Source organism: Streptomyces sp. NBC_01006 (assembly GCF_045162725.1).
In the GTDB taxonomy this organism is placed as follows: Bacteria; Actinomycetota; Actinomycetes; order Streptomycetales; family Streptomycetaceae; genus Streptomyces.
The window spans coordinates 1-115,343 of the sequence record NZ_CP108702.1 but is presented as its reverse complement, the minus strand read 5'-3'; the positions used below and the strand labels follow the sequence as shown (position 1 = coordinate 115,343).

Sequence of the window (115,343 nt, the reverse complement as noted above, 5' to 3'; positions counted from 1 at the left end):
TTCCTTCCCCCGTCCTCGCTTCGCCCGCGAACCAGAAGAGTCCCGCCGATCCTTCGGCCAAGGGTGCTCAGGCCGCAGCTCTCGCTTCGCCGGATACCCCGAGTGAGGGGACAGACGAGCGATATTGCGCGGTCCCCCGCAATGATGCGAAGAAGCAGGCGTTCCAGCCCACTCCCCGGCAGGTGGAGTGGGCGGTGGACCAGGCTGTGGTCGGGAAGCTCGACTTCTACCGTGCAGCCGGCTGGAAGAACACTGGCATGGGCGGCTACCAGCCCCAGGGCCTGTTCCCCCCGAAGGTCCTCGATGGTGACCCCAACGGGAAGCTGGACACCGAAGACGGCGACAACGACAAGTGGCACATCCCTGCGGGGATCTTGCTCGGCATCACCGCGCAAGAGTCGAACATGTGGCAGGCCACACGGTTTGCGGTGCCCGGTGTGACGTCGAACAGCCTCATTGGCAACTACTACGGCGTGCAGTACACGGCCAGCGGCACGCAGGCCGACCCCTGGCGGATTAACTGGTCCGAGGCCGACTGCGGTTATGGCATTACTCAGGCCACTGACGGCATGCGCTTGGCGGGCAAGACCAAGGCGGGCGAGACGGCTCTGAGCACCCTCACCCAGGAGGCGGTGGCACTCGACTACACCGCGAACATCGCCTACGGTGCGCAGATCCTGTCCGACAAGTGGAACCAGACCAACCGCGCAGGGATGAAGGTCAACGACGGTCACCCGCGGTGGATCGAGAACTGGTTCTATGCCCTGTGGGCCTACAACTCCGGCTTCTACGAAACCGCGGATGACGCGGGGCACAAGGGCCTGGGCTGGACGAACAACCCTGCCAACCCCCTGTGGAAGGCGAACCGCACACCGTTCCTGGAGAACGCGGCCGGAGCCGACGACTACAGCCATGCAGCGCAGCCTCAGAACTGGCCGTACCCGGAGAAGGTAATCGGCTGGGCCGCCCGTCCGCTCTCTGCGATGTTCGCCCCGGGTGACTTCCAGGCTGGCTACAAGCCGTCCTGGTGGAACAACAACGCCTTCCGTACCACTGCGAAGCCGCCGATCGACCTGTTCTGCAACGCGACGAACTCCTGTAACCCGTCCAAGATCAGCAACAGCGACTCCAACGACCCCGGCATGGGGGCGTGCACGCTGGACACGGGCGACAAGTCGACCAACCCGCACTGGCTGCATTGCTGGTGGAACCAGTCCGCCAGCTGGAAGAAGTGCGTCACCACCGACGGCAGTCTCCCGCAGTGCGGCAGCCCGATCCACCGCTTCAACACCAGCTACCCGGAGCAGCCGGACGCCGCCTCCTACCCGCCCCGGTGTACCTCCGGCCTCCCCGCCGGCGCACTCATCGTCGACGACCTGCCGAACGGCACCGTTCCCGCCGGGTCAGACTCCAGAAGCTGCGGCCCGGTGAAATCGGACGGCTCATTCACATTCACCTACCAGCCCTGGACCGTGCGGGACCCGGAAGACGGCCTCAACGTCGTTACCTATCCCGGGAAGATGGACACCCATCAAATAGGCGCGGCCTATCAGAATCACTTCTGGTTCACCCACACTCGCTCTGCCGAAACCTTCCCGGCGCCCGGAGACCGCATGAAGGTCACCGGAACCTGGACCCTGGGGCGAAAGCTCACTGAATACGGCGGCCAGGCCAAGGTCTACGCACACATCCCGGACCACGGTGCACAGACCAGCGCCGCCAGCTACAAGATCGCAACCCAGTGGGGCACCCAAACCAAGACGATCTCTCAGAAGGACAATCAGTCCAACAAGTGGGTCGACCTCGGCGGCTACCGTTTCGGCAACGTCAATCCGCAGGTGACACTCGATAATTTCAACGGCGGCGACGGATCCGCTGACATAGCCTTCGACGCTATCGCATTCGTGCCTGGCGACTACTCCGGGATGCCCGGTATCCGCATTCCGGCAGAGGATCCCAACGTTCCGGATATCGATTTCGTGGGCACCCAGAAGGTGAAGGTAGCGGACCCGGCGGGCATGGCCGCCAGCAAGGTCGCCGCAGCCCCGTCAACTGATGCGTGCGGCAGCGCCGAAAAGGGCGTCACCTCCTGTGCGAAGTACACGCCGTCAAGCTCCATAGCAAATAAGACCATCTCGCCATTGCTGACCACACAGGCGGCACCGCCTCTCGTATCAGCTGCGGCGGTAAGCCCAGGCCCTGTCGGATGGTGCAAGAACGAGAGCAGGCCCGCCACGCTCACCCGGACGCAGGGATGTCTCCGAGGCTTGCTCCCGCTCGTGGCTGAGCGGAACGGCGTTCCGATCGGAGGGGCGACGATCCAGGCGATCCAGGAGATCAGCCTCGACCCCAAGTCTGAAACGTTCACCACATGGACTGAGCTCTCGCTAGTCAACATGACAGGCATCAGCTCGACGAGTCTCGTCTCATTCGACGAGAACTGCTGGCCGACGACGGGATGTGCCGAGAGCAAGGGAACCTGGACCGGAAGTACCACGTGGACCAGCGGCGACGCGCACACCGCCACACGGATGAACACCTACAAGTGGAACAAGACCGCCGGTGCGGAGGAAAAGCTCAACCTGGACTGGATCAGCAGCTGGACGACCCCGCAGGCCGCTGTCCAGGCCATTCCGAAGTGGAGCAACAGCGGGTTCGAAATCCGCTGTGACAACAAGGTCGGCGGCAGTGGCAGCAACGGCTGCGTGTTCCCCAAGCACACGCCCACACTGACGATGAGAACGCACAAATATCCTGCAGCGGCCGCATATTACTGGGTGATGATGGAGAAACTCTCAACTCACCCAGGAAGTGAAAAATACAAGAAGCCGCTGCATCGACTCGCGGACGAGTCCAAAGCCAAGGACAACCGGGATAAGATTTGCATGCTCGCGGTAGCCGAATGGAGACCCCATGCGGACGCGACCGGAACCAGCTGCGATGAGTACCCGTTCGCAAAATCTCGCGAAAGCGGAGGCCAGTCGCTCGCCTCTGGCAAGTTCTGCGTGCAGATGTACCAGGATAAGAACACTAACCTTCTGCAACTAGACAGCAACTATCCCAACCCGACGTGGAATGAAATTTGCGGGCGCGCTGCAGTGCCGGCAAGCCAGAATACGGCCGCTGGAGGTGACCTTGGACGGTTCACTAAAGATGTGCGACTCCTGGACAACGACGCATACTTCGTCGAGACCGGCTGGGAGGGCTGCGACATGAGCACTGTCTGCACGATCTAGTCGACCTACCAAGACGGCCCTCCCCGCATCATCACGGGGAGGGTCGCTCCATTTCCGCGTCAGCGCGTCACCCATTCAAGGATTCGCCCCTCATGGATGGATGGAACACGCCCAACCGACGGCAAGGGGGACGCGTTTTCAACCGCCGTACAAAAATCACAAAGCATTTTTCGCATGTCCGGCCAGAGCAGATCGTACGTGGGGCTCCCGAACGAGATCTCTCCAATCTCGCCATAGTGATCGCGTCGATGGTCCACGAATAGCAGATCACCTGTAAGGCTCTGCGCAAAGGGCACCCACTGCTTGTGGGCAGTATGCCCGATAACCGAATCCTCGTAACCTCCTTCCTCGGCATCGTCCGACATTTCAGCTAGATTTTTGTGCCACTCGTCAATGCCCTTCACGTCGAGCAGGCTGTAATTGAGAATGAAAGCACCGCCCTCCGTACTTGACCTGCGCGCAACGACACCGTCATGCATTGAAAGCAGCAGTTTGAGATCACTCGACACCTCAAAAGTAATCTCGTCTTCCAAATGGCGGATGTCTGCCTGCGATGCGCCAGGACGGAGGGCGGCGTAATCTTCTGGGGCATTCACTGCGAGCCAATCAGTAAATTGCCGCCAAATCTCCTCAAATTCAACTGACGCCCCGGCTACTGAATGGTTCATGTGATCTCCCTTTCGATCCGCAGCAGCGGACGGTCATGTCAACGGCTCCTCACATTGTTCCACTTCACACCGCACTGCCTCCATCGACGCCTGGAACAACTGCGGTGAGGACACATGTCGATGGGCCAGACCCGGCCCGAGAGACCATCAGTAGCCTCGCGTCCACCCAGCTCATAGCCGACTCAACTACCCCCAAGCAATCCGCTTGGCGACGGCACAGGCTGACCCACGACAAGTTGACCATCCAGCACTTCCGGCAATCCGACGCCGGACGGTCGTCGGCCGAGCTTCTCCTCGCCGTCGGCCGCGCCAGTGCCCAGGACACGGAGAAGCCGCATACTCCTGGCGGAGGGCAAGCCGCGGGCCCACACGGCCTCGCCGCGCGGGCTCGGTCACGGAGCCGAAACAGAAGGCTCGCACTCCCCGCCCCAGGCTAATCAGGGCTTATGGCCCGCACGTCTTCCCTGATCCTGGCCAATCCGCGGCCCCCGGTCTGATCATCCGGAACCGCCGAGAACCCGGCCCGCACCGAGCTATCGGCTTGGAAGGCAGCCCCCCCGACCGTGTCAGAAGGGCGACGGCCACGATGACGCCGTCCAAACCGTTGCCACCATGCACAACCTCGCCGGCCACGGGACACGGGAGGTCATGCACCGATCCAGCCTGCCGGGCCAACCAGCCTCGGGCGACTGCCCAGTTCCCTGTGCTCACTCGCTGTCTACCGGTAGTGTCCATGCGCTGGGCACCAAAGCCGGCATCCGGTGCGCCACTTGATGCTCTCCTTTGACACAGCCTTGGAAGGAACCGGTGGAGGCGCGTAGCTCTCGCATGCAGGGGTCATAGTGGTCGCGATGCCACACACTGGGCCCTGTGTACCCAGAGGTGGCAGGGTCGGTGAGCTCCTGCCAAGCCAGCCAGAGGGCGTGGAGCCGGGCGACAGCGATGGGGTGGTCGGTCCACCGGTGGCACCAGCGGGCGTCGGCGGAGGCCTCGGCCAGGTACCCAGGCACGAGCACGCCCTCCACCCACTCGACCAGGGCGCGCAGCTCGCCCTCGTAGTCCGGCGAGTCGAGGAGCAGGATGAAGGGCGGGAACTGCCAGTGCTCTTCGTCGTCGGCCTCGTCCGGACCGGGGTCGTCGGACGCGGTCTCTTCGGCGTCTGGGCCAGCGGGCTGAGTAAGCGTCTTGACCTGGGCTGTCAGGGCTCGGACCTGCGCTTTCAAGTCCTCAATGTCTTCGGTGAGGCCACCCGGCGCGAGGCTATCGGCCACTGCGTGCTGCCTTTCGCGCCTCGTGGGCGGCGACGGCGCGCTTGGTGATGGCGAGCTCCTCGTAGTCCTTCTCGGCCCCGAGGTGCTTCATGCTCTCCTCCAGGTACCAGGGGCGGAGCCGGATCTGGGCGATGGGCATGCCGGTGGACAGCAGCAGCGCCGACCCCTTGGGCATCGCACGGACGTCGGCTGCTTCGAGGATCTGCTCGCGCTGCTCGCTCCAGGACTGCGAGCCGCCGTCGCGGCTCTTGGAGTAGCTGCCGCGCTGGACGCTGTGCTGGCCGATGAGGGTGGCGATGTCGGAGACGAACCGCGGGTCGTCCACGCCGGCGCCGATGACTTTCTTGGTGGCCGCGCCCCACATGGCGTCCATGCCGACCTCGCCCCAGGCGGCTACGCCCTGACGGTAGCTCTGGAGGATCACGTACGGGTTGATGCCGCGGGATCCAAGGTGGCTGAAGAGGTCGGGCAGGTCCTTGATCCGGCAGATGTTCGCGGCCTCGTCCAGGACCGCGCGCATCGGCTCGGGTAGCCGGCCGCCGTGCCGCTCTCCGGTTTCCGAGGCGCAGGTGAACACGGTGTCGGCGAGCGCGGCGACTACTGCGGAGGCTGGGCCGCCCTTCTTGCTCAGCAGGTACAGGGTGTCGCGGGTGAGGGAGAACTCCTCCGGGTCGAAGCGGTCCCGGTGTTTGTCGGGCATTACCCAGGCGAGCACGGCTTCGTCGCGGAGTCCGCTGAGCGCGGTCCGTGCGTTCTGGAAGATGCCGCTCTGGGTTTCCTCCGCGATGGCGATGCTGCCTTCCACCTGCTCGGCTAGTACCGGCTCGTGCTGGTGGAGGATGCGCAAGGGGGCCTTCTCCTGTGGGTCGGCCACCCAGCGCAGGATGTCTTTGATGGTGGCGCCGTCGTGCCAGGCCGCGCGGAAGAAGCCGACCAGGAGGTCGTTGGCGGACTGGGACCAGAAGGGGTCGGCGCTGTCGCTGCTGATCTGGTTGGTGAAGTGCGAGGCCAGGCGTTCGGCGCGTTCCAGCGTCTCGCCTTCGGCGAGCATGTCCCACCACATGGCTCGTTCGGTCTGGGCGACGCCTTGTGTGTCGAACACCCAGGTTGTTCCGGCACGTCGGCGGTCGGAGTAGGTCGCGGCGTAGACGTCGGCTTTGTTGGAGGTGAGCAGGAGGGCGCCGGGGGCTTCCATGGCGATGGGGATGGCGAGCGCGGTGCTCTTGCCGGCGCGGGGGGCCATGATCGCGACGAAGGTGTCCTCATCGGACCCGCGGAGTTCGACACCGCTGGTCATGTGGTCGCCGAGGAGGATGCCCCGGTCTCGGGGTTCGATCTGCTTGGGGTCGAGGCCCTTGAGGGTGCGGCGGAGCCGGGAGGCCGTGGTGGCCGCGGGCTTGGGTGTGAGGTCGCGGACCTGGTGGAGGGTGGCCAGACCGAGAGGGTTGTAGAACCAGCGCAGTGCTACGCGCAGGCCCCAGATGACCAGGACGATGGCGGCCAGGTCGACGAGGAAGGCGCCGATGCCGGAGGCGATCGGCGAGGGCCACACCGACGTCCAGTTCCTGACCATGTGCAGCACGGTCAGGGGTGCCAGTGGGGCGACGTCTTCGCCGGTGATCAGGGAGCCGAGGGCCGCGCCGGTCCAGGTGGAGGCTGCAAGGGTGATCGCGCCGCCCGCGACCACGCCGCCGGCCAGCCAGTGGCGGTCGGAGTCCGTCATCATGAGCGCTCACCTGCCTTCGGATCGGTGTGGTAGAGCCGTGCTTCGGTGGCGGTGAGCTCGGAGGCGGCCGCGATGCCGGGCCGGGTGCCGATCTTGATCATGTATTTGCCGCGTCCGGGGTGGACCGCGTCGCCGGTGTCGAGGCCGGTGGAGGTGGCCGACGACCACGAGGCGATCATCATGCGTTCCTGCTCGGTGAGCTGACGTTTGCCGGTGACGCGCACGAGCTCTTCCTCGGTGGAGGCGCCGATGATCCAGGTGTCGCAGCGGTCCATCAGTCCCCTGGCCTTGGCCCGGTCCTCCTCGGTGGGAAGGGATTCGCTGTCCAGGAGGCTGTGGGTGACGAGGATCGAGATGTCGCCGTCCCCGCGGGAGAGGCGGGTGATGGAGTCCATGGAGTCCACCAGCCCCGGCCCGCTTCTGAGGGCCCGCCACATCTCGTCCATGGGCAGGATGAGGCGACGTTGCATCAGCCCGGTGGAGCGGGCGGCGTCGATGGAGGAGTAGGTGTAGGCCCAGGTGGCGATCATGCCTGCGGACAGGACGTCTTGGCCGCGTGCGCGCAGGGGCGAGATGTCCACGGACACCGCCGGGGCCGCGATGTCGAGCGGGTGTGTGGTCGGCCCGTCGAATAGTCCCTTCAGCGGGCCCGAGACGAGGTTGTCGAGACCGGCGATCACCGACCGGGTCAGGTCTGCGTACGCGCCGCCCTCGGCGGCGAGCCGGTTGCGTAGCGGTTCCGGGGCTTGGCGCAGGACCGTGATCACGTCGGGAACGATGGGGTCGTCGCCCGGGACGGCGTCGGCTGCCAGCTGCACCGCGCAGGTCAGGGCGGAGCGCTGGACTTCGTCGGCTGTCCGGCCCAGTCCGTGCTTGGTGGCCAGCAGCGCGCCGAGCGTTTCCAGGCGCCGGCTGTTGAGTACGTCGAGGAGGACGGCGCGCTCGCTTGTGGGCATCGACCAGACGCGCTTCTTCAGCGGGCCGCTGTCGAGGGGGTTGAGGCGGCCGGAGCCGTCGCCGATGCGGATGACGCTGCCGCCGAGGCCTTGGATGAGGGCGGTGTATTCGCCCTTGACGTCGCCGGGGACGACGGGCATGAATCCGAAGGCGCAGTAGAAGAGCAGCATGCGCTTGACCAGGGCAGACTTCCCGGCGCCTGGTTGGGACATGACCCAGACGCCGCTGTTCGTGGTGAGTTTGCCGACCCAGTCGGCAGGGTCGATGCACACGAGCTCGCCGGTCAGGACGTCCCGGCCGACGGGTACGCCGCGGGGCGGGAGGCCTGCGCCGAGGAGGAAGGGGTAGACCCCGGCGGCCTGCGTGCTCGGGCCGGTGTAGATGGTGCCGGCGTCCTCCACGGGTACCCGGCCGCCGAAGCGTCCGCCCCAGCCTGCCCGGGGCGCGTACAGGCGCCGCCGCCTCTGGTTCTCAGCTTTGTCGGCCTGGGCTTGGCCGTCCGCCAGCGGAGTTGTTGTGGTGCGGCGCGGGCTCTGGAGCTGCGGCAGCTTGGCCATCGCGGTTACCTGACCAGGGGGTTGTAGCCGACGGGGATGCCTGCGGCGAAGATGGCGGCTTCCGCGCCGTACGCGGGCCGCATGCGCAGGGACCGGGTGGCTTTCACGGCGCGGTTGAGCTCTTGGCGGGCGGCGGGCAGGTCGGCGGCGCGCAGGGCGGTCACGGTGACCATGAGGGTCCAGTCCACGACCTGGGCGCCGCCGGCGGCCTGGGCGGCGGCCTTCTCCGCGCGGGCGTAGTCCGCCTTCTGTGACCACTTGGCCCGGCCTTTGACCTGGGCGGTGGCGTCCGCCCTGTTGGCTGCCGCGCTGATCTCGCGCTCCAGCACGGCTTCGCCTTCGTGCGGGTCCAGGACCCGGTAGGCCAGGGTGACCCGGCGGGGGAACTTCCCCGGGCTGAGGAGGGGGAGCAGCACGGAGTAGGCGATGGGGCGCTTGGGCATCTCGCGCAGGACGTAGGAGACGGAGACGGCGCCGTCGTGGGCGTACTCCTCGAAGTGGTCGTCGGCGGCGACCGGGCCGCAGTCGGCCCAGGAGAGCTCGGCGAACTCCTCGTCGCGGGCCGTGAAGCACGAGGGGTCGTAGGCGGAGCGGACCAGGCGGCGCAGGTCGACGTCAGTGGCGCGCCGGACGATGTCGGTTCCGGTGCCGGACAGGTCCAGCCCGTCGACGACCCGGAAGGTCTCGGCGACCTGTCCGGGAAGGTCGGTCGGTGGGGTCGCGGTGGCGCAGGGGTCGACGGTGACACTCATCCATGAGGCGACTGATGCGGTTGCTCGCGGTGCGGTGCGTACGAGTTCATCGACGACGGCGTTGGCGAGCGCGGGAGCGTCAGGGACGCGGCGGGCCTTGATGTCGTCGCTGAGGGCCTCTCCTGCGCCGGGGGTGATCTGGATGGTCACCGAGGCGCCGCGGATCTGTTCCTCGGTGCTCATCGCGTCGAGCACGGATCCCCATGTCCTGAGGTTGCTGCGGACGCTTGCGGTGGGGGCCATGAGGCTACCGCCGGGGGCGAGGAGGGTGGAGACGGTCATGTAGTCGGTGGCCCGGTCGTGGACGACGCCGACTTGTCGGCCGCTGGTGGGGTCGTGCGCGGCGATCAGGGTGGTGGAGGCGGCTACCCCCGGCAGGTCCAGGGCGTAGGGGTGTGGCAGGAGGACCCGTCGGTAGTTGGTGGACTCCGCCCGGGTGGCGAGCTTCCAGGCCAGGGCCGCCCGGTAGTAGGCGAGTGCGGACATGCCGTGGCGGCGGGCTGCGGCCAGGCCGATCACGGCCAGTGTGATGGGGAGGGTGACCAGCAGGGTCAGCGGCTGCATGGTGCTGAGCAGGGCTTCGACGGCGAGGAAGCCTGCGGCCATCATCGTCGCGGACTTCGAGAGGTTGCCCAAGCCGAAGGTTCGGCGGCTGCGGAATCCCTCGATCCTCAGCCCGTCGGGCACACCGTGGGTGGTCATGTGTTGCCCCCGTCTCCCATGGTCGAAGAGGCGTCCTGAATGGCGTCGTTGACGCCATCGAGAACCTTCAGGGCGAGTACGGCGCCGCCCGTTGCCGCGGTGACCGCACCGGTGGCGGCCGCACCGGTGGCGGTGCCGGTCTCGGTGGCCGCACCGCCCAGGCCGGCTGTGGCGTCGGGGCCGCCGCCCTGCGCGGGGATCGCCGAGCCGCCTTCGTTGCGGGAGGCCTGCGCGAGGGCGTCCTGCCCGTCGTCACCGCCGCCCTGCGGGCCCATGGACTGCTCGATGTACTGGGCCTGCTTGACCGGGTCGCTGCCACCGTCCCCGCCACCCCCGCCGCCGCTCGGGTCGGGGCCGTCCCCGCCGCCCTTGCCTCCACGAGCACCGAGATAGGAGCCGGCCGCGCCCGCGGCCGCGGCCATGCCTCCAGCGGCCATGCCGCCTCCGGCAGCCGCCCCCAGCGGCGCGAAGATCTTCATCAGGGGCCCGGGGGCGATGATCGCGAGGATGAGCGTGGCGCAGCCGCGCAGCCATGCCACCAGGCCGTGGCCGCGGCCGACCTCGGAGAAGCCGATGCAGATGATCAGGCCGACGAGCGGCTTGTAGGCGATGATCGTCAGCATGCTGGTCACGATGTTCGGAAGCCACTTGCGGGTTACCGATCCGCCCATCAGGCCTGCTCCGGCGATCGGCAGGAGCAGGCACTGGATCGGGATCGCGGACTGACGCAGGAAGATCATCACCATCTGCACGAAGCCGATGACGAGCAACGAGAAGCAGACTCCGGCGACCAGGACGGGGTTGGCGACCGCTGCGGGGACCATGACGGCGATGATGCGATCGAAGGCGCCGTCCTTGTCGAAGACTGCGTTCACCATGCCCTCGGTCAAGAGGTCGCCCGCGCGCAGCAGCGCCGCCACCACGGTCAGCCCGATGGCGCTCAGCATCATGTTCTGGGCATAGCCGGAGAGCAGCTGGCCCCAGTACTTGCCCTGGCCGGTGATGGCGGCCTTGCCGATCTGCCACATGGCGCCGAAGGCCCCGATGACCCAGCCCAGCCAGACGAGCATCCCGCCAAGGGTGGCGTCTTCTTCGAACAGGCCGGTTTTGGCGAGGTCGAGGCTGGGGCCCATGAGCGACAGGGTCAGCACCGTGCGCAGGAGCCACTTCGCGACGTCGGTCGCCGACTTGAGGACGTCTCCGATGACGGAGTCCCAGACGGCGGTCCAGTAATCCTCGACCTTCTCCTCGACCTTGTCACCGACCACGTCGCAGGCGTCCCGGCCCTTGACGAGGGTGCCGGCGAGGCGGGCCATGGCGCCCAGCGAACTGCCGGTGCTGGCGACCCGGCAGGAGACGTCCACCGTCTCACCGACGGGGCCGTCCGCGACGGCCGGCACGGACAGGCCGATCCCGAGCATGGCGGTCAGGATCAGCAGCAGGGCCCCCAACCGCCTCACGAGGCCTCCCGGATCGCATTCCAGGAGGACGAGTTGAACGCAGGATCGCCCGGGGCTGCGATCGCGGGCTGCGGTTCGCTGGCGGAGACAGCCCGGGTGTAGGCGGCGAGGGAGGTCTTCCAGTCTCCGTCGGCCCACTGGACCGCGACCACGGAGCGCATGTAGGAGCCGGTCTCCTTCTGGGTCTCCCCGGCCTTCATCGTGACGCGGGAAAGCAGCCAGACGGCGACCTCGTCCGCCGATTCGCTGATGATCTTGAAGCCGACCACACGGGTGCGGACGTACGCGCCCGGCGGAAGGTCGCTTCCGGCGGGCAGGCCCAAGCTGCGGCGCACCTGCCTGTCCGCGTCGATGCCCGCGAGCTCGACCGCCTCACGGTTCGGCTCGGTCCGGTCGGCGGCGATCAGGTAGCTGTCGAAGATCCGCAGCTGGGCCTGCTGGTTGTCGTAGGCGCCCTGAAGGGCGGTCGAGTTGGAGCTCGCCATCATCGCGACGGCCCCTTGCGTGGTGTGCGGGAAGCCCACCTCCATGCCCCGCTCGTCCGTGCGCGCGCCGCGGGGCAGGGCCGCCCAGCGGGCGGGCTCGGTCCAATCCGGCGGCGGTGCGTACCCGTCCGACGGCGAAGCCGACGCCGCCGCGCCCGGCTTGCCGGAGTCGGGGGTGGTCCCGTCGCCGCTGACCATGGCGTATCCGGTCAGCGCCAGGACGGCGGCCACCAGGGCTAACGCCGTCGGCATCATGTACTTGGTGAGCCGTCCGCCACCTCGGGTCACGCTGCGATCCCGTTGATCATTGCGATCAGGGTTCCCGCCATCAGAATGGCCAGGATTCCGGCGCCCATCCACTTGAAGGGTTCCGAACCGCCGCCCTGGCGGCTCTTGTCGGCCCAGGCCAGCTTGTAGATGCCGTAGCCGGTGGCGGTGCCGCCGGCCAGGACGAGCAGGTAGAGGCCGTAGCCGAAGAGTTCGACGACAACGGGGGCCATGCCGGGGATCGGCGTGGGCTTGGCCCCCGGCAGCAGATCGTCGGTGAGGGCGGCGGCAAGCGTGATCATGTCCATCGGCTTAGTTCCCTTCGAGAGCGCTGCGCAGCTTGCGGGCCGCAGCCCGGACGTCTTTGTGCTCCATGGCCTCGGCAGCGGTCTCGACCGTGCGCAGCACCGGCAGGTACGGCACGTAGGCCGTACCGATCACGCGTGCGCCCAGGGCTCGGATGCGGTACCTGGCGGCCACGGGCGGCGGGGCCGGGGCGTCGGCGACCAGGACGAGCCAGGGGCGCGGCAGGTGCACGGACCAGGTGTCGCGCAGCAGGTGCTCGACGCAGACGGAGTTGCTGACGGTGGTGTCGGCGATGACGACCGGGGTGGCTCCCATCGGCAGTGCCTCGCCGGGCGCCAGGAAGCGCGCGCTGTCTTCGTCCTGGTCGGCGAGCATGGGCTGCACCAGGCCCTTGGCGATGCTCCAGCCGGCGGCCAGGATCAGCGCGTACCGCAGGCCGGGTTCCTGGGGGCGGTCCGTAGCGGGCGGCACGATCTCGGTGGCGGTCATCGCAACCTCCCCCCTCTCCCACGCGTTTGCGCTCAAGTGATTGCTCTTTGTCGCTAATGAGCTACAGAGAGTAGCGTCACCGGTGCGCGCAGCTGACATCAGGTCAACCGGGCGGACCCGTGATCAGACACGCAGGCGCAGCCGGCTCCCGTGTGATCACTCGTCCAGGTGACGGGCCCGCCCAGGAAAGGGGGAGGCGATGAAGGCCGCGACTGGCTGCCTCGTCGGAGTGCTGGCGATCCCTGTGGCCGCTCTGATCGTCATGGCCGGGCTGCTGACGGCCGCGGGCGCCGCTCCCGGCGGCGAGGGCGGCGGGATGAGGGGCGTACCGCCCGAGTTCCAGCCGTGGATCCGCAAAGCCGTCGCCGAATGCGACCACCCAGAACTGACACCGGCCCTGATGGCCGCTCAGCTCTACCACGAGAGCGGCTTCCGCACCGACCGAGGCGCGGTCAGCCACGCGGACGCGAAGGGCCCGGCCCAGTTCATCCCGGCCACGTGGCACACCTGGGGGCGCGACGTCGACGGCAAGAACGGCGCCAGCGAGTTCGACATCGGCGACGCCGTCATGGCGCAGGGCCGGTACATGTGCTCGCTGCTCGGCGACGCCAAGGCATCGCCGTACCGCGACGACGTCCGCCGGCTCGCCCTGGCCGGGTACAACGCGGGCTGGGGCGCCGTCGAGCGGTTCAAAGGCGTGCCGCCGAAAGGGTTCGCGAGGGGCGAGACCTACCGATACGTCATCGCGATCATGGACCTGATCGACGACTTCGAGGGACCCTCCCCCCTGTCCGTCACCGGCAGCGGAGCGGGCGCCGACGCCCTTCGACGCGCCGCAGCCCGGATCGGCATCCCGTACGCATGGGGCGGCGGCGGGCCCGGCGGCCCCAGCCGGGGCTTCTGCGACAGGATCAACGGATACCTCCTCGGCCGATGTTCAGCCTCCAGCACCGAAGGCTTCGACTGCTCCTCCCTGGTCCAGTACGCGTACTGGCCGAGCATCCACCTCCCCCGCACCGCCGCCGCCCAGTACGCGGCCACCTCCCACCGGCCGATCGCCCGCAGCCAGCTGCGCCCCGGCGATCTGCTGTTCTGGTCCCACGGCGGCGCCGACATCTACCACGTCGGCCTCTACGCCGGGAACAATCAGGTCCTGCACGCACCCCGCACAGGCCGCCACGTCGAAGTCGCCTCACTAGAGGAGGCAATGCCCGCCCGCGACTACCACGGAGCGACCCGCGCATGATCGTTCAATCGGCCGCGATGCGCTCCAGGTCTGCATAGTCCTGGGAAATGCGGGACCTATTTTTCGGCTCCGGCATAAGCACCGAGGCACTCCAGCCATGCATTCGCCGCGCGTATGCGACAAGACTATGTTCCGTCAAGATGGTCTGGAAGGTCCATGCCGCCGACTCGAACAGCTCCAACATTTTTCGCTGCGCCATAGGATGCACATACGTGAGAGGCTCGTCCAACACGAGGATTGTCGGCTCTGCCCTCGCTTGCAATTCCGCAAATACCACCAGCGAATAGAACCAGAAATCCCATCGAGGGCCGTCTTGACCTCTCCGCCGACCCTGCTGGTAGGAGACCCTCACATGATCACCCTCCACAGAAAGATCCGCTATCACATCCGGAAGCAGTTCGGACATGCTGGTGATCACCGTGCGCGCCGCCCAGGGATCGATGCCGAGGAATCGCGCAACTCCTGAGACCGTCGGCGCCCCGGCACGCAGAGCGTTCGCCACATAGGAGTCTGGACCGAACGTCAGGACTCGGTACGGACGCGGGGGCAGCGGAACTCTCCTTCCATCAACGTGGTACTCCAGCGATTCGCCCTCGACACGCACAACCGCTTTCCGATGAGCAGGATCGAACCAGGTGATGGCACATGAGAGATCCGCGGGATACCCACTGTCCATCAGCAAATTCGGCGAGGCTAGTGATCTCAGAAGGTGGAGGAGCCGCGTCTTACCTGAATTGTTCATCCCGAACAGGAGATTCAGTTTTGAAAGTTGGATAGTCCCGGGCAACAGGACGTAGTGATTGATGACTTCAAGGGACTGAACCCAGCCGAACGGCTGGGTGACTCCACCCTGTTCCAGCCGGGTCCGACTTTCATGCAGGTCCTTCCAGCTGCGAAGTAGTGACACCGAATACGCGTTCCCCGCGTTCGTATCGACCAGACGGCCACACGTGGCACACATCCAGATTCCGTTGGATATGTGGGACCGTTCTTCGTCCGACAGGCCACCAGTCCCCCGCGGGCCTCCCGGGGCTGCGGCGAATATGTGGGCGGCAGTACCGGTATCAGAAATGTCGGCAGACCCTGGGCCGGGACCGATTGTCAGCGCACCACACTGAGGATTCGAGCAGCGGAAGGCTGCACGCTGGGCTAGCAGTCGCCGCGTTGCCTCGTTGAAGTTGGCTCCCCCACGACCTCTGCTGGTTGGTGACACGACTCCCCCTTGCCTGCGACTCCCTGCCACTGAGCAACTGTACGAACACGCACTGACAGCACAGGACACGCCCTCGCCGAAACTTCAGGGGCAGCGAGAGGGCAGGGCGGGTTGGGCATGATGCCGCCATGAAGGCATCCGAGATCCTCCAGAAGGCGGAAGAGCTCCAGGCTGCGCAGCTGGCCGCCAAGCAAGCCGCAGTCAAACCCCTCGCGGCAATCCTGGCTCGGCGGATCCAGCTCCAGACCGAGCTGTCCGAGAGCGAAGTCCCGTACGGCAAGGCGTACGTCGAGGCCGAGGCCGCAGGGTGGTCGGCGGCGGAGCTGGCTTCCCTGGGTGCGGCAGAGCCGACCCACCGGCCGCGGCGCCGGGCCCGTCCGACGCGGCAGACTGCGGTCGCTGCGGCGGACTCCGGCACGGAAATCCCCTCCCAGAACCCCACGGTCAACGCCTGACGCCCGCGTTCACCCGCTCGACGTTCGCGCGGCAACAGATCGGGCCGAGGGAGGTTCGGGCCGGCATCCCCCGGTGAGCATGCGTGGCCCGCGCCGCCGCCGTCTGCGGACCGGCCGGGCTGGGTAAAAGCGGCCAGCGGCGGAGAAGGGCGGCGGGTGGCCCGGACCGCAGATTCCCCGGCCCTGGTAAGGGGCTGCGACCGTACCCCCGCCGTCAATCCGTCCCTGCGTGAGGCGACCGCACCGTCCAGCGGTGGCTGGTGGGGGGCGGGGCTGCTGCCGCGATGCGGCTGGGCCCGGCACCGCTCTCCAGCGCTGCACGCCGCGTCGTGGCCCAACGTCCGGCGAATGGGCAGCCAGGGGGCCGATCAGGAGCTGTGTCGCAGTGAGCGCAGTCGATCTGCGATGTCGTAGACGTTCAGACGCAGGGCGCGGATGTCGTTGATGAGGTCGCGCCAGGGTTCGAAGGTGTCGTCCACGGTCTTGCCGGAGGCTCTGATGTAGGCGACGGCGACGCCGTATCCGAAGTATTCGTTGCGGGCCGGCAGCGGGCGTAGGAGCACGATCTGATCCAGGAGGGCGGCGGCCCGCCAGTAGGCGTCGGGTTCGTCGGTGGCCAGGGCGGGGGTGTTCACGCGGTGGCGGGCGACCGCGGCGACCAGGCCCGAGTAGTCCAGGACTCCCAGCTCTTTCCCGAGGAGTTCTTCCTGCCGGTCCAGGAGCCACCGGATGTCGATGTGCAGTTCCAAGGGTCAGGCCGCCCGGCGCGTGTTCGCGGACGTCGGGAGGCCGCCGTACTCGGTGTCGAAGGCGTCGGCGACGCCCGGCCGGCTCACGGCTTCGCGAAAGGCGGCGGTGGCCCGGCCGAGGGCGAGCTGGTTCTCCTCCTCGATGGCGAGCTCGGCCAAGTAGGCGCGGACGCTCTTGCCGTGGGCGGCCGCGAGGGCGGCGAGGCGGTCTCGGGTCTCGGAGTCGATCTTCACGGTCGTGTCTGCCATGGTCCCGAGTATGCACCTTTGAATACCTTCGCGAATACCCCTTCGCGACATCCCTGAGGGAGTTCAGCGTCCGGAGGAGGCCAGCGCCTTCACGAGGTCATCGCGGGTCATCTGCGAGCGGCCTGGGAGGTTGGCGGCGGCGGCCCTCTTGTAGAGGTCGGCCTTCGTCAGGCCTGTCAGGTCCTCCCTGGGCGCGGAGCGAATGCGCTTCTTGGCGGCGGGCTTCTTCCCGGTGGCGGTCGCGCCGGAGGCGGTGGCTTTGCCGGATACGGGCTTGGGGCTGCCCGCTCGTTCGACGCTGGCGCGCAGGGCTTCCATGAGGTCGACGGCGCCAGTCGGCCCGGCAGGGGGTTCGGCCTTCTCGACAGTCTCGCCGGCTTGCTTGGACTCGATCATGGCGGCGACCTTCTCCTGGAAGGTGTCGTGAAACTCGCCGGGGTCCCACGTCATGCTCAGGGCCTCGATGAGCTGCTCGGCCATCTTCAGTTCCTTGTCGGCGGCCTTGGTCTTGGCGGGGAGGTTGTCGATCTCCTTCTTCGGGTCCCTGATCTCGTCGGCCCAGTGGAGAGTGTGGAGGGTCAGGAGGCCGTTCTCTGCCTTGAGGGCAACGAGGTATTCGTGCTGGCGCATGACGAACGTGGCGATGCCGGCCTTGCCGGTCTTGGCGAGGGCCTGTTCGAGGAGGCTGTACACCTTGTTGTACTCGGCGCCCCGGGGGCCCAGGTAGTACGTCCTGTCGAAGAAGATCGGGTCCACTTCCGCCAGGTCGACGAAGCCGGCGATGTCCAGGGCGCGGGAGCGGCCGGGGGCGATCTCGTCGAGTTCAGCCGGCTCGACCAGGACGTATTCGTCGCCGGTGTCGTAGCCCTTGACGATGTCGTCGAGCTCGACCTCCTTGCCGGTGCGCTCGTTGACGCGCCGGTTGCGGATCCGGTCGGCGGTGCCGCGCTGGAGCTGGTGGAAGTGGATGGTGTGGCTGTCGGTGGCCGTGTAGAGGCTCACCGGCAGGCTGACCAGGCCGAATGACAGGCTTCCAGCCCAAACGGGACGAGCCATGGCGCCACCTCCTCGGTCACCCCCTCGCTCCTTCCAGCTGACGCCGTGGGCCCGGTGTGACTGAGCGCGCTACTTGGCCCTTGAGCGCGATAGTTGGCCCGTTGTGCATTCCACTTGGCCTCCCGCACCGCTGCTGGCCATGCCCGAGGCGATCTGGCCGGGTCGTGAGGCCTCGTAGCCTGGCAAGCCACCTCATGGCAAAGTGATCATGTTGGACTGACTGTGGTGGGGGAGACACGTGAGGCGACATCTCAGAACGGCGGCAGCAGCCATGCTCACCGCGGTGCTGGCTGGCTGTGGCGGGAGCGGGGGAAGTGCGATCCCTCCGACGAGCGGCCCGGGTCAGGCCTCGGTTCCAGCGGGCCCCTACCGGTTGAAAATGCCCAAGGCGGTACTCAAGGGCGTCTTCACGGAGTCCGACCATTCGACGCCCGATCAGAACATCCCGATAATGCTCTCAGGCCAGATCGAGCATGGCGTCTCCGCCTTCGCCGCCTATCAACCGGCCGACCGAACCACGGAAACGTCGGGGCCCGTGCTCGCGGTGACCGGGGTGTACGGAACCGTGCTGAACCCAGTCACGGCCCGCGACGAGTTCCTGAAGATTCTCGACCGTCGGACCAGCGTCCCGGACATGCGCTCCACCGTGATCATCGGCCCTCGCACGATCATCCCTCAGGGCTCCTCAGAGCCCGTGTCCTGCCGGATCGTCCAAGCGGTCGATCAGTTCGGCACCACTTGGAAACCCGACTGTTCCTGGGCCGACGGCTCGGCCGTGGCGCACGTGTCCCAGACCGTGGACTTTAAGAAGCCGCCGGCCGAGTTCGACCTTGAGGCCTTCGCCGCGAAGACGGCGATCATCCGCAACGAGGTCCGCGCGCCCATAGCGCCATAGCCGCTCGGACGGATGGCTCCCATCCATTGGCCCTCATCACTCCGACTGGCGGTGTTTTCGCAGCTCAGATGGCCTCGCGCACGGCCAGCAGCAGTGCGGGAGGCCAAGTGGAATGCACAACGGGCCAACTATCGCGCTCAAGGGCCAAGTAGCGCGCTCAGTCACACCCGGTGATCGCATCCCTACTTCGGAGTAACCAGTTCGCGCTGTTCGAATTTAGTTCGATACATTGGAAGGAGGGATTCCGGCCATACCGGCCGAAACTGTTCGATCGCGGGAGGTGGGCATGAGCAGCGGCGTGCACCTCCACGTGGCGAGCGGCTACTCGGCCCGCTACGGCGCCTCCCACCCCCACGACCTCGTCCTGCGGGCCGCGGAGCGCGGTATCGGCGCGCTCGCGCTGACCGACCGGGACACCGTGACCGGCGCCGTGCGTTTTGCGAAGGCGGCGGTCGGCGCGGGGGTTCGTCCCCTCTTCGGTGTCGACGTCGCCGTCGCCCCCAGCTCCCCCGCCCGCCCGGGCTCCGCGCCCCGGGTGCGGACGCCCGTGCGCGGGGGCGCGCACGTGGTGGAGCCGCCGCTGCGGGTCACCCTGCTCGCGCGCAGCGCCTCCGGGTGGGGGCGGCTGTGCCGTCTGGTGTCCGCCGCGCACGCGGCCGCCGCCGGCGGTCCCGCGGTGGTTTCCTGGGAGATGCTCGGCCGGTACGCGGACGAGGGGCTGCTGGTCCTGCTGGGGCCGGTTTCCGAGCCGGTGCGTGCGCTGTCGGCGGGGCGGGAGGATGTCGCCGAGGTGTTGCTCGCGCCGTGGCGCGAGCTGGTCGGAGCGAACCTGCGGCTGGAAACGGTGTGGTGGGGCGTGCCGGGCACGGGGCCGGGGTCGCTGCGGCTGGCCGCCCGAACACTCGCTCTCGCTGACCGGCTCGGTGTGGCCGCGGTGCTGACGAACGCGGTGCGGTACGCCGACCCGGGCCAGCACCGGGTCGCCGACGTGCTGGACGCGGCCCGGCTGCTGCGCCCGATCGACCGCCGCCGGATGGACTGCGGCCAGCGGTGGCTGACCGGCCCCGCGGAGATGGCGGCGGCCGCGGAGCGGATCGCGAGCGCTTCGGGCGCAGGCCCGGGCCGAGCGGCAGCGCTGCTCGCCGAGACCGTACGCGCCGGGGAGGCGTGTGTCTTGGATCCGGTCGCCGATCTCGGGCTGGGACGGCCGCACTTCCCCGAGCCGGAGGTCGTCGGCGCCGAGCCGGGCCCCGGTGGCGCGATGCGGCTGCTGCGCCAGCGGTGCGAGGCGGGCATGTTCGCCCGGGGCTTGGAGCGCGACCGGCGGGCGGTGGCGCAGCTGGAGTACGAGCTCGGGGTGATCGGGAAGCTGGAGTACGAGGCGTACTTCCTCGCGGTCGCCCAGGTGGTGGCGGACGTGCGGGCGATGGGGATCCGGGTGGCGGCCCGGGGGTCGGGTGCCGGGTCGATGGTCAACCACTCGTTGTTCGTGGCGACGGCGAACCCGCTCGACCACGACCTGCTGTTCGAGCGGTTCCTGTCGGTGCGGCGCCGGTCGCTGCCGGACATCGACGTGGACGTGGAATCCGCGCGTCGGCTGGAGGTCTACGACCGGATCATCGAGCGGTTCGGGACGGAGCGGATCGCGGTGACCGGGATGCCGGAGACCTACCGGGCCCGGCACGCCCTCAGGGACACCGGCCTCGCACTCGGCATGGCGCCGCGAGTGATCGACCGGGTCGCGAAGTCGTTCCCGCACATCCGGGCCTGCGACATCCGTGGCGCGCTCGCCGAGCTGCCGGAGCTGAAGCAGCTCGCGGCAGAGGCCGCCTCGTTCGGGCCTCTGTGGGAGCTGGCCGAAGGCCTGGACGCGCTCCCGCGGGGGATCGCGATGCACCCGTGCGGAGTGATCCTCTCCAACGCGACGCTGCTGGACCGGCTGCCGGTCCAGCCGACCCCGGGCGGCTATCCGATGGTCCAGGCCGACAAGGAGGACGTCGAAGACCTCGGCCTGCTCAAGCTCGACGTGCTCGGCGTACGGATGCAGTCCGCGATGGCCCACGCCGTGAAGGAGATCCGCCGCACGAGCGGCCGCCAGATCGACCTCGACAACCCCGACCACGTCCCCCTCGGCGACCCCGGCGCATTCGACCTGATCCGCAAGAGCGACACGGTCGGCATGTTCCAGCTCGAATCGCCCGGCCAGCAGGACCTGGTCGGCCGCCTCCAGCCACGGGACGTCCAGGACGTCATCGCCGACATCAGCCTCTTCCGGCCGGGGCCGGTGAAGGGCGGCATGCCCGCCCTCTACATCGCCGCCCGCCACGGCGCGGCGCCGCGGTACCCGCACCCGGATCTCGTGCCGGTGCTGGCGTCGACGTACGGGGTGACGATCTGGCACGAGCAGATCATCGACATGTTCGCCGTCCTGACCGGCTGCGACCGCGCACTCGCCGAAATCGCCCGCCGCGCCCTGGCCGACAAGGACCGCCTGCCGCAGGTGGAGGCCTGGTTCAAGGGCGAGGCCGGCCACCGCGGCTACTCCCGCGCCGTCCTGGACGAGGTGTGGGAGATCATCAAAGGGTTCGGAGCGTACGGGTTCTGCCGCGCCCACGCCGTCGCCTTCGCCGTGCCGGCCCTGCAGTCGGCGTGGCTCAAGGCCCACCACCCCGCCGCGCTGTACGCGGGGCTGCTGGAGCACGACCCGGGCATGTGGCCCGCCCGGGTGATCGTCTCCGACGCCCGCCGCCACCACGTGCCCGTCCTGCCCGTCGACATCAACGCCTCCGCCGCCGACTACCGCATCGAGCAGACCGACAGCGGCACGTGGGGGGTGCGACTCTCCCTGTCCTCGGTGAAGGGCATCAGCGAAGACCAGGTCGCCCGGATCACTACCGGCCAGCCCTACACCGGACTGCAGGACTTCTGGCAGCGGGCCCGTCCCGCCCTGCCGGTCTGCGAGCGGCTCATCCAAATCGGCGCGCTCGACGCACTGCGCGGCCCGCTCACCCGCCGCGACCTGCTCCTGCAGGCCGCCGAGCTCCACTCGCACACCCGGGCCCGGACCGCCGACGGCCAGCTCCCTCTCGGCGGCGAGCTCGTGACCGCCGAGCCGTCCGGACTGCCGGAGATGACCAGCCGCGAAGCCCTGAACGCCGAGATCAGCGTGCTCTCCATCGACGTGTCGCAGCACCTGATGACCCACCACCACCGGCTGCTGCGCGAGATCGGCGCCACCGACGCCGCCCACCTCAAAGCCATGCACCCCGGGCAGAAGGTCCTGGTCGCCGGAGTCCGCGCCTCCACCCAGACGCCGCCCATCCCCTCCGGCAAGCGCGTCATCTTCGTCACCCTCGAAGACGGCTCCGGCCTCGTCGACCTCGCATTCTTCGAAGACAGCCACGACGCGGTCGCCCACACCGTCTTCCACTCCGCGCTCCTGCTCGTGCGGGGAACGGTCGAAGCCCGCGGGCCGCGCCGCACGGTCGTCGGCGAGATGGTGTGGGATCTCGAAGAACTCGCCGCAGCCCGCCGCGACCACGGCCCCGAAGCCGTACTCGCCCTGCTCGGCCACAGTCGGCTCGCACCCACACCCGCGCAGGACCGCTCCCCCGCGCGCGGGCGGACGCTGGCCAACGGAACCAGCGGCGCCCGCCTGCACCCCTACGCCGACCTCCAGCCCGCCGGCAGCCGCGCAGCCGACCTCAAGACCCTCGGCTACACCAGCCCCGGAAGCCCCGGGTGAACGCCATGGCCGAACGACGCATCCTCCACGCCCACTTCCACCTGGAACGCGGCCCCGAGCCGGACCTGTACGGGCAGCTCCTGGCCCTGGCCCAGGACATCACACCGCGCGTGCAGCCCATCCCGCCCGATGCCGCACACCTCGACATCACCGGCGCGCTGCGCTACTGGCAGCGCGACGCCCAAGGACTCGCCGCACTCCTCCGGCTCCGCGCCCTGGCCCTGTACGGGGTGCAGGTGACGTACGCGATCGCCCCGAACCGCATGCTGGCCGCCATGGCGGCCGCCGCGACCGCGCCCGGCACGACCACCGTGATCGAGCACGCGGAGGTCGGGCGATGGCTGCGACCGCGGCCCGTCGCGGCGCTCTACGGGGTTGGCCCAGCCACCGCCGGAAAGCTGCGCACCTACGGCCTCCACACCATCGGCGACATCGCCGACACCCCCGCGCCCACCCTCATCCGTCTCTTCGGAGCCGCCATGGGCCGGGCCCTGCACGCCCACGCCCACGGCCAGGACCCGCGCACCGTACAGGCCCAGCCCATCGCGAAGTCCCTGGGCGCCGACCGCAACTTCGCAGCGGACGTCCTGGGCGAGGTCGAGCACCGCCGGGCGATTCTCGACCTCGCCCAGGAAGTCGCCGCCCGGCTACGCGACGGGAAACAGGCCGCCGGCGCTCTCGCGCTCGCCGTGCGCTACGCCGACGGGACCAGCAGCACCCGCAGCCGCACCCTGCCCGAAGCCACCGCCCACACCCACCCCCTGACCTCCGCCGCGTACGAGCTCTACGACCTGCTCGGCCTCCAGCGCGCCCGCGTCCGCGGTATCAGCCTGCGCGCCCAGGATCTGCGGCCCGCGACGCGAGCCAGCCAGCAACTCACCCTCGACCCGGCCGACGACCGCGCTCTCGCCGTCGAAGCGGTCGCGGACCTGGCGCGCGCCCGCTACGGACCCGGCGCCATCCGGCCCGCCACCCTCGCGGTCAGCACCAACCGGACCAGCCCGGGAATACCCGACGCAAAAACGCTCTTGCCAGCACTGCCGCCACCCGAAAGGAACCGCCCATGAGCACGCCCTCCACCTCCCCGAGACCGCCCGCGCTCACCTGCGCCCCGTCCCAGATCGGTCCCTGCGCGAAGTGCCACCTTCTCTGCACTAGGGGCTGTTCTGAGTCCGGATCACAATCGGGGCGTTCGGCCTTCGTTCGGGCGCTTCGGCTGGTAGCACGGTTGTATGACGCGTGGTGATCTGACCGATGGCGAATGGGAGTTGATCGAGCCGCACCTCCCGCTGGGGGCGTCCGGGCCGATCCCTGACCTGCGCAGTTACTTCAATGCGGTGATGTGGAGGTTCCGTACCGGCTGCCCCTGGCGGGACGTGCCGGCAAGCTACGGCTCCTGGTCAACGATCTACGACCGGTTCCGCATGTGGGCACGTGGCGGGATCTTCCAGACCCTCATGGACGTGGTGATCGCCGAGGCGGCGGCACGCGACGATGTCGACCTCAGCCTGGTCAGCGTGGACTCCACCGTCGCCCGCGCGCATCACCACGCGGCGGGCATGGTGGTCGACCCCGAGCTCCTGGAGGACCTGGAGAAGGCCTTGATGAAGGAAAAGGGGCTTCGGCAACCGGACAAAACGACTCCGTAGCCGAGGGGCCCGAGGGCGGTGAGGAAGCCGAACGGGCACGGCGCCGCGCGGTACGCCGACGCCGCAAGGTCCGGCTGAAGGCCGCCGAGCTGGGACGCTCCCGGGGCGGGCTGACCACCAAGGTGCACCTCGCGACCGACCGGCGCTGCCGCCCACTGTCCATCATCCTCACCCCCGGACAGGCCGCGGACAGTCCGCGGTTCATCCCGGTCCTGGAGAAAATCAAGGTGCGTGTTCCGATGGGCCGCCCCAGGACCCGGCCGGACGCCGTAGCCGGAGACAAGGCGTACTCCTCCCGCGCCAACCGCGCCCACCTGCGAAGACGCAACATCAAGGCGGTGATCCCGGAGAAGGCCGACCAGGCAGCCAACCGCAAGAAGCGGGGCTCACAGGGCGGCCGCCCGGTCTCCCACGATGCCGAGCTCTACAAAGACCGGAACACCGTCGAGCGTGCCATCAACAAGTTCAAGGAATGGCGGGGGCTGGCCACCCGCTACGACAAGACACCTGAGAGCTATCTCGCCGGACTCCACCTGCGAGGATCCATCCTTTGGCTACGCAGCCTCCCTGGCACCCCGTGATCCGAACTCAGAACAGGCCCTAGTGCTGTGACCGGCAACGTTTGCCGGGTTGCTCGTTGTGCTGGTTGGAAATGACTTCTCCAAACAGCGTGGGGAGGCGGGATGGCACAACCGGTCCGGGTTCGCAGGCTGACCGAGCAGGAGGGGCAGAAACTCCAGCACATCGTCCGGAGAGGCAGTACCAGCTCGGTGCGGTTTCGACGGGCGATGATGCTGCTGGCCTCGTCCGGCGGCAGCACGGTCCCGGTCATAGCCCGCCTGGTCCAGGCGGACGAGGACACCGTCCGCGACGTGATCCACAAGTTCAACGAGATCGGGCTCGCATGCCTCAACCCTCGTTGGGCGGGAGGCCGTCCCCGCCTTCTCAACCGTGACGACGAGGACTTCGTCGTCCAGACGGCCACCACCCGACCCACCGTCCTGGGCAAGCCCTTCACCCGCTGGTCGATCCGCAAACTCGCCGATCACCTGCGCAGGAACATCGACCGGCCTGTCCGGATCGGCCGGGAGGCGCTGAGGTGCTTACTGGCCCGTCGCGGGATCTCCTTCCAGCGCACGAAGACCTGGAAGGAGTCCCCGGACCCGGACTTCGACGCCAAACTGGCCAGGATCGAGTACGCGATCAACCAGCGGCCGGACCGCACGTTCGCGTTCGATGAGTTCGGACCGCTGGGAATCCGCCCGACCGCAGGCTCCTGCTGGGCAGAACAGGGCCGGCCAGATCGGCTGCCGGCTACCTATCGGCGCACCCACGGAATCACCTACTTTCACGGTTGTTACTCCGTCGGTGACGACCAGATGTGGGGGATCAACCGGCGCCGCAAGGGCACCGACCACACCTGGGCCGCGCTGCGATCGATCCGGGCAGCCCGCCCGGACGGCGCCCCGATCTACGTGATCCTCGACAACCTCTCCGCCCACCTCAACTGGCGAATCCGCAGGTGGGCGGCCCGGAACAAGGTCGAACTGTGCTTCACCCCGACCTACGCGTCCTGGGCCAACCCGATCGAGGCCCACTTCGGACCCCTGCGGCAGTTCACCCTCGCCAACTCGCACCACCCCAACCACACCGTCCAGACCCGGGCCCTGCACGCCTACCTGCGCTGGCGCAACAAGAACGCGCGCCACCCCGACGTCCTGGCCGCCCAACGACGCGAACGCGCCCGCATCCGCAGCGAGAAGGGCATCCGCTGGGGCGGCAGACCACTACCCATCGCGGCCTGACCGCTCAACCCGGTGAACCTTGTCGGTCACAGCACTAGTCAAGGTGATCCGAGCTGAAAGGCATCAGTCGTGGCCAACCGTGCGTCAAGCCTTCCGGGAGATCGGAGGTTCCCAGGCTGCCTGCCTGATACTGCTCCCATCCCGTTGCTGTGGGGGTGGGCCGTTCAGGCGGGCCAGGTGCCTAGTGCGTGGGCCAGGCGGTTGCTCTGCTCTCGGGTGATTCCCTGGGCGAGGCGGGTCGCACACCGCGGGCTCGTATATCCGTCACAGTGCAGAATTCCGAGGAAGGGCTCTTGGCTGGCTGAGAGCGGGGAGGTGGCAGGGAGCGTCCATTCGGCCGGCTCCCACAAGGGGTGGTCGGCGAGAAGGGCTACCGCGAGATGCGGGGCCAGCGCAGTGGGTACACCTGCCTGCGCCAGCGCGCCACCGACTACGGCTGCGGCGTCCTCGGGCAGATCCTGGTCGCCGAGGGCAGGCAGTAGGAGAAGTAGGCGCGCATATTCGGCGTGGATTCCCGGAGCGTTGAGGTCAGGCGTGCGGGCGATGTGGTGGAGCTCTCGCCACGACAAGCCGGGGCCAGCCTGGTGGCCGCTGACAGTGGCCAGGTGACCGTGCCGTCCCCACTCGGGGTGGGTGATGAAGTACTCCGTCTCCGGATCGTCGGGACAGTTGCTTCCGAGGACTATCACGGTGTGACCGTCATCGAACGGGATTCGGATGACAGGCCAGTGATCTTCGTCGCCGAGCGCGTCGCACGCTGCATCGGCATCAGCCCCGTCAACACCAAACGGATACAGAGAAGCGTCGTGCTCCTCCGTCTGGCTCAGCCACATCAGGTAGGCCGCCCAGAACCCCGGCAGCGCCAGCAGCTCCTCCCCCGCGACAAGCGGGGCGTTCTCGAATCCCTTGATCAGCACTGGCCCAGACTCTCACCCGCCTCTGACAGTCCGTAGGCGACCCTGGGTCCGAGAGACAGTCCCGGTGCCATGGGTGGTTGCGGTCAGCCACGTCAATCAGGCGCCAGCAGAGATCGAGCGTCCGGATCGACGAGCTTGAGGCTCACTCGGGCCGGCGGGTGGTAGGGATGCCGAGGGCGACGGGTGCCCGTTGGGAGGTTCGAGCGGCGTCGGCCTGTTTGGTGCGGACGAAGGTCAAGGTCATGTCGATGCCTTCGATCTCGCCGAGCCACTGCTCTTCCTCGGCGCGCTTGCGACGCAGGACCAGGTCTCTTTCGATCTCCGCGAGCCTGGGCAACATCTTCGGGTTGACCTGCAGCATGGGGCATCGGATGCATGCTTATCCGAACTAGCCCAGCTCGGCGGCAGGCCCGTGCGAGCCGCCGTTCACCACGGAAAGTAGTCGTGAAGAAGTTGGCTGGAGACGTTCCATCGAGCGTGTCGTGCACGTCGTCGTCCGCACGTGCTTCGCGGTCCTACTGGGAAAATGCGTAGGTCCGGACGGGATCGAGGTGCAGTTCGAAGGGCGTGAAACAGTCGGCCGCGAGAGTCGCGACCGGAGCGCCGCAGGGGCAGGCCCGATTGAGTCCCGTGTCGCCTGTCGGTCCGCAGCATCCACTGCTGTTCTCCCAGTTGGGCAGTGGCTGGAGGCCGGCGGCGTCATCAGGATGCACCAGCACTGTGTGTCGGCTGCCGGCTGAGATGACGAAGCCTTCTTCTCGGCAGACCAAATGTCCGCGCGGCTGCGCTGGCTTCGGGTCCTCCTGATCGTCCTGCACGACGTAAGGAGCTCCCCAGGGCTCGGGATCGATCGAGTAGTGGCCCCGCGGAACGGTGGAAGGCGCCCGGCGTGTCTCCTTGTCCCGGTCGCGCTCGTCGTCTGAGACGTGAGGGACGCTGGCAAGCTCGGCCAGCTCCGGCGTGATCGCGGAGCCACACTTGGAACACAGGAAGACGGTCATCCCCTCGTTGTAGTGCTTAGGACCGCTCCTCCGCATCCTCGTTTCGCTGCTTGGGGTCGATGCGCGCGACGGCTGGGTTTGGCGCAGGGAATGGCGAAGCCGGGACGGCGTACGCCGTCCCGGCTCAGTCTGCGCTCTGGGCTACGCGGCCCCGCCTCCCGTCCGCCGGATGATCAGTCGCGCGATCTCCCGGCAGTGGTTGGCCACCGCCCGGCCGTGCTCGCGGATCGTCTCGGCCCGCTCCTGTGAATCAGGTCCGCACGGGGCGGCAGGATTCGAGGCGATCGAGATGAAGGCGAGGACGCCGAGCAGCGTCGGTACCGCGTCGCTCAGAGTGGTGATCATTTTTGATGCTTCCCTCCGGGAAGGTCCACTTGAGCGGCGGACGCAGCCTAAGAAGGCCGTCGAAGCGGTCGTCATCCCGGCGGCACCGACCCGGCCGGAGGAGTACGACACCGCGACCCGCGCTGTGCTCGACCACATCGACCGCCAGGCCGTGCGCACCGTCGCGGACAGCCGGCCGGAGCGGACCCGCTCCGGCTACGCCCAGGACTGGGCGAGCTGGACGAAGTTCTGCACCGCGGCAGAGGTGCCGATGCTCGCCGTCACCCCGGGCACCCTCGTGATGTTCGTGGAGTGGTTGTGGACCCAGCCCGGATGGAAGAAGGGGACGTTCACCGCTCCCTCGACCATCGACCGGCGCCTGTCCGGCACCGTAGTCTCCGCCCGCGCAGACCATGGCGTGCGGCTGGAGGACGGCGTCGCCCGCCTCGCCCGCAACCGGCTCAAGCAGCTCGTCAAGGAGATGGAGGCCAGCGGGGAGACCCGCGGCCGCGGCCAGGCCCCGCCGCTCCTCGTCGACCACGTCGTCGCGATCAGCGCCGCCTGCACGGACAACCTCACCGGCATCCGCGACCGGGCCCTGGTCCTCATGCACTTCGCCGTCGCCGGCCGCGAACACGAACTCGCCTTCAACCGGGTCCGCGACTACGCGCTCACGTCCGACGGGATCCGGGCCGACCTCCGCGTCTCCAAGGTCCACCCCCGCACCGTGCCCGTGCCCGTACGGCTCCCGCCCCTCGATCTGCCCGGTCCGCGCATGGACCGCCTGGAAGGACGCCGCCGATCTCACCGACCCCGACGGCCCTGAGTGGCGGCGCCTGCACAACCGCTGGCACACCGTCCTGAAGGGCGGACTGCAGCCCGAGTCCGTCGGCGACGTCATCACCCGCGCCGTCGAACGCGCCTGGATCGAGATCCGCTTCACCGGCCACAGCCCCCGCCGGGGCCTGGCCACATCCTCCCGGCTCAAGGGCCACGACCAGATCGTCATCGCTAAACAGGGCGGCTGGGCCCCCCACTCCAAGGTCCTCGCCGGATACCTCGAAGTCGTCGACCAGTGGGAGGACAACGCCCTGCTGGGGGTGCTGTAGGGCCGCAGCCAGCCGTGGCGACGTGTCTGGGCGGGGGCCATCACGGTTGGATCACAGGAACTTCAAGGCCGTCCCGTAGACGATGAACGGCGAGGGCCCAGAGAGTTCGGCCGCCGTGATGCGGAGGCCGACGACGGCATCGGCCCCGTCCTTAGACGCTTGCTGCCGCAGCTCACTCATCACCTTGTGTAGTCGGTCGCCCTCGTGCAAGAGCAGCCAGGAGCTTTTTACGGGCTTGGGACCGGAGCCGGGGACAGTGTCCGTGGTGTACATTTCCATACCGTCAGCTTCAACCAGGCTCCGCAAACTTGCGACCCGACGCAGGGGCCACTGGTCCTGTGCGGGTCCCGCACAGGATCGACTCCGCCGTCCGCGATCACAGGCCACGATAGGCACGGCCTCCCAACCGCGAACGTCACGGGCGTGGCCGCGGACCAGCGCCGGCTAGATGTGGGTACGCGTTGTTCGCATAGGCCGACCCAACCTACTGCCGCACCAACCTGGCGAGAAAGTTGTCTACGAACTTCTCGACCTCGGCTTTCGTACCGACGTCTCGAACATCAAGGCGTCCGACCCACCTGACGCCGGCGCTCAGCATCAGGTTGTCCCGACTGTGATCGTTAGAAGCCCGGCGCGGCATCCCATGATGGAACCCGTCCACCTCAATGACCCCGACTCGGCCCTTGTAGGTGATCAAGAAATCAGGCTCGCGCGTGTAGCCGAGCACTCTCATCCCTGCCAGCGGCACGATCGCGATGGTCTCGTTGTCAGGCAGAGACGCTTGCCGATCTTTCAGTACTCGGTAGACCCTGTGCTCCCACTCGTTGGTGAAGTGCAGGTCGTCTTCAATCGGATGCTGGTCCTCGGGTCCAAGGCGGAGCTTCCGAGCCTGGTTCGTCGGCAGGGGGCCGTTGGCCTCGCGTAGCTTTGTTCGCCAGTCCGCGCTTGGCACCGGAACCACGGGGCAGATCTCGATCGACTCGATCCGGACGGCCAACCGCCTCGGCAGGACGGCTTGCATACCGTCCACGATGCGCCCGAGCACCGCTTCGGTGAACTGCTCAACGAGCTGCGGTTCCACCGTGAAGTACACCCTGTACTCATCCGGTTCGTACTCGTTTGAGTTCCAGAGGGTCATGTCGACCGCAGTCACGTCGGTAGCAGTGATCGCGGCCTCGGTATCGCCCCGCTGATAGAGGAAGGTGGCAGCAGCAGCCAGCAACTGCTCCCCTACCTGATCGATCGGCTTGTGCTCCACGATGTCTGCCAACGACAGCTCTTCACCCATACAGAGCATTCTGGCACCCGCAGCCGACAACCCCTCTGGGGTGCACGCGCGTTGCTGGTGAGCTGGCCGGCCAGGCTAAGCCGATCACCGGCCACAGCCCCCGCCGAGGGCGGGTCACCACATCCGCCCGCGCGGGCAACGACGAGCGCCAGGCGGAGAAGCAGGGCAGATGGGTGCCCGGGACTGTCATATGCCAGTCTCGCAAATCTAGTTGTCGCATCATGGGTGACAGTTAAAGCTGTCATTCATGACCCTCGACAGTGAGACCGACATCTGGGCGGACGTCAACACGATCCGCACCCCCGCGTACGCCGAGCCGACCGAGGACGACGTTCTCGCCCTCCAGGACGCCGTGGCCGAAGCCGCCGACGCGTTGGCATGGCAGATCTCCGAACGCGCTCGCGCCCACCGCGCCGCCGACGGCCAGGCCCCCGACCGCGTGGTGCTCTCCGGCGACTACCAGCTGGCCCTGCTCCACGCGCTCCGCCAGACCGCTGGCGTCGTCGAGAAGCGGGCCGCGGCCGCCGCGAAGGTGGCCGGCCACCAGGGCGCCAGTTACGCGCGGATCGGCGAGGCCTGGGGCATCAGCCGCCAGTCCGCCCGCGTGAAGTGGCCCGACGCCGTCCCCTCCCGCGCGGACCTCCCCCAGCCGCCCGTCACCGTCCAGCACGCCGGCGGCACCGCCGCCGTACTCCACCACCAGGGCACCGACCACTGGATGTTCACTGCCGTCGCCGCCGACGGCACCCACCACACCAGCGCACCCGACTACCCCACCAGCGCCGCGGCCGCCGACGACGCGAAATCCTGCCTCGCCGAGCACACCAGCACCGTCGCATGGAGTTGCGCGCACTGCGGAGGCGAGAACGGCGACGCCCATCCCTTCACCTGCGGGTTCTGCAGCACTCGGCGGACCGACTGATGTGGGCCTCGGTCGTCGCCGTCCTCGGCACCCTCGCCGGAGCCCTGACCGCCGGACTCCTCCAGCACCGCTCGGCCCGCACCGCACGGGTCGAACAGCGCGCCGACGCCGACCGCCAGGACCAGCTCGCCGCCGTCACCGAGTTCGCGGCCGCGCTCGACGCCCACCGCTCCGCGATGTTCCACCGCGAGCGCCTCACCCTGACCGGCGCCGGACCGGAGCCGGAGCTGGAGGCACAGACCCGGTCGCACGACACCCGCACCGCGATCACCGCGCCCCACATCCGCCTGCAGATCCTGGTCCCCGAACTCACCATCCCCGCACAACAGGCCGCAGACGCCACCTACGCGCTGCGCAAGGCCACCAACCAGGCCGACCTCGACGAGCGGCGCCGCGCCGCCAAGGACGCCGCGAACGCCTTCGTCACCGCGGCCGCCGCAGAGCTCGGACCCGGCAGACGCTGACGCAGACCGGACGTACGTGACGCAGGCGAGGCCTCGCCCAGACCGGGGGCGGGGCCTCGTCGTCTCAGCGGTGGATCACCACGCAGGGTTCCCCCGGCGCCGCGTTGAACTCCACGCACAGCCGCGTACGGTCGGCGAACCGCTTGCCGCCCTTCCATGACCAGCCGACCGTGGACAGCTTCGTCATGGCCGCGCTCACCGGTGTCGCGTCCTTCCAGTCCGTGACCACCGACCGCACACCCCGCGGCGAGTACGAGACCACCCGGGCCTGCACCCCGGTCCCATGCCCCTCCATGTGCGCCCCGACCGAGTCGACCCTCAATCCCTTGCCGCGAACGGACAGCCCCACGCGCCCGTCCTCGGCCTTCGCGTCGGCCTGCGCGGGCGCCGCCGCCACCATCACGGCCACAGCCGCCAATGCGTAGATCATCTTTCTCATGCCCCGATCAACCGGCCCCGGGCCCAGATGGGTACGGCCCGGGCCCCGGGGTCCTCCGGATCAGTCGTGGACGCGGACCACGCTCACCACCGGGTGCCGGGTCGTGCCGGCCGCGACCTCGACCACCAGCTCCACGGTGGTCGTCACGTACGGCTCGCCATCCTCCAACCGCGCCCGCGCGCCCGACGGCCCCGCGCCGAGAACCCTGCCGATCTCCGCGGCCAGGAGCGGGGAGAGCCGCTGGGAGCGGGCGATCCGGCCGCCGGGGAGCGCGACGACGAGATGGCGGGGACGGGCCGCCGTACCCGTGTACCCGACGACGTCGGCGTCCACGACCTCGGAGTGCCGTACCTTCTGCCAGATTCGCCGGCCGCCCCGGTACGGCGAGGCCGCCCTCCCCGCGACGATCCCCTCGATCCCCTGCTCCTGGAGGACCTCGTACCAGACCAGGGCCACATCCCGGTCGTCCGTCGCCGGCACCGCCTGGATCGGCGGGCCGACCTCCTCCAGCAACTCCAGTATCAGCGTGCGCCGCTCGACATACGGGCGCCCGCGGACGTCACCGAGATCGGGGTGCGCGAGCAGATCGAAGGCCGCGTACGTGGCGGGCAGAGCCGCGGCGAGTTCGCGGGCCCTCGCCGGGGTCGAGGCGGCCCGCGCCTGCACGGCCGAGAAGTTGAGCGCGCCGTCCCGCCAGATCACCGCCTCGCCGTCCAGCACAGTCCCCGGCCGCAGGCTTCGCTGCGCAGCACGGTCCGGTGACCGTCGAACTTCTGTTATGCGCTGTTGGACTGTCCACGGATAGTGTCCGGCCCCCGCACAGACCGCGCGGGGCCGACTACCGCTGCTCCTATGGGCAGACGATCACGGTTGCGCCTACGGGTGGAGCGAGTTGGGCGGTGGGCTGGGGCGTCTATCGGGCATACGGGCCGGCCCTTCGTATCCCTACAGCGAGTCTGGGCGTTGAGCCCTGGGCTGCCGGACAGGCCGGCGGTCCGGGAAGGAAGGTGTCATGGACAGGCGCAGCATGCTGAGGCTCGGCGCGGTCGTAGCGGCCGGAAGCGGGTTGGGCTTGTGGGGTGTGGCGGCGTCAGGGGCATCTGCCCCACAAATGCTCGTGAGGCGGCGGCCCGACGCCCGGGAGATGACCCCTCAGCAGTGGCAGGCGTTCGTGAACGCGCTCAAGAAGCTCAACACGCCGGCCGGCGGCAATCAGTACAGCAAATTCACCGCTGATCACTACGCCGTCGGGAGTGGGGCGCACGGATCGCCGGGCTTCTTTGTCTGGCACCGGTACTTTCTCCGTCAGTTCGAGAAGGCGCTCCAGGAGATCGACCCGTCCGTCAGCCTGCCGTACTGGGACGTCACCCGCGACTCCCAGGCCCCCGAGAGGTCCTTCATCTTCTCCGAGTCCTACATGGGTGGCAACGGCGGCTCCGACGGGAGGGGTGGGGCACTCAACGCTCCCTTCGTCGGCTGGCGCGTGCCAAGCGCGAACTCCGGATTGGTGGCTCGCTACTTCAGCAGAGGGACCACGATCCCCTCCTGGACCGCTCCCGAGATCCTCAACAGCTACCTGGACCACCGGGCGTCCTACGACGCGATTCGGCAGCAGATCGAAAGCACCTTCAGTCGCGTCCACGCCGGGATCGGCGGCAACAACGGCGACATGTCCTTCATGTACACGACCAACGACCCCATCTACTGGGTCTTCGCATGCTTCATCGATCTCGTGTACGCCGAATGGCAGAAACGACACCCTGACCGCACGAACGACTACCCCACTGACCCGAAGAAGACCCGCATCGCGAGCTATGACGGGGTGTACGTCGCCGAGGTCTTCGACACCAGGGCCCTCGGCTATACCTACAACCGCTGGAACGTCAACCAGCCCACCCCCAGCCCGTCATCGACGGCATGAGCCCCGTAGAGGCTGCTTGAGGAAGAAGCTCACCTCGTCATGCACCGAGATGCGCGCCTGGGGGCGCCGTTGAAGGGTCACGACGTCCGCGAGCCCGGTCTCAACCGACACCGCGGCCGGATCCACCGGCACGACCGGCTCCCTGCCGGGGCACACGAGCGTGAGCACGCGAGTTTCGGAACCTGACAAGAAGCCGCAGATTACGACGATCACTCGCAGTGACAGCGTGACCCTCGGGAACCCGCGCGGGCACCACTAATCCCAGGACTGGACATCCCCTGCGGACTCGGATCCACTCGGGTGCGGACAACAGACAGCACGCAACCCTGTCCATAACTTCGGCTCGAACCACCAGCCGTCCCCGTCCGGGAGCCGGGGCACGGCTTGGGCCAGGGCGACCGCGACGGGGAACTCCATGTTGATGGCGATATCTGGATTTCCCCACCCGGCGCTCGGGCTGCCCGCAGAGTTGCTCGGCTAGGTTTCCCCAGGCAGACCCGCGCTGACCTGCGGACGGGCGCCACAGGTGAGGGGCCGCCCGATAGCCAGCCAGCACCAGGGCCGCGGTGGCCGGTCCAGGGTGCGCGAAGCGCATCGCGTGAGCGACGCCGAAGGCGCCCTTGACGGGCCGGCGTGGCCCGGACACTGAACGAGCGGGCGGCCCCGACCCGTCGACGGCCTGGTGCTCGCCGTACTTCCCCACTTGCTAGAGGACCGGATCAAGTGGGGCGAGGAGTAGGGGTGGTCGTTTCCAAGAATCGCCATCAATGTGCCCACCCTGCGGAGGCGGTGGGCCCTGTGCTGCTCGGACTGCGCCGATTGGAGGTGGGCGTGCCTGGTCGCCCTGATCAGCAAGCCCATCAGCAGGTCAGCAGTACACGGTCCTCGCCCCCGCTAGAGGCGTTTCAGCCTCAGCCACAGAAGGTGCGCCCAACTCAGCCGGCAGCCTCCTTCCGGCGGTCACTGCACTACTCCGCACCACAGGCGGCATCAGCCACTGTGCTGCTTGCCTCCGAGTGGCACCCCACTCGGCCTGAGGCTGGATACCGGGCCCGCGCTGACGACGCGAGCACCGGAGCGAAGCGGAGGGCGCAGCCGACCCGTGGAGTCCGGAGGCAAAATCCGGCGTCGCGCCTCTTATTGGAAAAGAGGGCGGTTCCGGAAAACCCGCTTTGACCTGGTAGTTCGTCAGCAGCGATGTGTTGGCACCGACACATCGACAACCGAAAGTGTGTCAGCGGACACCACCAACGACACCACTTTCTCCCACCTGAGAGGTAGAAAAATGTGAACGCCCTGGTCAGCTAGGCGCAAGTCTCCGGCACTCGCGCGAAGTGTGTCGGCATCGACACCAAAAGGCCACGCCGACAGGGAGAAAATGTCCCAGTGCACAGGGACAACCCGCTAGGGTTCGGGATTGACTTCCCCATGATCGAGGACGGGACCCACGCACATGGCGCGCCGCCAGCCCATTCGCCGAGCGTCCGGCTCGCAGCCTCCGGTTGTGCCGGTCTCCGGCACTGGCGCGGAGTTCAAGGAGACGCTGACCGAGAAGTTCGCGGACCTCATCGCGAAGACTCCGACGCGTGGCCGGCCGGTCCAGCAGATGGACTTCAGCGTCCGGGTCACGCATCGGGCGCCGCACGAGATGTACGGGACCGCCGGCTTCAGCGCCGTGAGCAACGAGTTCCTCAGCGAGGTCCTTGCAGTCCTCATCGCCCAGCACGGCATGTCCCCTATCCAGAGCGCCGTCCTGGTCTGGTGCATCGGCAAGCAGAAGGAAGGGTGGGTCAAGGCGACCCACAAGTTGATCGCCGAGCGGCTCGGGGTCGAGCGGGCCAATGTCACCCGGGCGGTCAACCGCCTGGAGGAGTGGCACATGATCCAGAAGGTTCGTTCTGGTGTCATCTTCGTGAACCCCTTGATCGGGTTCATGGGCAACGGTGACCGTCAGCAGGAGATCCTCGCTAAGCTGCGAGAGGGGATTCCGCAGGACGCGTTTCCCAAGCTCAACGCGCCGCCGGCCCCGCGAAGCGTGCAGATGGAGCTCGGCCAGGACCAGGAGGAGGCGGCATGCTGATCCAGGCGACCTTCGGGCACGGGATGCTTCACAAGCTGGAGTTGTCGCGCGGTGCCCAAGACCTTCTGAGCGTGCTGATCGAGCTGCAGGAGCCGGGCGGCGAGGTGAGGATGTCGCAGCAGGAGCTCGCCGCCCGTGTGGGTCTCGGGAAGAACGCGGCCTCCACCGCGATGGCCTCGCTGGTGGACCGGCACTTGGTGCTGCGGCCCGAGAACAGCTACCGCACGTACATCCTGCACCCCTACATCGCGGGCTACGAGAGCCTCGAAGACCTCGCGGCCGCGGTACAGGAAGCTGCCCGCCGCATCCAGAACGGCACGCTTGGCGAACCGTCGGCCCCTCGCTATGAAACGGCGCCCCCCAAGAGGCAGCACCGGGAACTTCGCGCAGTCAGCAGCGCGTAGCCGCCGGATCGCTCATCGGTACCACAGCAGAAATAGGCGGGCCGCCCCGGTCGGGCGGCCCGCCTTTCTGTGCGTCTGAACTACTGGGCCCGACGGTCGGGCTGGTTCGGAATCTTCTTCCCTGTGGTGGGCTCCGAGGCCTTGCGCTGACCAGGGACAGTGGGGATGACGCGGTCGTTGTCGCGGGAGTTGTCGTGGGTGTTGCGGTCCATGACGGGGTCCTTCCGATGGTTTGGCTGACGGGTGCCGGGGCGGGTACCGACCGCCTTCCGACAAGAAAAACATTACGGCAGTAACGGACATTCTGGGGTGATTTTGCCCTGTGTGTCGCACTTTGATGTGGGAGACTTCAGGGCGTCTCCGAGGGGCACCGCGCTCGGTCCGCCGCCCTTGCCACCCCGGTGAGGTCGGGCGCCAAGGGCGGCGTCCCGGCTCAGGCCTCGCCGGTCCCCTGCTCGCGGGCTGCGAGGAGCAGCCGTTGGGCGGTGCGTTCGCTGACGCCGTACGTCTTGCCGATCTCCCCCGGCGTGGGCTCGGGGGTTTCGGCGCGGGCCGCGAGGGCGAGTGCGATGGCGATCTCGGTGACGCGGACATCGGGGCGGCGCCGGGGAGCGCGGTCTTTCGCGCCCTGCGGGCGGCCGGCTCCGGTGAGCTCGGGGTGGTGGCGCTGGTCGCCGGCTTCGAGTCGGGCTTGGAGGTCGGCTCGGCGGTACCAGGTGCGGCCGTGCCGCTCGACGACGGGGAGGTATCCGCTCTTGCCGTAGTCGCGGACAGTGGAGGCCTTCGTGTTCAGCACGGCCGCGGCCTCTTGGTCGGTGAGAAGGTCGCCCGGGTGCTCACCCCCCGGCGGTACGGCCGGAGGCCACGTGGTGTCCGCGTCGTCCGCACCGGCGGCCACATCGTGGTCCCGCTGCCCGGGAGGCCACGTGGAGCCGGAGAGGTAGGCCCGGACCTGTTCCTCGTCGTAGAGGCGAAGGCGCCCGCCTTCGTTGACCAGCGGCACTCGGGCGCGCAGGGACTCGCTTTCGTTGCGCTGCCAGGTCTTGAGGTTCATCTCCTTCTCGGAGGCGATGTCGGCTTCGGTCAGGGCGGGTCGGCCGCGCGGGATCACGTGGTGCTCCTGTAGTTCGTACGGGGCCGCGTACGGCCTGTGGAGAGGGGCGCTGTGGATAGACTGCCGGACATGTCGCGCTCCCTTCGTGGAGATGCTGACGGGTGGGGGCCAGTGGGTACCGCCGTCTCCTCACGGAGTCGGACCGCTGGCCCCCGACACTTTCCGGACGGACACCGCGTCGGCCCGGACCGCACACGAACACGAAGCGGCGCCCCGAGCCTTCTCCCGGGGCGCCGCTTCCTGTCTGTGCCGTGCTCACGCCGCCTTGGCCGCGACGTCCTCCGCCGTGGTGCGCCATGCCCGGATGGCGGCGAAGCGCGCCCCTTCGACCTGGCTGCGGAAGCGGTCCTCCGCCATGTCGGCGATCTGCCAGTCAGTCAGGCGGAATCGGGCGGCGGCCGCCGCGTAGTGGGCCGCGACCGCTCCGGCGACGGTGTCGAGGGCGCGCAGGTCCACGTCCTCCATCGGCGTCGGCTCCGGCACTCCGAAGCTCGCGTCCCGCTGTCGCTCCGCCAGGAGCAGCAGGGCCCGCTCCAGGACGTCGGAGGCGTGGTGCCATCCGTCGGCGTAGTGGAGGAGGGCAACGACCGCCTCCACTACGTGGCCTACGCGAAGGAGCGGGCCGCCGACGGCGAGGGGGTTACCGCCTCGCTCCCACTGCACGGACGGGTCCGTCTGGCAGGTCAGGCACTCGACCAGGGAGTCGGCGTAGTCCGCCGGATCGGCGTCCTCGTCGGGAACGCGGACCTGCCTGCCGTCGCCCTCGCCGACCGCGAGGTCGTGGCCGTCGTGCTCGGCGAGGACGTCCTCAATCCGACGGCCGTGGCGGACGGCGGCCAGGTGACCGAGGAGGATCTTCTCGCCGCGCGCGGCGTCGCGGGCCCCCGTGTCAGGGTTCTCGACCACCGTGTGCGCCTCGTAGTCGTGCTCGACATCCTGCTCCGCCTGGTCGCCGAGGGGCTTGAGGGCCAGCCTCCACCAACCCCCCGACTCGCGGGCGAGTGCCAGGGGTCGCGTCTCCTGCCCGACGAGCTTCTCCAGCTCTTCGTCCAGCTCGTCCCAGGGCAGCCAGGGGGTGTTGACCCAGTCCTCCACGTCGAATTCGGGCCCGTGCTCCGCGAGGACGTATCCACGCCCAACGCGGCGGACCATGCGGAGGTGGGCGGCCCCGCCTGCCTCGTCGATCCGGAAGAGGAGGTGGGTACCCTCCGTCGGGCAGTCGCTCCAGATGCTCGCGGCGTGTTCGGCGATGAGGTCGAGCGAGGCGATGAAGGGGGTGTCTTCGCCTGTGAAGCCCATGGCGTCTCCTTGATGCTGACGGGTCGTCTTCTGCCGGAGGGGTGGGTACCGACCACCCTCCCGACATGGAAAACGTTACGGCAATTAGAGACGGCAAGGCTATGCCGAAGCCTCCATGTCACCCGGACGGGCTACTGGTGCAGCCGTCGGCTCGACCAGGCCGCCGGAAGGCCGTCCCCGCCGCGCCACACCAAGTACACGAAGGGGCGCGCTGTCCGCGCGGACACATCGCCCGCGGTCCCGGCCGCACCGCACCACACGGCCAGCGTCTCGGCGGTCCGGCCCGTGTCGCCGTCGTCCCCCGCTTCCAGGTGCAGGCACCCGGGCACCCCGGTCGCCTTCGTGAGGGTGCCGCGTACCTCCCAGCCACCGGCCGCCTGCGGGCCGACCACGAGATCGGCCGCTCCGGCGTCCTCCGAATACCCTGCCACCAGGCGCAGTTGGTAGGACGCGCCAGTCGGGGCGGCCCCTGCCGGGGCGGCGAGTCCGAACACGGCGAGGAACGTGGCAAGGCCAGCTGCGGCACGGGCGACGGTGGGGTTCATCAAAGTCTCCTGTCCGGCCGCTCTCGTCGGCGGCCCAGGTCTTGATCAACCTGGCCCGCCGACCGGCGGGCACGGCCCCGGCAGGGTGACCGCGTACTCCGTCGCGTGACGGCAAAGGGCCCGGCGCGAAGGCCGGGCCCAATGAGCGTTCAGAAAACCAGGATGTGTGTGATGACGATCTGCGGCGGGTCCTCGTCGCGGCTGATGACGTACTCGGCGATCCCGAGTTCGCCCTCAGCTCCGAGTGCGAGGCGGCGCTGCTGCGGTCGCCGCGGTGACGCCGTGCTCCCCGGCACGATGCCGCCCAACTCGCCGATGGTGACCATCGCGGCCACGATCGCGCCGAAGACATCGGGCGGCAGCGACGGGTCCATCATCAGCTGGGAGACGTTCTCGGACAGCACGCAGGGCAGACCTTCGTCGTACGGGTCACTCAACGGGCAGTCCTGCCGCCCGGCGCCGCGCAAGAAGGTCGTCCAGCGAGACGGTGGGCACCGTGCCGGCCAGCACCGCGTCGGCACGCGCGTCGGCCTCCGGATCGGTGTCGAGCATCGCCTCGCCCCACCAGCGCAGAAGCACACCCTTGGCCTGCTCTGGGGCGGCGGCCAGGAGCTCGCGGTAGAACTCCATCCGCTGCGCGCCGGACAGAGCTGCCGCGATCCCCTCCGCGTTGCGCGGCACACGCTCGGGCTCGTGCTGGTGTATCGGTTGCGCGGTCATCGCCCACCCCTTTCCGTCTGCCCCGAGTCTGCACTGCCGCCAGGCCCGCGGTCGACCCGCTGGGCGGGAACCGCCGCCGCGCGCTGCGCACTCCAGTGAGCGCGAGCGGCCTCGGTGACGTGTGCGTCGACGTCCGCGAGCGCGCCGGCGAGCCGGTAGATGGCGCCCTTGTCCCGGTCGCCGAGCGAGGTCACGTTCAGGACCTCGTGGACGTGGCTGAGGGCGTGGTGAACGCTGAAGGCCCCGTCGCTGCGGGTGCAGGCCTTGAAGGTCATGCGGTCGAGCTGCCCGAGTTCGCGCCGGACGAGTTCGAGCTGGGCGATGTCCCGGCTCGGGGTCTCCCGGGTGCGCTGTGCCTTGATGACGGTGTCCAGGATGCGGCGCATCGTGGGGTAGACGGGGTTCCAGTGGTCGGCGACGCGCTGGGCCAGGTCCTCGTCGATGAACCGCGTGCGCACGCTGTCGGTGGTGATCACGACGATCTCCTTCTTCGCAGGTGTGGGATCCGCTGGATGGTCCCGGCCGTGGCCACAGCCACGGCCGGGACCGAACTCCTCAGCTGGCGTCGGCGGCCCAGCTGTCGATGCGCATGTAGTGCTTCCTCACGGACATGGGCAAAACCCGGCCGGACATCCCCTGCCTGTTCTTGGCGATAATGAGGTCTACCTCGCCCGGCTTCACCGGCTGGTCGTTCTCGTCACGCTCTTCGTGGAGCAGGAGCACGACGTTGGAGTCCTGCTCGATCGCGCTGCTCTCCTTGAAGTCCGAGAGCAGCGGGCGCCGGCCGACGGCACCGCGGTTGAACTGCGACAGGGCCACGACCGGCGTATCGAACTCCATCGCGATCACCTTCAGGCCCCGGGAAAGCGCGGCGACTTCCTGCGCCCGCACTGAGCTGGGGGTGTCCGGCGTGAGGAGCTGGAGGTAGTCCACCAGGATCAGGGCCGGTCCGTTGCCCTGTGCCCACATGGTGCGGATACGGGCCCGCAGTCGGGAAAGGGTCAGGCCCGCTGTGTCGTCCAGGACGAAGTTCTTCGCGTTCTCCATGCGGCTTGAGACCTTGGCCAGCTTCTTCCAGTCGCCTTCTTCGAGCTGGCGCTTGTTCAGCCGGTCCATCGGGATCAAGGCCTCGGAGGAGGTGAGCCGGGCAAGGATCTCGTTGCCGCCCATCTCCATGCTCGCCACCAGGACAGGCTTCCCGAGGCGCAGGGCCACGTGAGCCCCCCAGTTGAGCATCAAGAGCGTCTTGCCGCCACCGGTGGTGGCGCCAACGGTGATGAGCATCGGGCCGGAGACCGTGACGAATTCGTCCAGGTCGGGCCACGGGGTCGAGAGGGCCTTCGGGTCGGCTCCGGCTTCGAGCTGGTCGATGAAGCTCTCCCAGCGGTCCGAGACGGAGAGCTTCGCGGCCTCAGGCGCGCCACTGACCAAGCTCTGGAGCGAGGCCGTGGTCGCGGCGACGGCCTCCCCCGTGGTAACGGTCTCGGAGTAGCCCATCTGCATGAGGCGCATGCCCTCGGAGACCAGACGCCTGCTCTCGAACTTCTCCTTGACGATCTCTGCGTAGTGCCACCCGTTGGCCGCCGTGGGCACCGACTGAACGAGGATGTGAAGGTACGGAGCCCCGCCGATCTTGGTGATCTCCCCCCGGCTGGCGAGCTCTCGGCCGAGGACGATCGGGTCGATCGTGATGCCCTTGCCGTAGAGGTCGTAGATGGCTCGGAAGACGGTTTCGTGGGAAGGGCGGAAGAACTCGTGGCCTTTGAGGATCGCGATGACCTCGACGATGGCCTCCTTCGAGACGATCATGGCGCCCAGCACACACTGCTCGGCCTCCACATCGTGCGGAAGTTCTCGTTCGAGCGGGCTGGCGCTCCGGAAGGTGTCGGGTACGGACGCCTTGTCGTCAGCGGCGACGGCGGGTGAGATCATGGGCGTGCTCTCTTCCTATCTGGGTTGAGCAGCGACGCGGCGGCCGGGTTCTTAGCGGGAATCGGCCGCCGCTCGCGTTTGTCGGTGGTCAGCTGGCGACAGAGACCGTGAGGCAGGGGCAGCGCTCGCCCACGTTGTCGGTCCAGCCAGACCCGTAGCAGGTCTTGCAGTCCTCAGCCGGAAGGCCAGCAGCGCCCTCGTGCCTCTGACCCGGTACCGGGCGTACACGCTTCTTGGTCCGGTGCCGAGGGAGGTCCTTGATCCGCGTCGACAGCACTGAGGGGTAGCTGCGGATCGACGGACCGCTCTCGTCCGTCAGCAGCTCGATGAGCTCTTCATCGAGCGCCCAGCCCTGAGTCTCGATCGCCTCGGCAAGCAAAGGGGCGAGCTTGCGAGCGGTCGGACGTCCCGCACTCCACGGCCGAGGAAGGTCCTGGAGGAACTCGTATGCCTCCGAGATCGCATCAGCCGACGGCTTTCCGTCGACGGAGTCGACAGCCCCCTCCCCCTCCTGTGCCGCAGGCGCCTGCTGGGGTACTTGGGACACGAGGGGGTAGGGGGAGGGGGTTACCACCCCCTCCGGGGGGTGTGGGGGGCGAGAAGCCAACTTCCCTGAACCCGGAAAGTGGCTCTGACCTGCTGGAATGCGGCGTCGACCACGTTCCGGAACCCCAGATCCCGGTACTCCAGATCCCGGGTTCGGGGAAGTGGTCTGACCTGCGAAAACACTGTTGCCGCCGACCGCTTCCCCAGTTCCGGGAAGTGGTGAGGAGTCGACCACTTCCCGGGTTCCGGGAAGTGGTGCAGACGTAGCAGTCTTGGCGTGATCAGGGTTGTCGCTCACGAACTCGTACACCTCGTAGACGACGGCGCCCTTGCGGCCCCGGCCATCAGGGTGTGGAAGGCGTACGCGGCGGATGAACCCGGCCGCGATGATCCGGCCAAAGGCTTCGTAGACGGAGTTCTTGCCAACCAGCTCTTTGGCGTTTTTCGTTGACCGGATACCCACCTCCTGGAGGCGCTTCCAGATCATGGGCACTGTGATGTCCTCTCCGGCCGCGATTGCGAAGAGGACGTGCGTCAGAACTACGTAGTCGAGCGCGTGGACGAGCTGACCACCGAAGACCATCTCGCGGTACACCGGAACGGAGCGTGGCCCCGTGCCACGAACGATGGACGCGGTCGAGTCGATGATGGGTGTGCTGCTCACCGCTTCACCGCCCAGGATCCGGGTGGCGGGAGTTGGGCTGGAGCGATCTTGTGTTGCAACGTACGGTCCTGTCCGCTATGTGGCGACTACCACCCCTGCGGACCACCGCATTCTCGACCGAGGTCTTGACGGACCTTTGTAGAGTAGAAGACGGCGCGTGGGGCTGCCCGGCGGGAACCGGGCGGCGTGCCTCACAGCTTCTAAAACCACTCGGAGTCTGGCGAGACGAGATCGAGTGGAGGTCGGTGGCCCGGGGGAAACCTCGGGCCGCTTGTCTTTGGCTAGTTGCTGGCCAGCGGATGCATCTGTGCCAGCTCTCGGAGAAGCTCGGCGTAGGCCTCGCGGCGCTTACCGCGGGGCTCTGCGAGGCCCCGCTCCCAGCGGAACACCTGCTGGTGCCGAACCCCGATCGCCTGAGCAACCTGCGCCTGCGTGAAGCCGCCGGCCCTTCGCAGGCGCACGCGCTCCGAGATGGGCGGCAGGCTATGGGTGGAGAGCAGGGCGCGGATGCCCGCTGCAGCGTCTGTGGTCATCTCACCTCCATCGGTGGCCGATGAGAAAAAGGTACATGGAAAGGTAAGAGAAAAGGCGAAAGATCCGTGGTTCGGCGGTTTGATTCACCCGATGAGATCAATGAAGTGACGGTTCGCCAGGGTTGACCACCGCATAGGCCGCTGTCGCGTCGTCTCGAACCTTGAACCGGGGCCAGCGTGTGCCGTTGTTGTCAGCCCTTTCCGCCGCTCGGACCCTTGCGAGCAGCGCGGAAGGCCCCTCCTGGTCGAGGAGGTCCAGCACCTCTTCCCAGGTGGCCTCGTGGAAGAGGTCCGCCAAGCGACTCGCACCGTCGGTGAGCAGAGCTGCGCGACGGAGGTCCCCACCTTGAATGCTGCCAGTGATTGCGTGGTCGGCAGCCTCCGGAGCGGTGGAGGCTACCCAGTAGCCGCCTGGTCGATTTCGCAGCCCTCTCTGCCGGGCGACCAGTTCCGAGACGCGAGCTGTGCGCTCAGGCGTGCCCGCTGGGCCGGCCAGTGCGGCGGCCATTTCGGTCTTGGCGACGTCCTCGACTCGGGAGTCTGCCAAGGCCTTGACGCTTGAACCGGTGTCCAGCACCAGAACGGAGTCGGAGAGTACGAGGTAGTCGAAGCCCTCCGGCCGTTCCCGGAGCATGACGACGGTTGCAGCCGGGACGGCCTCTTGTTCGAGCATGCACGTGTCGGCGTGAAGGTCGTTGACCTCCTCGATCGCGGTCCGCAGGACACTTGCGAGCGGGAGGTCATGGTCGCTTCCGAGGGCGACAAGGCGCGTACCGAGCTGCCTGACCAGCCATGGTGTGCCGTGGCGGCAGGCCATGGGTAGATCCTTGGGAGCGGACAGACCGTCAAGAACGGCGACGCAGCCGGGAAGTGCCACGAATACGCCGTCTTCGTTCTCTACCCCGTCGCCTTTGACCGATGCCACGGTGACCTGCACGGCGCTACGCCCTTTCGGGGTGGTAGAAGGGCGTGATCTGCTTACTGCTTGTGACCTCCAGCGTCTCGGCATCGAAGGTGCTCTCGATCAGCACCGAGAACCGCTTCGCCTTGAGGGTGCGGTGCGCCGCTGCAAGCTCTTGGTTCAGCCAGTGGACGACCCCGCCCGAGCCACGGGCATGGATCCCGGCGATGTAAAGGAAGCTTCCCTTGCCGTCAGGCCGGGGAAGTCGGCCGAAGTAAGCGACGTCGGCGTTGCCGCCGGAGTCCATGGGCGAGCGGTAGACCTGGCCCGTGTTGAGGTCGCGCAGGTACCAGCCGGCGGTGTCCTTGTCGAAGCGCAGGTTCTCGTCGCTCTCCAAGACCTGCTCGATCAGCGGACTCAGGCGCGGGCCGCAGATGACCACCAGATTGGACCGGTTCAACCGGACGTTGCCGCCGAGAGGGATGCGCTCGAAGGTGATCTCAAGCCCTACTTCCTCCGCGAGCAAGCGCAGGTGCTCGTATGTCTGGACGTCTTCCGTGGCGATGACAGGGCCCTGTATCACCTTGTCCTTGCCATCTCCGTCCTTGCGCTCTTCGAGCTTCTCGGCAAGGGCCACGATCACCTTGCCACTGCCCAAGAAGAGGCGTTCGGGCGGTGCCCCCTTGGCCAACTGGCTCACGCGACCAGCGCTGATGCTGAGTGCCGCAGCCAGGTCCTTGTTGTTGACGATCTCGGTGCGCAGGGCCTCGTTCATGGCCTCGTTGCGGACAGATTGAAATTGGCCCTCATAGTCCTGGAGGCGACCCACGCTCTGATGGGCCGCGATGGCGCGTTGGAGCGGGTCGCCCAGCTCGCGCACCTCGGAGAGTGCGGCGTCGAGCGCCGCGTCGAGCTTCTTGTCGTCCACTGTGCGCCTCCCTTCTAAGGGTCATGTTTAGCGCACTAAAGCCAACCCTTCAAGGTGGTTGACTCGCTACGTGCCGCGACCTACAGTTTCGACAAGCGCAGACTTTAGTCCGCTAAAGATTGTGCTTGCGAAGGCTATAACTGCACGTCAGGCAATGCTTCAAGGCAATCACAGCAGGTGTCACCGCTTCGGCGGCGGCAGTGGGGTTGAGCCCGCGCTCCCCCGGCCGAGACATCTGTACCGAAGATCGCGCACCACCTGATCCACCAACAGCGCTGCGCTGTCTGTCCGCCGAGGGCCGGTCGAGGCCGGGCTCGGCGCGGCAGAGAACGCAGCGCCCCGCTCATCTATCAGGAGGTTTCGATGCCCCGTATTCGTCCTGGCCGGACCCGAACCCGGCGCAACAACCGCCGCGAGCCGTTGCGGCTGAGCACCATGGCTGCGCACGACTTCAACGTCCGCGTGGGCGAGCAGAAGTCGGTCATCTGTCCGGACTGCCGGACATGGCGCCGGATCATGGGTGATACCGACCTTAAGATCCGCGAGCACTGTGTGTCCGATCGCCTTGCCGAAGGCGAGGAGCACACGCTGTGCCCCGGCAGCAACCAGGTCGTCATCGTCGACATCGACGTGCGGCGGTGGCAGGTCCGACAGGACCGGCTGCTGCGGGACGCGATGCCGGCGGAGAACCGTCGCGGGACCCGCCGGCTCTGGAAGCCCCTGTCTCCCCCTGCGCCGTCGCCGATCCACCGGATCGGTGCCCGCCGAGCCTGAGTTTCTGCACCACGAACGACCGCGGCCCTCGCCAACCCGGATTACCCGGGGTGACGGGGGCCGCGGCTGCTCGTACGGCAGCGGACTCCCGAAAGGAGTACACGGCGGTCCCAGGGATTGCCCCCCTGGGACCGCCAACCAGCAGGTCACCTTCTAGAGAGGACGACCCACATGCACTCCAGCATGGCATGCACCATCACCCCGCCCGCCTTTCGGGCCGGAGTCTTCGAGGACATGGAGGGCGAGGACAACCGCCGCGGTTTCGAACGCGACGAGACGGACACCTTCCAGCAGCTCGTGCGCCACCTCGTCGCCGACGGCGACCGCCGTGCCGCTCGCGCCGGACACCGCGCCCGTCGCACGCTCGCCGAGATGATCCCCGGGTACGTCAGTCCCCCGCTCTTGACCCTGGCCGCTCCGGCCGGCAGGGCACGGTGACCGGCATGGACTGGCGCCACAACGCGGTCTGCCGCGAGGAAGACCCGGAGCTGTTCTTCCCCCTCGGGAACACCGGCCCCGCCCTGCTCCAGATCGAGGAAGCCAAGGCTGTCTGCCGCCGCTGCCCGGTCATGGAGCCCTGCCTCCAGTGGGCCTTGGAGGCCGGACTGGACGACGGCGTCTGGGGCGGCCTCTCCGAGGACGAACGCCGCGCCATGAAGCGCCGCGCCGCCCGCAACCGGGCCAGGAGCACGACGGGTTCGGACGGATGAGCAGCGGCTGCGGCCACATGCCGAAGCTGGTCACCGTGAACCGCGTCGGCGCGGACGGCAAGCCCTACCAGTCGGTCCAGCACGAGCCCTGCTCGTGCTGCGTCCCGCAGAAGTGAGGCCCGCCATGCCCGACGAGCTGTACCAGCGCTACATGGAGGCCGCCGCCGCGCACCGCGTACACGCCTCCAGCTGCAACGCCTGCACGCCGGTGGAGCGCTGCGAGTCCGGAGAAGGGCTGTTCAAGGCCTTCGCCAGGTTCCAGGACGCGTACAACGCCCGGCTCAAGCCGCGGAAGTAGCGCCGCGAGGCGGGGTGGGCGACGGCCTGATCGCGCCCGCCCCCTCCTTCTCCTTCTCGGCCGGCTGCCCTCTGAGGCGGCCGGCCGCCCCACTCTGCCCGGGACACCCGGGCCCTGTCGCTGGAGAACCCGCATGCCGAACACCATTCCGCTCAAGCGGCCGCTCGACGCCACCGGCCTGCCGCCCCGGCAGTCGCCCGAGCCCGAGCCGTCCGCCCCGGCCGCCGTCCCCGAGGGCGACGCCACGGCGTACCACCACCCCGCCTTCGTGCGGGTCGAGCCCGGCCACTTCGCGGGCGACTTCATCTACTACTTCACGGGCTTCACCGGGCGCGAGCCCCAGCCCGAGGTTCCGCTGGCCGCGTACGACGACCAGACGCTGGACTACGACCAGATCCGCGAGCTCAGTCGGCAGTACCGATCCGCACAGGTGCTGTGGTCCCAGGCTCGGCTCCGCCTGCTCGCCGTTCCCGTGCTGCAGCAGGCCGTGCCGCTGTGGGACGCGTGGACGGCGGCGCGCGACGAGCTGCGGCTGGTGTTCAGCGAGTTCTGGACCACCGCCGACGGGAAGTGGAAGGCCCAGCTGCTCCGGCTCACCGACGCCGAGAGCGTCGCGAAGAAGGCCGCCCGGAAGTGGGACGACATCGCGGAGCAGCTCGCCAAGCTGGCCGCCGACCAGGTCCACGTCGCCGGATACGACCACGAGCTCGACCTGAGCGACGTCGCGCAGGCCGCCGGTCTGGACATTCGCGGCTGGAACATCTGCCACGCCGACGAGTACAAGCCGCCCTACAACCGCCCGACCCCGCTGGTCTACGACCTCGACACCGAGATCAAGGAGCAGCGCGAGCGTCTGACCGAGGTCGCCGCACTGGCCGGCGACATCACGGCCAGCGCGTGACCAGCACAAGGAGCCGGAGCATGGAGCACGAGAAGTCCCTCACCACCACCCAGGGGATCATCCTGGGGGCCGCAGCTCTGCCGATGCTCGGCGTCGGCGGCCTGGGAGCCTGGGGCACGTTCACCAACATCAAGACGCAGTTCCCCCAGGACGCCACCGCCCTGGGCGTCGTCGCCGCGGGTGAAGGCGCCACCCTCGTCCTGGCGCTCGTCATGGTCGGCCTGACCCTGCTCAGCCAGTCCTCGCCCACGGTCGTTCGGCTCGGACTGTGGCTGCTGCCCGCCGTCGCCTCCGGCACCGGGGTCGTCGTCGCGGACGGCACGAAGGAAGCCGTCGTCTACGCCATCACCCCGATGGCGATGTGCGCGTCGGCGGAGGGCATCGGCCTCCTCGCCCGCCGGATCGTGATCTACACGACCGGCGTCGACATGGAGGCCCGGCGTCGCAACGCGATCACGATGCGGCGCATGGCGGTCCTGAGGGCTCGGGCGGCGAACCACCCCTGGAAGCGGGCCCGCAGGCTGGCGGAGCTGGCGTCCTGGCGGCTGGCCCGCAAGGTCGGAGTCGGCGACGACGAGCTCGGCGCCGACCTGGTGCAGGTCCAGCGAGACCGGCTGACGGTCGGCGCCAACCAGGCGCTTGGGCAGATGTTCACCACCACCGCCGTCACGCCCGCCCTGCCCGAGTCCCTCACACCGGCGCTCGAACCCGTGACCGGACAGGGCAGTTCCGTCACGCCTGCCGTGCCGGAGACCGTGACGCGTCACGACGCCGTCACGGTGGGGGCGGCCGTCGTGACGACTGCTGGCACGCAGGCCAGCACCCCTGCGGGGCCTCCTCCGTCGCAGCACGCCGTCACGGTGGCGCACCCTTCCCGTGACGGTGTCACGGGGCGGGAGGAGCAGGCCGTGACGGATTCCGTCACGGACACCGGCTCCGTCACGGAGGCATCCGTCACGGAGGAGGAGCCGTCACGCTCGCCCGTCACAGCCATGTCGCTGGAGCAGGTCGCGGCCGTGGCAGGTGTGCCGGTCCCGCGCCCCGGTGAGCGGCTGTCCGACGCGCAGCTCCTCGTCGTGCTGCGGCACCTGTGCTACCGCGAGGACCCTCCGCTGTCCTACCGGGCTGCCGGTTACGCCTTCCGTCAGGCGGGGTTCGTGGCCGGTGAGGAGCGCATCCGCGTCACCTGGCGCGAGCTCCCCCGCGACGTGGCCGGTGCGGCCGACGGCGACGAGCCGGAGCCCAGCCACGCCCGCGGCGACGGCGGGACGGAACAAGAAGACGAGGAGGAGGCCGGGCCCCGGCCCTGACCCCGCAGCTTCCTCAGCTTGAACTGGCCGGCACCACCGGCGATGGCCAGCCCGGCACCTGCCGGACTGGCCATCGCCGCGACTGCCGGACGCAGTCGACGGCGATCGCAGACCCGGTCGAGCAGACCCGGTGAGCCACGCGGTGAGCGGCCTGTGCCGCAGACCCGCCCGCAGAACCGGTGAGCCAGCCCGGCGCGCGCCCGAACCACTGAACCACCACTACGAGGGGGCCCCGGCCCGCTTCCTACGGCCCGGCCGGAACCCCCTCTCCCTGCCCCTCAACACCTCAAGGAGCTGGCCCAGCATGGCCTTCTTCGGACTGATCGGCAACGACCGGCAGATGGCCGGCAGCACGTACAGCAAACGGGAATCCGCGAGCGACAAGGCGTCCCGCAAGCGGCGCGAGAACCACCGGCGCACCCTCACGGCCACGGCCCGGCAGGGCCAGGCCTGGGAGGACGGCGAGCGCCAGCGCCAGGACCACGGCGGCCGCCGCTCCTGGCGGCGCTGACCACCGCAAGCACCACCCCACCTTGCCCTGCGCCGCTGCCACTTGAGCAGCGGCGCAGGGCTCCTCGACCTGGGAAGGACGCTGTGCTTCTCCTGCTGATCCGACGCCTTCGCCGGCTGCGGTCCCCGCGCCGCCCGGCCGGGACCGAGCACTACACCATCATCCTTTTGCCGGGCAGCCCCCGGCCGCTCGACGCGGAGCAGCCGCTCCCGCCGACCGGCCCGGCGGCCACGCCCCCGATACAGCGGGCCGAACCGGAGCCCGACGACGGCGAACTCGCCGTCAAGGCCTGGCTCCACCAGTACAGTCACCGCCGGGACACCGGATTCCGCGCCGCTGCGGAGCAGCTGTGACGGCCGCCGCGGGCAGCGCCCGCTTCGCGAAGCCGCCCACGCCCGCCCCTGCCGCCGACCCCACGGTCGGCTGCTGCTTCACCTGCCCCATCGCCGCCGGATGCGCACTGTTCAGCGACGCCTACGTGACCTGCCCCGTCACCGGGAGCACTCCTCCCCCGGCACCCACGGGCGCCGCGCCCGCCCAGGCGGCTCCGCCAGCCCCCAACGGCGGCGTGGACTGGACGAACGTCGCCGGGCGCGGCGTCGAGGCAGCCGCGTCGGCCGCCTTCGGGTTCGGGTGGCTCGACATCGCCACCGGCCTGATCGAGCGCTTCAACGCGACCGACGCCGAGGGCAACACCGTGGACTGGGGACGCCTCCAGCTCAAGCGCAACGGGCTGTGCATCCTGATCGCCACCCTCGTGCCGCTCGGCGACCACACGGCCGCCCAGTGGGTCGCTCACACCCTGCCCAACCTGAACCTGAACCTGGCCGATCCGGTCTTCCTGCCCGCAGGAGCCGCCCTGGGGGCCGTCCTGCCGGTCTTCGCCGGCCAGTTCGCCCCCGGGGCGCTCGGCGGGATCTGCCGGGCCGCCTGGGGCGCCGTCGCCTTCACCGCCCGCACCGCCTGGAAGTTCCTGACCTCCCCACTGGGCTGGATCGTCATCCGCCCTGCCGTCTGGGGCCTCCTCTGTGGCGGCCTCCTCCTCACCTGGCGATTCCTCGTCCACGTCCTCACCGGAGCCTGATCATGAACATCTTCGACAACGACGTCGCCAACGGCACGTTCGGAACCCTCGCCTTCGGCGCCCTGGCCTGCGTCTTCATCGTCGCCGGATTCAAGTACAAGGTCCTGCGCCGGAAGAAGACCGTAATCCTCGTCGCCATCGGCGTCCTCGCGGTCACCGTCAACAGCGCCGGACTCTTCGGCGAGATCGCAGGCGCACTGCGCATGGGCATGAACCAGGCCGGAGAGCAGGCCGCGCAGGGCCTGGCCGGCGCGCAGGTCGCCGCGAACCCGCCGACCACCCACGTCACCCCCGTCACCGCGGGCGGCGCCCTGTTCGGGCTGATCGTCATCTTCTGGTACGGCATCAAGATCTACGCCGCCAAGGGCAAGCCCAGGGACTGGAAGGAAATGGCCGGAGGCGCCCTCGTCGGCATCAGCGCCGGCACGGGCGTGGGCTTCCTCGGCATCGCCGTCAGCTCCGCCGTCATCGTCTCCAACAACGTCGGCTTCTGGCTCGTCGGCGGCTGAACGCGGCCGTGACGGTCCGCCGCACCCGACCCGGGTGCGGCGGGCCGCCTCAGACCGCGCCCACGCCGACCAGGAAGGACCACCGTGAGCACCACGCACAACCAGCACCCCCACCCGCCCCAGGGCGTCGAGGTCTACCAGGGCGAGGACGTCTTCGCCGAGCTCGTCGACGACGAGGAACCCCGCACGGACAACGACCAGGCCCCGCCCCGGCGCCGACCTGCCGACACGATCCGGCGCCTGACCCGGGGCGCGGCCATCGCCCTCCAGGTCCTCGCCCACCACACCACACCCGGCCTGCGCCACGGCTGGCAGGCCACCGTGCACTGGACCACGGTCGGCTACATGTCGGACGAGGAGATCCGCCGCCGCCTGGTCAAGAAGCACCTCGACACCTACACCGACCAGCGCGACGACACCGCCAGCGACATCAACCGGCTGAACAAGAAGGCCCAGAAACTGGCCCGCGAGGCCGTCGACTTCGGCCTCACCCGCGAGGAAGCCAGCCAGCTCAAGGACGTCACCAGTGAACTCCAGCGCCGCCGCACCGCCGGCACGGCCCTCGCGCGCATCGCGTTCGACGTCGAGGCCGTGCAGCCCACCGCCGACCAGATCAAGAGCTACCGCACCCACCAAGCCCTGGCCCGCTTCGCCGGAGTCATCCTCCCCGCCAGCACCGCCACCATTGGCGTGCTCCTGGCCGCCCCGCTGGCCGGCCTGATCGCCCTGCCCGTCCTCGCGGGCGCCGCCTGGTGGCTCGGCCGCCACCCACTCGCCCTCACCCAGCGAGCCCTGCCCGCCGACCTGTACGGACCGACGGAACTCGACCCTCCCGCCCGCCCCGCCGACCCTGCGGCCCCTGCTGCCGCCACCCCTGCGGCCGACGAGCTCACCCCGTACCCGATCGCCCGGGCCACCACCCCGGAGGAAGCCGAAGAAGCCCTGCGCCGGGCCATCCTCCACGAAGGCGGCGACCTCGACACGGTCACCGACGGCCGCCACGAACCGTGGGGCTGGTCCGCCCGGGTCACCTTCAAGACCGGCTCCCCCGACGACCTCAACGCAGACCAGACCTACAAGGGCCTGATCACCCTCCTGCGGCTGCGCCGCAACGGCCTCCTCATCGAGGGCGACCCGAACGCCGGAGAGGCCTGCACCGTACGGATGCTGCTCGCCGACCCCTTCACCCCGGACCTGGTCGGCCCCGTGCCCTACCGGCCGCCTCTCTCGGCGTCGATCACCGACATCTTCGACTTCGGTGTCGCCATGGACGCCAGCGAACTCGCCTTCTCCCTGGCCGGACTGATGCTGCTCATGGTCGCCGACTCCGGCGGCGGCAAGTCCGGGATCACGCTCGCCCTGGCCGAAGCCGCCACCTCCACCGTCGACGCGGCCGTCCTCAACCTCGACCCCGTCGGCACCGGAGTCGGCGACCTCGGACCGGCGATTACGCTCAACGCGACGATGAGCGACAAGAAAATCATCGCCGTCCTGACGTTCCTGCTCGCCCTCTGCACCGCCCGCGCCCGCCTGCGCGCCGCCTACGGCTGGGGCAACAAGTGGCAGGTCTCCCCCCTGCACCCCGCCCTGCTCGTGTTCGTCGACGAGTGGCCCCAGCTCTCCCCCAAGGCCAAGGCCCTCCTGATCAAGCTCCTGCTCCTCGGCCGGAAGGAAGCCATCTGGGTCTACGGCGGCAGCCAGTACGGCACCAAGGACCACCTCGGTGAAGCCATCGGCCCGAAGCTGTCCGCCAAGCTCCTCGGAGCCTGCCGCCGGGTCGACGTCACCGAACTCCTTGGCGGCGGCGCCCTCGCCGAGGGCTACCGCGCAGACCTGATCCGGGCAGCCACCCACACCGAGGTCAACGACGCCGGACAGATCTACGGGGTCGGCCTGCCCGGAATGCCCGACCGCCCGATCCGCTACCAGGTCCGTGAAGTCCCGGCACAGCTCGCCGCCCGGCTCGGCGCCGAACGGGCGACGGCCGGACTCCCGGACCTGACCCACACTCTCACCGAAGCCGGCCTGCTCCTGAAATGGCACGAACTCATCAAGCTCTGCTCCGGCCAGCCCAGCCCTCTCGGCGAGGACGCCCCGGACCTCCCGGAGATCCTCGCGCTGCTCCGCGAAGCCTTCCTTCGTGAAAGTGATCCGATTTTCCTCACCATGAACCAGGTCCACACCCACCTCCGCGACGAGGACCCCGACCAGTGGGGTAAGTGGGACGACCGCGACGACCAGGGGCGCCTCCGCGAACTCGGAAAGACCCTCGCCCGCCAGCTCCAGAAGGCCGGCGTCGAACTCTCCTCGGAGCGCATCACCGAACTCGACGGCAGCCCCCGCGGCTACTACCTCGCCGACATCGAGGACGCCATCAGCAGCCTCTCCTGACCCCCGCGCGGCCAGCCCGCGCGACCGTAGAACCATCGGCCGACGATCGGCCCGGCATCGGACCTGAACGGCTCACCACAGCCACTGGCCATCCAATGGCCAGCCGATCAGAAACTGATGCTGACATGCGAAAACCAATCGATCCAATCACTCACCGGAACCCCCGTCTCCCTAGCGCCAGCGTCCGCTCGCGCCCCCGGACACGGGGTCTCCCATGCCTGCGCCGCTACCCCGCTCGCCGTCGAGCAGGGAGAACCACCCTGACTCGACTGGCGATGTGACCGAGCGTCCCGTGCACTGGGCATCCCTTCGTCGATGGTCCGTCCCGGCGTGGCGCCTACGCCGGCTCCCTGGGGGAACCCCGCACTAGCCTGCGGCGTGGCTGGATGCGAAGGCGGTCCGCTCGAACCGCTGCTCAACTCTGCCCCACCTGGTCATGATCGACGACAATCCGTGCCAGCTCCTGATGGGCGCTTCGCCGCCTCCCGACAAGGAGCGCGCTTCAAAACCGGGTTTTGAAGATGGCCGGAGCGCAGGACTCCCGAGGGCGGGGCTTCAAAACCCGGTTTTGAAACGGGACCGCGAGAACTCCAAACGGGACGGTACATGGCATCCTGTCCGGGTCCGCTAGTACCGGCCCACCCGGGTCGGGAAGCATACGGAGCTTCAGGAGTACCACCCATGGCACGGATTACCGCGCTCATCAACCGCAAGGGTGGAGTCGGCAAGTCGACTCTCACCGTCAACACAGCGGCCATCACCGCCCACGTCCTTGGCCAAGCCCCAGAGGGGGACCCCAAGTACGTTGCCGCTGTCTCAGCTGACCCTCAGGGATCCACCACTTGGTGGTCGGAGCGAGTCGGCGAAGAGCTGCCATTCTCCTTCGAGCAGATCAAGTCGAGGGAAGACCTCGAACTGTTCTCTCATCTCAAGAAGTCGCGCAAGGTCAAGCACGGTTTCATCGACACGCCCGGCTGGATGGACCTGCCCGACGACGAGAAGCAGGAGGCCGGCGACCCGTTCGGCAAGAGCACTGCGGCCGACGCGATGCGCGCCGTGCTCGCCAATGCCGACGACATCATCATTCCCGTTGAGCCGGAACCGCTCGGCTTCATGCCCACACGGGACACCATCGAGGAAGTGGTGAAGCCTCTAGGTATCCCCTACCTCGTGGTCATCAACAACTGGGACCCACGCGACGGCGAAGCCGACTTGGATCAGACCAAGGAGTTCGTGCGATCCCAGGGATGGAACCTGGCCAACACGGTCATCCGGCACTACAAGGTCCACACCCGGGCAGCTCTCGAAGGCACTGTGGTCACCCAGTACAAGAAGAACCGGGTGGCCATGGAGGCCCGAGAGGACTTCTACCAGCTCGCGCTTGAGCTGGGAGCTGGCAAGAAGGAACGCCGCTGATGGCCGCGAAGAAGCCATGGACGGACCTGCTCGAAGGCCCCGGGAAGCCTGGAAGCAAGCACGCCAACGAGCCCGAGACTGGCAAGCCGGAAACCCCGCCCACTACGGCGTATATGCACACGATCATCAGCAGCCCCGACAACCCCCGCACAGCGGCCGACTACACCGATGAAGACGCCGACTTCCGCGAACTCAAGGAGTCCATGCGTACAGTCGGTCAGCTGCAGCCGGCGGTCGCGATGTCGAGCGAGGTCTTCCGGCGCGTGAGGCCGGCGCACGCAGCTGCGATCGGCGATGCTCAATGGGTCGTGATCCTCGGCAACCGGCGGTTCCATGCGGCGAAGCAGCTCGGCTGGACCAAGTTCGAGATTCGTGTGCGCGACCGACTGGGTGACGAAGACGATGACAAGGTCGACGAGGCTGTACTCATCGAGAACATCCAGCGCAAGAACATCCCGCCGTACAAGGAGGCTGAGTTCCTCCAGCGGATGGTCGACCGCCACGGGTCGCAGGAGAAGGTCGCGGAGCGCATCGGCAAGTCGCAGATGTACGTTTCGAACCGTCTGGCCCTGCTCAACCTGACCCCTGAACTCCGGGACGTCGTCGACACCAAGCAGCTCAAGGTGAAGACGGCAGAGCAGATCGCGAAGATCAAGGATCCTGAGAAGCAGAAGGCCAAGGCCGCAGAGGAGCTCCTCAAGGCCTCCCAGCCGCGGACCAGGCCGACTCGACGGGAAGCGCCGGTTCAAAACCCGGTTTTGAAGCAACCTTCGAACCCTGCGGCCAGTAGCACCGAAGACGCCGCCACGAACGCACATGACAACAACGCATCCCTGCAGAGCCGTGTGCCGGAACCTCGACCGGGGAGGCAGGGCGAAGACACACAGGTGTTGAGCGAGACTGCTGAGAACACGGGCACCTTGTCGCTCCCCCTGCATGACGGAGCCGCCGTGATGGACGTCGTCTTCCAACAGTTGTCCCCACTCCAGCGGAGCGATTTCATCCTCCGCTACTTCCAGGTCAGCCGGGGAGTGGAGGCCGTCATCGAAGACATGAAGGGCAACCTGACGGCAGAGGCGCGGACCTCACTTGCAGCCATCCTGCAACAGGTCTCCAACGGGCTCCTCCAGGATTCGTAGGCCACCGAATGCTGTTGTGACCGTTTCAACAAAGACGATGCCCAAAGCACGCCGTTGGCAGGAACCGTCATGACTGGCGAGCCTTGACCACTGGTGACCAAGGCTTAACGAAGGCCCCTGCATCAGCAGGGGCCTTCCTGTCTTTGTCCACCAGAGGTGGTCGGCGGCAGCGAGTCACCGGACTTCGACAAGGTGCACCGCCACCGAGGTCGACCTGGGTTTTGCGTGTGGAGTCGCAGGCGGTGTCGCGGCTCCGGCTCGGTTAGACCTGGTCGGCCCCGACTCTGATCGGCTGTGCGACGTTCGTCGTGGCGTCCGGCGTTCCGCACTGCCCCGAGGCTAGCGGTTCGACTTCAAGTTGACGCGGACGACGTTTTGACTCTCCTCGACGAGCTGCCACACCTCGTCGGCCGGGATGTCGTCTAGCGAGAAGGTCTTGGAGGCGCCCTTCTGCCGCATGGGTGTCTGTCCGGGCCCGGACATGCCGGGCCCGGACGGTGCTCACCCAGTTCAGAGCTCATGCGCCGAGAGATCACCGGCGAGTATGAGAGCCTCCCTCAGCCCATCGCGAGCCGCACTCAGCTGAGTGCCGTTGGTGCCCCTCGACACGGACAGCAGGTGACGTGCCCGCTCACGAACTGTCGAGTCACGCCATGGGTCAGCACTGGGGTGGCGGACCAGGAGCGCGGCGATCGCGTACGCCGCCTCGTGATCGGGTAGTTCGGCGACGCGCTGCGCGATGTCGTCCGGGTCGCCGAGGACCGGGGTGCGTTCGAGCGAGGTCAGGGTCAGGTTGAGCCAGATGTTGTCGTCGATGTCCGTAGCAGCGAACGCGCCTGCTCCGGCCAGGGCCCCAGGGGGAAGAGCGCAGCCAAGCGCCGCCTTCCACAGCTCGATGCCGTTGGCGGTGATGTCCTCCCTTGCGGCGCCGACGATCTGGCTGGCGATGTCCGCGAGCAGGCGGGAGACCGCGAGGTGCCCCTGTTCGCCTGCGGCGAGTTCGCTGAACACCGTGCCTGGCTGGCCAAGCAGCCCGGGGGAGACGAGCAGTCCGATCGCGAGGTGCATCGAGGCCTCCGGACGGCCTGTCCGGACCCAGTGCAGCAACTCCTTTCGATCCAGGTCGGCAAGGAGAGGCGGGTGGGGCCGGCCCCACCGAAGCCAGTACGAGGCCGCGGACGTCGTGTCCGTGCGCAGAGTGAGGAGCGGGGATCCCTGTGCGCGAAGCCAGGGGGCGTCCAGGTGGTGGAGCAGGGCAAGGCGGTCGCCGAACGCGGCGGCCAACTGCGGCTGATGCGCCCCGGACTGGACGAGGTGCCCGATGTGTTCGCGCAGCCTGGACTCAAGTCCCGGGCCCTGTGCGGGAACCTCGATCGCGGCATGGTCGATCAGGCACTGCAGAGCACGGCCCGCCAGGTTGGTTCCGAAGAAGTCGGGGCCGGCGCCGGTCTGCGCGGGGATGGCCAGGGGCAGGCTCTGCTCGTACAGGTGGTCGAGGATCCCAGGTAGCTGGTCCGCCAGGTCGACGTCGCGACGCCAGGCCACCGTGAGTAGATCGCACAGGGCTAGCCGTGTCAGCTCCACCTCGCTCTCGTCGGCCTCCTCGGACGCGTCCACGGAGTCGGCAAGGACTCTCGCAGCCAGGAGCCGGCAGAGTGCCAGGCTCTCCTCGACGGCTATGGCGAGGGTGTCACGGCGAAAGTCGCGGTCGAGGCGGGCGGATTCGGCAAGGGCCGACAGGTAGATCGCCTGGAGCCTCGGCAGCGCCAGCGCCGTGATGATGGCCCGGGGGTCGGAGGCCCACGCCGCCGGATCATGCTTGACGAGCTGCTCGATCACCGCGCGGTATTGCATGCCGCCCGCGTCGCCCGCGGACGCGATGGCCTCGGCTGCCGCCAGGGGGCCTTGTTGGGCGGCGATCCCGGTGGCCTGAGCGACATCGAGTTCCGGCTCGTCGCCACCCCAGGACATCACCATGAACGGCCGAGCGACGCGAGGGTCCGCAGGAACAACGTCGTCCTCGCCCCGGAACACGGCGAGCATGGCTTCCCACGGCTCAAGAACGCGCGCAGGCAACACCGGAGACCAGAGCCAGGCCTTCACCCATGCCGTCGGCCATCTTGGCCGGCTGCTCGGGTCGTAGCCGGTCAGCTCCTCCAGGGAGGGCGCCGCCCCGAGTGCCCGCCCTGCCGCTTCTTCCGACTCGGGCAGGAGGTCCGCGGGGGCGTCAGAGAACACATGCTCGACCAGTCGAGCGCTCTCCGCGGTGGGCTTTTGCCCCAGCAGCGCCGGAACCAGCCGCGTGGCCTCAGCCCACCACGCCGGGTCAGTCTCCACGGGCCGCGCCTCGTCGAGATGTGCGGCCAGGAGGCGGTTGCCCAGTCTCTCATCCACCCGTTCGACGCACCGACGCAAGGCCTCTGTCCGCATCGCGAGGTCAACTCCCGCGAGGGCGTCCGCCCGGGCCAGATCGAGCACAGTCCTGGCCAGCGGCACTCCCATGTAGGAACGGTGGCCCCCGGGCTCGTCCTCGCCCAGGTCGAGTTGAAAGTGCACGAGGTGCACCACGTCCCCGCCATCCTTCACGCACTGCTCCAGCGCGGATGCGAGAACGTACCGGATCGTCCGCAAATCATCCGACGCACCACCCGCCCCACCGTCAGGGTGGGCTGTGCTGAGCAAAGCGACGAGGAGCTCCCCGACCTCCCACCCGGACAAGCCGGCCAATGGGGTGTGCTCGGTCGGCGTCTCGTCTGCCATCCGTACTGCCTCTGGGAGAGTCGACTCGTCATCCTCCCCGGACTCGGGCACCCGGCGCATGGTCGCGGCGTATCTGGCGTGCTGGCGCTCGGCCTGCTGGCGCTCGGCGCGTATCGAGCAGATGAGGAGGTCGCTGACCGTGCGGATCCAGTCGTTGGTCCGGTCGCTGAGCGGGATTTCACGGGCCCACAATGCGGCCATCCGAAGAATCGCCGCATCGCCGGCAAGCGCATGCCGGTTGGTCTTGGCGATTTCGGCGACGATGCTCCGAACCTCCGGGAGCAGGCCGATTCCCGGTCTGGCCGCGAGGCGCAGATATTGGCAGGTCGGGACGGCGCCTGCTGCAGTCACCTCGTCAGCGTGGCTGCTTAGCCACCGGGTGACGGATACGGGGTCGACCTCGGTCAGATGATCGAAGTAGGGAAGGGCCGGCCAACCACCGTCAGGGGCATCAGGGTCCGGCAGCAAAACCACGTCGTCCAGGAGCGGTAGCCAGGCGGGTGACGGACGTTCAAGGAAGAAGTACTTGAGGGCACGCGGGTCGGCCCAGCCACGGATTCGTTCCGCGTCCTGCTGCCCAGGGGTGCTCAAGGCGATAAGTTCCAGCACCTGCGCCGCGCGGCCCGTCAAAGGCACGAATACCTCACGGGCCAACACGAGCAGCTTCCGGTAGCTCTCGCGAGCCCGCTGGGACGGCCCACCATGCAGGACCTGTGATGCCTGCCCGTAGAGCTCACCCCACGGCTCCAGAGCATTCTCCTGAGCCGCCCCCAGGGACTGGCCCGACAGCCGCGCGGCGACCCCCACCGCCCGCCTGCGGTGATAGCCACCCCCGCGGTCGATCTCCGAACGCACCAGCGCCGCCGCCACACGGACGCGGTCCAATCCCGCTGCCGCAACCTCCGCACGCGACTCCGGACGGTATGCGCTCAACGCCTTCAGCAACTTCTGCGCAGCCGACCTCAAGCCCTCCGGCTCCTTGCCCGAACCCGGCAACTTCAACAGGGACTCCGCCGCGCCCCGGATCGCAGACTCGGCGAGTACACCTGGCTGCTCGAAGGAACCGTCGCCCAGGATCCGATACGTGTCTCGCAACAGGCCCAGTGCCCGCTCGCCGTTGGGGCCCTGGGCCTGAAGAGCCGCGGCCAAAGAATCGTCAACCGGTTCGAGTGCCGGATCGTCCTGTCCCTGTTCCGCTGGTAGATCGTGCATGCCAGCACCGTAGCCACATTCGTATACGGCCGGGCCCGGATCCGGCGTCCTGAGTCAGCGGCCCGACTCGACCGGCCGTTGCTTGGCCGCCGTCGACGTCTTCCTCGCCGATCGGACAGAGGAGAACCGAGCCGCCGAGCGCACCGCGTTTTGGCCATCCCGGCCTCGCAGCGCCACTACGCGCTCGGCGACATGGACAACAAGGACAAACCGCTGCGGGCATTGGTGGCAGGGCCCGGCGGCCGGACCTACCTGCCGTTTGACCCGCCGGTACGCAGGAGGAGCACGACTGGGCTCTTGCGTACTTCGAGGAGCGGGCCCCTGGAGTGCCGAGCGGCACGCGCGCGTCCCAGCAGGCGGACCGGCGGCTCGCACATTCAGGCAGTCCATCTCCACCAGTTCTATCCGAACAAGCCGGTGGCCGCCCCCGGCCAGCGCGGCTTGCGCAACGACTACCCCGCCCCGATCACCGTAGGGGCGGTTATCTACCCCACCGTCGCGGACAGAAAGCCTCCTCGAACTTGTCCGCTGTGAACTGCACGTGCGGCGAGTCGAGATCCCCGGCCTGTGATGAGACCAGCCGTGTGACCCATACTGTCGGTCAACTTCATTGAGACTGATCAAACTACGGTGAGACGAGACAGCAGGGGCCAGAGGTCGCTGCCGCCGCGCTTGTGTCCTTTGTCAACGAATCCAGTCGTCGCGTCACCGAACTCAGTCGACGAGGCCATCCTGGAGACCGAAGGACGGCGGCATTACGAGCCAAGGCTTAGCCGTACTCTCGAACTGCTCCATCGTCACGTTCTCGGCATCACTGAGGTCAACGAGCGTGAGATCCGCGCCCTCCAGGTGAGCACCGGACAGGTTCGCGCCCCCCAATTGGGCCTCTGTGAGGTCCGCGCCCTCCAGGTGAGCACCGGACAGGTTCGTGAACATCAGGTTGGCGTTGATCAGGTTCGCGCCCTCCAGGTGAGCACCGGACAGGTCAAGCCGGAAGAGTTCGCCATGTCTGGGGCGTCGAACAAGTACGGTCAAGGCGGCCTGTACGTCGGCGGTCGGCTTGATCAAAGCCTGTTCCCTCCGTGAGACACGACGACGTGCCCGTTCGACCCGACGGCTGCCAGCAGACATGAGCTGGGGATCGGGTGTTGCGGCAAGGGACTGGCTTCGCCCGCGTTCTCGGAGGAAGGCAGCCAGCACCTCAACCACGGTCGACTGATCTTTGACCGAATCGCGCATGATCCGCTCCAGGGCGTAAATTCCGCCCACCCGGACCTCAAGTACGGGGGCGCCAAGCTGCTCGACTGCCTTGGTATAGCGGTCGGTGACATGCCCTTCCCGGGTCACTTGCAGAGTGCTGTGCGTGTAGTACAGACCGGCTACCACCAGCAGACCGGCCCCCAGTGCAACCAGGGCCGTCCGCAGCCCAGCAACCGTGGTTGCTTGCGCTGGTGTTAGTGCATCCGTCAAATAGTGGTCGTCCAGCCACCACGGGACGCGCCACATCACCACGACGAACAGGACCAACGCGCCCAGTACAGCAGCCGTAATCAAACATCTCCGTACCCACATCCGCTCCATGGCGACGAGCACACCCTGTCTCTCTAGTCGACCGAGCTTCGACACCCTCGTCAGTTGCTCTTCGTACCTGAGGATCACCCGGACGTCGTGATCGCCCTTTCGTTCTTTCGGAGCTTCACGGATGCCGTGCTGGCTTGGAGTATCCAGGGGCGCCGGAATCGAGCGACTGAGTTCGGTGACATGACGACTGGATTCGTTGACAAAGGACAGCTTGGTCCGCAACGCCGAGGCTCGGCCGTGAGGGACGATAGGCGAAGGGGCCTTGGCCATGCCCGGGGGCTTTCACCCCTGACGGTGATGACTCTCCGCCGGTCCAGGGAAAACGATCAGTAGCCCGTGACCTCGCCCTTGGCTCATCCGATGGACATCGATCACGTCCGCATCGGCGCGCGCCGTACGGCGGCGTGCGTTGACCGGGCAGCCGTCGGGGAGGATCTGTGAGCACCGAGAATGTGGAGCGGCCGCTCCGTACGGACGATGAGGGGATCGGCGATGGCGCAGTTGAGCAGGCACGGGCGGCTGGCGAGGTCGTACTGGGAGACGTACCGGCCGCAGGCCCTGGAGCAGTTGGGGACCCCCGAGGAGCGGGAGGCGCACTTCGTGCGCCTGGATCTGCGGGTGGGGGAGAAGATCGGGGCAGTGGCGCAGGAACTGATCTTGGAAGTTCCGGTGGGGGAGCGGGCGGCGGTCCGCAACGCGGTGCGGATGCAGGCGCAGGAGATCGTGTACGCCGAGGAGGTGTTCCTGCCCAAGGAGCCGGGGACGGAGCACCGCGAGATGTAGTCGGGCCGAGGTTCCGCCCGGCTGGCCAGCAGGACTTGGCTCCATCGCATCTTGGTGAGCGCGCGTACGCGAACATCGAGGCTCTGAAGCTGGTCCAGCAGCTGGAGCGTGAAGGCCGTGCAGTGACGGCCGAGGAGCAGGCTGCCTTGGCCCGCTGGTCCGGCTGGGGGGCGCTGAAGCTGGTGTTCGCGGCGCGACCGCAGGATCCCGGGCCGGAGGCGGACCGGGAAACGCGTCGGGCTGGGGCCCGTTGGCTTGCACTCGAACCGGTCCGAGCCCAGGTCCGCTCGCTGCTGTCCGACACAGAGTGGGCCGATGCCCGCCGCAACCTGCTGAACGCCCACTACACCGATGCCGGCCTGGTCGAGGCGGTGTGGGATGGAGTCCGGCGGATGGGCTTCGACGGCGGACACGTGCTGGAGCCGACGTCAGGCAGCGGCAATTACATCGGCCTGGCCCCCCAGGACACCGCCGTACCCATCCGGATGACGGGCGTCGAGGTCGAGGCCAACACCGCAGCCATTTCGCGGCACCTGTACCCGGACGCTGACATCATCACCGCCCCGTTCGAGGACGTGCACCTGCCAGACGGCGCCTTCGACGCCGTCGTCGGCAACATCCCCTTCGGCCGCTATAGCAGGTACGACAAGGTCCACAACGCCGATCTGGCGCTGTCGATTCACGACCACTTCGTCCTGAAGTCGCTGGCGGCCACGCGTCCGGGCGGCATCGTCGCCCTGATCACCTCGCGATTCACCATGGACGGGAAGGACACCAGCCCCCGCGAGCGGCTGTACGAACTCGGGGACTTGGTGGGTGCGGTCCGCCTCCCCTTGGGGGCCCACCGGGAGGCGGCCGGCACGGATGTGGTCACCGACGTTGTCTTTCTGCGGCGCCGCATGCCGGGGGAGGAGCGCGGCGCCGACGGATGGCTGACGACGCGGGAGCTGGTCCTCGACGGCCACGAGGAGCCGGTACGGGTCAACCCGTACTTCCTGGACCACCCGGAGCATGTGGTGGGCGAGCTGCGGGCGCGGCTCGGCAAGTACGGTCCCGAGCCCACCGTCGCCGGCGAGCGCGACGCCGCCGCGGGCCTGACCGCGGCTACCGAGTCGATCGCGGCCCACGCCGCCGCCGTCGGCCTGACCGCGACGCCCTCCACCGTCCGGCCGACGGCCGTCGGGGACGGGGTGGTGTCGCTGAAGCAGGCGCTGACCGAGGGCTCGCTCGGGCTGGACGAGCTGGGCAACCCGACGATCGTGGAAGACGGCAGCATCGTCCCTCTCGACGTCCACTCCGAGCAGCACGGCCGCCTGGTCCAGCTCATCAGCCTCAAGGCCCATGCCCTCGCCCTCTACAAGGCGGAGAGCGCCACTGCCGAGGCGGGGGAGACGGCGGAGCTCGCCGAGCTTCGGACCGTACTGCGCGAGGCCTACCAGGCCTACCGCAGGAAGAATCCGCCGCTGACGAAGCCGGGCCAGTTCCGCATCTTCACGCCGAAGGAGGCCAAGGAGCGCGCCGCCCGGCTGGGGCTGGCGAAGGTCCCGGACGAGTGGAAGTCCCGAACCGCCTACGGGCTCATCGACGATGACCCCGACGCCGATGTGCTGTTCGGCCTGGAGGAGTGGGACGAGCGCACCGCGTCCGGCGTCGAGCAGGCGGTGCTGCACACCCGGGTCCTGGAGCCCCGGGTGCTGCCCACGACGGCGGCCACCCCCGAGGACGCCTTCGCCCTGGCCCTGGAGTGGGACGGCGGCCGGCTGGACATGCTTCGGGTCGCGAGCCTGCTCGGTGTCACCGAGAACGAGGCCGCCGTCCAGATCAGCCACCTCGCGTTCCGGGATCCGGCGCAGGCCGGCTTCTGGGAGCCCCGCCACCGCTACCTGTCGGGCAACGTCCGCGAGAAGCTGGAGCAGGCCCGCGAGGCCGCGACGGAGGATCCCTCCTACATCGGCAACGTCGCGGCGCTGGAGAAGGTCCAGCCCGAGGACCTCACCCCTGCCGAGATCAAGGCGAAGTGCGGCGCCCCGTGGATTCCGGTCCAGGACTACGAGGCCTTCCTGCGTCATCTGGGTTTCGAGCATGCCGAGGTGAGGCACGCGGGCGGTACCACTTGGGAGGTCCGTGGGGCGCACATCGGCGACCTGGCCCGCTCGGAGTGGGGCACCCCCGAGCGCCCCGCGCAGGAGCTGATGCTGGCGATCCTGCGCCAGGCCGACTCGACCATCCAGGTCACCTATAGGGACCAGGACGGCAAGATCCACGTCAACCAGGTGGCCACGGACGCTGCGCGGGAGAAGGCGCGGCTGATCGTCCAGGCCTTCGACGACTGGATCTGGGCGGACTCGGAGCGGGCCGAGCGCCTTGCGGGGATCTACAACACCACGTTCAACAGCCTGGTCCTCCCGGAGTACGACAAGGCGCCGCTGACGCTGCCGGGCATGAGCACGCTGTGGCAGCGGCGCCTGCGGGATCACCAGAACGCGGCGGTGCGCCGGATCGTGTCCGAGCCGACCGCGCTGTTGGCCCATGTGGTCGGCGCGGGCAAGACGGCCACGATGGTGGCCGGCGCGATGGAGCTGCGCCGCACGGGGCTGGCGAAGAAGCCGATGATCGTGGTCCCCAACCACATGCTCAAGCAGGTCACCCGGGAGTTCCGCGAGATCTACCCGGACCGTGAGCGGGTCAAGTTGCTGGCGATCAGCGCGAGTGACCTGAACAAGAAGCGGCGGGCCAAGTTCCTCGCACGGATCGCGGGCGGCGACTGGGATGCCGTGATCTTCACGCACGAGGCGTTCAACGTGGCCCCGCTGCGGCCGGAGACCATGCAGGCCTACCTCGACCGCGAGATGGCGAGCTTGCGCGCGCAGCTCGATGCCGCCCGTGAGGCAGGCATGCACGACAAGACGATCACGGACATCGAGACGAGCCTGGCCAACGCCGAGGCCCGCCTGCAGAAGCAGATCGACGAGTCGTCCGACGGGGCCGGGATGTGCCTGGAGGACACCGGCATCGACTACGTGATGGTCGACGAAGCGCACCAGTACAAGAATTTGCGGACGATCTCGGCGATCCCCGGGGCCGGTATCCAGGGCTCCGCCAAGGCGACCAAGCTGCACATGCTGCTGGACTACCTGCGCGAGTACAACGGCCACAACCGTGTCGCGACCCTCGCCACCGGCACCCCGATCGCGAACAGCGTGACCGAGGCCTACGTCCTCAAGCGCTACCTGGGCCCCGAACTCCTGGAGCGGATGGGCCTGGAGAACTTCGACAGCTGGGCCGCGACCTTCGGCGAGGTCGTCTCCTCCCTGGAGCCCGATGCCAAGGGCGACGGCTACAAGTACAAGGCGCGCTTCGCCCGCTTCTTCAACGTGCCCGAGCTGATGACCGCGTACAGGGCCTTCGCCGACGTGCAGATGGCCGAGGACCTCAACCTCCCCGTTCCCCCAGTCCTGGCCGGCCCCGACGGCCAGCGCGGCGAGCCCATCCACTTCGCCGTCACCGGCTCACAACGCCAGTTCATCAAGGAACTGCCCCGCCAGGAGTGGGTAAGGAAGCCCGGAGGCGTCCTCAAAGCCTTGGGGCTCGGGCTGCGGGCCAGCCTCGACATGCGCCTGGTGGGCGGTGAAGAGGGTGAGGGCAGCAAGCTGGAGTACGCCGCCGAGCAGATCATGCAGGTCTGGGAGCAGACCAAGGACGTCGTCTACCCCACCTCGAAGACCGACCCCACACCGCAGCCGGTACCCGGCGGACTTCAGCTCGTCTTCTGCGACGAGGGCACCCCCGGCTCCAGCGCCGAGCATCCCGTAGACCTGTACGACTCCCTGCGCGAGCACCTCATCGCCGCGGGCATGCCCCGCGAGGAGATCCGCTTCATCCACGAGGCGTCCACGGACAAGAAGAAGGAGCGCCTCTTCGCGGACTGCCGCGCCGGCCGCGTCGCCGTGCTCATCGGCAGCACCGAGAAGATGGGCACCGGCACCAACATCCAGGACAGGGCGACCGCGCTCCACCACCTGTCCTACCCGTGGCGGCCCGCCGACATGGCCCAGCGGGACGGCCGCATCGAGCGGCAAGGCAACCTCAACGACCCGAGCATCCCCGACACCCCCGACCACGTCCGCCTCTTCTACTACGTCACCAGCGGCAGCTTCGACGAGTTCCGTCTCAACGCCCTGGCCCGCAAGGCCCGCTTCATCTCCCAGATCCAGCGCCGCGATTTCAACCTGCGCGAGATCGAGGATATCGGCGAGGAAGCACTCAACCTCGGAATGCTCTCCGCGCTCGCCTCCGGCGACCCCGCGATCCTCCAGCTCGCCGAAGCCACCGCAGAACGCGCCCGCATGCAGGGCCTCGCCCGCGCCTGGGACCGCCAGCAAGACGGCCGCCTCCAGCTCGCCAAGGACCTGGACGACTACCTCCAGCGCGCAGCCCCCTGCCTGGAAGGGATGCGCGCGGCCATGCCCAACCGCCGCCCGACCGGCGGCGACGCCTTCGCCATCACCATCGACGGCCGCACCCTGCGCAGCCGCGACACCGCGGCCGCCACCCTCGGAGCCCGCATGGTCGCCCTCGCCCGCGACCCCAGCCTCAGCCCCGGCCAGCGCGTCCCCGTCGGCACCCTGGGCGGACAGGACTTCCACGGCGAAATCTCCTACGACGCCGGCGGCCGCCGCCAGCTCAAGCTCCGCTTCGCCTGGGGCCACGTCGTCCCCGTCGGCCACCGCGACGACCGCGCGCAGTGGCAGTGCTCGGCCGTCAACGAGTCCAACGGCCGCGGCGCGATCGTCTCCCTGGAGAACTTCCTCACCAAGCTCCCGGACGACGCCGAGAAACTCGAACGCGAAATCCACAACCAGCAAGGCCACAGGGCTGACGCCGCGGCGAACTTCCGCACCTACGAGGACAACCCGTACCGGATCGCGGCCCGCTCCAAGGAGATGGAGGAGAAGCTCCTCAGCAAGCTCGTCATCGTCAACGAGAAGAAGGCCAACCTGGAGGAGGAGTCCGGACCCACGCCCACCGGCGACGCCGCCGAGAAGCTCGCTGAGCTCCGGGCAGAAGCCGACCGGCTGCGATCCCTCATCGCCGACGAGCATGCCATCCAGCAGCAGGCGACGGATTCGACCGCCCAGGAGCCATCGACCACCCCCGCACGGAGCACCGCGGCTCCCGGGGAGCTGCTGCTGCTCGGCGACGGCCCGGACACCCTGATGCCCGAGGCCGCCTCATCCGTCACCGCCGGACCTGCGGCCAAGGAACCCGCCACCCTGGGGGACAGCGCCGAGGAGCCGGAGCCCGCCGCGCCGGCCACGAGCAGCTCGCCCGACGCACCGGCACCTGTTGCGCCGTCCGCAGCCGACGGTCCGCTCCCGGACGGTCAGGTCCAGCCGGACCCCACCGGGCCCGGAGCCACGTCCGTGGTGGACCCGTGGGAGACCGCCGTGCGCGAGCTGACGGCGGGCGGACTCCTGGACGAGCGAGTCATCACCTGGGCGAGGTCCAACGACGTCACCAACCTCGCGATCCCCCTGATCAAGTGGGTGGGCAACCACCTCAGCGACCGCTGGGACGACCTGGACATGGACGACTGGCCCGAGTGGGCCAGGCAGTACTTCCAGGTTTCCCCGGAGACCCGCAGGGCAGTGGTGGCGCGAGTCGCCGAAGCCGTCCACGCAGCGGTCCACGACCCGCAGGCCGACCCGCCTCCTGTTCCCGAAGCCCCGGAGCCGGACCCCGTACTCGCGCAGATCATCGACAAGGACATCGCGGCGATGGCCGGAGCGGGATGGACAGAAGTGGTGCGCCCCTTCGGCAGCCAGGCGGAGGCCACGTTCGAGCAGAACCGGGTCCAGACCGTCTACGAGCACTGGGCGGCGACTCAGACAGCACTGCCGATGCTGGTGGACGCCGAGGGCGTGCTGGCCGACGAGGCTCCCGGATACACCAATCCCGCCGGCCTGGTCGCCTCATGGCACCACCGCAGCCGCGTCGCGGCGGCGACTGCAGGCCCCACAGGCGGCGGGATGGTTGCCGAGCAGTTCGAGGGCCTGGCGCAGGCCGCTCACCGCGCCGACACCTACCTGGCGGAAAACAACGCGTACGCCCGCGAGGAGGACCGGGCGCTGCTCCTGCAGATCGCGGACGTCGCGCACCGGTACGCGCAGCGCCTGACCGCCACCTTGGACTTCCTGGCGCAGCAGCGGGAAAGCGAACGTCAGGAGAGCCAGGCCTCCGTACGCATGGACGAGGTCCGTGCCCTGGAGAGCGCCATGGAGTACCTCCGCGACCAGGGCGCCGACTTCCGTATGGACCGGCGGAACACCACCTTCACGGACCGCGAGGCCGCCGGAACCGAAGTGCGGGACAGCCTTCTCAGGGTCATGCGGGAGGCCGCTGAGCTGCCTCCCGAGAAGCAGAACCTCGACCCCGACTCCCGCATCCTGTACGCCAACATTCGGGGCATTCCGCTGTACGTCGGCTTCGACAGCCTCGGCGCGTCCAATGCGCAGGTCGTGCTGGGCTTCGATCAGCTTCCGGTGCTGGACAGGGAAAGCCTCACCGCCGCCGAGCTGGAGGCGATGAGCCCGCAGACGCTGATCAACCGGATTGACGGCATGCTTGCTCTCGACGTTCTGGGCGCGGTCCGGGACCGTGAACTCGCAGCACTCCAAGACCTTCTTGCCGCCGGAGCGCAGGGTCAGACCGTCCCCGTCGAACCGCAAACCGGCCCGGCGCCGGAAGGGGCATCGGCCCCCGAGCCACAGAAAGCGGAGCCCGCGCAGGCAACCGCGGCCGCCGAAGAGGTACCGCTTCGCGCGGCCGTGGACAGCGCGTCGGCAGACCCCGAGGTCGAGGCGGTCCGGCGGGTGTGGCTGCAGTCGCAGGACTGGTGGGTCAAGGCCGCTGCTGAAGGACGCAGTGGCCAACGGCTGCACATGGCGGCGACGCCCGGCTACGTCCTGGTCGAGCGGACCTCGAAGATCGCCGAGGGCTGGGAAGTCGTGCCGGCCAACGGCCACCGGCTCAAGAGCGTCTCCTACGCCGGCATCGCGGAATGGGAGCCCGGCGAGCGCGAGCACGCCGAGGCGTTCGCCGCCGAGCTGGACCAGGCGCTGCGTGCGCAGGACGGCTCAGCGTTCGTCTGGCCGGTGCCGCGGAAGTGGCGCTCGGCCGAGGGCTACAAGATGGACCGCGCCCTCGCCGAAGTCCGGGCCGCCTGCGACCGCGAGCGCGGCATCGACAGCAGCCCCGGCATCAACCAGGCCGCCATCCTCGCCGACCGGGACGCTGAGGCACACGCCGCAGCAGAAGAGAAGAAGGCTGCCGCCCAGGCGAAGCGGGATGCCGCCAAGGCTGCCAGGAAGGCCGCGACCCTCGAAGCCGCTGCGACCCCGGCCGCCACACGGGCGCAGAACACCAGCCCCGAGAACCTCGAACCCGCCACGGCACCGACCGGCGACACCGGGCCGACTCCGGACGTCCCCACGGCCGGTACACCGCAGCCCGCCCCCGAGGACAACGACACGGTTGGCGAGGAACGGGACGAGATCGCCGAACAGGTCGACGCGGGCGAACAACTCGACGTGATCACCCCCGAGGGTCCCGGCCGGCTCGTGTCCCTGAACGGCGACGTCGCGCTCGTCGACACCGAGGCCGTCGGCGCCCGGATCTACCACCGGTCGGAGCTCTACCGGCCAGGCCAGCCGGACGCATCCCTGATCAACCCGGCCGACTTGGAACGGCGAAGGCAGAACGAAGCGGACGCGGCCCAGGCCGCCACCCCTGCAGGCATCGTCATGCGCTACCCGTACCGGCGGCGCCTGCGCGACCTGGACGTCGAGGCCGGCCACGGCACCATTGCGGAGAACATGGTCGTGGACTGGGACGGCAACGTCCACGAGCCCGGTGAGGTCATCGGCTGGGTCCGCGCCCGGATCGGCGACGACGGCAAACGCTACTGGTGGGGACAGGACGCCGCCGGAGGACCACCCGACGACATGCCCTTCCACGAGCAGCTGCCGGCGAAGTCCGGACTGCCCGCCCTGAGAGCCGCCGGAAACGTGAACACCGACAGGAAGCCCAGCTCCATGGTCGGCCACACTCGGCCGATCACCCCGCCGTACGCGGTCCGCGAGATTAAGTTGACCACGGCTCAGGTCGCCTTGCTGCGCACCCTGCCTCTCGTGGGGACCTACCCGGACGGCTCCGAGCTGCCGACGCCGCCGTGGGCCGGCGACCACCGCCGCTACGTGATGAGCGTGGCCCAGATGCAGGCACTGCGCCTCGCAGCCGAGGCCGCCGCCGATGCCGTCGACACGACCACCGCTGTCGGTCGGCGCTCCCGCAAGGTGCTGCTCAACGCCGCCGACAAGCTGCACTTCGAGGAGTATGAGACGGCCCGGCGCCGCGCGTCGATCCCGCCGATCGGCGAGCTGGACCCCTACGCCGGGCCCTACACACCGCCGCCACCTCGTGCGGACCCTGAGCCCGTAGAGGAGGCCCCGTCTCCGGTCGAGGCGGACGACGCCGTGCTCGGCAAGGAGAAGCTGGCTTCCGCCCGCGCACTCCAACCGGCCGCCCCTGTTGAGCAGACCCCGCCGAAGGAGCCGATCACCCCGTCCCAGGAGGCAGCCGTGGACAAGCAGGACGAGGACCGGGCCGAACTCCCTGGTCTGGAGGACGTAGACAGCGACAGCACCCGGAGTGCGCCTGCCGACGTACCGGCCCAGCCCCGTGACGAGCACGCGCCGACAGCACCCGGCCACAGCCCCACGGAGCCCGACACCCCCGAGAGCCCACCCGTCGCGGAATCCACACCGGCCCCCGAAGCGGCCGGTGCACCCGGCACCACCGCCTCCGGGTACGCGCCGCAGGACCGTGTTTTCCACGACGCCATGCGCTACGTCGTGGAATCCGTATCGCCGGACGGCACCAGCATCCGCACCATCACCGGCCAGGACCTCCCGGCCGCCGAGGTCGTGGCCGAGGCCGACATGCCACCGGTCACCACCGAAGACCTCGCCGACGGTTGGTGGAGGTACACCTACGAGGGCCGCTCCTACACCGCGACCACTCTGCCGCCCGATCTGGCCCGGACACATCCGCGCTCAGTGCTCAACACCGTCATCGTCGACGAGTACGGCCAGCTGGTGGGACGCGCCTTCGGCCGCCCGCACGAGACCGCCATCATCTGGGCCGATGCCCACCCCGGCGTGCCTCACCCGCACGTCGCCGAGTGGCTCGGCAGCGCGCCCACCCCCTGGCCCGACCACACACCGGCCGAGATCGCGCACGTCGCCGCAGGCCCTCCACCACCGGAAGCCGACCTCTCCGACGAAGAGCCCGCCCGGCAGTCCGCCGTCTCCGGTGAACCGGGCGAACAGTCCGCAGACCGCCTGACCGCCAGTACGCAGTCTGAGACGCCTCCCGTACCAGACACCCAGACACCGGCCACCGAGAGCCAGCCCGACGGTCCGCAAGACGACCCTGTTGGGACCGACACCGGCCACGTGCCTGGCGCCGACGGCATCGACAGCCGCAACAACGCGGAGGAGCACGACATGACGGCGACGCCTGACACCGGATCCGCCGCCCCCGATGTGGAGGATCCGCCGGCGCCCGTGCAGTACATCGAGACCACTGCCCTCGCAGATCCGGAGTTCGAGCTGCGGCTGTACGGCTGGGACGGCCAGCCGCCGGAGTTCGGCGAGCTGCTCTACCGGGAAACCGGCATCGCCGCCGTGCGACCGAGCCAGGGCGGAGGATGGTTCGCCCGCCTGTCCGCAGAAGGCCTTCCCGGCGATGTCACCTCACTGGTCGCGACCCCGCTCCAGGCGGCACACGAAGGAGCCGTCTACTTCTCGTCGCTCACCGCGGTCCCGTACGGGGATCCGATCCCCGGCGCACAACCAGAGGGCCGACTGTCCCGAGCCGACGTGGTCCGCAGGGCCTTCCGCGACACCGCGAGCATGCACCGCGACCTGATCGCGACCGCGTCGGCGAGGGCCTGGCCCACGGCCTACGGGAGCAACCCTCAGCTCCAGCACTTGGTCGAGCGGCTCTTTGGGATGCAAAGCGCCGTAGTCGACGCGGCGGGCGCGCGCCGGATGGCAGCAGACCTGGAAGCGGTCGAACAGGCCGCCACGGTGCTCCGCGGCACCCTGTCCGAGGACCCGGGAAGTGCAGAGCGCCAGCACATGGGCTACCGCATCGCCCACCTCCTCTACGACACCAACCGCCTCCGGGACCACCTGCGCGCGGCCCTGGAGGCCACGCGTGCCGAACGCGAACAGGAGCAGGCCCCAAGTGCCGACCGCGACGTAGCCGTCGAGCCGGCCGTCGCATTCCCCGGGCCAGCGGAACCACAGCCGGAGCCAGACACGCCGCCGGACCCGGAAACAGAGCTGGAAGCGGATGTGCCCGAACCCCCGCAGGAGCAGTACGTCCGCACGACAGCTCTCGACGAAGACGCGCGGTTCAGCCTGCGCTTGTCGGGCGAGGTCGGTCAGGACCCGGACTACGGTGAGGTTCTCGAAGGAGGCGTCGAGTTCGCCATCGTGCGCTACTCGGCCGCCGGAGGCTGGTACGGGCAAATCACCGACCCGGCTGCCGACCTCGACGTCACCCCGCCGGTCGCCACCCCCGAGGAAGCCGCGCACCACAGCGCGATCCTCTACTCGATCGGCAACGTCGATGCATACGGGGCGGCGCCCGTCCCCGCGCAGGACACCGAAACAGCGACCCGCGCGGACGTCGTACGATCCGAGATGGCAGCCCTGGCGGCCCGGCACCGCAACGCGGTCACCGAAGCGGCGGCGCGAGCTTGGCCGGCGACGTACGAACAGGATCACCACCTGCAGGCCGTCACCGACGCGCTCGCGGGCCTCGCATCCGCGCCCCACGAGGCGCTGTACGCGAATCAGATGGAAGACCGCCTCAACGCGGTGGACGCGGCGGCCATGACATGGGTCTCCTACCTGCCCGCCACACCTGGGCCTGAGCGGCAGCACATGATGTTTCCGCTGGCCTACCTAGCCCGCGATGCCCGCCGCCTGGAGGCGCGCCTCCAGGCCACGGCCGCGGCAGTCCGCGAGGAGCGGGAGGCTCTTCGACAGGCCGTCATCCCGGAGGTCGAGCCCGCGGCTGCCAAGGACGTCCAGGTGGAAGAGCCGTCGCACAGTACCGCCGTGGCCGAACCCGAGGAGATGGCTGACCAGCAGCAGAGTGCCAAGGCCAGCGAGACGGTGACTGCCACACCTGACCAGGACCTGAGTACCAGCGTTCAGTCCGAACCGATCGCTCCGCAGCCGATCCCTGCCGTACCCGAACCGGCACGGGACCTATCGGTCCCCGTCGACGACCGTCCCGAGGCCGAAGCCGAAGCCGACCCGGTACCGATGCCGTCCCCCGAGGAGTCGGCAGAATCGGCCGTTTCACCGAACGTTGCGGAATACATCTCCACCTCTCCCGTGCCGGCAGGCGATGAGCGGGACGAGGTAGGACCGGAGCAGCCCGCCGCCGCCCCGCCGAGCGTCTCGGAGCCTGCGCCGGTGGAGCCGGCCGGGGAAGTCATCCCCCAGGCGGACCTTCCCTTGTGGACCGGGCCCGATCCCGACGATTTCACCTCCTACGAGCCCGACGTCGCCGACACGGATCTCCTCAGCGACATCAGCGCACTCCAGGACGCATGGGAGGCCGCGGTTCTGGCCAACGGAGGCGTCGCTCACGACCTCCGGGAAGCGCTCCACGACGAGCTGACCGCCCTGGAACAGGCGCTTGACGGACCCGAGACCATCCAGCCCGTGGTTCCTGCCCCTGAGGAGAACGCGGCAGGGAGCGGACGGCTTGGAGACGACGCACCTGGAACGGCCGCTGATCAGGACGCCGCTGCCGTCAACAGGGCCCTCGCCGCAGCGGACCAGCACCAGGACGCACTGCACACGACGCCCGAGTGGCAGGACATCCAGACCGTGCGTGGTGCGGCCCGGAACCTGCGGCAAGCCATCGCGCGCCAGACCGGCGCCCACTTCGAGAAGATCATGGGCGACGGCCGCGTGCAGGCCTGGTGGAAGAAGACCTCCATCCGGATCTGCGAGCGCATCGCCAAGCTGGCGACGCGCGCGGCCGACCGCCTACGCGGTCACGAACCGGATCCGGCCACCTGCATGGACAGACTCCACGAGGCCGCCGACCGCTACGGGCGATCTGCCGCTCCTCGGCGCGAGGACGAATCCGAACTCCAGAAGCGCATGCGCAAGCTGGGCGAGGGCCTGGCCGCCTCGCAAGTGAAGGTCAACGCTGCGAGGTCCCGCTCGACCACCGTCCGAAAGCCGCCGAAGCCCAGGGGCGCCCCGGCCGACCAGCCGGGACACCTGCGCCGGACAGCGGCTGATCCCAAGCGCGGACCCCGGCCGGGACGCTAGATCTGGGCCCGGCCGCGATACCGCGGTCGGGCCCATCAAGATCGGCCGTAGAGGCAGCCGAGATGCCGTCGGCGCGGTAGGTGCATGATCGGACGGATAGGGCCTAACTGAGACCGCTTCCTAAGCCTTACCTGTGATCATCCAGTGCCAACGGCTGCCATCGACCACGGTGCCGAACTCTTCGGCTACGCACCAGCCAGCCATCCATCGTCCGCCGCCGTGGTGCTTAGCGTGACAGGAACATGTACACAAGGGTCCGCGAGCTGCCTTGCAGCTGGAAGTGCATTTTTCCCTGGGGTTGTACTCGCGGCCTACCAAAATTTGTTCATTCCGCCGCATTAGTGCGTTCGCAACGGAGAGGAAATGCTGGGTATTTACCGTCCAGCACTCCATGCGCGCGCTCCAGGTTGAGGTCACATTGCGCTGTGTCAGGGCCTCTACGCGATACGCCTGGGTGGGCTTCGCGTAGCCGGGGAGCCATACACCGAGCCACCCAGCGGCGGGAAGGGTCACCGAGGCCAGGGCTCCAGCCTTCAACTGCGGCAGCCACTTCGGGGCCGGCATGGCATCGAGGTCGGCCTCAGGCATGCGCGGCAGCGATCCCGACTTACGGACAGGCCCCCACGAAGTAGTCGGCCTGCTCCGCCTGACGGCGTGCGCCCGGAGGGCGCTGCTCACCACAATGTCCCTTACGCGGCCGGTCAGCAGGCCAGAGGCGTTGCACGCCCGTTCGCCGTAGGGCTCTGGGCTGTGGGTCTCGATCTTTCCGTTCTTGTTGACCGTGACGATCTGGCAGCAGTCCTGGCAAACAGGTAACACGGCCATGTGGGACACCTTCCAACCCAATTGCCAGGATGCTACATCCGGACAATCGCACTTTCGCGGGCTTCCGCATAGTTGGGTGCAGGTCCAGACAGCGGGGGCTCCGCCGCCCACACCCCCGGCCACCCTGCTGAGGGGGGCGACGACAACGCGCGCCGAGTGGGGGAAGGTTGTGGTGCGCGGGGTGGGTCCCTCGTTGGACGCCCCTCCGCACCATGCCCTACGGCCGGGCGGGGCCGGCTCCGCAAGCTCCGCCACCCCCACCCGCCCGCAGGGCCACCGAGAGCGCCGCCCAACGAGGGACCCACCCCGCTCGGCCCGGCACATCGGCGAGCCGCCGCCGGGGCTCGCGGCCTCCCCCCGCGTGTGGGAATCACCCGTTTGAGCTGCGGAAACACCGCCACAATGTCTGCTATTGCTGTAAAATTGTTCTTGTCGCCAAGGGTGGTCGGTACCCACCCTGGCAGCCCGTCAGAAGCCCATCACCACGGAATGAGAGCTGTCATGTCCCTGACCGCAACGGACATTTTCTGCGGCGCCGGAGGCTCCAGCACCGGCCTCGTGGCCGCCGGATACGAGCTCAAGCTCGCCGCCAACCACTCCAAGGTCGCCATCGAGACCCACAGCGCCAACCACCGCGACGCAGACCACATCTGCGCCGACATCAACAACTACGACATGAGGAAGCTCCCGCGCACGGACATCCTGTGGGCCTCCCCGATCTGCACTGAGATCAGCCCCGCCGGAGGCACCCGGCGCAGCGTGCAGGACGGGCAGATCGGCATCGGCGACGACGACTACGAACCTGTTGACCCGCAGGCGTTCGTCCGCACCCGCGCGACTGCGTACGACGTGATGAGGGCCGCCGAGGTCCACTACTACAAGGCGATCTTGTGTGAAAACGTGACGGAGTTCGCCACCGACTGGCGCCTCTTCCGCTGGTGGGTCCAGGGCATTGAACTGCTCGGCTACAACTCCCAGATCGTCTCGGTCTCCTCTGCCCACGTCGGCGGCCCCGACAACCTCCACGCCCCGCAGTGGCGCGACCGCATTTACATCTGTTTCACCCGCGTCGGCATCCCGATGCCGGACCTGCGCCCCCGTCCGCTCGCCTGGTGCGCCGGTTGCGGGGAAGACGTCGAGGGCGTCCAGACCTGGCGCAAGGGCCGGACCATCGGCAAGTACGCCCGGCAGTACGACTACCGCTGCCCCAACACCCGGTGCCGCAACTCCCTGGTCGAGCCCTACACCCGACCGGCCGCCGCAGCGATCGACTGGACGAACCTCGGCACGAGGATCGGCGACCGGACCCGCCCCCTGGCGGCCAAGACGCTGGAGCGCATCGAGAAGGGGCTCCGTCAGTACCCGCAGCGCGCGAGCCTCCTCACGCTCAACCACTCCGGGCACGACGGCCGGGCGATGCTCCCCGAGCAGGCTCCCCTCCCGTCCCGGACGCGCAAGGTCGGCGAAGGCCTTCTGGTTCCCAGTCGCCACGGCATGCTCGTTCCCGCTGGCGGCAGCTGGAACGACACCACCACCGGCATCGCCGAGCCGATGAGGACCCGCACCACCCGCGACTCCGAAGCCCTGGTGACCATGCCCTACGTCGTCACCATGCGTCGCAACGGCCGCGTCGACACCGTGGAACGCCCGCTCGCCACGCTCGCCGCCCGTGGCCGCCACCACGGACTCGTCATCCCCTACCGCAAGGGCACGGCCAAGCCCACCAGTGAGCCGATGCTCACCCTCGCCACCCGCGACTCCGCCGGAGTCCTCACCTCCGCCGACACCGAGCCCCTGCGGGTCGAGGACTGCGGCTTCCGGATGTTGCAGCCGCGCGAGCAGCTGGCCGCCCAGCGGTTCCCCGGCGACTACATCATGCGCGGCAACAAGACAGAGCAGACCCAGCAGGCGGGCAACGCCGTGAGCTGCAATGTCGCCCAGTGGCTCGGCGCCCAAGTCGCCGCCGTCCTCTGATCTGTCATCTATCGCTGTAAATCAGCTTGTGTCGGGTGAGGTGGTCGGTCCGCACCACCCACCCCCCCACCGCACGGAGGCACACCATGACCATCACCGACAGCCAGGTCGCCAGGACCGCCGTACTGGAGCTGGCCCTCAACGCCGCCGGAATCCACTTCAACCACCACGAGTACGTCAGCGCTGCAACCGACAGGATCGTCATCGACACCCCCACCGGCAGCCACATCACTGTTATGCGCCAGCACGGCGGTAACCCCACGCCCCAGCAGGGGTGGCAAGTCTTCTACCGCCCTACCGGGGAGACCGAATACGAGCCGGTCTACACCGGGCGGGCCGACGCCGCCCCGGACACCGACGCCGACGCAGCCGTCACCGCGATCCGAGGCGCCCTGCGGGACGCCTACGCCCGCACCGGGCTGGCCACCGTCCACACCTACATGGATCTCTACGACCACGTAGACAGCCCGACGGATGTGGAGCGGGGAGTGGAACTGGTGGCGGAGGCCGCCAGCGTTCACGGCTACCTGGCGCCCACACAGACACAGGCCGCCTTCACCGGAGCCGTCAGCGACGTCATGCACGCCGCAACCGCAGACCACCACGACGCCGTCGACATCCTCCACCGCGCCCTGACCTACGTCCGCACCACCGTCCGGCCCGCCCCCGTGGAAGGGCTGGACGATTCAGCCTTCGCCGGTGCCATCGCCGACCTGCTCGCTGCCTCCGCACACCACATCCCGGGCGGGTCCGCGCTGAACACAGCCTGCGCCGCACTCGCCCAGTTCACCGAAGAGGCCGAGCCCCGGCCGCTCACCATCCCCCACCAGCACGGTGACAACCGCTCCTGACCACCCCCCGCCCGGCCGGAGACCCGATCCGGCCGGGCCCCACCGCACAAAGGCACTCCATGCACACAACCGACACCCTGCCCCCGCTGTCCGCACATCTGACAGCTGCCCTGAGCCGCATTGGCATCCTCGCCACCCGCTCCTGGGATGGTGACGACAGCTTCCTCGTAGCTCATGTCGGTCCGTGGCTCGTCACCATCAGCGGCACCGGACACCTCAGCGGGGACGTCACCGTGGACCACCCCGTCGCCGACCACGAGAGCCTGCAACTCACCGCCTGCAACACGGAGACCGGTGATTACCGGATCCTCTACGACTCCGCCGGAGCCGTCCGTACCTTGCACGAGGACACGGAGAACCTCCTCGCCGAGCTCCAGCCGGTCATTCAGGGCCGCCGCCTCAGCTCCTGGATCTTCCCGCGCTGCGGCCGGTGCGCCACCGGACTCTTTGCTCTGCGAGACGTAACCGCCCTGCTCTACTGCACCAACCCGGACTGCGACCACTACATCTATCCCAGCGAACTGGTCGACGCCGACGAATGGGAGCTACGCGACGGCATTCTGGCCGTCCGCGCTGACTGACCCGACTACCGCCCGGCCGGAGCCGCGAAACCGGCCGGGCACCTTCATGCCCCAAAACGAAGGGCGATGCGACGGCCACCCGAGGACCCGACCCTGGCCGCGCGCGCCGGAACACGGCTCAGGCCGCCCAGCGACACCCGGTCCGCCGGCCATCCCCCGTGCGCACCCCGGTGCTCCCCCCCCCCCCCGCACCGAGCCGCTCCCAGCGGGGGAGCGCGACGGCAGACCGGGGGCCAGCCCCTGGCCGCGCACGCAGCAGCAGCACCAGGCCGCCGGGCGACACCCGGTCCGCTGGCCGACTCCCGGTGCGCACCGCCGCAGTCCCCCGGCTCAAGCCCGTCGTGGCACCGACCGCCCTACCCGTACCGGAAGACGAGCCTCTTCATCAGCCCCGAGCCACCAACACCCGCCGGTCCGGCGTACGGCACGCTGGACCCGCCCCACCGAAAGAGAGCCGCGGATGATCCCCCAGGGACGCAGCACCATGACCGAGGACGACATCGCCACCGCGAGCGGCCTGCCCGTGTACACCTGGCGGCGCCGCCACGGCGCCGACTTCCGCGCCCGCGTCCCCGTCCTCAACCCGCGCGAGAGGCTGCGCCTCTACGACGCCGCTCAGGCCACCGCCTACATCAAGGGCGCCCCCATCCCCGCGACCCCTGCCGATGACGTGCTCCACCCCGACGACCTCCTCAGCGACAAGGAAGCCGGAGCCGTTCTCGGCATCGACGCCACCACCGTCCGCGCGTACGCCACCACCGGTTACCTCCCCGCAGGCACCGAGCGCCACGGCCGATCGTGGTGGACACGCCGAAGCATCGAAGCCCGCCGCGACTCCCCGGACCAGCGTCACCACAACCCCGGCCGACAGCCCGGCGATCCCCGCAACCGCTCCCAGCGCCACCGGCACGACCCCCGCGTCACGGAGGTCTCCGCCCTTCTCCTCCTGGAACAGGTGACCACCGCCGAGATCGCCGAGCGCTACCAGGTTGGCCAGCGCACGGCGCAGAGGCTGCTCGCCGCAGCCCGAACCGTCTCCGAGGACTAAGCAACGGCTCGATCGAGGGCAACCGCGGATCCTTCGGCGCCCTCGTCCCCAGTGAGGTGTTCTCTACGATCTGTCCATGACCTCTGAGTTGGACGTCGCGTTCGGATCGTTGGACGGCACTGCGCTAAAGGGGACGCTGACGGTGCCCGAGCGCACGGCGGTGGGGGCGGCAGTCCTCGTGCACGGTGCCGGGGTTACCCGGCATGAGGGCGGGTTCTTCACCCGGCTCGCCGCCGGGCTCGCCCACGAGGGCGTGCAATGCCTTCGGTTCGACCTGCGTGCGCACGGCGCGAGCGGTGGCCGGGCCGAGGAGGTGACGATCGCGGGAGTCGCCAACGACATCCGGGCCGCGAGCGATCACCTGCGCACCGAGGCGGGCGTGGACCGGCCGGTGCACGTGATCGCGGCCTCGTTCTCCGGCGGTGCCGCCGCGCTCCATGCGGCCCACCGGCCACAGGACGTCGATCGCCTGGTGTTGCTCAACCCCCGTCTGGACTACCGGGAGCGGTACGTCACCAGCCGCCCGTACTTCGACGCCGACTACATCACCGCGTCCGCCGCCCGGGACCTGGACGAGCGCGGCTACACGGAGAAGTCCCCGTGGGAGCTGGGCCGGGCCCTGCACAACGAGGTGTTCTACCTCGACCCGGACGTCTACCTGCGCCAGGTGAGGGCGCCAGCCCTGCTGGTGCACGGGACGAAGGACACGTTCGTGCCGGTGGAGTCCTCCCGCCGTTACCTCCCGGTGTTCGGTGGGCCGGCCGAGCTGATGGAGCTGGACGGGGCGCAGCACGGCTTCGCCGTGCACGAGGACCCCCTGTACGCGGATCCGCAGACTCAGGTGTGGCAGGCCGCCGTGATCGAGAGGGTCTGCGGCTTCCTCGCCGGTTAGATCGGCAGGGAGGTCAAGGCCTGGCGGAGTTCCCGGACGGCGGGCCGCCGTGCGTACGGGCGGAGGTCCCCGGCGGTGCGGCGTAGTTCGCCGAGCGCCTGGCCGAAGCCGGGGACCGCGGCGAGCTGGAGTGCGGACAGCCCGGTGGCGGCGGCGTCATCGGGCTGTCCGGCGGCGGCCAGGGCCCCGGCGAGGTGGGCGGTGAAGAAGGCCCGGTCGCGCGTGGCGAACGCGCCCTCGGCCAGGTGCTGGCGGAGCAGGGTGACCGCTTGTTGGGGCTGTCCGGCTTCGCGGTGGCAGATCGCGCTCTGGGCCATCAGCCGGTTCTCGCTGTATCCGGCACACAGCGGGCCCGTGCAGGTCGCCGGCTCGGCCGGGGCCGCGGAGGCGAGGGCATCGTGGGCCTGGCCGAGGGTGCGGGCGACCGAGTGGGGCGGGGCGCCGGTGAGCGCGAGAGCGCGGGCTTCCTGCTGGAGGGCTTCGGCGCGGGCGCGCGGGGGCAGCCTCCAGGGGCCTTGGGCAGCGGCGTGGGCGAGGTCGAGCATGCGGGCCGCATCGCCGCGATCGGCGGCCTGGGCTTTGCGGAGCAGCACGTAGGCGTGCATCGGGCCGTCGCCCGTGATGCTGGCCCATTCGATGGCCCGGTCGTGGAAGTACAGGGTGACCTGGGGCGGCGCTCCGGCGTCGCGGTGGAGGAACGCGGTGAACTCGGCCGTGCGGGCGCCGACCATGAGCAGCTCGCGGCGGACGGATGAGCGGGTGTCCCGGGCGAGTTCGTCGATGACGGTGAGAAGCTCCAGCGCGGTGGGCAGTGCCTGGCGCGGTCCGGTGCGTCCGTCGCTGCGCGCGGCTTCGTCCAGCGCTGAGCGCAGGTGGCCGACCAGGGCGTGGTCGCTGTAGCGGCGGGCGTTGGCGAGGGCGGCGGCGAGCTGGCCTTGGCCGCCGGGGTTGAGGAGAGGCGCCGCGCCCACGACGAAGCCACCGAGGAAGGAACGCCGGCGCATGGATTCCTCCTCCTGGTCGACGGAGTCCTTCCCCGAGGCGGGAGGAATGAAGCCGAGCTCGGCGAGCGGCACCCCGAACATCGACTCCAGGACGCGCCGGGTCATCTTCCGCTTGGGCCAGCCGGGGTCAGCCGACTCCCACCGGCGAACCTGGCGCACGGTGATGGTCGCGGGTTCGCCCAGCAGCGCCGAGTGGGCCTCGTACGCGTCGGCGACATCGCTCTGGCTGTGCCAGCCCAAGAGCCGACGAGCATCGGCGAACTTGCTGTTTCCCGGTCGGGACATGGCTACCCCCGGTCGCGGACCTCGCGGAGAGCGGCGGCCGTGAGATCGCGGCCACCCAGAGTGAGAGCTCTGACGTTACTCCCGTCAAATGTCCTGTGATATGTCCTCGTTGCTTCCCGCGGGCGAACCTACGGTCCTCAGTACGGCCCACCCACTCCCGTGCGACAGCCATCCCAAGGACCACACCATGAGTCGTCCCGCCTCCCCGCCGCATGCGCCGGGCACCATCCGCAGCACGACCGGTCCCTGGGACCTGAACATGATCGCGGCGCACGGCCCGATCACCGCCGCGGAGCAGCTGTTCGTCGCCGAGCACATGGTCACCGGGCGAGCCGGCCGTACGGCGGTCGAAGTCGGCTGCGGCACGGGACGCTTCGCGCACTGGCTGCACCACGCGCACGGCTACCACGTGACCGGACTCGACCTCTCGCCCCACAACCTGGGCCTCGCCCGGCTCCGTGGGCAGGGGACCGGCCTGTCGTACGCGGCACACGACGCCGAGACGGGCCCGCCCCCCTGGCTCCCCGTCGACGGAGTGGACCTCGTGGTCGCCCGCATGACCACCCGCTACCTGTACGACCCCGAACGGCTGCTGCGCCAGGTCCGCGACCGGTGGCTCCGCCCCGGAGGCTGCCTCTACCTCCAAGTGCTGGCGAGGCCGTTCCCCGACGAACTCCAAGGCTGGGCGATGCCCGAGAACCTGCCTGCCTATATGGACGGCTGGGCAAGCCGGCAGCGCATGGACGAAGTCCCCCGCGCCCACCTCGTGCTCCGCACGTCCCCCCGCTGAGCCACCCACCAAGGACACAGCATGAACAGTCCCGCCTCGAAGAACCTGCGACCTCTCCGATCGGCGGGCACCCGCCGTGCCAAGGACGACCGTCAGCTCCCTCGCTGGCTCCGCGAGGGCGCGGTGGCCGTCGACGACGGCGGACGTCGAGGCGTCGTCCAGTTCATCGGCGAGTGGGAGGACCCCGCCACCCGCCGCATCAACCCATGCGCGATCTTCCTGCGCCCCGAGGGCGGCGGGGTGGAGTGGATCGTCGCCGACCACGTCACCCTCACCCAGGGCTGAACACCCCCAGATCCCCCGCCCCTTTCCGGGGCGGGCGAGCGGACCCGCAGGCGACCAGCCGCAGGGCCCGCTCCACCACCGGTACGGGCGGTTGGCCGTCTGCACCGTCCGCAACCGCAACACATGAAGAAGGAGTAACCCGTGGAGCAGTCCAAGTCCGCAGCCGCCAGTTCAGCGACGCCGGCCGAGGCGATGGAAGAGATCGCCGAGGCCGTGGTGGTCGCCCAGGACGTCTTCGACGAGGAGTAGCCGTTCCTTGAACGCCCTGAGCCGGGCGCCCCTCCCTCTCCCGTTCGTTCCACCCACGGGACACGGGGGAGGGGCGCCCTCCCCTACTCCTTTCACAGCGCCACTGTCCGGAGGTCCCAGGTGATCTACGTGTTCGTCGGGCCGACGCTCGCGAAGACCGAGCCGCAGCTCGCCGTGCCCGGCGTGCGGGTACGGCCGCCGGCCCGGCACGGCGACCTGTTCGACAGCGCCCTGCGCAGCGGCGACACGGTGGTTCTCATCGACGGCGTCTACCACCAGGCGCTGGCCTTGCGGCACAAGGAGATCCTGGCCGCCATGGGCCGGGGTATCTCCGTGATCGGCGCGGCGAGCATCGGCGCGCTGCGGGCGGCCGAGCTCGCGCCGTTCGGGATGCTCGGCGTCGGCAGCATCTACACCTCCTACGTGCGCGGAGAGATCGACGGCGACGACGAGGTGGCGGTCGGCCAAGCCCCGGACGGGCAGTGGGACGCGCTGACCTGGCCTGTCGTCAACCTCCGGCAGGTCCTGCACCTGGCTCAGGCCGCCCACGTACTCGACGAAGACAGGGCCGCCCAGCTCCTGGAGGCGTTGCGCGCGGTCTACTACCCGCAGCGCACCACGGCCGCGGTCTGGGCCGTGTGCCGCCGCCAGGGCGAGACGGACTTCGCCGCGTGGCTGGCCGGGCGCCTCGACCAGAACCGGTACTTCGGCGACCTCAAGCGGGCCGACGCCCTCACGGCGGTACACATCGCGCTAAGCGGATGGGCGCAGCCGGCCGAGACCCGGCCTGCTCCGGCCGTCTGGGAGACGACGTACTTCCGGCGCTGGTCCAACACCTTCACCCGTACCACCGTCGACGGGCTGGAGCTGGCCACGGAAGACCGCCTGGTCTACCAGCAGGTCTTCGACCCGCACTTCCGTACGAGGTGGACGGCCTACCTTGAGCACCGCTCCCTGAACCCGGCCGACAGACCCGGGCTGCCGCTCGACGTGCGCCTGACCCAGCTCACGGGCGGGAACGTGCCCGCCGATCAGGTCTTTCACCCGCCGCTCGATCTGCGGGACGAAGCGAGCGTGGCCCTGCTGCTGGAAGGCGAGAGCGGCCAGGACCGCAAGGCGGTCGCCCGGTACGCCGCCGCCCTCGCGCGGATACAGCGCAGCCGGCCCGGCTTCTCCACCGACGCGGTGCGCGACCACCTCACCCGCCAAATTCTGCTGCGGGTGTGGCAGTGCCCACGAGCGGACTTCGACGCGGAGGCGTCCGCGCGCGGACTCGTCTGCGGCGCCCGCGCGATTGAGGCGGCCAAGCGGATCGTCCCGGGCTTCCTGGAGGAGAGCAGCGAGAGGATGGAGGCCCGTCATGCGTGTTGACGACCTGGTGGCGCTGCCGGGCACCGTGCGCGCCCGAAGGCCCGAGCAGACGTGGGCGGCGGTGGCCGGGCTGCTGCCCGAGTTCGGGATCACCCGCCTCGCCGACCTCACCGGCCTTGACTGCATCGGGCTACCGGTCTGGACGGCGATCCGGCCCGCCTCCCTGACCCTGAGCACCTCCCAGGGGAAGGGGGCCACGCCGCTGCTGGCGAAGCTGTCGGCGGTCATGGAGGCCATCGAGCTGTGGCACCTTGAGCAGCCCCTGCCGATCTCGGCACGAGGCCCGGCCACCGAGGTCGCCCCCCACTGCCTTGTGGCCGCGCTGCCGATGACCGTCCCCTACCCGGACCACACCCTGCGCCAGATGGTGTGGGAGTGGACAGCAGGCACGGGCCTGGTGAGCGGCCAAGACCAGCTGCTCCCGGCCGACCTCGTCCGATGCCGGGCCCGCAGGCCCGAGTGGAGCCCCGACCTGCTGCGCGCGACCAGCACCGGCCTGGCTTGCGGGAACACACGGGACGAGGCACTGCTGCACGCCCTGTTCGAGGTGGTGGAGCGCGACGTGCTCTACCGCGAGGAGGCGGACGGCGGATCCTGGCGCACCTTCATCGCACCCGGGACGGTCCAGGACCCGCACGCCCGTGAGGTTCTCGACATGCTCGCGGCCGCGAGCATGTCGCTGGAGATCGCGATGGTCGACGGCCCGTACGGGCTGCCGGTGTGCGTGGCCTACCTGTGGTCGGAGGACCTCCCGGTGGTCTTCGCGGGCGGCGGCTGCCACAGCGTTCCGGAGATCGCCCTGACCCGGGCCCTGGCGGAAGCCGCGCAGTCCCGGCTGACCGCGATCTCCGGGACCCGCGACGACCTCACCAGCGCCCCCAGCAGCACCGGCACCCCGGCCTTCCGCCCCGCACGGACTTCCGGGCTCGTGCCGTGGCCGGACGCGACCGGCCACTTCGCCGCGGCCGTCGGCGGCTTCGCCGTCCAGGCCGCCGACCTGGCCGTGGAGATCGCCCACGCCACCGGGCACGAACCGGTCGCCCTGGACCTCTCCCACCCGAACAGCCCGGTCCACGCCGTGAAGGTCGTCTGCCCCGGCACCCGCTCCCGGATCAGGAGGTCGATGCCCCGATGAACACCACCAGGGCGGCGGCGTCCGGGGGACGCTCCGCCCAGTACGACGCCTTCCACACCGCCCGCGCCCGCACCGATCTCGTGGCCCGCCTTTACGCAACCGCGATGGGGGAGGACTACCCGGCCGAGACCGTGGCCTCCAGCTCCTGCGACTGGCCCCTGCTGGGGCTGATGACGGCACGCCTGCGGATGCGGCCCGGCCAGCTCCTCGTGGACGCCGGCTGCGGGAGCGGAGGGATCGGCCTGTGGCTGGCCCGCGCCCTCGCGCTGCGCTTGGAAGGCTTCGACCTCTCCCCGGTCGCCGTCGCGCAGGCCACCGGTCGCCGAGCCCACTTCCTCGGCTCCGCCGACCGGGCCGCGTTCCGCGTGGCCGAGCTGGAGCACACCGGCCTGCCCGGCGGCCATGCCCACGGCATCGTGTGCGTGGACGCCCTCGGCAACGCCACCGACCGGACCGCCGCGGTGCGCGAACTCGGCCGCGTCCTCGCCCCGGGCGGCCGACTCCTCCTGACCCGCTCGACGAGGCGCGGCACCGACCCCACCTGGCACCAGCAGGCCCACGCGGCCGGACTCATGGTGGAGCACGTGGACGAGCGCCCCACCGAGCCGGCCATGTGGGACCGCCTCTACAAGCTGTGGATCGCCCACGCCGACTACCTGCGACGCGAACTCGGCGACGTCGAGACCGAACGGATGCTCCGCGAGGCGCACCAGGTGCTACCCAAACTTCCCGGCCGCCGCGCCGTCCTGCTGACCTTAAGGCGCCCCGCACACGCTCTCCCGGCCCCCAGCACGGCCGATACGATGACCGCGCCCCGCCCTCTCGGCGGCCAGCCCCCGTTTCACGAGGAGATCCCGCAGTGACCCAGCACCGTTCTCTCCGCGCAGCGGTGCTCTCCGCCGGGTCCTGGGGCACCGCCGTCGCCAAGATCATGGCCGACGCCGGTACCGACGTCATCGTGCACGCCCGCCGCAGCGAGATCGCCGACACGATCAACACGGAACACCGCAACCCCGGCTACTTCCCGGACATCGAGCTGCCCTTCACCGTGAAGGCCACCACCGACCCGGCCGTCGCCCTGGACGGCGCGGACTTCCTCGTTCTGTCCATCCCCGCCCAGTCCCTGAGGACCAACCTCGCCGCATGGGCGCCGCACATCGGGCCCGACACGGTGATCGTGTCGCTGATGAAGGGCATCGAGGCCGGGAGTGGGCTGCGGGCGAGTCAGGTCATCACCGACGTGACCGGCGTGCCGATGGATCGGGTCGCGGTCCTGTCGGGTCCGAACCTGGCAGCGGAGATCATGGCGGGGCAGCCCGCCGCCGCCACCATCGCCTGCCCCGACGAAACCGCCGCCCGCCGTTTCCAGACGGCCTGCCACACCCCGTACTTCCGGCCCTACACCAGCACCGACGTCGTCGGCTGCGAGCTCGGCGGCGCGGTGAAGAACGTCATCGCCCTTGCCGTCGGCATCGCCTCGGGCATGGGCCTCGGCGACAACTCGACCTCTCTGCTCATCACCCGCGGGCTGGCCGAAGCAACTCGCCTCGCCACGGCGATGGGCGCCGAGCCGGCCACCCTCGCGGGCCTGGCCGGCGTGGGCGACCTGGTCGCCACCTGCTCCTCCCCGCTCTCGCGCAACCGCACCTTCGGCACTCACCTTGGCCGCGGCCTGAGCGTCGCGGAGGCGACGGCCGCGACCCGGCAGACCACCGAGGGCGTCAAGAGCGCGGAGGCGATCCTCGCCATGGCCCGCGCCCACGACGTCGAGATGCCGATCACGGACGTCATGGCCGACCTGCTGAACGAGAAGATCACACTCGACGAGGCCGCCGCCGCACTGATGCAGCGGCCCGCCAAGCCCGAGCGCTGACCCCCCGGGCGCCCCGCCCGCGGGGCCGCCCCTCAGCACCTTCACCCTCCCAACCCGGAGGCTCCCCCTATGCACGGATCCGTGCTGTCCGCTGCCCAGATCGCCGTCACCGTCGCTCTCGTGGCGTGGATGATCTCCGGCTTCACCCGCCTGTCCGGCCGCTGGCTGCGCTGGAAGATGTTCTGCCGCGGCAACTTCATCATCGTCACCCTCACCGGCACCACGAAGGACGGCCGCACCGAACCGGTCAGCGCCTACAGCCACCTGACCCCCGGATCCTTCCTCCTCGGTCCGCCCCAGCTCGTGGCGATCGTCAACCATCTCGTCCGCAGCGGCCGCTACGACCGAATCGACGGGCACGGCCGCCTCCTGTCCGAACGGGGCGAGCAGCGCGTGGAGGTGAGGGACAGCCGTGTCGTGGTTCTTTGACGCTCTCGCCTCCGGCTTCCAGCACCCCACCAACCCCGGACACCTCCAGCAGTTCCGCATCGTCTTCGGCACCGTCCTCGCCCTGCGGTTCGCCCTCTCCATCGGCCAAGGCGGCTGGGACCGACTCGTCCCCGGCTCCCTGAGCCTCCACCTGACCAAGCAGCGCTTCGGCCCCACCCGCACCCGCCTCCTCGCCAGCGCCTACCAGCCCATGCTGATCATCCGCACAGCCGCCGCCCTCACCCTGGCCGCGGGTCTCGCACCGAGGGCCTCACTCCTGCTGGTCCTGGCCGGAGCCGCCATGGAAATGCTCTACCTCAAGAGCCCCAACTCGATCCACTACACCCTGCTGACCGGAGCCGCCCTCCTGGCCGCCGGAGACCTCGGCCACGGCCTGCACATCGCACACGCCCCCAGCACCGCCAACACCTGGGCGCAGTGCCTCCTCGTCCTGATCACCACCGACATCTACTGGAACTCCGCCTGGCAGAAGACACGCTCACGGCAGTTCCGCACCGGTCTCTACCTCGCCCAATGGATCCACACCTACACCCAGGTCAAAGACCAGCTGCCCTACCGGCACGAGCACGCAATCCCCGGCTTCGTCCGCCGCCACATGGGCAACCTCACCCACCGCGACATCCGCATCTGGCGACTGCTGGCAACCACTGTTATTGCAGCGGAAATCGCGCTACCCGCCGCGCTGCTCTTCCCAAGGACGACGCCGTACGCCGCCGCCGCGGGCATCGCGATGCATATCGCCTTCACCTGCCTCAAGCCCCGGCAGCTCGTCACCTTCTCCGGACTCACCACCGGCACCTACTTCGCCTTCACGGCCTGAGAACCGCACGCTCTGAGGCTGGCCTACCCGGTGTGGCTCTGTTCTCGTGAACAGAGCCAGCCGTCCACGCGCCAAGGCGCTCCTGGCCAGCTGCGCGTGCGGCTGGCGCGGCGCCGCCGAATACCCGCTGGACTGGGACGCGATCGGCGACGAACCGCTCTACGAGGCGGACGTCGATCTCACCGGCCCGCTCGCGGACTGGAACGGGCACCTGTCCCTCGTCCGCGACAAGGCGGCACCGTTGCCCGAGCCGGTGGCCGCCCTTCTGGTCGAGATCGCCGAACAGTTGACCGCAACTACCGCGGACGCGCCGCTGGCCGCGCTGCGCGCTGCCGGGGTGCTGGAGCGGATCGCCGCCCGCATCGCGAGGGAGGCGGCCTGCGCGGTGAGCGATGCCGGCTTGTCCGCCGAGACGGTGGCGACCGGGCTGGGGACGACCCGCTCCAAGGCCTTGATGCTGCTCCTGACCGCTCAGGACGGGTGACACGTGGTTCCCTGGCCCCGCCGGATGGCTCGTGCTGGGGTCCGATGTGCTGGCGGGGGTGCCAGCACACCGGAGCGCGACGGTCAGGGCAGAGCGAGGGCCGTTCTACTCCCGGCTGCCCGGGGACCTGGCCCGGCCGCGGCGGGACGGGTGGTGTCGGCGGTGGCGGCGAGGAGGAGTGCCAGATGGATGCCGGCGGAGTTCTGGCTGAGGGTGTGAGCGGTCTCCAGTAGCCGGGGGTGGAGGTGGGCGGGCAGGGACAGGGCGATGCAGGCGGCGCGGCCGGGCATGGCCAGGGGGAACGCAGCGCAGACTTCCTTGTCGGAGTATTCGAGGAGGTCGAACTGGCCAGCGTGGGGTCCGTGGACGTCGAGTTCGGCGAAGAGCTGTCTGGGGTCGGTGATGGTGCGGCCGGTCAGGGCTCGGGGCTTGTAGCGGGCGAGGTGGTCCATACGGCCGGCGAAGTCGAGTTGCGCGAGGAGGCTCTTGCCGACCGCGGACGCGTGCGCGACCTGGGGGAAGGGCACGCCCTCGACGACTGGGGGAGCATCGGGCCCCGAGGCTGAGGTCACCACGGCGAGCTCGCCGTCGGTGTAGCGGGAGTAGTAGACCGCCGCGCCCAGCTGCGCGCACAGCTCGTCGAGGGTGATCCGGACCAGTTCGCCTTCGAGGCCTGGGGTGGTGGTGAGCTTCAGACGGCTCCCGGGGTAGTGCTCGCCGGCGATGCTCTCGATGAGCTGCTGCCCGCGTAGCCAGTGCAGCAGCCGCGTGGCGGCGGCGAAGTTAAGCCTGGTGCGGCGGGTGACCTCGCGCGTGGAGATGCCGCCAGCCTGGCTGATGAGGTGGAGCATGTCCTGGGCCCGGGCGACGGTCTCCCACTGGCGGTCCCGCTGCTGGACGGCCGGCATGTTCCGGGCCAGCCCGGTGAGCCGTGCGGGCCGCAGTGCGTGGACCGACCACCACGGGTCGCCGTCCTTCGCCGCCGATCCGGCTCCCTCACCGGCCGCCCGAGGTGCGCCCGCCGTACGCAGGGGCAGCACCTGCCCGGACAGCGGCGTCGCCGCGTGCTGCCGCCCGGCGTCCGCACTCCGGGGAGCCGACGCGGGTGCAGGTGGCGGTAGGGGAGGGGGCGTGGGGCGTGCTCTCCTGCCACGCTCAGTAGGTGTGGGCGACGGGGGGAGGATGAGGCGGGGGCTCGGTCCGGTGTCGTGGCGAGCCACGCGCTGGACGGGGACCGGCACCAGACGGCTCATGGCGACACTGGCGGAGCCGTACTGCCCGCTGGCGGACAGGATGCCGTCCACGACGGTCGGAGTGTGCACGCGGACCTTCTGCTGTTGGGTCCGCGAGGTCAGCCCGAGGGCAAGGCGCAGCTCTCCGGCGTACTGGGGATCTTCGGTGCCGGGGGTTGCGGTGAGGCGGCCGGCGTTGGCGGCGAGGAGGCGTTCGGCGTCCCCGTGCCCGTGGCGGGCTGCCTCGGCGATCAGGAACCGTACCTCTGCCAGGGGCCCGTTCGTCCGTGCGGTCACCACGGCGAGCCTGAACAGGGCACCGGGATGCCCGGCTTCGGCAGCGGCGCCCAGGCATTCGACGGCCCGTTCCATCTCCTCGCGGGCCAGGGCTTTGGAGCCGAGCCGGTACAGCGAGTTGGCCAGGGCGCGTTCGCTCGGGGTGAGCCGGTACAGGTGGGAGAGCGGTCCGAAGTCGCCTTCGGGACGGTCCCAGTAGTCGCGCGGTCCGGCAAGCTGGGCCAACAGATGCGCGAGCCCGGCCGGGACCACCGGCTCCGGGCGACCCGGCCCGCCGCGGTGATCGTCGTACGTGCTCACATCAGTCACCCTTCTGTCCGTGCTGGTGGTTCTTTCCGAGCCCGGCCCGGATATGCCGCGCGAGTTTGCGGCGCAGGAAGCGCAGCGCGTCGTACCGGTCTCGATACAGGCGCTCAAGGGGTATCCCGAGCTCGGCCGCGATCCGCTCATCACTCCAGCCGCGGCTCTGCAGCTCCACCACCTTGCGCCGTCTGCTCTCCTTCATCGCCCGGATCGCGGGGATCACAAGGCCTTCAAGGAGGTCCTGCCCGGTAAGGAAGTCGGCGGCGGCCGTGATGCCGGGAACGTCGCGTCCCCGGATCAGCAGGCGCCGGTCGGCCCGGCTCTGGTGGCGGATCTCCGACCTGGCCCGGTTACGAGCGGCCCGTCGCAGATAGGCGACCAGGTCCGTGCTCTGTGGAAGACGGCCCGCCATCGCGAGCCGGCCCGTCGCCAGATACGCCTCCTGCACCGCGTCCTGACACGACGCCAACGACAGCCGCGGGAAGTCGCGCTGCAGCGCGTACGGCTCGCGCGCGCAGAACTCGGGGTACAGGTCGAGCAGCCGCTGGGATACGTCGATGAGGACGGCGGACTCGCCTTCGAGGCCGTCACCGACCACGGGCCCTACCACCGGCCCTGCCCCGGAGCTCCGAGGGCGGTGGTCACGGTCACCACGGCGACCGCCCCTGCGGGAAGACCTTCGAGCGTCACCGTGACCACCGGGCCGGGGGAGGGCGCGAGCGAGGAGACCAGTAGCTCGCATTCCTCGCTTCGGCCGGGGTCCTCACAGACGTCCGGCGGAGCGCATCGGCACGGGCCGGACTTCCCGGACCTACGGTGCTGCCACAGACGCATCAGTGCGCCCAGCGCGTGCAGCGCGCTCAGGGCGGCCGGGGCGTGGCCGACCGCCTCCATGAACGCTGTCATGTACGTGGCTCCATCTATCGGTGGAGCACCCATCGGCGCCCCTTCGCCCCCAGACGCCGCCCAAGTCCTCAATCTCCTCTCTGACGCCCCAGATTCGCCCTTAACGGTTCACACTCGCCTGAGTGTGCGAATTTTCATGGCGTCTGTCGAAACTGCGAAGCAGAGGCCCGCGAACGGCTCTCCGCTACGCGAAGGCTGGTCGGTGGACGGCGATGTCCCACGCGGGGCGGGGGATTTGAGTTATGGTGCTCGATCGCAGCAGACTCCACGGGTGACAGCTCCTCCACGCGGCCGCGGCCTTGGCCGAGGAGTCGCCCAACCGATCCCGCAGTCCGCGTCTACCCCGGCGGAGCCCGCATTCGCGGGACTGAGCGCCGTACCCGTCTGTGTCGGCGTCCTCCAGGCGGCCGTCGTCCAACTGGAGGCCACCGCCGGCCAGACCGAGGACATGTGACTCAAAGCCGCGGTCGAGGCGACCGTAGCTCACCTGCGCGAGGCCATGACACCGCCCACGAAAGCGCCTGGCGCGCCGCCCCACTGGAACCGATGACCGCTGATCGGCTCGCCGCGCTCCTCTCTAGCCAGGAGCGAGCGGGGCAGCTGATCGGCGCAGGCGGCGGTGGGGGGAGCCCGTGGACCGCTGTCGGCCCCACCAGCGTGGCTGTCTGTCTGAGGTTGTCGCTGTGGGCGCGGTGAGATCTCGCTGGATGACCTGGTTCGCTTGATACGGGGCCTGTCAGGCTGCGAAGGTGGCGGACGGGGAGCGGGGGCTCACCATGGGTGAATTGCCTGCGGACGCTACCCGGCGGACGTTGGCGCGCATGAGGCTCGGGTGCCCGCCGCTGGGTGCGGCGGGCCCCGTCACTGGACTGGTCGTCGGCTCCGTCTACGATGCGGAGCCGGCGACCTTCTCCAGCAGCGCCAGCAGGTAGTAGGCGAACGCGGCCGGGTAGGCCCACTCGTGGGCGAACCTGCGCGCGTGCCGACCGCATGCCAGCGGTAGCGGATCTGCCCGGCGGTGACGTCCCATGGGACGCCTCCCCCCTTTGTGCGCGGCCCGGTGCGGCCGGGCTGCCGGAGCGCCGGGGTTTCCGGGCCCGCGGGACCCGGAAGAATCGACCCCTCCCGCGGGGGTAAGGCGATCCGCTACGGCGGTAGTTCACCACATCGCCGTTGGGCTGCGTGGCCACTCGATTGCAGTCGGTTTGAGGCGTGTAGCGGTGCGTAGCCGCCCTTGTTGCGGCATCGTCGCGGGTGGGAACGCACGCTCGCGCGGCGGGCAGCGCGGTCTCTGTGCGCGTTAAAGGATATGACTACACAAAGTTACAAATGTGTTCTGCATCACATGGTGTGATGGGTGGTGGGTATAGTTTTCCCTGATCGCAGGAGGCAAGCCACGCCAACGCTTCACGGACCCTATCCGCTCCGTAATCATGTTCGTCGTTCGCTCCTCCCCATTTGGATCTTCTGGACGGGCCGCCCCACGGCACGTCAGAGTCTTGGCGGCCGGCGTAGGCGTCGCGTTGGACCTCGGCGCGGGGCGGGGGTGCGGTCCGCCTGTATGGGGCGCTCGTCTTGCATCCGTCGAAGGCTGGGGCGGTCCAGGACGCGTAAGTCGATTTACGCGTCCCTGCTCCCTGTGTGCAGCCTCGGCAGAGTTGCCAAGAAGCGGAAGTGCGGGTTGATCCCGCGTGCATGGCCGTGGTCAGTGTCCTCGCCAGCCCGTTCGATGCCGCGCGTCGCGACAGCCTCCAACCTACTCACGTGAGTACCTTCGTGGCGTTTATCAGGACATCACCAAGGATGTCCCTCGGAGAGCACCTTCTTCGTTAGCGGCGCCCGAGGGCTGCCTAATGCCTGGGGCTGGTTCACCGCCCGGGCCACTCCGAACTCGGCGAGCGCGTCGGCTCTTGCTCAGCCGGTAATGGGAGCTTCGCAAAACGACTTACGGACTCCGCAGCCCCAGTCGCCGCGTCCAGAAGCAACAGTGCAACCGAGGGCCCAGCGCAGGAACGTGCCGGGGCGTCGGCTACCCAAGCCGCGGCCCGGTCGCGTTCTTCGAGGACTTCGGCGGCCGCGGCGCGTACGGGCGCCGCTCCCTGAAACCCACCGCTCGACTCAGGCTTCGAGGGCCTGGAAGCGGTGACGGTTGATCCCTGATGGCGCACCGACGTCACTGACAGGACCGACCCCGCTCAGCCTGCACTGTCAAATGCGATAGGTCGCCCGGCCGGATGCTGACGCACGTACTTTCAGCAGGTCACCCTCAAGGTCCGCATGGGCAGTCGCGGCTGGTGGCAGGCTCCGACCGGCCCGCGGGACACGTCGGAAGGATCTGGACATGCTGAGCCGTCGTGAACGCATCGCGGTGGACGGATTCCTGCTCGCCGTGCTCGTGGCGGTCGCCGGCTGGGGCGCAGGAACGTACGGATACGGCCGTACCTCACAGGTCCTGATCTGCACGAGTCTGCTGATGGTGCTCGTCACGGCCTACCGGACGGTGATGGACGGCCTGGTCCTCACCCGCAGCCCGGCCATGCCCCGGATCCCGGTGTCCGAGGAGGTCCGGCGCTATGCCGCCCGCCAAGCAGGCCTCGACCCGGACGCCTGACTGCGGTCGGTGAAGACCGTGGCCTTGGCCGACCGCAACTGGCCGACCGGGGTTCAGGGCGCGGGTTCGTAGGCGACGGTGGTGGTGGGGCAGTCTTCGGCGAGGCCGAGGAGGGCTTGGAGTTCGTTCTCGTCGACGGCCAGGTCCCAGCGCAGCTTGGTGCCGACCCAGGTTGCGGCGTAGGTGCAGTGGTAGGAGCCGTCCGACGGCAGCCATTCCGCCGGGTCCTTGTCAGCCTTGGACCGGTTCGAGGCGGCAGACACCGCGATCAGTGTGTCCGGGGAGGCCTGGTCGTTCGCGTACGCCTCCCTACGCGCCGCGCTCCACGTCGTCTGCTCCGAGTCGAAAACCTCGGCCAACGGGACGAAATGGTCTACATCGAGGCGGGCCGCGTCGGTGACGACGACGTTGTCGTACGCGGAGCGCCAAGTGCCGCCGGTCAGTTTGCAGCCGGCTGCGACCTGCGGCGCTTCGACGGCTTCGGCGAGGATGACTTCCTTGCGGGTGTCGCAGCCGTCCCCGGCGTTGAGGCCCTTGTTCCAGTGCTTGTACAGGTCCCGCTTGTAGCCCTCGCGATGCTCGACGGCGACAGGGAGCTGGTCGATCGCCTCGAACAGCGGCAGCGGAGCCCGCAGCCCGGCAGGGCCAGCGGCCAGGGCGGCCGCAAGTGCCGCCGTGACGGTGGGAGCGGAGTGCGCGGCCGGAGCCGCGGTGAACAGGGGCAGGGTGCAGAGGGCGAGGGCGGGCAGGCCGCGCAGCATCAGGTTCTTGATCACAAGAGCCGGTGTATCGGGTCCCCTGTGAGATCCCGAGGCTGGTCGCGGCCAACTCACTCGTCTGGATGTCCCGATTCACCGAAGAAACGCGCCTGCTTCCTCAGCTGCGTCAGGGGCGAGGTAACCACCCTCGCCCGGATCCCGGCTGACGTCCGCATGCACGATCAGCTGTACCTCTGCCTCACCGGGGGTACGTCGCAACCGACACGGACCGGCCGACAAGAACAGGGCTGAGATCCGCTGCGCAGCTTCGAGTGCGGCCTTCAGTCCGGTGTCCTCGGGGTCGATCTCCACGGTGATAGAGAGTCCGTCCTCGCGTGTCAGGCGCAGGTCCAGGTGGGCGGACCACGGCGGAGACCAGACCACTCGGCACCCCCGATTCAGCATGCGAGGCAGGTCGATGCATCGTATGGACGCCTCCTCGCGGATGCTCCAGCCGAAGGTCTTCGCCCATTGCGTGACCGCCAGGGTGATGGCCGGGCTGGCCTCTTTGACGGTCAGGCCGGTGAAACTGAAGCCGGTCGAGGACTGGTGGGCGCGTAACGAGGTGGCGAGGGTCGCGGATTCGACGGCTGTCGTCTGCTCGTGGCCCTGCCGGATCGCGTCCTCGGCCACGTCTTGAACCAGGCAGTACGCTCCCCGATGACGAATTCCATTCGGGCAGCGCCACTCCCGGGCTCCCGACCTTCGCCTAGATCGATTCAGACACCCAAGCGGGAGGGGCGCTCGCGGTGTCGCGGAGGTGTCGCGCCACATCGAACTCGTGCGTCTCTAGGCGGCGCCTGGCCGTGTCCCGTTCCGCATCGGTGAACAGGCCCTCGTACCACGGCAAGAGGACGAACGCCTCAACGCTGACATCCAGTCGGCGGGCACTCCACAGATTCGTGAACCCCTCCGAGGCATTGCGCCCCCGCAGCAGTTGCTTAGCCGCCTGGACCCCTCCAACCTCACCCAGCATTTGCATGAAACGCACAGGGTTATAACCGATTTCCCGTTTAAGGCGCTGAGCGCCGGCCACCATGTCTAAGAGCTGTCCCGTAAATGATCTACGGCATGGAGCTCGACCAGCGACGCTGCGCCCGATCCGGCGTGGGTGAGTTGCGCGGGAGGAACATGCCAAGCACGTTGCGGTGAACGCCTTCGTCTTTGAGGCGGCAGTCACGGAGGATCTTGCAGGCAACGGAGGGGTCCCGTGGAGACTGCGTGTCAGCGGGAGATCCTCTGTCCTGCTTCGGTGAGGGTCAGTGTGAGGCACCCCAGCCACGTGCCGGATTGCGGGTACTCCCAGTTGTCGGCGTCCGCCAGGACTGCGGGAAGGTCCTGCCTCGGGATGGGGGGACCGGGCTGCTCACCGAGAGAGCCATCCGGCGCTGTCCAGGGTACGAGTCGGCACACTTCGATCCATCCTCGGTCGACGAGTGGAAGGAGGATTGGGACGAGAGCCGAGGCGGGCCCTGTGCCCAGCGGCTCGTCGAGGTCACCCCGGACACCGGGGAGGATGTCGATCTCGGTGGCGTTGATCATGAAGGCGCGCTCGGCAGAGGACAACTGGTCTGTCGCTGGATAAATCACGTGCAGAGTGTCGCAGTCCAGGAAAGCGGCCGGCGAGAGACCCCGGTGGCTCCCTGAAGAAGTGGTCCTATGGGCGAGATGATCTCGATGTGACTGGTGTGATCTCGGCGTCAAAGCCGTCCTGGATAGCCCCGTTCTCGGGGCTGAGCCCGCGGGCCTTCGGGAAGCTGGTGACGGTACTGCGTCGTGCAGGTGCGGACTCGGTCCGCAAGGGCCGGCCGTGGAGCCTTCCCTTGGAAGACCGGACCCTGCTGGTCACCGCGTACTGGCGAACGAACCTGACCATGCGCCAGCTCGCCCCGCTGTTCGGGGTGTCAAAGTCGGCGGCGGACCGCATCATCGACCATCTCGGGCCGATGCTCGCGCTGCAGCCCCGCAAGCGGTTCGCCAAGGACACCGTGCTCATTGTGGATGGCACCCTGGTTCCCACCCGGGATCACACCATCGCCGAGCGCTCGAAGAACTATCGGTACTCCACGAACCACCAGGTCGTCATCGACGCCGACACTCGCCTGGTCGTCGTGGTCGGCCGGCCGCTCGCCGGGAACCGCAACGACTGCAAGGCGTGGGAGGAGTCCGGCGCCAAGGCCGCCGTCGGCAAGACCCTCACGATCGCCGACGGCGGATACCCGGGCACCGGACTCGTTATCCCGCACCGTCGGCAGCGCGGCCAGAACGAACTCCCGGACTGGAAAGAGGAGCACAACAAGTCCCACAAGCAGGTCCGGGCCCGCGTCGAGCATGTCTTCGCCCGGATGAAGACCTGGAAGATCCTCCGAGACTGCCGCCTCAAGGGCGACGGCGTCCACCACGCCATGCTCGGCATCGCCCGGATGCACAACCTCGCCCTCGCCGGGTAGATCAGCGGGCCGCACAGCGGCCAAACGTGCCCGAGGCGACCCGAAGATCATTTACGGGACAGTCCTTAGATGGAACTGTCGCTCCGCCGGTGTTGGCATTGGACATTCCCCTCCTCTGCTCGTTCTGCCTGGCTGATTAACCAGATTCGCGAAGGCGCCTCAAGAACCTTTTGAGCGAAGCCATGAGCTCCTCCGGGTTGTCCACCGCCTCAACCGTGATGCGGTCCACGAAGGCGAAGCCCGCATCCCGGAACAGGTGGTCTCGGGACGTGTCGACGGCACGGCGCACTCGGTGGTGCGGGCCGTCGATCTCCAACACCCCGGCGCGTCCCTTGTAGGCGACAACGACGTCGGGCTCGCACGTACGACCGGGGACCCTCCCGAAGGGGAGGGGAAAGATGGAGATGGTCTCTTCGGGCGGCAGATCCCTCTCCTGCAAGTACTTCAAGGCCCGGTACACCCGCATCTCCCCGGCGTTTGTGAATGCCAGGCGGTCTTCCAGGAACGTAGGCTTCTCCGGCATGGCTCGTCGAGCCTGGTTCGTCGGGCGGTTGCCGTTCAGCATGCCGTCCAGATGCTCCCGCCAGTCGGGCCCGACGCTCGGCATCGTCTCGCGAAACCCGATCCACTCGATGCCATAAGCCAGCCGACGCGACACTCGGTCAAAGGTCTCGCGAAGATCATCCTGGGCGCTCTCGGACAAAGTCGCGAAATCCGCAGGGTCGAAGTCCAACCAGAGGTCCAGGGTCTGGTCCTGCGAGTCATACTCGATCTCCGCTGCGCGAACCTGTCGGAGTTGCTGTACCAACTGGATTTTTCCGCGCTGGAAGAGCAGGGCGGCCATATGCCCAAGCAGCGAGTCGGCCTTCGCCCGCCGCTTGTCTGCCTCCGGTGCACGGTCGTCGTTGATGATCTCGTCGTAGGTGCGTCCGGCCGATATGTCCGTCCCAGACCTGTTTGCCCGCTCCGACACTGCCCCTCCCCGTGCTCGCCCTGGTGCGCAACATACCTGCCAGCACTGACATTTCTGGCCGATCCGTGATCCCCACCTACACCGACGGGAGTCTCATAGCGGCGACGTATCGACTGCACGAGTCTCTCTACTCGGAGAGTTATGCGATGGCCCCTCCTTGACCAGGAGCTACGCAAGGATCGCTGTTGCATCACTCGGCGGGACACCCTCTTCCGGATCGAGGTAGCCGCCCTGGCTGGCGGCCCGGCTAACGTCCGCGTAGACGAAGACTCGCACTTCGTCTACGCCGGGCGTCCGCTGCAGGCGGCAGGGACCGCTGGACAGAAATAGGCCGGAGACCCGGTGCGCCGCTTCGAGCGCTGCCTCCTCGCGGCCCCGGATCTCGATCGTGATCACGCTCTCGTCGCTCATGATTCGGAGAACTCGGAAATCCGGGGTCTGGGTTCTGCTGCACCCGGCGGGACCACTCCTTTGAGCGCGCGTCGTGGGCTCGGAGCATGCCGCTCATGTGGATTACCGCGTCCGATCCGGCAGACGCGCTCGGGCACGGCGATCACGGTGACGGAGCCAAGCGAGCCACAGGTCCCGCTTATGTGCGGACTCCTCCGGCGTGAGGACCTGAACCAGCAGGACGATGCCGGGGATGAGGAAGCCGAGCACCACGGCGATCGTGACCGTCCACCACGGCGCGCCCGCCCAGAGCAGAGTCGTGACAATGGCCGTACCACCAAGCGCCCCTACCGCTACCGGGCGTGTGGTCCCCGGACGGGTGGGCGTCCCGCCGCTTGGCTGCGAGGCTCGGACGATCATCGCTTTGCCTCCCGCCGCGGGGTGATCGAGATGCGGGTCTGCTCGGTGATCCGCCCCGTAGACAAGGCCGCCAGCACCGGCGGGTGGTCGTATCTGCACAGCTCGGCGGCGAGCACCTCCCACAGTGGCCGTGGGAACTGCCGATCGACGCGTTCACGGACACGGTCCACGTCGTGCTGTACATCCGCAGGCAGGGGACTGCCGCTGCCTGTCCGGCCTCGGCCGCCGGTGCCCTCCCCGTGTGAACGCATAGCCTTCCTTGATCCTCTCGCCAGGCCTCTGTTGAGGCGCCATCCCGTGCACCCGAGGTAACCGTGTCCGGAGGGTGTCCGGACAGCCCTCTGGGTCAGCTCCAGCACCTGTCCGGACGGATCCCGGACAACCACGGACACCAGGCGCGAGTGCTCTCTACGCTGGGCTCGCATAGCCCATGACCGGAGGCAATCGTTGGACCCGACCGCCGACTTCGCCCGCTTCCTGGCCCAGCAGAGGGCGAAAGCCGGCGCACCGTCCCTGCGCCAGCTGGCCGCGACCACCGGGTACGGCAAAAGCACGATCAGCGAAGCGCTCGCCGGCCATCGACTGCCCACGTGGCCGGTCGCCGGTGCCCTCGTGGAGACGTTCGGCGGTGACGTTGACGAGGCCCGCGAACGCTAGGCCGCCGCCAAGGGGGGCGCGCCGCTCCTGGAGGCACCGGACTGGCTCACCTCCGTACGCGCGAACATTCCCGAGCTCGTCACCGGACGCAGCTTCGTACAGGCCAGCGCGCTGGCCGCGACCGACCCACGGCAGGCCCTGGCGTCGAGCTGGGAGGTCCTTCGTCTGACCGCTGTGCAACTCGCGCACGCGCTTCACTGCGACATCCCGGGGGCCTGGTCCTCCAACATTGTCGCCACGTTCCGTCGCGCCGAAGAGACTGGCGCGCTGCCCGCCGGGACGACGGCGGTCGCGGAGACCGTTCACCGATATCACGTGGGTGCCCAAGTCCGCCTGGAGGAGACGCCGCCAACGGCCGAGGTGCTCCAGATCGTTGTCCTGGCATACCGCCTGGCTTGGGAGACACACGACGTCATCGACGCGGCAGAACCTGCAACCTCAGCGCCCACGCCCCAGTAAGCCCAGTCACGACGCTGCCGACGCCCCGTCTTCCTGACGGGGGTGTCGGTCCCTTCTGTGAGGATCGACGGATGGCCGCTAGCAGGGATCGCTCGACTCTTCGACAGGTGGTGGGCGATGTCGTTGCCGGACTCACCATTCACACGAACGACCGGCTCAACACTGTGTTCGCGGAGTTGGGCATGCCCGAAGTCCCAGAACAGGAATCCAAGCGCAAAAGGGTGGAGCTGAGCTTCGCGCAGGTCCCCGACGAGGACCTCTCGCTCGTCGCTACCCGGCTCTTGGCCACGAGCCAGGGGGACCCGAGGCAGAGGTTCCGGATCGAGGACGTGCTCTGGGCGGAATCGTCCCCACCGGAGATACCGAAGAGGGTTCGGCGCGAGCTGGCCCGGTCCCTCGACCTGGCCGCCATGACCCCCGACGAACCAAGGTTCATGGCGATGCTGAGCCGGTTCTGGCCGCTCGGCGAGCAGAGTCCCCTGCTCGAAGCGATCGTCTTCAATTCAGGACCAGGCCTGAAACACCGTATCGAGCAGCATGTCTTCCGGAACCCTGGAGACTGGACGGCCGAGATGCTCTTCGAGAACCTGGGCGCCTTCGAGGCCGGCGACGCCAGGATCGCCCGGTTCCTCGAAGCGATGGTCTCCGCCGACGTCCTCCTCGACGAATCCGCACAATGGATCCTCGTGGACGCGATCAACGAGCACGTCCGCAGCGCAGGTATCGAGCTGCGAGAGACAGGCAGTGAAGGCGGCTACCCACGCTTCACCATGGTCTCCACCCGGCTCGCCGAGAACCGCAAGCCGAAGAACATCATCTTCGCCTCCCTCACCAAGCCCGACATCCGCTTCAAGAACGCGATGGACAACGACATCGAGATCGTCGGCGACCCAGAGAACCAACTGGTCTACGACCGCGAGACACCCGATCACGGCCTCCTCTGGCGTGACCTCCAGGCCTGGTGGCAGCACACGCGCAAGATCTCGGATGAAGCCGAGGCCAAGGCCTCCCTCTACAAGAGGCTTCACCGCTGCCTGCCTGACAATTCGCCCGGACAACGGAACTTCTTCGGCGCCTACCACCATGTCCTTGGCAACAGGGTCTACGACCTACCCGTGCTGTTGCCCGAGGTATGGCTGCACTGGGACCACCGGACCGTCCGCGAGCGCGGCCCCCAGGCGCTGCTGCGCTCCCGCATGGACTTCCTCCTCCTGCTGCCGCAGGGACAGCGCATCGTCGTCGAAGTCGACGGATCCCAGCACTACACCCGCGACCGAGGTCAGCTTCCCGACAGCGGAAAATACGCAGAAATGATGGCCGCCGACCGTGACCTCAAGCTCAGGGGATACGAGGTTTTCCGGTTTGGTCATGACGAGCTCGAAGAAGCCCGCGACGCCCATGCCCTCCTGGAACAGTTCGTGCCGGCGCTGTTCCAGCGCTTTGATCCCGCAGCCGGCAGCTGAACCTGTCCGCCACACATATCCAGACCTCGTCAGTTGAGGAAGGAGCCGCGGCAAAAGGAGGGGTCATCTGCCCAGGTCTGGTACGCGACGCCTTCCCAGCCGTTGAGGCGGTACCGGAGCCGGGTCTCGGCAGCGTCGAGGAGGTAGTCGCGGACCATCGCCTCGCCTCCTCGTTCTAGCTGGCTCTTGAGCGAGTGCTGGATGCTGGCAAGGGTCCGGCTGGCCTGCACTCCGTAGAGGTGCCCGAGTTGCAGGACACCGAAGTGGTGTCGAACCCGTGCCGCGAGTTCCTCGGTCCAGCCCTGCGGAGCTGACACGAGGTACTTCAGCGTGGGGTGCTCAGGGTCCGTGATCCGTGCCGCGAGCCACTGGTCACCGTCTATGTCATCGAAGTACGGATGGAGCAGTGTGGTCTCCCGGCTCGACGGCGCGTAGTCACTCTTTGAGTGATTGCAGTCGCCACAGGCCGGTACAAGATTGAGCGGGTTTACGCAGATGGCTGGGAAGCTGCTCTTGGGCATGACGTGGTCGAGCTGGCTGACATCGCGGTGTCCGCACAGGGGACACCGCTCATCTTCAGCGGAGTACTTGAGTGCGTCGTATATCGAGCGACCTGGCCCACGCTGATCGGCCATACCGCGCGTATAGATCCACTTGGCGGCGTCCTTGTCATCGACGTTGGGCACCTTGAAGCAGGAGTCTTTGAGCGCATGCAGCGTGCCGGCGGTGGCGGCGGCGAGGTACTGGCGGGCAGCCCTTTCCACAGCCGGCGTCGCGTCGTCCAACCGCGTACGCCGCTTCTCTTTCCCCTTCTCGGTGACGCTTGAGATGCACTGCTTGTAGGTGTTCACGGCGGTGTGTATGGGTCTCGTCAGGGGCCACATCAGAGGTGACCGTCCGGGTCGTTCTTCTCTGCGAGGAGAACGCGGACAAGGCCCTTGGCCTCGCTTCCGAGCTTGTTGCCGAAGCGGTCGAGGACCTCTTCGTAGGTGTCCAGCTGACGGACGGCTCTGCGGATCTCGGCGTAGAACCCGGAGTCCATGACTTCCAGGCCGAAGATTTCGTGGGTGAGTACCCCGACGTTTTCTCCGTAGGTCTCGATCCGGGGCCGTCGTGGCCAGCATGTGTCGCCGCTCAGGTTGAGCTTGTAGACGCACGAGGCGGGCACCTCTTGCAGAACGACCGGTGAGTGAGTTGCGACGATGGCGACGGCGTTGCGGTCCGTCAGCAGGTCCGAAAGAACTCTGACGAACCCAGCCAGTAGCGGCGGGTGCAGATGGGACTCAGGCTCGTCCAGCAGCACCAGCGACTGCTCGGCGACCAGCTCGATGAGCCGAGTCATCGTGAGTAGGACGATGGCATGGCCGGAGCTGAGTGCCTTGAACCCGTGGAAGACCTCATCCCCCCAGCTCTCGCGGCACTCATCCGTCTCGCACTCGAAGAAGGACCGCACAGCCTCATGTATGGGTGATTGCGCGAACTGCGGGTCGCTTCCAAGAGTGTCCATGTAGGCGTGCCACTCTTCGTGCCTGCCCGCGGCTCGGATCTCCGCCAGACTGGCCAGAAACTCCTCGTTCAGCGTCTGGGCCGACTTCCGCTCGCCGGGCATGCTCCCTCGTACTCCGAGGCCGATGTACTCGTACGTCGTTGCCGATGCATGGTGAGACACGGGAGTGAAGGGATCGAAGGCGCTGAAGCTGACCGACACGACATTGACGAACTTCGTGCCAGCACTCCCAGACGCAGTGGGAAGGTGCTTCACACGGCCGAAATCCTCAGGCCTATCTGGGAACAGCGAGGCGTTGGCGATGTTCCAAAGCGTTGTGGTCTTGCCGACACCGTTGCGCCCGATCAGGACGTGGACGTTCGTCGGGGGAGTGGAGTTCGGCGTCACGTCGAAGGCGAGGGGCGGAGGCTTGGGACCGTCAATCAGATCCGCCCCTGGTGCGGCGAAGCTGAAGCTGTACTCGGTGCGGAGCACGCCTCCACTGGCGACGCGGTTGTACTGGCCCGATACCGTGTCCGCCTCGACGCCCCGGAGCAACGACACGGTCGTGACCTCATGCTGAAGAGCCACCTCGAACACGGCAGGGCTGAAGGAGATGTCGCCTAGTGCCGTGAGGATCCCCTCTCGGGCCGCAGCTCCCAGAGCGCGAAGATTCTGGTAGTAGTCGAGGTCTCCGAGAGAGAACCACTGCGGCGGCTCGTTGAACTCGTTGAGCCTCTCGAACGCGATCTGGCCCAGGCTGCTGGCTCCCCTTTGCTGGTTCGCTGAGCCGATCTTGACGGTGCCGATCAAGACGGGTTGCTGAGTGCCCAGCGCCGGTTCGCGAACCCACAACCTGAAGGTGGTCCGGAAGCCGAAGTCATCCCAATCATCAGGGACGAGGAAGGCACCGAGAGGGCCGGCCGTTGCTGGATCCTGACGCCGATGCAGAACCACGAACTGCAAGCTGACCCTCCGGAAATGTCAGTGAGTGGGCGTTCTGCTCCCCCGCAGACCTGCCACCTGGATCACCCGAACCCTACCGTCGCCAAAGAGGGCAAGCCCCAGTGACTGAAAGCCCTCGCCGCACCAGCGCGCTGCGCCGCCTGAGGTTCAACCACTGGGTGGTCGTCGCTTCGTGTGTCTGGTGGGGGTTGGGGGGTGGGTGGTGGTGGGTTGGTGTGGGTGGGGGTGGTGGGTGTTGTGGGTGGGTGCGGGCTGGTGGGGTGGGGTTGTGGGGTGGTGGGGGTCGCTGGTTGGGGTGGTTGTGGGCTGCTTGGTGGCGTTTTCGGGGTGTGTTTCGTGTGTGGGCTGGGAGGATTTTTTCGGGCATTAAAAAGTGGCAGCCAGTTAGTGCGGAATGGAACATTACGCGCTAACTGATCTTGTTTTTGTTCCGGGTCTGCGGGCTCTTTTCCGGGGTGCCGGGTGGTCGAGTTAGGGGTGGCTGGCGTGGTGGCTGGTGTGGGTGGTCGGCGGCGTGAGCGGGAGGTGGGGGAGCGGCGTTCGGAGCGGGTGGGCGTGGCGTTCAGTGCGGCCGAGTTGGCGGTCGTGCGTACGGCTGCGGGCCGGGAGGGGATGTCGGTGGCGGGGTGGGTGGGGCGGCAGGCGATGGCGGTCGCGCAGCATGTTCTGGTGCCGGTTTCCGCGGACCGCGCGGATGTCCTGCGTGAGCTGGTGATGGCGCGCGCCGGCCTGCGGGAGATCGCGGTCCGCCTCGACGCCCTCGACGGTCTCGACGCTGGCGGTGCGGCCGCTGGGGCTTCTTCGGGGGTCTTGGACCGGGTGCGTGCGGCGGTGGTGCGGGTGGATGAGGCGACGGTGGCGGTGATGCGGGAACGCCGGTCCCGCACGTGATGCCGAAGAAGCCCGACATGGGCGACGACACGTACACGTTGCTGGAGTATCTCTTCGGTCCGGGCAAGCGCGACGAGCACACCGATCCCCACCTCGTGGCGGCCTGGGACCCCGATGTGCCGTGCCCGGCGAGGCATCCGGAGCGTATCGGTCTGGGGGAGCTGGCGGACCTCCTGGACGCCCCTGTGGAGGCGTTGCGCGGGGTGCGCCCGGCCCGGCATGTGTGGCACGTCTCGGTCCGCAACGCGCCCGGCGACCGGACCCTGAGCGACGCCGAATGGGGAGAGGTTGCGGCCGCGATGGCGGACGCGTCGGGTATCGCCCCGTACGGGGATGAGCGTGCCTGTCGGTGGGTCGCGGTGCGCCACGCACCGGATCACATCCACCTGGTGGCGACCCTCGCCCGCGTCGACGGACGCCAGCCCCGCCTGCGCGGTGACATCCTCGCGATGCACGCCGCTGCCCGTGCTTTCGAGGCCCGCTGGGGGTTGACGGCGATGTCGCCGCAGGACCGCACGGCGGTGCGTCGGCCGTCGACGGGGGAGTTGGCGAAGGCGGACCGGCGCGGCCTCCTGGAGACCGCGCGTCAGTCCCTTCAGTGCACTGTGCGGACCGCGGCCGCGCTCGCCGCCGGTGACACCGACTTCCTGGACCGGCTGCGTGATGCGGGTCTTCGCGTACGGGAGCGCCGCGACGACGAAGGCACCCTTGTCGGGTACGCGGTAGCCCTTCCCGGCGACCGCGCCGACGCCGGGAGCCGGCCGGTCTGGTTCTCCGGGAGCTCCCTCGCGTACGACTTGTCCCTGCCCCGGGTACGGGAGCGCTTCGAGCCCGCCCTCGGGCCGGTGGACTGGGCGGTGGCGGAGCGTCTGGTGCGCGAGGCGGCGGCCGAGTTGTCGCGTTCCGGGCGGGCGGAGGGTGCGGGTGATGTGGCCGCGCTCGGCGACCTCCTGGTGGCTGCCGCTGCCCATGCCCCCGTCGCGGTTCGGGAGCGGATCGTCGCGGCTGCGGAGGCCTTCGAGCAGGCCGGGCGGGCGCCGGGTGAACGGTCGTTGGAGGGTAGGGCGCGGGCGGGTTGGCGGGCGTCGGCGCGCGCGTTGGAGCGGGCCCCGCGTGCGGCTCGGGGCGGCGGCGCGATCGTGGTCCTCACCTTGTTGGTGGCGCTGGTGGAGGCGGTGGAGGCCTCCCGCCTGTGGCACGAGGCGCAGGCCCATCGCGCGCAGGCGAAGGCCGCCTCCGAGGCCGGACGGCTGCTGCGCGAGGCGGCCGCCGTGGCCGGCGCACCGCCCTCCCGTACGGGCCCGGTCCGTACCGCGCGCACGTCACCGGCGGCGGGCCGTGGCCCGATGACGCCTGGTGCCGTTAGCGGTGTGCCGCCCCGTGCACCCGGCCCGCCCCATACCGGTCCGGGCAAGTCCCGCTGACCCGCCCGCGAGGAGAGCCCCGACGTGTCCACCCCCGCCGCCGCCCCGGATCCTGCCGCTGTTGATCCGTTCGCCGAGTCGATGGCCGAAGCCGCCCAGACCGCGGCGGCGGCCTTCCGGCTGATGATGACGATCTCCGACGCGGTCCGCCGCGCCGCCCAGAAACAGCGCCAGGGCCAGGAGGAGGAACTCGCCGGGCCGGAGGAGAAACTTGCCCCGGGCTGGGCCGCCGACGCACTGCGCCCGCTCCTCGACGACCAAGTGCTGGCCGGCCTGATGTCGGGTGCGGACTGGCCGGTGATGGCTGGGCAGATGGTGCTGCTGCAGAAGGCGGGCGTCGACCTGACCACGTTCCTGCCCCAGCTCGGCCAGGTGGCCAAGACCGTCTACCAGGCGGTTCAGGCCAACCAGACCCGCATCACCGCGGCGGGCACCGACCGGTGGGCCGACCTGCTCAAGGCCACGATGCCCGAGGGCCTGGTGCGCGACGCGATCCTGTCCTCCCCGGCCTGGCCGGACATGGCCGCCAAGATGGCCCTCCTCGATCAGCGCGGTGTCGATGTCGCCGGGTTCCTGACCGCCGCGCACGGCCAGGGCGTCGGCGTCGACCGCGCGGTGGCCGCCCTCCTGGCGCAGCCCGGCGCCGCCGGACCGGCCGCCGGACCGGCCGCCGGGGTTCCCGCCGCGCGGCCCGCCCCCGCCCCCGACCCGTACGCGGCCGCCGCCGCCCCGGCCGCCGCCGCTCCCGCTCCCGCTCCTGCTGCTCCTGGTCCTGCTCCGGAGCCGGTGGTGGTGAGTGCGGATGCCCGCGCGATGTGGGGGCCGTTGACCGAAGGTCTGAAGGTCCCGAACGACCTGGACCTGTCCGATCGGGCCGCCGCCCTGGAACAGATGGGCGTCGGTGCGGCGGCCAACAGCCGGCTGGTGGGCATCGTCAAGGACTATGTCGGCTCCGAGCGGGAGACGGCCTTGCTGGTGGCCACCCGGGCGTGGCCGCTGCTCGCGGCCCGCATGGCGGGCGTCGCTCGCGGCCCGGAAGGCGAGGCGGGCCTGCGCGCCCGGTTGAAGGCCGGGCTGGGGGACGACCCCGCCTGGGAGCAGGGCCCGCCCGGCGAGTTCGCGGGCCGCATGGTCGGCCAGGTCCTGCGCGCCCTGACCACCCCGCCCGGCGGCCCGGTTCCCGACGGCCCCCGCGTCTCCGCCACGGCGGCCCGCTCCCGCTCGACCACCACCCCGCGGGCGCGGCTCCCGGCCGGGCGGCGCCCGCGGAGGCGGCCCGGCCCGCGTACCGGCAGGCGGCCGCGCCCGCGAAGGGGTCGGGACCACGGCGGTGATGGGCGGTCCGGTGTCGAGCGAGGGGGGTGAGAGGGTGGCCGCGTCAGCTGCATGGGGGTGGCCGGTGGTGATGAGCGGGAGGCAGCGCCGTGTCACCGGCAGCGTGCTGGCCGGGGCGGTGCTGGCGGTGTGCGGGTGGTGGGCCGGCCGGGTCGGGTACGGGGCGGTGGGCTTGGTGTTGGGCTCGTCGGCCGTGCTCGTGGTGCTGGCCGGCGCGTGGCGGGCGGGCGCCCTGTACGTTCCGCGGCCCTCTCCACCGTCGCGGGATACCGCGCCGCGTCGGCTTTCGGTGCGGGAGCGGGCGGACCGTGAGAGGTCGGCGCGGCTGCTGAAGGCGATCGCTGCTGTTGCCGTGGCCGCCGGGGGAGCGGGTGGGCTCTCGGAGTTCGAGCGGATCGTGCTTCACGGCGTCGCCGTACGCCCGGGTCGGGAGTATCCGCCCGTCGGCCACGGCTACCCGCGTCCGTGAACGCAATCGCGGATTTCAGTCCCGTCAGTCCCCGTGATGCGAGGGGCGGCGGGATCGAAGGGGGCTGGTGGGCCGGTTGCTCCGCCTGGTCGTGGCCCTGCTGGTCCGTGGACCGGTTCACGGTTCGGGTGGTGTGGGGGTGGGGGTGGGAAACGGGTCAGGGCCGGTCCCCGGGTGTGGGGGCCGGCCCTGGTGTGAGGCACTCGCGCGCCAACGCGGTGCTCTCTTTGTCCCTGCTGCGGAGTCACCTACTTCAGGGGTCCGCCGGTTTCCCGACGTTGTGATGCCCACCGTGCCCTCTTTGACTACACGAAGACAACTTCCGCTTGGACGCGCGTGGACGAATGGGGTAGGGAGCCGCCCTGCACGGGCGTTGCTCGGGGGTCAACCGGCCCCCGGCGTGGGGGGCGGCCACGGGGGCCGGTGTCGATTGGAAGCGTTTACGCAGGTCAGAGCACCTACTGACGATCCGTCATCAAGTGGCACTGGGTCAGGTACACCGATGAACGAATCAGCGGACATTCCCGCCTTTTGGGATCCTCGGTGGGAGAACCGGGCTTCGTGTGCCGGTCACGTTCTGTCATGCTTGTGACCCCCGGGAAAAGCGACGCCAATCGCCCCTGCGGGAGCGCCACTTGGCGCGGAGTCACCGATGACGGGAGGGCGCTGTCCCGCGCCCTCCCGTCCCTCGACTACTTCAGGGGCGCCTTGCCCGGCGTCCCGGACAAGGACGTGTCATGGGAGTAAGGCAGGAGCCTGCCCGCTCGGACGGACGGCAGCCCGGAGTGCAGCACCGGACGCCCGGTCTGACGATGCCGCAGGCGGTCGTGATCAGCGTGGTGTTGGCGGTGGTGTTCGTCCCGGCGGTGGTGCTGAGCCTGCGGGGGATGCCGATGGGCGACGTCTTCCGGCTGCTGGGCGGTGCGGGCGGGATCGGCGCGGCCTTGATCATCGCGGTGATGCCGGGCAGTCGCGGCGTGCTCGCGGCGGCGGTCCGGGCCGCTCTTCAGGCCGGCCGGTAGGGGGGGCGGGTCATGGGACGTCGTGAACTCCCCGTCGACTACACGGTCCGGGCGCGCGGCGAGCTGGCCGCGGCGCTGCGGCAGCTGCGGGCGCAGTCCGGGCTGACCTACGACGAACTCGCTGCCCGGACCGGGCTGTCGGCGGCGACGCTCAAGCGGGCCTCCTCGGGCCGCACGGTCCCGTCCTGGACGACGCTCACCGCGGCCTGCGGCGGTGAGCCGCAGGGCGGGATCGTGGAGCTGTGGAGGTCCGCCCGGGCAGCCGAACGCGGCCGCCTGAAGAACCTGCGCCGCCCCCCTGCGCCCGAGCTGATCACCACGGCCGGACAGCTCAGCGAAGCACTGGAGTACTTCTACGAGAAGGCCGGCGCGCCCTCGCTGCGCCGGCTCCAGGCACGGGCGGGAGGCGCGCACCTGCTGCCGGTCAGCTCGGCCGCGCGGATCGTCGCCAGGCAGGCACTGCCGGCCAGCCGCCAGCAGTGCGCCGCCTTCCTGAGCGCCCTCGACGTCGTGCCGGGCGTGGTACGGCGCCTGGCCGACACCTACGACCGACTCACGGCACACCCCACCGACCCCTGGCGCGCACTGTCCGATCTGGAGGCCGTACGGCTCTTCGCGGCCGGCACCTCCGACATCAGGGACCGCCACCTGGGCGCCGCCCTCCGTATGGCCGACCCGAGCCCCATCCCCAGAGCCAGCCGAGGGGCGGAGGAGATTCTGCGGCAGCTCACCGCCGAGCCGATGCGAGTAGGCCGTGACGGCCCCCGAAAGTCGCACTCCCGGGCGGCCTGACCAACCCTCACCCCGGTCTACCGCGCCCAGTCGATGCCGAGGTCGGCGAGCGCGGCGAGCTGGGCCGGGGTGAGCCGTTCGCGGCGGGACTTGGCGTTCGCGTACCAGATCCCGACCCGGTGGACCGTCCCGTCGGGCATGGCCTGCACCGCACCCCGCCCCGGCAGCCGGCCTTCCGTGGAGACGTACCGCGCGAGGGCCTGCACGCCCTTCTGGAACGCCTCGCCGCCGCGCCCGGACGCGGGCGTCGTACCCGCCGTCGCGGCCGCCGTGGGTGCCCGTACGACGCGGGCCGGGGTGATACCGAGCGCACCGAGCCGTTTCTGCTGCTCGGTGTTGAGCCGGGCCCAGTCACGTCGTTGGGTGGCCAGCCACCGGCCGATGTCCTCGCCGTGCCGGGTCACTCCCGGGGTGACGGAGGCCGGGCGGGCGCCTTCGGCCAGGAGCTGGGCGAGGTAGGCGTAGTGCCGCTGCCAGTCGACCGTCCACCCGCGTACGGCGGGGTTCCAGTCCGGATCGATCGCGGCCAGCGCCGCCGCCCGGCGTCCGGCGCGTACGGGGTCCTTCCCGAGCCCGCCGGGCCGACGCACGTTCGTCAGCCACTGCCCGATCTGGACGTCGAGGATTGCCGCGCCCCGCGGGGCGGCCAGGGTGCCGTGCAGCCGGTGGTACGCCCGCGCGGCGGCGAGGTTCTCCTCGAAGGCGGCGTCGGCGGTGTCCCAGACGATCCCGAGCTCCTCCAGCTCGGCGGCCCGCTCCCCGGTCATGGTCCCGGCGCGGAACGCCCTGCGCTGGTCGGAGAGCCACCTCCCCAGCGGGTAGGGGCCCTCGGTGTGCTCGTAGGGCACCTGGAGGTCCCCCTCGCGCTCCCGGTACCGGAACGCGGCCTCCACGCCCCGACGCCAGTCCTGCCGCTCGGTGTTGAACACCTGGTACGAGATCCACTTCGCGATCAGCGCCGGATCGCGGGGTGCCGCGAACCGGAGCAGCAGCCGGTTCTCCTCCTCACCCTCCTCGGGCGCCTTCCCGACCAACGGCGACGGCTGAACGATGCGCTTCTGGTTCTCCTGGGGAATTGCGAGCATCTCCACGGCACGTTCATCATGCGCCCGCAGCCCATTCAAAACCCGAATAAGGGGGCCATACGATTTCGACGTGAGAATGTCCTCGGGATTCTCATCCTCCCGCAAAAAGACCGGAACAATCAGCGTCGCCATCTTCCCCTCCCCGGGCTTCTGCCGCAGAGCCCGCCCGATGGCCTGGACAATGTCGACGGCCGATCCCTTGGGGTCGATCAGAGCCACCGAGTCCACCGCCCTGATATCCACGCCTTCCCCGAGAACCCGACAATTCGCGAGCACGGCGCGCCCGGCGCGGCGGCCGAAGTCGGCGAGCACGCCGGCCCGGTGCTCCGCCTCGTGCTCCCCGCGCAGCCACCCCGTCCACACCTTCGCCGGATGCCGGACCGGATCCACGGCGTGCAGCCGGCTGGCCACCCGCTCCAGGCCCTCGGCGAAGGCCTGCGCCTCCACGGTGCGGTGGTGGAAGGTGATCGTCGTCTTCAGGTCGTGCTCGGCCATCGTCTCCAGCAGCGTGGTCTGCACGGCCGCGAGCCGCTGCCCGCGCAGCTCCTCCTCCCACCGTTCCTCGCTGTAGAGCCGGGCCGGGGTCACGACGGGGTCGACCAGCTCGGCGACCACGACCTGATAGCGCGCCAGGAGCCCGCGGGCGATCGCGTCGGCGAGCGACAGCTCGTAGACCACCGGCCCGAAGACCTTCGGGTCGTCCATGGAGCAGGCCATGTCCTTCGGGAGCCGGTCCCACCGCGACCGCGGCACATACCTGCGCCCCTCGTCCTCCGCCTTCTGCCGCCGCTCGGCCTCTTCCCGCCGCCGCTCGGCCGCCTGCTCCAGCTCCTGCGCCCGCGTCCGGGGCGGGCGTTCGGCCCAGATGCGGGGAGTGGCCGTCATGTAGAGCCGGCGCCGCGCGGGGATCACCTCCTGGCGGTGCACATCCGCCCAGGCCTTCCCCGCCGACCCGCTCGTACGGTGCGCCTCGTCCACGACCACCAGGTCGAAGGCCTCCATCTGCAGCCCGTACTCCCCGCGGTGCGCCTCGGCGATCACGGGCAGGGAGGCGTACGTGGCGTACACCGTCACCGGGCCCCGGCCGTGCCACAGTCCGAGCTGCGGCGCCGACGTCGTCGTGCGCACCTGGAGCCCGTACAGCTCGGCGTTGTCCTCCAGCGAACACACCGCGACCGCGGGCCCGTCGTGGCCGGCCGTACGCCACTCCCGCGCGGTCTGGGTCAGCAGGTCCAGCGTCGGCAGCAGCACAAGAACCCGCCCGCCCCGGGCGAGGCGCAGCGCGGCCGCAGCAGCGATGAACGTCTTCCCGGTCCCGCACGCTGCCACCACCGTTGCCCGCAGCCCGGTTTTGGGGATACGCTTTCCCGGCGGAATATCGAGACCCCGGACGATCGCTTCGACAGCCTCTTCCTGGTGAGGCCGCAGAGTAATTTCACCGCTCTTCTGCATTCTTCACTCCGTGGGAAAGATGCCCGGGGAGGCAGTGGTCAGGTTCTCGGGATCCTGCACAGTGCATCTCAAGATGATGCACACAGACGACTGTACCGGAACGAGGTCCTGCCGTGAGCGGGATCATCTCGCCGAACGGGGTGGGCATGGGCTACGGAGCCGAGCAGCGGGAGATCGAGCAGGCACTGCGCCGGAAGGCGATCGGAGGAGCGTCCACGCTGGAGATGCTCACCTGGCTGAGAGGCTACCTGGAGACCCGCATCAGCGATCCGGTCGACCGTGACGGAGCGGTCGCCTTCTGCATGATCTCGACGTTCACAACGGTCTTCGACCTCGGACTCACACCCGGACGGTTCATCGCCTCCTGGGACCGGTTCGGAGGCCATCTGGACGACGAGGAACTGGTCCGCAGACTGGGCCCGCTGATCCTGGCACCGGACGTGGAACCCCTACCCTGCGAGTGCGAAGCCAACTGCGGCGGATACTGGGTCCGATAGCAAGCCCAGCCTCTCCCTGCTGCTGGCGCCCGCGAAGCGGGCCGGCCTGGAGGCGGAGCCGGAGGGGCCCAGGCGGGGGAGCGGAGCGGACCCGCCCAACAGGCCGAAGGCCCAGACCCCGTGAAACGGGGTCATCCAAGGCCGCGCAGCGGCCCGTTCGTGATGAAGCGAAGCGGAATCACGAACCCGTCCGAAGCGAAGCGCAGGACGCGGCCCGAAGGGCCGGCCCTGGCTCGGCGAAGCCGCGCCCCGCCGAGCGCAGCGAGGCGGTTCTCTCCTGGGGCGCGCAGCG

102 protein-coding genes and 1 pseudogene (1 of these 103 running past the window's edge) are annotated in these 115,343 nt (G+C 69.0%); 56 read left to right on the top strand and 47 right to left on the bottom strand.

What is annotated here, in order from left to right; all coding sequences use genetic code 11:
• Positions 1-3,236: the 3' portion of a hypothetical protein gene (locus tag OG509_RS42710; protein WP_331740900.1), read on the top strand. Its footprint begins 1,159 nt before the window's first position; only the last 3,236 of its 4,395 coding nucleotides appear in the window; its start codon lies beyond the left edge, outside the window; the stop codon is at positions 3,234-3,236.
• 59 nt (positions 3,237-3,295) lie between these two features.
• Here OG509_RS42710 and OG509_RS42705 read toward each other — a convergent pair whose 3' ends face one another.
• From OG509_RS42705 to OG509_RS42665, 9 genes are all read right to left on the bottom strand, one after another.
• On the bottom strand, positions 3,296-3,904 hold the full coding sequence (locus OG509_RS42705) for an SMI1/KNR4 family protein (RefSeq protein ID WP_331740899.1): 609 nt from the start codon (positions 3,902-3,904) through the stop codon (positions 3,296-3,298).
• A 707-nt stretch (positions 3,905-4,611) separates the two neighbouring features.
• Positions 4,612-5,175: a DUF4913 domain-containing protein gene (locus OG509_RS42700; protein ID WP_331740898.1), complete on the bottom strand. Its 564-nt coding sequence runs from the start codon at positions 5,173-5,175 to the stop codon at positions 4,612-4,614.
• Positions 5,165-6,901 carry a TraM recognition domain-containing protein gene (locus OG509_RS42695; RefSeq protein WP_331740897.1) on the bottom strand — a complete coding sequence of 579 codons (1,737 nt, stop codon included), beginning with the start codon at positions 6,899-6,901 and terminating at the stop codon, positions 5,165-5,167. Before OG509_RS42695 ends, OG509_RS42700 begins: the two co-directional genes overlap by 11 nt.
• Positions 6,898-8,415 (bottom strand): ATP-binding protein, encoded by a 1,518-nt coding sequence (locus tag OG509_RS42690; protein ID WP_331740895.1) that lies wholly within the window; start codon positions 8,413-8,415, stop codon positions 6,898-6,900. The genes OG509_RS42695 and OG509_RS42690 overlap by 4 nt, the downstream gene beginning before the upstream one ends.
• A gap of 5 nt (positions 8,416-8,420) precedes the next feature.
• Entirely contained in the window at positions 8,421-9,869 is a 1,449-nt protein-coding gene (locus tag OG509_RS42685) for an SCO6880 family protein (RefSeq protein WP_331740892.1), read from the bottom strand.
• The gene (locus OG509_RS42680; protein ID WP_406187963.1) at positions 9,866-11,329 is read right to left on the bottom strand and encodes a hypothetical protein; all 1,464 of its coding nucleotides are present in this window, start codon (positions 11,327-11,329) and stop codon (positions 9,866-9,868) included. Before OG509_RS42680 ends, OG509_RS42685 begins: the two co-directional genes overlap by 4 nt.
• Entirely contained in the window at positions 11,326-12,102 is a 777-nt protein-coding gene (locus OG509_RS42675) for a hypothetical protein (protein WP_406187962.1), read from the bottom strand. The genes OG509_RS42680 and OG509_RS42675 overlap by 4 nt, the downstream gene beginning before the upstream one ends.
• Positions 12,099-12,389, bottom strand: a complete 291-nt coding sequence (locus OG509_RS42670) for a hypothetical protein (protein ID WP_331740889.1) — start codon at positions 12,387-12,389, stop codon at positions 12,099-12,101. The genes OG509_RS42675 and OG509_RS42670 overlap by 4 nt, the downstream gene beginning before the upstream one ends.
• A 4-nt stretch (positions 12,390-12,393) precedes the next feature.
• The gene (locus OG509_RS42665) at positions 12,394-12,876 is read right to left on the bottom strand and encodes a hypothetical protein (protein WP_331740888.1); all 483 of its coding nucleotides are present in this window, start codon (positions 12,874-12,876) and stop codon (positions 12,394-12,396) included.
• 199 nt (positions 12,877-13,075) lie between these two features.
• Between OG509_RS42665 and OG509_RS42660 the strand changes: the two genes are divergently transcribed.
• A complete protein-coding gene (locus tag OG509_RS42660; RefSeq protein WP_331740887.1) occupies positions 13,076-14,122 on the top strand; it encodes a bifunctional lytic transglycosylase/C40 family peptidase in 1,047 nt (348 codons plus the stop codon).
• Between the two features lie 4 nt (positions 14,123-14,126).
• Here the strand turns inward: OG509_RS42660 and OG509_RS42655 are convergent, their stop codons facing one another.
• Positions 14,127-15,029 (bottom strand): hypothetical protein, encoded by a 903-nt coding sequence (locus tag OG509_RS42655; RefSeq protein ID WP_406187961.1) that lies wholly within the window; start codon positions 15,027-15,029, stop codon positions 14,127-14,129.
• A 434-nt stretch (positions 15,030-15,463) separates the two neighbouring features.
• Here OG509_RS42655 and OG509_RS42650 point away from each other — a divergent pair, with 434 nt between their 5' ends.
• The gene (locus OG509_RS42650) at positions 15,464-15,790 is read left to right on the top strand and encodes a hypothetical protein (protein ID WP_331740885.1); all 327 of its coding nucleotides are present in this window, start codon (positions 15,464-15,466) and stop codon (positions 15,788-15,790) included.
• A gap of 368 nt (positions 15,791-16,158) precedes the next feature.
• Here OG509_RS42650 and OG509_RS42645 read toward each other — a convergent pair whose 3' ends face one another.
• The 3 genes from OG509_RS42645 to OG509_RS42635 form a co-directional block, all read right to left on the bottom strand.
• On the bottom strand, positions 16,159-16,539 hold the full coding sequence (locus OG509_RS42645; RefSeq protein ID WP_331740884.1) for a toxin Doc: 381 nt from the start codon (positions 16,537-16,539) through the stop codon (positions 16,159-16,161).
• A gap of 3 nt (positions 16,540-16,542) precedes the next feature.
• The gene (locus tag OG509_RS42640) at positions 16,543-16,788 is read right to left on the bottom strand and encodes an antitoxin MazE7 (RefSeq protein ID WP_331740883.1); all 246 of its coding nucleotides are present in this window, start codon (positions 16,786-16,788) and stop codon (positions 16,543-16,545) included.
• Positions 16,789-16,851: 63 nt separating this feature from the next.
• On the bottom strand, positions 16,852-17,844 hold the full coding sequence (locus tag OG509_RS42635) for a Ku protein (RefSeq protein WP_331740882.1): 993 nt from the start codon (positions 17,842-17,844) through the stop codon (positions 16,852-16,854).
• Between the two features lie 379 nt (positions 17,845-18,223).
• Between OG509_RS42635 and OG509_RS42630 the strand changes: the two genes are divergently transcribed.
• From OG509_RS42630 to OG509_RS42610, 5 genes and pseudogenes are all read left to right on the top strand, one after another.
• On the top strand, positions 18,224-18,739 hold the full coding sequence (locus tag OG509_RS42630; RefSeq protein WP_331740881.1) for a hypothetical protein: 516 nt from the start codon (positions 18,224-18,226) through the stop codon (positions 18,737-18,739).
• Positions 18,740-19,025: 286 nt separating this feature from the next.
• Positions 19,026-22,484, top strand: coding sequence for a DNA polymerase III subunit alpha (locus OG509_RS42625; protein WP_331740880.1), 3,459 nt, complete (start codon positions 19,026-19,028; stop codon positions 22,482-22,484).
• A 5-nt stretch (positions 22,485-22,489) separates the two neighbouring features.
• Positions 22,490-23,551, top strand: coding sequence for a DNA polymerase thumb domain-containing protein (locus OG509_RS42620; protein WP_331740879.1), 1,062 nt, complete (start codon positions 22,490-22,492; stop codon positions 23,549-23,551).
• Positions 23,552-23,716: 165 nt separating this feature from the next.
• Positions 23,717-24,714, top strand: a pseudogene (locus OG509_RS42615) (IS5 family transposase).
• Between the two features lie 102 nt (positions 24,715-24,816).
• On the top strand, positions 24,817-25,938 hold the full coding sequence (locus tag OG509_RS42610) for an IS630 family transposase (protein WP_331740878.1): 1,122 nt from the start codon (positions 24,817-24,819) through the stop codon (positions 25,936-25,938).
• A gap of 164 nt (positions 25,939-26,102) precedes the next feature.
• Here the strand turns inward: OG509_RS42610 and OG509_RS42605 are convergent, their stop codons facing one another.
• The 4 genes from OG509_RS42605 to OG509_RS42590 all read right to left on the bottom strand — a co-directional run bounded on the left by OG509_RS42605 (position 26,103) and on the right by OG509_RS42590 (position 28,201).
• Complete coding sequence (locus tag OG509_RS42605; RefSeq protein WP_331740877.1) at positions 26,103-26,855, bottom strand: hypothetical protein; 753 nt, start codon at positions 26,853-26,855, stop codon at positions 26,103-26,105.
• Between the two features lie 142 nt (positions 26,856-26,997).
• Complete coding sequence (locus tag OG509_RS42600; protein WP_331740876.1) at positions 26,998-27,216, bottom strand: recombinase; 219 nt, start codon at positions 27,214-27,216, stop codon at positions 26,998-27,000.
• 154 nt (positions 27,217-27,370) lie between these two features.
• Positions 27,371-27,856: a hypothetical protein gene (locus tag OG509_RS42595; RefSeq protein WP_331740875.1), complete on the bottom strand. Its 486-nt coding sequence runs from the start codon at positions 27,854-27,856 to the stop codon at positions 27,371-27,373.
• A 141-nt stretch (positions 27,857-27,997) separates the two neighbouring features.
• A complete protein-coding gene (locus OG509_RS42590; RefSeq protein ID WP_331740874.1) occupies positions 27,998-28,201 on the bottom strand; it encodes a hypothetical protein in 204 nt (67 codons plus the stop codon).
• On the opposite strand from OG509_RS42590, the gene OG509_RS42585 reads away from it, so the two are divergent.
• Entirely contained in the window at positions 28,194-29,006 is an 813-nt protein-coding gene (locus tag OG509_RS42585) for a hypothetical protein (protein ID WP_406187960.1), read from the top strand. The genes OG509_RS42590 and OG509_RS42585 overlap by 8 nt on opposite strands.
• A gap of 334 nt (positions 29,007-29,340) precedes the next feature.
• On the opposite strand, the gene OG509_RS42580 is transcribed toward OG509_RS42585, so the two are convergent.
• Positions 29,341-29,562 carry a heavy metal-binding domain-containing protein gene (locus OG509_RS42580; RefSeq protein ID WP_331740872.1) on the bottom strand — a complete coding sequence of 74 codons (222 nt, stop codon included), beginning with the start codon at positions 29,560-29,562 and terminating at the stop codon, positions 29,341-29,343.
• Between the two features lie 211 nt (positions 29,563-29,773).
• Entirely contained in the window at positions 29,774-30,577 is an 804-nt protein-coding gene (locus tag OG509_RS42575) for a hypothetical protein (RefSeq protein ID WP_331740871.1), read from the bottom strand.
• Between the two features lie 247 nt (positions 30,578-30,824).
• Here OG509_RS42575 and OG509_RS42570 point away from each other — a divergent pair, with 247 nt between their 5' ends.
• A complete protein-coding gene (locus tag OG509_RS42570; RefSeq protein WP_331740870.1) occupies positions 30,825-31,499 on the top strand; it encodes a hypothetical protein in 675 nt (224 codons plus the stop codon).
• Complete coding sequence (locus tag OG509_RS42565) at positions 31,499-31,963, top strand: hypothetical protein (protein WP_331740869.1); 465 nt, start codon at positions 31,499-31,501, stop codon at positions 31,961-31,963. Before OG509_RS42570 ends, OG509_RS42565 begins: the two co-directional genes overlap by 1 nt.
• Before the next feature lie 64 nt (positions 31,964-32,027).
• Here OG509_RS42565 and OG509_RS42560 read toward each other — a convergent pair whose 3' ends face one another.
• Positions 32,028-32,402 (bottom strand): hypothetical protein, encoded by a 375-nt coding sequence (locus OG509_RS42560; RefSeq protein ID WP_331740868.1) that lies wholly within the window; start codon positions 32,400-32,402, stop codon positions 32,028-32,030.
• Positions 32,403-32,462: 60 nt separating this feature from the next.
• On the bottom strand, positions 32,463-33,122 hold the full coding sequence (locus OG509_RS42555) for an ATP-dependent DNA ligase (RefSeq protein ID WP_331740867.1): 660 nt from the start codon (positions 33,120-33,122) through the stop codon (positions 32,463-32,465).
• A 292-nt stretch (positions 33,123-33,414) separates the two neighbouring features.
• Here OG509_RS42555 and OG509_RS42550 point away from each other — a divergent pair, with 292 nt between their 5' ends.
• The 3 genes from OG509_RS42550 (at position 33,415) to OG509_RS42540 (ending at position 36,807) form a co-directional block, all read left to right on the top strand.
• Positions 33,415-34,323 carry a tyrosinase family protein gene (locus OG509_RS42550; protein ID WP_406187959.1) on the top strand — a complete coding sequence of 303 codons (909 nt, stop codon included), beginning with the start codon at positions 33,415-33,417 and terminating at the stop codon, positions 34,321-34,323.
• A 1,453-nt stretch (positions 34,324-35,776) separates the two neighbouring features.
• On the top strand, positions 35,777-36,403 hold the full coding sequence (locus tag OG509_RS42545) for a helix-turn-helix domain-containing protein (RefSeq protein WP_331740865.1): 627 nt from the start codon (positions 35,777-35,779) through the stop codon (positions 36,401-36,403).
• Positions 36,397-36,807, top strand: coding sequence for a hypothetical protein (locus OG509_RS42540; RefSeq protein WP_331740864.1), 411 nt, complete (start codon positions 36,397-36,399; stop codon positions 36,805-36,807). Before OG509_RS42545 ends, OG509_RS42540 begins: the two co-directional genes overlap by 7 nt.
• Positions 36,808-36,887: 80 nt before the next feature.
• On the opposite strand, the gene OG509_RS42535 is transcribed toward OG509_RS42540, so the two are convergent.
• The 12 genes from OG509_RS42535 to OG509_RS42480 form a co-directional block, all read right to left on the bottom strand.
• Positions 36,888-37,019 (bottom strand): hypothetical protein, encoded by a 132-nt coding sequence (locus OG509_RS42535; RefSeq protein WP_331740863.1) that lies wholly within the window; start codon positions 37,017-37,019, stop codon positions 36,888-36,890.
• A gap of 221 nt (positions 37,020-37,240) precedes the next feature.
• A complete protein-coding gene (locus OG509_RS42530; protein ID WP_331740862.1) occupies positions 37,241-37,918 on the bottom strand; it encodes a helix-turn-helix domain-containing protein in 678 nt (225 codons plus the stop codon).
• A gap of 258 nt (positions 37,919-38,176) precedes the next feature.
• Positions 38,177-39,220 (bottom strand): hypothetical protein, encoded by a 1,044-nt coding sequence (locus OG509_RS42525; protein WP_331740861.1) that lies wholly within the window; start codon positions 39,218-39,220, stop codon positions 38,177-38,179.
• A 131-nt stretch (positions 39,221-39,351) separates the two neighbouring features.
• Positions 39,352-39,765, bottom strand: a complete 414-nt coding sequence (locus tag OG509_RS42520) for a hypothetical protein (protein ID WP_331740859.1) — start codon at positions 39,763-39,765, stop codon at positions 39,352-39,354.
• Between the two features lie 149 nt (positions 39,766-39,914).
• Positions 39,915-40,202 carry a hypothetical protein gene (locus tag OG509_RS42515; RefSeq protein ID WP_406187958.1) on the bottom strand — a complete coding sequence of 96 codons (288 nt, stop codon included), beginning with the start codon at positions 40,200-40,202 and terminating at the stop codon, positions 39,915-39,917.
• The gene (locus OG509_RS42510; protein WP_274553653.1) at positions 40,195-40,485 is read right to left on the bottom strand and encodes a hypothetical protein; all 291 of its coding nucleotides are present in this window, start codon (positions 40,483-40,485) and stop codon (positions 40,195-40,197) included. Before OG509_RS42510 ends, OG509_RS42515 begins: the two co-directional genes overlap by 8 nt.
• Positions 40,482-40,961 carry a hypothetical protein gene (locus tag OG509_RS42505; protein WP_331740854.1) on the bottom strand — a complete coding sequence of 160 codons (480 nt, stop codon included), beginning with the start codon at positions 40,959-40,961 and terminating at the stop codon, positions 40,482-40,484. The genes OG509_RS42510 and OG509_RS42505 overlap by 4 nt, the downstream gene beginning before the upstream one ends.
• A gap of 79 nt (positions 40,962-41,040) precedes the next feature.
• Positions 41,041-42,417 carry a replicative DNA helicase gene (locus OG509_RS42500; protein WP_274553651.1) on the bottom strand — a complete coding sequence of 459 codons (1,377 nt, stop codon included), beginning with the start codon at positions 42,415-42,417 and terminating at the stop codon, positions 41,041-41,043.
• A gap of 88 nt (positions 42,418-42,505) precedes the next feature.
• Positions 42,506-43,627, bottom strand: coding sequence for a hypothetical protein (locus OG509_RS42495; RefSeq protein ID WP_406187956.1), 1,122 nt, complete (start codon positions 43,625-43,627; stop codon positions 42,506-42,508).
• Positions 43,628-43,908: 281 nt separating this feature from the next.
• Complete coding sequence (locus OG509_RS42490; RefSeq protein WP_331740847.1) at positions 43,909-44,160, bottom strand: helix-turn-helix domain-containing protein; 252 nt, start codon at positions 44,158-44,160, stop codon at positions 43,909-43,911.
• Between the two features lie 97 nt (positions 44,161-44,257).
• Positions 44,258-45,097: an integrase gene (locus OG509_RS42485; protein WP_331740844.1), complete on the bottom strand. Its 840-nt coding sequence runs from the start codon at positions 45,095-45,097 to the stop codon at positions 44,258-44,260.
• Positions 45,098-45,101: 4 nt separating this feature from the next.
• Complete coding sequence (locus tag OG509_RS42480; RefSeq protein WP_331740840.1) at positions 45,102-45,989, bottom strand: sigma-70 family RNA polymerase sigma factor; 888 nt, start codon at positions 45,987-45,989, stop codon at positions 45,102-45,104.
• 363 nt (positions 45,990-46,352) lie between these two features.
• On the opposite strand from OG509_RS42480, the gene OG509_RS42475 reads away from it, so the two are divergent.
• The 13 genes from OG509_RS42475 to OG509_RS42415 all read left to right on the top strand — a co-directional run bounded on the left by OG509_RS42475 (position 46,353) and on the right by OG509_RS42415 (position 57,032).
• On the top strand, positions 46,353-46,763 hold the full coding sequence (locus OG509_RS42475) for a hypothetical protein (protein WP_331740837.1): 411 nt from the start codon (positions 46,353-46,355) through the stop codon (positions 46,761-46,763).
• 171 nt (positions 46,764-46,934) lie between these two features.
• On the top strand, positions 46,935-47,201 hold the full coding sequence (locus OG509_RS42470) for a hypothetical protein (protein ID WP_406187955.1): 267 nt from the start codon (positions 46,935-46,937) through the stop codon (positions 47,199-47,201).
• 5 nt (positions 47,202-47,206) lie between these two features.
• Positions 47,207-47,473 (top strand): WhiB family transcriptional regulator, encoded by a 267-nt coding sequence (locus OG509_RS42465; protein WP_331740832.1) that lies wholly within the window; start codon positions 47,207-47,209, stop codon positions 47,471-47,473.
• Between the two features lie 124 nt (positions 47,474-47,597).
• Entirely contained in the window at positions 47,598-47,771 is a 174-nt protein-coding gene (locus tag OG509_RS42460; protein ID WP_331740828.1) for a hypothetical protein, read from the top strand.
• Between the two features lie 133 nt (positions 47,772-47,904).
• The gene (locus tag OG509_RS42455) at positions 47,905-48,672 is read left to right on the top strand and encodes a hypothetical protein (RefSeq protein ID WP_331740825.1); all 768 of its coding nucleotides are present in this window, start codon (positions 47,905-47,907) and stop codon (positions 48,670-48,672) included.
• A 20-nt stretch (positions 48,673-48,692) separates the two neighbouring features.
• Positions 48,693-49,982 carry a hypothetical protein gene (locus OG509_RS42450; protein ID WP_331740822.1) on the top strand — a complete coding sequence of 430 codons (1,290 nt, stop codon included), beginning with the start codon at positions 48,693-48,695 and terminating at the stop codon, positions 49,980-49,982.
• Positions 49,983-50,286: 304 nt separating this feature from the next.
• On the top strand, positions 50,287-50,493 hold the full coding sequence (locus tag OG509_RS42445; protein WP_331740819.1) for a hypothetical protein: 207 nt from the start codon (positions 50,287-50,289) through the stop codon (positions 50,491-50,493).
• Positions 50,494-50,576: 83 nt separating this feature from the next.
• Complete coding sequence (locus OG509_RS42440) at positions 50,577-50,846, top strand: hypothetical protein (RefSeq protein WP_331740816.1); 270 nt, start codon at positions 50,577-50,579, stop codon at positions 50,844-50,846.
• On the top strand, positions 50,843-51,577 hold the full coding sequence (locus tag OG509_RS42435) for a hypothetical protein (RefSeq protein WP_331740813.1): 735 nt from the start codon (positions 50,843-50,845) through the stop codon (positions 51,575-51,577). The genes OG509_RS42440 and OG509_RS42435 overlap by 4 nt, the downstream gene beginning before the upstream one ends.
• A gap of 2 nt (positions 51,578-51,579) precedes the next feature.
• Positions 51,580-52,086, top strand: coding sequence for a hypothetical protein (locus tag OG509_RS42430; RefSeq protein WP_331740810.1), 507 nt, complete (start codon positions 51,580-51,582; stop codon positions 52,084-52,086).
• A gap of 84 nt (positions 52,087-52,170) precedes the next feature.
• Positions 52,171-54,477, top strand: coding sequence for a hypothetical protein (locus OG509_RS42425; RefSeq protein WP_331740807.1), 2,307 nt, complete (start codon positions 52,171-52,173; stop codon positions 54,475-54,477).
• A gap of 681 nt (positions 54,478-55,158) precedes the next feature.
• Positions 55,159-55,893: a ParA family protein gene (locus OG509_RS42420; RefSeq protein ID WP_331740805.1), complete on the top strand. Its 735-nt coding sequence runs from the start codon at positions 55,159-55,161 to the stop codon at positions 55,891-55,893.
• Positions 55,893-57,032, top strand: a complete 1,140-nt coding sequence (locus OG509_RS42415; protein WP_331740801.1) for a ParB/RepB/Spo0J family partition protein — start codon at positions 55,893-55,895, stop codon at positions 57,030-57,032. The genes OG509_RS42420 and OG509_RS42415 overlap by 1 nt, the downstream gene beginning before the upstream one ends.
• Before the next feature lie 510 nt (positions 57,033-57,542).
• Here OG509_RS42415 and OG509_RS42410 read toward each other — a convergent pair.
• Together OG509_RS42410 and OG509_RS42405 are read right to left on the bottom strand one after the other, a co-directional pair.
• Positions 57,543-61,004: a hypothetical protein gene (locus OG509_RS42410; RefSeq protein ID WP_331740798.1), complete on the bottom strand. Its 3,462-nt coding sequence runs from the start codon at positions 61,002-61,004 to the stop codon at positions 57,543-57,545.
• 714 nt (positions 61,005-61,718) lie between these two features.
• The gene (locus OG509_RS42405) at positions 61,719-62,855 is read right to left on the bottom strand and encodes a pentapeptide repeat-containing protein (RefSeq protein ID WP_331740795.1); all 1,137 of its coding nucleotides are present in this window, start codon (positions 62,853-62,855) and stop codon (positions 61,719-61,721) included.
• Positions 62,856-63,077: 222 nt separating this feature from the next.
• On the opposite strand from OG509_RS42405, the gene OG509_RS42400 reads away from it, so the two are divergent.
• From OG509_RS42400 to OG509_RS42370, 7 genes are all read left to right on the top strand, one after another.
• Entirely contained in the window at positions 63,078-63,368 is a 291-nt protein-coding gene (locus OG509_RS42400; protein WP_331740792.1) for a hypothetical protein, read from the top strand.
• Positions 63,369-63,403: 35 nt separating this feature from the next.
• On the top strand, positions 63,404-75,796 hold the full coding sequence (locus OG509_RS42395) for a DEAD/DEAH box helicase family protein (RefSeq protein ID WP_331740788.1): 12,393 nt from the start codon (positions 63,404-63,406) through the stop codon (positions 75,794-75,796).
• 1,326 nt (positions 75,797-77,122) lie between these two features.
• Complete coding sequence (locus OG509_RS42390; RefSeq protein ID WP_331740782.1) at positions 77,123-78,595, top strand: DNA cytosine methyltransferase; 1,473 nt, start codon at positions 77,123-77,125, stop codon at positions 78,593-78,595.
• An 86-nt stretch (positions 78,596-78,681) separates the two neighbouring features.
• Positions 78,682-79,446, top strand: a complete 765-nt coding sequence (locus OG509_RS42385) for a hypothetical protein (RefSeq protein WP_331740779.1) — start codon at positions 78,682-78,684, stop codon at positions 79,444-79,446.
• A 59-nt stretch (positions 79,447-79,505) separates the two neighbouring features.
• On the top strand, positions 79,506-80,027 hold the full coding sequence (locus tag OG509_RS42380) for a hypothetical protein (RefSeq protein WP_331740776.1): 522 nt from the start codon (positions 79,506-79,508) through the stop codon (positions 80,025-80,027).
• Between the two features lie 460 nt (positions 80,028-80,487).
• The gene (locus OG509_RS42375) at positions 80,488-81,075 is read left to right on the top strand and encodes a DNA-binding protein (protein ID WP_331740773.1); all 588 of its coding nucleotides are present in this window, start codon (positions 80,488-80,490) and stop codon (positions 81,073-81,075) included.
• A 76-nt stretch (positions 81,076-81,151) separates the two neighbouring features.
• Positions 81,152-81,967, top strand: a complete 816-nt coding sequence (locus OG509_RS42370) for an alpha/beta fold hydrolase (RefSeq protein ID WP_331740770.1) — start codon at positions 81,152-81,154, stop codon at positions 81,965-81,967.
• Here OG509_RS42370 and OG509_RS42365 read toward each other — a convergent pair.
• Positions 81,964-83,256 (bottom strand): XRE family transcriptional regulator, encoded by a 1,293-nt coding sequence (locus OG509_RS42365; RefSeq protein ID WP_331740768.1) that lies wholly within the window; start codon positions 83,254-83,256, stop codon positions 81,964-81,966. The genes OG509_RS42370 and OG509_RS42365 overlap by 4 nt on opposite strands.
• A 187-nt stretch (positions 83,257-83,443) precedes the next feature.
• Between OG509_RS42365 and OG509_RS42360 the strand changes: the two genes are divergently transcribed.
• The 9 genes from OG509_RS42360 (at position 83,444) to OG509_RS42320 (ending at position 90,713) form a co-directional block, all read left to right on the top strand.
• On the top strand, positions 83,444-84,046 hold the full coding sequence (locus OG509_RS42360) for a class I SAM-dependent methyltransferase (RefSeq protein ID WP_331740762.1): 603 nt from the start codon (positions 83,444-83,446) through the stop codon (positions 84,044-84,046).
• Between the two features lie 21 nt (positions 84,047-84,067).
• Positions 84,068-84,331, top strand: coding sequence for a hypothetical protein (locus OG509_RS42355; RefSeq protein WP_331740759.1), 264 nt, complete (start codon positions 84,068-84,070; stop codon positions 84,329-84,331).
• 369 nt (positions 84,332-84,700) lie between these two features.
• Complete coding sequence (locus OG509_RS42350; RefSeq protein ID WP_331740756.1) at positions 84,701-85,951, top strand: TfuA domain-containing protein; 1,251 nt, start codon at positions 84,701-84,703, stop codon at positions 85,949-85,951.
• Positions 85,941-87,086, top strand: coding sequence for a YcaO-like family protein (locus OG509_RS42345; protein ID WP_331740753.1), 1,146 nt, complete (start codon positions 85,941-85,943; stop codon positions 87,084-87,086). Before OG509_RS42350 ends, OG509_RS42345 begins: the two co-directional genes overlap by 11 nt.
• The gene (locus OG509_RS42340; RefSeq protein WP_331740750.1) at positions 87,083-87,949 is read left to right on the top strand and encodes a class I SAM-dependent methyltransferase; all 867 of its coding nucleotides are present in this window, start codon (positions 87,083-87,085) and stop codon (positions 87,947-87,949) included. Before OG509_RS42345 ends, OG509_RS42340 begins: the two co-directional genes overlap by 4 nt.
• On the top strand, positions 87,946-88,959 hold the full coding sequence (locus tag OG509_RS42335; protein WP_331740747.1) for an NAD(P)H-dependent glycerol-3-phosphate dehydrogenase: 1,014 nt from the start codon (positions 87,946-87,948) through the stop codon (positions 88,957-88,959). The genes OG509_RS42340 and OG509_RS42335 overlap by 4 nt, the downstream gene beginning before the upstream one ends.
• 69 nt (positions 88,960-89,028) lie before the next feature.
• Positions 89,029-89,388, top strand: a complete 360-nt coding sequence (locus tag OG509_RS42330) for a hypothetical protein (protein WP_331740743.1) — start codon at positions 89,029-89,031, stop codon at positions 89,386-89,388.
• A complete protein-coding gene (locus OG509_RS42325) occupies positions 89,372-90,229 on the top strand; it encodes a hypothetical protein (protein ID WP_331740740.1) in 858 nt (285 codons plus the stop codon). Before OG509_RS42330 ends, OG509_RS42325 begins: the two co-directional genes overlap by 17 nt.
• Positions 90,230-90,275: 46 nt before the next feature.
• On the top strand, positions 90,276-90,713 hold the full coding sequence (locus OG509_RS42320) for a hypothetical protein (protein ID WP_331740737.1): 438 nt from the start codon (positions 90,276-90,278) through the stop codon (positions 90,711-90,713).
• 83 nt (positions 90,714-90,796) lie between these two features.
• On the opposite strand, the gene OG509_RS42315 is transcribed toward OG509_RS42320, so the two are convergent.
• From OG509_RS42315 to OG509_RS42305, 3 genes are read right to left on the bottom strand one after another with little or no spacing between them, the layout of a single operon-like run.
• Positions 90,797-92,542: an IclR family transcriptional regulator C-terminal domain-containing protein gene (locus OG509_RS42315; RefSeq protein WP_406187953.1), complete on the bottom strand. Its 1,746-nt coding sequence runs from the start codon at positions 92,540-92,542 to the stop codon at positions 90,797-90,799.
• Position 92,543: 1 nt separating this feature from the next.
• Positions 92,544-93,143, bottom strand: coding sequence for a hypothetical protein (locus tag OG509_RS42310; protein ID WP_331740733.1), 600 nt, complete (start codon positions 93,141-93,143; stop codon positions 92,544-92,546).
• A gap of 5 nt (positions 93,144-93,148) precedes the next feature.
• The gene (locus OG509_RS42305; RefSeq protein WP_406187952.1) at positions 93,149-93,451 is read right to left on the bottom strand and encodes a hypothetical protein; all 303 of its coding nucleotides are present in this window, start codon (positions 93,449-93,451) and stop codon (positions 93,149-93,151) included.
• Between the two features lie 271 nt (positions 93,452-93,722).
• Between OG509_RS42305 and OG509_RS42300 the strand changes: the two genes are divergently transcribed.
• Positions 93,723-93,905: a hypothetical protein gene (locus OG509_RS42300; protein ID WP_406187951.1), complete on the top strand. Its 183-nt coding sequence runs from the start codon at positions 93,723-93,725 to the stop codon at positions 93,903-93,905.
• 432 nt (positions 93,906-94,337) lie between these two features.
• Here the strand turns inward: OG509_RS42300 and OG509_RS42295 are convergent, their stop codons facing one another.
• Positions 94,338-94,481 carry a hypothetical protein gene (locus OG509_RS42295; protein ID WP_331740730.1) on the bottom strand — a complete coding sequence of 48 codons (144 nt, stop codon included), beginning with the start codon at positions 94,479-94,481 and terminating at the stop codon, positions 94,338-94,340.
• A gap of 1,311 nt (positions 94,482-95,792) precedes the next feature.
• Between OG509_RS42295 and OG509_RS42290 the strand changes: the two genes are divergently transcribed.
• Positions 95,793-96,062 carry a hypothetical protein gene (locus tag OG509_RS42290; RefSeq protein ID WP_331740727.1) on the top strand — a complete coding sequence of 90 codons (270 nt, stop codon included), beginning with the start codon at positions 95,793-95,795 and terminating at the stop codon, positions 96,060-96,062.
• A 53-nt stretch (positions 96,063-96,115) separates the two neighbouring features.
• Here OG509_RS42290 and OG509_RS42285 read toward each other — a convergent pair whose 3' ends face one another.
• Together OG509_RS42285 and OG509_RS42280 are read right to left on the bottom strand one after the other, a co-directional pair.
• Entirely contained in the window at positions 96,116-96,823 is a 708-nt protein-coding gene (locus tag OG509_RS42285; protein ID WP_331740914.1) for an HNH endonuclease family protein, read from the bottom strand.
• A 90-nt stretch (positions 96,824-96,913) separates the two neighbouring features.
• Positions 96,914-97,453 carry a hypothetical protein gene (locus OG509_RS42280; protein ID WP_331740725.1) on the bottom strand — a complete coding sequence of 180 codons (540 nt, stop codon included), beginning with the start codon at positions 97,451-97,453 and terminating at the stop codon, positions 96,914-96,916.
• A 1,046-nt stretch (positions 97,454-98,499) separates the two neighbouring features.
• Here OG509_RS42280 and OG509_RS42275 point away from each other — a divergent pair.
• Positions 98,500-99,270 (top strand): transposase, encoded by a 771-nt coding sequence (locus OG509_RS42275; RefSeq protein ID WP_331740716.1) that lies wholly within the window; start codon positions 98,500-98,502, stop codon positions 99,268-99,270.
• Between the two features lie 136 nt (positions 99,271-99,406).
• On the opposite strand, the gene OG509_RS42270 is transcribed toward OG509_RS42275, so the two are convergent.
• Together OG509_RS42270 and OG509_RS42265 are read right to left on the bottom strand one after the other, a co-directional pair.
• A complete protein-coding gene (locus OG509_RS42270; RefSeq protein WP_331740713.1) occupies positions 99,407-100,243 on the bottom strand; it encodes a hypothetical protein in 837 nt (278 codons plus the stop codon).
• Positions 100,244-100,411: 168 nt separating this feature from the next.
• Positions 100,412-100,654: a hypothetical protein gene (locus OG509_RS42265; protein WP_331740711.1), complete on the bottom strand. Its 243-nt coding sequence runs from the start codon at positions 100,652-100,654 to the stop codon at positions 100,412-100,414.
• Between the two features lie 482 nt (positions 100,655-101,136).
• Here OG509_RS42265 and OG509_RS42260 point away from each other — a divergent pair, with 482 nt between their 5' ends.
• The 3 genes from OG509_RS42260 to OG509_RS42250 all read left to right on the top strand — a co-directional run bounded on the left by OG509_RS42260 (position 101,137) and on the right by OG509_RS42250 (position 103,632).
• Positions 101,137-101,298 carry a hypothetical protein gene (locus OG509_RS42260; protein WP_406187949.1) on the top strand — a complete coding sequence of 54 codons (162 nt, stop codon included), beginning with the start codon at positions 101,137-101,139 and terminating at the stop codon, positions 101,296-101,298.
• A gap of 202 nt (positions 101,299-101,500) precedes the next feature.
• Positions 101,501-101,710: a helix-turn-helix transcriptional regulator gene (locus OG509_RS42255; RefSeq protein ID WP_331740707.1), complete on the top strand. Its 210-nt coding sequence runs from the start codon at positions 101,501-101,503 to the stop codon at positions 101,708-101,710.
• A 566-nt stretch (positions 101,711-102,276) separates the two neighbouring features.
• Complete coding sequence (locus OG509_RS42250) at positions 102,277-103,632, top strand: hypothetical protein (protein ID WP_406187948.1); 1,356 nt, start codon at positions 102,277-102,279, stop codon at positions 103,630-103,632.
• A gap of 29 nt (positions 103,633-103,661) precedes the next feature.
• Here OG509_RS42250 and OG509_RS42245 read toward each other — a convergent pair whose 3' ends face one another.
• Positions 103,662-104,483, bottom strand: coding sequence for an HNH endonuclease (locus tag OG509_RS42245; RefSeq protein ID WP_406187947.1), 822 nt, complete (start codon positions 104,481-104,483; stop codon positions 103,662-103,664).
• Between the two features lie 32 nt (positions 104,484-104,515).
• On the bottom strand, positions 104,516-105,931 hold the full coding sequence (locus OG509_RS42240; protein WP_406187946.1) for an AAA family ATPase: 1,416 nt from the start codon (positions 105,929-105,931) through the stop codon (positions 104,516-104,518).
• Between the two features lie 639 nt (positions 105,932-106,570).
• On the opposite strand from OG509_RS42240, the gene OG509_RS42235 reads away from it, so the two are divergent.
• The 6 genes from OG509_RS42235 (at position 106,571) to OG509_RS42210 (ending at position 112,017) form a co-directional block, all read left to right on the top strand.
• Entirely contained in the window at positions 106,571-106,975 is a 405-nt protein-coding gene (locus tag OG509_RS42235; protein ID WP_406187945.1) for a hypothetical protein, read from the top strand.
• A gap of 17 nt (positions 106,976-106,992) precedes the next feature.
• Positions 106,993-108,399 (top strand): mobilization protein, encoded by a 1,407-nt coding sequence (locus tag OG509_RS42230; protein WP_406187944.1) that lies wholly within the window; start codon positions 106,993-106,995, stop codon positions 108,397-108,399.
• 24 nt (positions 108,400-108,423) lie between these two features.
• Entirely contained in the window at positions 108,424-109,764 is a 1,341-nt protein-coding gene (locus OG509_RS42225) for a hypothetical protein (protein WP_331740689.1), read from the top strand.
• 40 nt (positions 109,765-109,804) lie between these two features.
• Positions 109,805-110,203, top strand: coding sequence for a hypothetical protein (locus OG509_RS42220; RefSeq protein ID WP_331740686.1), 399 nt, complete (start codon positions 109,805-109,807; stop codon positions 110,201-110,203).
• A 737-nt stretch (positions 110,204-110,940) separates the two neighbouring features.
• Positions 110,941-111,225 (top strand): hypothetical protein, encoded by a 285-nt coding sequence (locus OG509_RS42215; RefSeq protein WP_406187942.1) that lies wholly within the window; start codon positions 110,941-110,943, stop codon positions 111,223-111,225.
• Positions 111,226-111,237: 12 nt separating this feature from the next.
• Entirely contained in the window at positions 111,238-112,017 is a 780-nt protein-coding gene (locus OG509_RS42210; RefSeq protein ID WP_331740680.1) for a helix-turn-helix transcriptional regulator, read from the top strand.
• A 17-nt stretch (positions 112,018-112,034) separates the two neighbouring features.
• On the opposite strand, the gene OG509_RS42205 is transcribed toward OG509_RS42210, so the two are convergent.
• On the bottom strand, positions 112,035-114,554 hold the full coding sequence (locus OG509_RS42205) for a Helicase associated domain protein (protein ID WP_331740677.1): 2,520 nt from the start codon (positions 114,552-114,554) through the stop codon (positions 112,035-112,037).
• A gap of 113 nt (positions 114,555-114,667) precedes the next feature.
• On the opposite strand from OG509_RS42205, the gene OG509_RS42200 reads away from it, so the two are divergent.
• The gene (locus OG509_RS42200; RefSeq protein ID WP_331740674.1) at positions 114,668-115,051 is read left to right on the top strand and encodes a hypothetical protein; all 384 of its coding nucleotides are present in this window, start codon (positions 114,668-114,670) and stop codon (positions 115,049-115,051) included.
• Positions 115,052-115,343 lie beyond the last annotated feature (292 nt).

Bases quoted from the DNA above. Each gene is read 5' to 3' on its own strand.
- OG509_RS42705 (WP_331740899.1), bottom strand. From the start codon at position 3,904: ATGAACCATTCAGTAGCCGGGGCGTCAGTTGAATTTGAGGAGATTTGG.
- OG509_RS42695 (WP_331740897.1), bottom strand. From the start codon at position 6,901: ATGATGACGGACTCCGACCGCCACTGGCTGGCCGGCGGCGTGGTCGCG.
- OG509_RS42690 (WP_331740895.1), bottom strand. From the start codon at position 8,415: ATGGCCAAGCTGCCGCAGCTCCAGAGCCCGCGCCGCACCACAACAACT.
- OG509_RS42685 (WP_331740892.1), bottom strand. From the start codon at position 9,869: ATGACCACCCACGGTGTGCCCGACGGGCTGAGGATCGAGGGATTCCGC.
- OG509_RS42670 (WP_331740889.1), bottom strand. From the start codon at position 12,389: ATGGACATGATCACGCTTGCCGCCGCCCTCACCGACGATCTGCTGCCG.
- OG509_RS42665 (WP_331740888.1), bottom strand. From the start codon at position 12,876: ATGACCGCCACCGAGATCGTGCCGCCCGCTACGGACCGCCCCCAGGAA.
- OG509_RS42660 (WP_331740887.1), top strand. From the start codon at position 13,076: ATGAAGGCCGCGACTGGCTGCCTCGTCGGAGTGCTGGCGATCCCTGTG.
- OG509_RS42650 (WP_331740885.1), top strand. From the start codon at position 15,464: ATGAAGGCATCCGAGATCCTCCAGAAGGCGGAAGAGCTCCAGGCTGCG.
- OG509_RS42640 (WP_331740883.1), bottom strand. From the start codon at position 16,788: ATGGCAGACACGACCGTGAAGATCGACTCCGAGACCCGAGACCGCCTC.
- OG509_RS42635 (WP_331740882.1), bottom strand. From the start codon at position 17,844: ATGGCTCGTCCCGTTTGGGCTGGAAGCCTGTCATTCGGCCTGGTCAGC.
- OG509_RS42630 (WP_331740881.1), top strand. From the start codon at position 18,224: ATGCCCAAGGCGGTACTCAAGGGCGTCTTCACGGAGTCCGACCATTCG.
- OG509_RS42625 (WP_331740880.1), top strand. From the start codon at position 19,026: ATGAGCAGCGGCGTGCACCTCCACGTGGCGAGCGGCTACTCGGCCCGC.
- OG509_RS42620 (WP_331740879.1), top strand. From the start codon at position 22,490: ATGGCCGAACGACGCATCCTCCACGCCCACTTCCACCTGGAACGCGGC.
- OG509_RS42610 (WP_331740878.1), top strand. From the start codon at position 24,817: ATGGCACAACCGGTCCGGGTTCGCAGGCTGACCGAGCAGGAGGGGCAG.
- OG509_RS42600 (WP_331740876.1), bottom strand. From the start codon at position 27,216: ATGCTGCAGGTCAACCCGAAGATGTTGCCCAGGCTCGCGGAGATCGAA.
- OG509_RS42595 (WP_331740875.1), bottom strand. From the start codon at position 27,856: ATGACCGTCTTCCTGTGTTCCAAGTGTGGCTCCGCGATCACGCCGGAG.
- OG509_RS42590 (WP_331740874.1), bottom strand. From the start codon at position 28,201: ATGATCACCACTCTGAGCGACGCGGTACCGACGCTGCTCGGCGTCCTC.
- OG509_RS42580 (WP_331740872.1), bottom strand. From the start codon at position 29,562: ATGTACACCACGGACACTGTCCCCGGCTCCGGTCCCAAGCCCGTAAAA.
- OG509_RS42575 (WP_331740871.1), bottom strand. From the start codon at position 30,577: ATGGGTGAAGAGCTGTCGTTGGCAGACATCGTGGAGCACAAGCCGATC.
- OG509_RS42570 (WP_331740870.1), top strand. From the start codon at position 30,825: ATGACCCTCGACAGTGAGACCGACATCTGGGCGGACGTCAACACGATC.
- OG509_RS42565 (WP_331740869.1), top strand. From the start codon at position 31,499: ATGTGGGCCTCGGTCGTCGCCGTCCTCGGCACCCTCGCCGGAGCCCTG.
- OG509_RS42560 (WP_331740868.1), bottom strand. From the start codon at position 32,402: ATGAGAAAGATGATCTACGCATTGGCGGCTGTGGCCGTGATGGTGGCG.
- OG509_RS42550 (WP_406187959.1), top strand. From the start codon at position 33,415: ATGGACAGGCGCAGCATGCTGAGGCTCGGCGCGGTCGTAGCGGCCGGA.
- OG509_RS42545 (WP_331740865.1), top strand. From the start codon at position 35,777: ATGGCGCGCCGCCAGCCCATTCGCCGAGCGTCCGGCTCGCAGCCTCCG.
- OG509_RS42540 (WP_331740864.1), top strand. From the start codon at position 36,397: ATGCTGATCCAGGCGACCTTCGGGCACGGGATGCTTCACAAGCTGGAG.
- OG509_RS42535 (WP_331740863.1), bottom strand. From the start codon at position 37,019: ATGGACCGCAACACCCACGACAACTCCCGCGACAACGACCGCGTCATC.
- OG509_RS42525 (WP_331740861.1), bottom strand. From the start codon at position 39,220: ATGGGCTTCACAGGCGAAGACACCCCCTTCATCGCCTCGCTCGACCTC.
- OG509_RS42520 (WP_331740859.1), bottom strand. From the start codon at position 39,765: ATGAACCCCACCGTCGCCCGTGCCGCAGCTGGCCTTGCCACGTTCCTC.
- OG509_RS42510 (WP_274553653.1), bottom strand. From the start codon at position 40,485: ATGACCGCGCAACCGATACACCAGCACGAGCCCGAGCGTGTGCCGCGC.
- OG509_RS42500 (WP_274553651.1), bottom strand. From the start codon at position 42,417: ATGATCTCACCCGCCGTCGCCGCTGACGACAAGGCGTCCGTACCCGAC.
- OG509_RS42490 (WP_331740847.1), bottom strand. From the start codon at position 44,160: ATGACCACAGACGCTGCAGCGGGCATCCGCGCCCTGCTCTCCACCCAT.
- OG509_RS42475 (WP_331740837.1), top strand. From the start codon at position 46,353: ATGCCCCGTATTCGTCCTGGCCGGACCCGAACCCGGCGCAACAACCGC.
- OG509_RS42470 (WP_406187955.1), top strand. From the start codon at position 46,935: ATGCACTCCAGCATGGCATGCACCATCACCCCGCCCGCCTTTCGGGCC.
- OG509_RS42465 (WP_331740832.1), top strand. From the start codon at position 47,207: ATGGACTGGCGCCACAACGCGGTCTGCCGCGAGGAAGACCCGGAGCTG.
- OG509_RS42460 (WP_331740828.1), top strand. From the start codon at position 47,598: ATGCCCGACGAGCTGTACCAGCGCTACATGGAGGCCGCCGCCGCGCAC.
- OG509_RS42455 (WP_331740825.1), top strand. From the start codon at position 47,905: ATGCCGAACACCATTCCGCTCAAGCGGCCGCTCGACGCCACCGGCCTG.
- OG509_RS42450 (WP_331740822.1), top strand. From the start codon at position 48,693: ATGGAGCACGAGAAGTCCCTCACCACCACCCAGGGGATCATCCTGGGG.
- OG509_RS42445 (WP_331740819.1), top strand. From the start codon at position 50,287: ATGGCCTTCTTCGGACTGATCGGCAACGACCGGCAGATGGCCGGCAGC.
- OG509_RS42430 (WP_331740810.1), top strand. From the start codon at position 51,580: ATGAACATCTTCGACAACGACGTCGCCAACGGCACGTTCGGAACCCTC.
- OG509_RS42420 (WP_331740805.1), top strand. From the start codon at position 55,159: ATGGCACGGATTACCGCGCTCATCAACCGCAAGGGTGGAGTCGGCAAG.
- OG509_RS42415 (WP_331740801.1), top strand. From the start codon at position 55,893: ATGGCCGCGAAGAAGCCATGGACGGACCTGCTCGAAGGCCCCGGGAAG.
- OG509_RS42410 (WP_331740798.1), bottom strand. From the start codon at position 61,004: ATGCACGATCTACCAGCGGAACAGGGACAGGACGATCCGGCACTCGAA.
- OG509_RS42405 (WP_331740795.1), bottom strand. From the start codon at position 62,855: ATGGCCAAGGCCCCTTCGCCTATCGTCCCTCACGGCCGAGCCTCGGCG.
- OG509_RS42400 (WP_331740792.1), top strand. From the start codon at position 63,078: ATGGCGCAGTTGAGCAGGCACGGGCGGCTGGCGAGGTCGTACTGGGAG.
- OG509_RS42390 (WP_331740782.1), top strand. From the start codon at position 77,123: ATGTCCCTGACCGCAACGGACATTTTCTGCGGCGCCGGAGGCTCCAGC.
- OG509_RS42385 (WP_331740779.1), top strand. From the start codon at position 78,682: ATGACCATCACCGACAGCCAGGTCGCCAGGACCGCCGTACTGGAGCTG.
- OG509_RS42380 (WP_331740776.1), top strand. From the start codon at position 79,506: ATGCACACAACCGACACCCTGCCCCCGCTGTCCGCACATCTGACAGCT.
- OG509_RS42375 (WP_331740773.1), top strand. From the start codon at position 80,488: ATGATCCCCCAGGGACGCAGCACCATGACCGAGGACGACATCGCCACC.
- OG509_RS42370 (WP_331740770.1), top strand. From the start codon at position 81,152: ATGACCTCTGAGTTGGACGTCGCGTTCGGATCGTTGGACGGCACTGCG.
- OG509_RS42365 (WP_331740768.1), bottom strand. From the start codon at position 83,256: ATGTCCCGACCGGGAAACAGCAAGTTCGCCGATGCTCGTCGGCTCTTG.
- OG509_RS42360 (WP_331740762.1), top strand. From the start codon at position 83,444: ATGAGTCGTCCCGCCTCCCCGCCGCATGCGCCGGGCACCATCCGCAGC.
- OG509_RS42355 (WP_331740759.1), top strand. From the start codon at position 84,068: ATGAACAGTCCCGCCTCGAAGAACCTGCGACCTCTCCGATCGGCGGGC.
- OG509_RS42345 (WP_331740753.1), top strand. From the start codon at position 85,941: ATGCGTGTTGACGACCTGGTGGCGCTGCCGGGCACCGTGCGCGCCCGA.
- OG509_RS42340 (WP_331740750.1), top strand. From the start codon at position 87,083: ATGAACACCACCAGGGCGGCGGCGTCCGGGGGACGCTCCGCCCAGTAC.
- OG509_RS42330 (WP_331740743.1), top strand. From the start codon at position 89,029: ATGCACGGATCCGTGCTGTCCGCTGCCCAGATCGCCGTCACCGTCGCT.
- OG509_RS42305 (WP_406187952.1), bottom strand. From the start codon at position 93,451: ATGACAGCGTTCATGGAGGCGGTCGGCCACGCCCCGGCCGCCCTGAGC.
- OG509_RS42295 (WP_331740730.1), bottom strand. From the start codon at position 94,481: ATGGGACGTCACCGCCGGGCAGATCCGCTACCGCTGGCATGCGGTCGG.
- OG509_RS42290 (WP_331740727.1), top strand. From the start codon at position 95,793: ATGCTGAGCCGTCGTGAACGCATCGCGGTGGACGGATTCCTGCTCGCC.
- OG509_RS42285 (WP_331740914.1), bottom strand. From the start codon at position 96,823: ATGCTGCGCGGCCTGCCCGCCCTCGCCCTCTGCACCCTGCCCCTGTTC.
- OG509_RS42265 (WP_331740711.1), bottom strand. From the start codon at position 100,654: ATGAGCGACGAGAGCGTGATCACGATCGAGATCCGGGGCCGCGAGGAG.
- OG509_RS42230 (WP_406187944.1), top strand. From the start codon at position 106,993: ATGGGCGACGACACGTACACGTTGCTGGAGTATCTCTTCGGTCCGGGC.
- OG509_RS42220 (WP_331740686.1), top strand. From the start codon at position 109,805: ATGAGCGGGAGGCAGCGCCGTGTCACCGGCAGCGTGCTGGCCGGGGCG.
- OG509_RS42215 (WP_406187942.1), top strand. From the start codon at position 110,941: ATGGGAGTAAGGCAGGAGCCTGCCCGCTCGGACGGACGGCAGCCCGGA.
- OG509_RS42210 (WP_331740680.1), top strand. From the start codon at position 111,238: ATGGGACGTCGTGAACTCCCCGTCGACTACACGGTCCGGGCGCGCGGC.
- OG509_RS42205 (WP_331740677.1), bottom strand. From the start codon at position 114,554: ATGCAGAAGAGCGGTGAAATTACTCTGCGGCCTCACCAGGAAGAGGCT.